At 72.3% G+C, this 115,343-nt stretch carries 100 protein-coding genes, 2 tRNA genes and 1 pseudogene (1 of these 103 running past the window's edge); 41 read left to right on the forward strand and 62 right to left on the reverse strand.

Going from position 1 to position 115,343, the window contains the following annotated elements; genetic code table 11:
- Nucleotides 1–87 precede the first annotated feature (87 nt).
- On the forward strand, nt 88–372 hold the full coding sequence (locus ABCS02_RS20015) for a hypothetical protein (RefSeq protein ID WP_345837453.1): 285 nt from the start codon (nt 88–90) through the stop codon (nt 370–372).
- A 621-nt stretch (nt 373–993) separates the two neighbouring features.
- Here the strand turns inward: ABCS02_RS20015 and ABCS02_RS20020 are convergent.
- The gene (locus tag ABCS02_RS20020) at nt 994–2,280 is read right to left on the reverse strand and encodes a PhoH family protein (protein WP_345837995.1); all 1,287 of its coding nucleotides are present in this window, start codon (nt 2,278–2,280) and stop codon (nt 994–996) included.
- 248 nt (nt 2,281–2,528) lie between these two features.
- The gene (locus tag ABCS02_RS20025) at nt 2,529–3,314 is read right to left on the reverse strand and encodes an isoprenyl transferase (RefSeq protein WP_345837454.1); all 786 of its coding nucleotides are present in this window, start codon (nt 3,312–3,314) and stop codon (nt 2,529–2,531) included.
- Between the two features lie 107 nt (nt 3,315–3,421).
- Here ABCS02_RS20025 and ABCS02_RS20030 point away from each other — a divergent pair, with 107 nt between their 5' ends.
- Nucleotides 3,422–4,093, forward strand: a complete 672-nt coding sequence (locus tag ABCS02_RS20030) for a hemolysin III family protein (protein ID WP_345837996.1) — start codon at nt 3,422–3,424, stop codon at nt 4,091–4,093.
- Between the two features lie 6 nt (nt 4,094–4,099).
- Here ABCS02_RS20030 and ABCS02_RS20035 read toward each other — a convergent pair whose 3' ends face one another.
- Nucleotides 4,100–4,354, reverse strand: a complete 255-nt coding sequence (locus tag ABCS02_RS20035; protein ID WP_345837455.1) for a hypothetical protein — start codon at nt 4,352–4,354, stop codon at nt 4,100–4,102.
- A gap of 69 nt (nt 4,355–4,423) precedes the next feature.
- Between ABCS02_RS20035 and ABCS02_RS20040 the strand changes: the two genes are divergently transcribed.
- Both ABCS02_RS20040 and greA read left to right on the forward strand, forming a co-directional pair.
- Nucleotides 4,424–4,816 (forward strand): DUF4307 domain-containing protein, encoded by a 393-nt coding sequence (locus ABCS02_RS20040; RefSeq protein ID WP_345837456.1) that lies wholly within the window; start codon nt 4,424–4,426, stop codon nt 4,814–4,816.
- 76 nt (nt 4,817–4,892) lie between these two features.
- Nucleotides 4,893–5,384, forward strand: a complete 492-nt coding sequence (gene greA, locus ABCS02_RS20045) for a transcription elongation factor GreA (protein WP_345837457.1) — start codon at nt 4,893–4,895, stop codon at nt 5,382–5,384.
- 161 nt (nt 5,385–5,545) lie between these two features.
- On the opposite strand, the gene ilvA is transcribed toward greA, so the two are convergent.
- The 6 genes from ilvA to ABCS02_RS20075 all read right to left on the reverse strand — a co-directional run bounded on the left by ilvA (nt 5,546) and on the right by ABCS02_RS20075 (nt 12,231).
- Entirely contained in the window at nt 5,546–6,772 is a 1,227-nt protein-coding gene (ilvA, locus tag ABCS02_RS20050; RefSeq protein ID WP_345837458.1) for a threonine ammonia-lyase, read from the reverse strand.
- A complete protein-coding gene (locus ABCS02_RS20055) occupies nt 6,769–7,953 on the reverse strand; it encodes an AI-2E family transporter (protein WP_345837459.1) in 1,185 nt (394 codons plus the stop codon). Before ABCS02_RS20055 ends, ilvA begins: the two co-directional genes overlap by 4 nt.
- Nucleotides 7,954–8,011: 58 nt before the next feature.
- Nucleotides 8,012–8,899, reverse strand: coding sequence for a M48 family metalloprotease (locus ABCS02_RS20060; RefSeq protein ID WP_345837460.1), 888 nt, complete (start codon nt 8,897–8,899; stop codon nt 8,012–8,014).
- A gap of 9 nt (nt 8,900–8,908) precedes the next feature.
- Nucleotides 8,909–9,478 (reverse strand): LemA family protein, encoded by a 570-nt coding sequence (locus ABCS02_RS20065; RefSeq protein WP_345837461.1) that lies wholly within the window; start codon nt 9,476–9,478, stop codon nt 8,909–8,911.
- A gap of 95 nt (nt 9,479–9,573) precedes the next feature.
- The gene (locus ABCS02_RS20070; RefSeq protein WP_345837462.1) at nt 9,574–10,881 is read right to left on the reverse strand and encodes a D-arabinono-1,4-lactone oxidase; all 1,308 of its coding nucleotides are present in this window, start codon (nt 10,879–10,881) and stop codon (nt 9,574–9,576) included.
- A 123-nt stretch (nt 10,882–11,004) separates the two neighbouring features.
- Nucleotides 11,005–12,231, reverse strand: coding sequence for an alanine racemase (locus tag ABCS02_RS20075; RefSeq protein WP_345837463.1), 1,227 nt, complete (start codon nt 12,229–12,231; stop codon nt 11,005–11,007).
- A gap of 73 nt (nt 12,232–12,304) precedes the next feature.
- Between ABCS02_RS20075 and ABCS02_RS20080 the strand changes: the two genes are divergently transcribed.
- A complete protein-coding gene (locus ABCS02_RS20080; protein WP_345837464.1) occupies nt 12,305–13,246 on the forward strand; it encodes an amidohydrolase family protein in 942 nt (313 codons plus the stop codon).
- On the opposite strand, the gene ABCS02_RS20085 is transcribed toward ABCS02_RS20080, so the two are convergent.
- The 3 genes from ABCS02_RS20085 to purU form a co-directional block, all read right to left on the reverse strand.
- Nucleotides 13,216–13,620 carry a hypothetical protein gene (locus tag ABCS02_RS20085; protein ID WP_345837465.1) on the reverse strand — a complete coding sequence of 135 codons (405 nt, stop codon included), beginning with the start codon at nt 13,618–13,620 and terminating at the stop codon, nt 13,216–13,218. The genes ABCS02_RS20080 and ABCS02_RS20085 overlap by 31 nt on opposite strands.
- A 24-nt stretch (nt 13,621–13,644) precedes the next feature.
- Nucleotides 13,645–14,856 (reverse strand): HAMP domain-containing sensor histidine kinase, encoded by a 1,212-nt coding sequence (locus ABCS02_RS20090; RefSeq protein ID WP_345837466.1) that lies wholly within the window; start codon nt 14,854–14,856, stop codon nt 13,645–13,647.
- A gap of 65 nt (nt 14,857–14,921) precedes the next feature.
- A complete protein-coding gene (gene purU, locus ABCS02_RS20095) occupies nt 14,922–15,821 on the reverse strand; it encodes a formyltetrahydrofolate deformylase (RefSeq protein WP_345837467.1) in 900 nt (299 codons plus the stop codon).
- A 256-nt stretch (nt 15,822–16,077) separates the two neighbouring features.
- Here purU and ABCS02_RS20100 point away from each other — a divergent pair, with 256 nt between their 5' ends.
- The 3 genes from ABCS02_RS20100 (at nt 16,078) to ABCS02_RS20110 (ending at nt 20,508) form a co-directional block, all read left to right on the forward strand.
- Nucleotides 16,078–17,622: a Re/Si-specific NAD(P)(+) transhydrogenase subunit alpha gene (locus tag ABCS02_RS20100; protein WP_345837468.1), complete on the forward strand. Its 1,545-nt coding sequence runs from the start codon at nt 16,078–16,080 to the stop codon at nt 17,620–17,622.
- Nucleotides 17,619–19,022 (forward strand): Re/Si-specific NAD(P)(+) transhydrogenase subunit beta, encoded by a 1,404-nt coding sequence (gene pntB / locus ABCS02_RS20105; RefSeq protein WP_345837469.1) that lies wholly within the window; start codon nt 17,619–17,621, stop codon nt 19,020–19,022. Before ABCS02_RS20100 ends, pntB begins: the two co-directional genes overlap by 4 nt.
- 148 nt (nt 19,023–19,170) lie before the next feature.
- The gene (locus ABCS02_RS20110; RefSeq protein ID WP_345837470.1) at nt 19,171–20,508 is read left to right on the forward strand and encodes a DUF222 domain-containing protein; all 1,338 of its coding nucleotides are present in this window, start codon (nt 19,171–19,173) and stop codon (nt 20,506–20,508) included.
- A gap of 9 nt (nt 20,509–20,517) precedes the next feature.
- Here ABCS02_RS20110 and ABCS02_RS20115 read toward each other — a convergent pair.
- From ABCS02_RS20115 to ABCS02_RS20145, 7 genes are all read right to left on the reverse strand, one after another.
- A tRNA-Leu gene (locus ABCS02_RS20115) sits at nt 20,518–20,591 on the reverse strand.
- 61 nt (nt 20,592–20,652) lie between these two features.
- A complete protein-coding gene (locus ABCS02_RS20120; RefSeq protein ID WP_345837471.1) occupies nt 20,653–22,068 on the reverse strand; it encodes an FAD-dependent oxidoreductase in 1,416 nt (471 codons plus the stop codon).
- Nucleotides 22,069–22,091: 23 nt separating this feature from the next.
- Nucleotides 22,092–23,408 (reverse strand): S8 family serine peptidase, encoded by a 1,317-nt coding sequence (locus ABCS02_RS20125; protein WP_345837472.1) that lies wholly within the window; start codon nt 23,406–23,408, stop codon nt 22,092–22,094.
- A complete protein-coding gene (locus ABCS02_RS20130) occupies nt 23,405–23,932 on the reverse strand; it encodes a DUF501 domain-containing protein (RefSeq protein ID WP_345837473.1) in 528 nt (175 codons plus the stop codon). Before ABCS02_RS20130 ends, ABCS02_RS20125 begins: the two co-directional genes overlap by 4 nt.
- 9 nt (nt 23,933–23,941) lie before the next feature.
- Nucleotides 23,942–24,466 carry a septum formation initiator family protein gene (locus ABCS02_RS20135; RefSeq protein ID WP_345837474.1) on the reverse strand — a complete coding sequence of 175 codons (525 nt, stop codon included), beginning with the start codon at nt 24,464–24,466 and terminating at the stop codon, nt 23,942–23,944.
- A gap of 31 nt (nt 24,467–24,497) precedes the next feature.
- Nucleotides 24,498–25,778, reverse strand: a complete 1,281-nt coding sequence (gene eno, locus ABCS02_RS20140) for a phosphopyruvate hydratase (protein WP_345837475.1) — start codon at nt 25,776–25,778, stop codon at nt 24,498–24,500.
- 118 nt (nt 25,779–25,896) lie between these two features.
- Nucleotides 25,897–26,565 (reverse strand): O-methyltransferase, encoded by a 669-nt coding sequence (locus ABCS02_RS20145; protein ID WP_345837476.1) that lies wholly within the window; start codon nt 26,563–26,565, stop codon nt 25,897–25,899.
- A gap of 95 nt (nt 26,566–26,660) precedes the next feature.
- On the opposite strand from ABCS02_RS20145, the gene ABCS02_RS20150 reads away from it, so the two are divergent.
- The gene (locus ABCS02_RS20150) at nt 26,661–27,128 is read left to right on the forward strand and encodes a hypothetical protein (protein ID WP_345837477.1); all 468 of its coding nucleotides are present in this window, start codon (nt 26,661–26,663) and stop codon (nt 27,126–27,128) included.
- A gap of 174 nt (nt 27,129–27,302) precedes the next feature.
- Here the strand turns inward: ABCS02_RS20150 and ABCS02_RS20155 are convergent, their stop codons facing one another.
- Together ABCS02_RS20155 and ABCS02_RS20160 are read right to left on the reverse strand one after the other, a co-directional pair.
- Nucleotides 27,303–28,130 (reverse strand): SGNH/GDSL hydrolase family protein, encoded by an 828-nt coding sequence (locus tag ABCS02_RS20155; protein WP_345837478.1) that lies wholly within the window; start codon nt 28,128–28,130, stop codon nt 27,303–27,305.
- 83 nt (nt 28,131–28,213) lie between these two features.
- Nucleotides 28,214–29,473, reverse strand: a complete 1,260-nt coding sequence (locus ABCS02_RS20160; protein WP_345837997.1) for an ATP phosphoribosyltransferase regulatory subunit — start codon at nt 29,471–29,473, stop codon at nt 28,214–28,216.
- Nucleotides 29,474–29,579: 106 nt separating this feature from the next.
- Here ABCS02_RS20160 and ABCS02_RS20165 point away from each other — a divergent pair, with 106 nt between their 5' ends.
- A complete protein-coding gene (locus tag ABCS02_RS20165) occupies nt 29,580–30,041 on the forward strand; it encodes a heme-binding protein (RefSeq protein WP_345837479.1) in 462 nt (153 codons plus the stop codon).
- On the opposite strand, the gene ABCS02_RS20170 is transcribed toward ABCS02_RS20165, so the two are convergent.
- Together ABCS02_RS20170 and ABCS02_RS20175 are read right to left on the reverse strand one after the other, a co-directional pair.
- Nucleotides 30,026–30,703, reverse strand: coding sequence for a MazG family protein (locus tag ABCS02_RS20170; protein WP_345837480.1), 678 nt, complete (start codon nt 30,701–30,703; stop codon nt 30,026–30,028). The genes ABCS02_RS20165 and ABCS02_RS20170 overlap by 16 nt on opposite strands.
- Nucleotides 30,700–31,869 carry a Na+/H+ antiporter NhaA gene (locus ABCS02_RS20175; protein ID WP_345837481.1) on the reverse strand — a complete coding sequence of 390 codons (1,170 nt, stop codon included), beginning with the start codon at nt 31,867–31,869 and terminating at the stop codon, nt 30,700–30,702. Before ABCS02_RS20175 ends, ABCS02_RS20170 begins: the two co-directional genes overlap by 4 nt.
- A gap of 132 nt (nt 31,870–32,001) precedes the next feature.
- On the opposite strand from ABCS02_RS20175, the gene ABCS02_RS20180 reads away from it, so the two are divergent.
- Entirely contained in the window at nt 32,002–34,665 is a 2,664-nt protein-coding gene (locus ABCS02_RS20180) for a phosphoenolpyruvate carboxylase (protein ID WP_345837482.1), read from the forward strand.
- Nucleotides 34,666–34,687: 22 nt separating this feature from the next.
- On the opposite strand, the gene ABCS02_RS20185 is transcribed toward ABCS02_RS20180, so the two are convergent.
- The 4 genes from ABCS02_RS20185 to ABCS02_RS20200 all read right to left on the reverse strand — a co-directional run bounded on the left by ABCS02_RS20185 (nt 34,688) and on the right by ABCS02_RS20200 (nt 40,286).
- Nucleotides 34,688–35,284 carry a gamma carbonic anhydrase family protein gene (locus ABCS02_RS20185; RefSeq protein WP_345837483.1) on the reverse strand — a complete coding sequence of 199 codons (597 nt, stop codon included), beginning with the start codon at nt 35,282–35,284 and terminating at the stop codon, nt 34,688–34,690.
- A gap of 25 nt (nt 35,285–35,309) precedes the next feature.
- Nucleotides 35,310–38,894 carry a transcription-repair coupling factor gene (gene mfd / locus ABCS02_RS20190; protein ID WP_345837484.1) on the reverse strand — a complete coding sequence of 1,195 codons (3,585 nt, stop codon included), beginning with the start codon at nt 38,892–38,894 and terminating at the stop codon, nt 35,310–35,312.
- A 170-nt stretch (nt 38,895–39,064) separates the two neighbouring features.
- Nucleotides 39,065–39,649, reverse strand: coding sequence for an aminoacyl-tRNA hydrolase (gene pth, locus ABCS02_RS20195; protein WP_345837485.1), 585 nt, complete (start codon nt 39,647–39,649; stop codon nt 39,065–39,067).
- 16 nt (nt 39,650–39,665) lie between these two features.
- Entirely contained in the window at nt 39,666–40,286 is a 621-nt protein-coding gene (locus tag ABCS02_RS20200; RefSeq protein ID WP_345837486.1) for a 50S ribosomal protein L25/general stress protein Ctc, read from the reverse strand.
- A gap of 237 nt (nt 40,287–40,523) precedes the next feature.
- On the opposite strand from ABCS02_RS20200, the gene ABCS02_RS20205 reads away from it, so the two are divergent.
- From ABCS02_RS20205 to ABCS02_RS20215, 3 genes are read left to right on the forward strand one after another with little or no spacing between them, the layout of a single operon-like run.
- Nucleotides 40,524–40,646, forward strand: a complete 123-nt coding sequence (locus ABCS02_RS20205; RefSeq protein WP_345837487.1) for a hypothetical protein — start codon at nt 40,524–40,526, stop codon at nt 40,644–40,646.
- 4 nt (nt 40,647–40,650) lie between these two features.
- Entirely contained in the window at nt 40,651–42,105 is a 1,455-nt protein-coding gene (gene gndA / locus ABCS02_RS20210; protein ID WP_345837488.1) for an NADP-dependent phosphogluconate dehydrogenase, read from the forward strand.
- 29 nt (nt 42,106–42,134) lie between these two features.
- A complete protein-coding gene (locus ABCS02_RS20215; RefSeq protein ID WP_345837489.1) occupies nt 42,135–43,124 on the forward strand; it encodes an NAD-dependent epimerase/dehydratase family protein in 990 nt (329 codons plus the stop codon).
- Between the two features lie 4 nt (nt 43,125–43,128).
- Here the strand turns inward: ABCS02_RS20215 and ABCS02_RS20220 are convergent, their stop codons facing one another.
- From ABCS02_RS20220 to ABCS02_RS20230, 3 genes are all read right to left on the reverse strand, one after another.
- A complete protein-coding gene (locus tag ABCS02_RS20220) occupies nt 43,129–44,148 on the reverse strand; it encodes a magnesium and cobalt transport protein CorA (RefSeq protein WP_345837490.1) in 1,020 nt (339 codons plus the stop codon).
- A gap of 95 nt (nt 44,149–44,243) precedes the next feature.
- Complete coding sequence (locus ABCS02_RS20225; protein ID WP_345837998.1) at nt 44,244–44,909, reverse strand: ABC transporter ATP-binding protein; 666 nt, start codon at nt 44,907–44,909, stop codon at nt 44,244–44,246.
- A gap of 137 nt (nt 44,910–45,046) precedes the next feature.
- Complete coding sequence (locus ABCS02_RS20230; protein WP_345837491.1) at nt 45,047–46,525, reverse strand: FtsX-like permease family protein; 1,479 nt, start codon at nt 46,523–46,525, stop codon at nt 45,047–45,049.
- A gap of 165 nt (nt 46,526–46,690) precedes the next feature.
- On the opposite strand from ABCS02_RS20230, the gene ABCS02_RS20235 reads away from it, so the two are divergent.
- Nucleotides 46,691–47,422 (forward strand): response regulator transcription factor, encoded by a 732-nt coding sequence (locus ABCS02_RS20235; protein ID WP_345837492.1) that lies wholly within the window; start codon nt 46,691–46,693, stop codon nt 47,420–47,422.
- Complete coding sequence (locus ABCS02_RS20240) at nt 47,419–48,903, forward strand: ATP-binding protein (protein WP_345837493.1); 1,485 nt, start codon at nt 47,419–47,421, stop codon at nt 48,901–48,903. Before ABCS02_RS20235 ends, ABCS02_RS20240 begins: the two co-directional genes overlap by 4 nt.
- A gap of 16 nt (nt 48,904–48,919) precedes the next feature.
- Here ABCS02_RS20240 and ABCS02_RS20245 read toward each other — a convergent pair whose 3' ends face one another.
- The 6 genes from ABCS02_RS20245 to ABCS02_RS20270 form a co-directional block, all read right to left on the reverse strand.
- On the reverse strand, nt 48,920–50,482 hold the full coding sequence (locus ABCS02_RS20245; RefSeq protein WP_345837494.1) for a flavodoxin reductase: 1,563 nt from the start codon (nt 50,480–50,482) through the stop codon (nt 48,920–48,922).
- Nucleotides 50,479–51,378: an FAD:protein FMN transferase gene (locus tag ABCS02_RS20250; protein WP_345837495.1), complete on the reverse strand. Its 900-nt coding sequence runs from the start codon at nt 51,376–51,378 to the stop codon at nt 50,479–50,481. The genes ABCS02_RS20245 and ABCS02_RS20250 overlap by 4 nt, the downstream gene beginning before the upstream one ends.
- Nucleotides 51,375–51,854, reverse strand: a complete 480-nt coding sequence (locus ABCS02_RS20255; RefSeq protein ID WP_345837496.1) for a hypothetical protein — start codon at nt 51,852–51,854, stop codon at nt 51,375–51,377. The genes ABCS02_RS20250 and ABCS02_RS20255 overlap by 4 nt, the downstream gene beginning before the upstream one ends.
- A gap of 140 nt (nt 51,855–51,994) precedes the next feature.
- Nucleotides 51,995–53,002 (reverse strand): ribose-phosphate diphosphokinase, encoded by a 1,008-nt coding sequence (locus tag ABCS02_RS20260; protein WP_345837497.1) that lies wholly within the window; start codon nt 53,000–53,002, stop codon nt 51,995–51,997.
- Nucleotide 53,003: 1 nt separating this feature from the next.
- Complete coding sequence (glmU, locus tag ABCS02_RS20265; RefSeq protein ID WP_345837498.1) at nt 53,004–54,479, reverse strand: bifunctional UDP-N-acetylglucosamine diphosphorylase/glucosamine-1-phosphate N-acetyltransferase GlmU; 1,476 nt, start codon at nt 54,477–54,479, stop codon at nt 53,004–53,006.
- 1 nt (nt 54,480) lies between these two features.
- Nucleotides 54,481–54,552 (reverse strand) — tRNA-Gln (locus ABCS02_RS20270).
- Nucleotides 54,553–54,624: 72 nt separating this feature from the next.
- On the opposite strand from ABCS02_RS20270, the gene ABCS02_RS20275 reads away from it, so the two are divergent.
- The 3 genes from ABCS02_RS20275 (at nt 54,625) to ABCS02_RS20285 (ending at nt 56,961) form a co-directional block, all read left to right on the forward strand.
- Complete coding sequence (locus ABCS02_RS20275) at nt 54,625–55,122, forward strand: MarR family transcriptional regulator (protein ID WP_345837499.1); 498 nt, start codon at nt 54,625–54,627, stop codon at nt 55,120–55,122.
- Nucleotides 55,119–55,643 carry a hypothetical protein gene (locus ABCS02_RS20280; RefSeq protein ID WP_345837500.1) on the forward strand — a complete coding sequence of 175 codons (525 nt, stop codon included), beginning with the start codon at nt 55,119–55,121 and terminating at the stop codon, nt 55,641–55,643. Before ABCS02_RS20275 ends, ABCS02_RS20280 begins: the two co-directional genes overlap by 4 nt.
- Nucleotides 55,644–55,767: 124 nt before the next feature.
- A complete protein-coding gene (locus ABCS02_RS20285) occupies nt 55,768–56,961 on the forward strand; it encodes a TetR family transcriptional regulator (protein ID WP_345837501.1) in 1,194 nt (397 codons plus the stop codon).
- A gap of 2 nt (nt 56,962–56,963) precedes the next feature.
- Here the strand turns inward: ABCS02_RS20285 and ABCS02_RS20290 are convergent, their stop codons facing one another.
- From ABCS02_RS20290 to rhaI, 4 genes are read right to left on the reverse strand one after another with little or no spacing between them, the layout of a single operon-like run.
- The gene (locus ABCS02_RS20290; RefSeq protein WP_345837502.1) at nt 56,964–58,199 is read right to left on the reverse strand and encodes an alpha-hydroxy acid oxidase; all 1,236 of its coding nucleotides are present in this window, start codon (nt 58,197–58,199) and stop codon (nt 56,964–56,966) included.
- A gap of 2 nt (nt 58,200–58,201) precedes the next feature.
- The gene (locus tag ABCS02_RS20295) at nt 58,202–59,629 is read right to left on the reverse strand and encodes a rhamnulokinase family protein (RefSeq protein ID WP_345837503.1); all 1,428 of its coding nucleotides are present in this window, start codon (nt 59,627–59,629) and stop codon (nt 58,202–58,204) included.
- A complete protein-coding gene (locus ABCS02_RS20300; RefSeq protein ID WP_345837504.1) occupies nt 59,626–61,686 on the reverse strand; it encodes a bifunctional aldolase/short-chain dehydrogenase in 2,061 nt (686 codons plus the stop codon). Before ABCS02_RS20300 ends, ABCS02_RS20295 begins: the two co-directional genes overlap by 4 nt.
- Before the next feature lie 58 nt (nt 61,687–61,744).
- The gene (gene rhaI / locus ABCS02_RS20305; RefSeq protein ID WP_345837999.1) at nt 61,745–62,911 is read right to left on the reverse strand and encodes an L-rhamnose isomerase; all 1,167 of its coding nucleotides are present in this window, start codon (nt 62,909–62,911) and stop codon (nt 61,745–61,747) included.
- Nucleotides 62,912–63,048: 137 nt separating this feature from the next.
- On the opposite strand from rhaI, the gene ABCS02_RS20310 reads away from it, so the two are divergent.
- The 8 genes from ABCS02_RS20310 to ABCS02_RS20345 all read left to right on the forward strand — a co-directional run bounded on the left by ABCS02_RS20310 (nt 63,049) and on the right by ABCS02_RS20345 (nt 74,207).
- Nucleotides 63,049–64,104 (forward strand): LacI family DNA-binding transcriptional regulator, encoded by a 1,056-nt coding sequence (locus tag ABCS02_RS20310; protein WP_345837505.1) that lies wholly within the window; start codon nt 63,049–63,051, stop codon nt 64,102–64,104.
- A 150-nt stretch (nt 64,105–64,254) separates the two neighbouring features.
- On the forward strand, nt 64,255–65,577 hold the full coding sequence (locus ABCS02_RS20315) for an ABC transporter substrate-binding protein (RefSeq protein WP_345837506.1): 1,323 nt from the start codon (nt 64,255–64,257) through the stop codon (nt 65,575–65,577).
- Between the two features lie 91 nt (nt 65,578–65,668).
- Complete coding sequence (locus tag ABCS02_RS20320; protein WP_345837507.1) at nt 65,669–66,592, forward strand: sugar ABC transporter permease; 924 nt, start codon at nt 65,669–65,671, stop codon at nt 66,590–66,592.
- Nucleotides 66,589–67,425: a carbohydrate ABC transporter permease gene (locus ABCS02_RS20325; RefSeq protein WP_345837508.1), complete on the forward strand. Its 837-nt coding sequence runs from the start codon at nt 66,589–66,591 to the stop codon at nt 67,423–67,425. The genes ABCS02_RS20320 and ABCS02_RS20325 overlap by 4 nt, the downstream gene beginning before the upstream one ends.
- Nucleotides 67,426–67,476: 51 nt before the next feature.
- On the forward strand, nt 67,477–69,762 hold the full coding sequence (locus ABCS02_RS20330; RefSeq protein WP_345837509.1) for a family 78 glycoside hydrolase catalytic domain: 2,286 nt from the start codon (nt 67,477–67,479) through the stop codon (nt 69,760–69,762).
- Nucleotides 69,755–71,167, forward strand: a complete 1,413-nt coding sequence (locus ABCS02_RS20335) for an RICIN domain-containing protein (protein WP_345837510.1) — start codon at nt 69,755–69,757, stop codon at nt 71,165–71,167. The genes ABCS02_RS20330 and ABCS02_RS20335 overlap by 8 nt, the downstream gene beginning before the upstream one ends.
- Before the next feature lie 4 nt (nt 71,168–71,171).
- A complete protein-coding gene (locus ABCS02_RS20340; RefSeq protein ID WP_345837511.1) occupies nt 71,172–72,704 on the forward strand; it encodes an alpha-N-arabinofuranosidase in 1,533 nt (510 codons plus the stop codon).
- A 63-nt stretch (nt 72,705–72,767) separates the two neighbouring features.
- Entirely contained in the window at nt 72,768–74,207 is a 1,440-nt protein-coding gene (locus ABCS02_RS20345) for a family 43 glycosylhydrolase (protein ID WP_345837512.1), read from the forward strand.
- Between the two features lie 10 nt (nt 74,208–74,217).
- Here ABCS02_RS20345 and ABCS02_RS20350 read toward each other — a convergent pair whose 3' ends face one another.
- A complete protein-coding gene (locus tag ABCS02_RS20350) occupies nt 74,218–76,029 on the reverse strand; it encodes an ABC-F family ATP-binding cassette domain-containing protein (RefSeq protein WP_345837513.1) in 1,812 nt (603 codons plus the stop codon).
- A 35-nt stretch (nt 76,030–76,064) separates the two neighbouring features.
- Between ABCS02_RS20350 and ABCS02_RS20355 the strand changes: the two genes are divergently transcribed.
- Nucleotides 76,065–76,625, forward strand: coding sequence for a hypothetical protein (locus ABCS02_RS20355; RefSeq protein WP_345837514.1), 561 nt, complete (start codon nt 76,065–76,067; stop codon nt 76,623–76,625).
- A 78-nt stretch (nt 76,626–76,703) separates the two neighbouring features.
- Here ABCS02_RS20355 and ABCS02_RS20360 read toward each other — a convergent pair whose 3' ends face one another.
- From ABCS02_RS20360 to rsmA, 9 genes are all read right to left on the reverse strand, one after another.
- Nucleotides 76,704–77,012, reverse strand: a complete 309-nt coding sequence (locus ABCS02_RS20360; protein ID WP_345837515.1) for a DUF427 domain-containing protein — start codon at nt 77,010–77,012, stop codon at nt 76,704–76,706.
- Nucleotides 77,013–77,124: 112 nt separating this feature from the next.
- A complete protein-coding gene (locus ABCS02_RS20365) occupies nt 77,125–78,033 on the reverse strand; it encodes an ABC transporter substrate-binding protein (RefSeq protein ID WP_345837516.1) in 909 nt (302 codons plus the stop codon).
- A gap of 56 nt (nt 78,034–78,089) precedes the next feature.
- Nucleotides 78,090–78,803, reverse strand: coding sequence for an ABC transporter permease (locus tag ABCS02_RS20370; protein WP_345837517.1), 714 nt, complete (start codon nt 78,801–78,803; stop codon nt 78,090–78,092).
- A complete protein-coding gene (locus ABCS02_RS20375; RefSeq protein ID WP_345837518.1) occupies nt 78,800–79,480 on the reverse strand; it encodes an ABC transporter permease subunit in 681 nt (226 codons plus the stop codon). The genes ABCS02_RS20370 and ABCS02_RS20375 overlap by 4 nt, the downstream gene beginning before the upstream one ends.
- Nucleotides 79,477–80,316 (reverse strand): ATP-binding cassette domain-containing protein, encoded by an 840-nt coding sequence (locus tag ABCS02_RS20380; protein ID WP_345837519.1) that lies wholly within the window; start codon nt 80,314–80,316, stop codon nt 79,477–79,479. The genes ABCS02_RS20375 and ABCS02_RS20380 overlap by 4 nt, the downstream gene beginning before the upstream one ends.
- 134 nt (nt 80,317–80,450) lie before the next feature.
- A complete protein-coding gene (locus ABCS02_RS20385; protein ID WP_345837520.1) occupies nt 80,451–81,761 on the reverse strand; it encodes a GNAT family N-acetyltransferase in 1,311 nt (436 codons plus the stop codon).
- Nucleotides 81,758–82,717, reverse strand: a complete 960-nt coding sequence (locus ABCS02_RS20390) for a 4-(cytidine 5'-diphospho)-2-C-methyl-D-erythritol kinase (RefSeq protein ID WP_345837521.1) — start codon at nt 82,715–82,717, stop codon at nt 81,758–81,760. Before ABCS02_RS20390 ends, ABCS02_RS20385 begins: the two co-directional genes overlap by 4 nt.
- Nucleotides 82,714–83,787 (reverse strand): aldo/keto reductase, encoded by a 1,074-nt coding sequence (locus ABCS02_RS20395; protein WP_345837522.1) that lies wholly within the window; start codon nt 83,785–83,787, stop codon nt 82,714–82,716. The genes ABCS02_RS20390 and ABCS02_RS20395 overlap by 4 nt, the downstream gene beginning before the upstream one ends.
- A 10-nt stretch (nt 83,788–83,797) precedes the next feature.
- Entirely contained in the window at nt 83,798–84,661 is an 864-nt protein-coding gene (rsmA, locus tag ABCS02_RS20400) for a 16S rRNA (adenine(1518)-N(6)/adenine(1519)-N(6))-dimethyltransferase RsmA (protein ID WP_345837523.1), read from the reverse strand.
- A gap of 82 nt (nt 84,662–84,743) precedes the next feature.
- Here rsmA and ABCS02_RS20405 point away from each other — a divergent pair, with 82 nt between their 5' ends.
- Complete coding sequence (locus ABCS02_RS20405; RefSeq protein WP_345837524.1) at nt 84,744–86,204, forward strand: sugar porter family MFS transporter; 1,461 nt, start codon at nt 84,744–84,746, stop codon at nt 86,202–86,204.
- Nucleotides 86,205–86,223: 19 nt separating this feature from the next.
- Here the strand turns inward: ABCS02_RS20405 and ABCS02_RS20410 are convergent, their stop codons facing one another.
- From ABCS02_RS20410 to hemE, 8 genes are read right to left on the reverse strand one after another with little or no spacing between them, the layout of a single operon-like run.
- Nucleotides 86,224–87,543 (reverse strand): glutamate-1-semialdehyde 2,1-aminomutase, encoded by a 1,320-nt coding sequence (locus ABCS02_RS20410; RefSeq protein ID WP_345837525.1) that lies wholly within the window; start codon nt 87,541–87,543, stop codon nt 86,224–86,226.
- Entirely contained in the window at nt 87,540–88,532 is a 993-nt protein-coding gene (hemB, locus tag ABCS02_RS20415; RefSeq protein WP_345837526.1) for a porphobilinogen synthase, read from the reverse strand. The genes ABCS02_RS20410 and hemB overlap by 4 nt, the downstream gene beginning before the upstream one ends.
- A complete protein-coding gene (locus ABCS02_RS20420) occupies nt 88,529–89,320 on the reverse strand; it encodes a uroporphyrinogen-III synthase (protein WP_345837527.1) in 792 nt (263 codons plus the stop codon). Before ABCS02_RS20420 ends, hemB begins: the two co-directional genes overlap by 4 nt.
- Nucleotides 89,317–90,258, reverse strand: a complete 942-nt coding sequence (gene hemC / locus ABCS02_RS20425) for a hydroxymethylbilane synthase (protein ID WP_345837528.1) — start codon at nt 90,256–90,258, stop codon at nt 89,317–89,319. The genes ABCS02_RS20420 and hemC overlap by 4 nt, the downstream gene beginning before the upstream one ends.
- Complete coding sequence (locus tag ABCS02_RS20430) at nt 90,255–91,484, reverse strand: ferrochelatase (protein ID WP_345837529.1); 1,230 nt, start codon at nt 91,482–91,484, stop codon at nt 90,255–90,257. Before ABCS02_RS20430 ends, hemC begins: the two co-directional genes overlap by 4 nt.
- A complete protein-coding gene (gene hemQ / locus ABCS02_RS20435) occupies nt 91,481–92,167 on the reverse strand; it encodes a hydrogen peroxide-dependent heme synthase (RefSeq protein ID WP_345837530.1) in 687 nt (228 codons plus the stop codon). Before hemQ ends, ABCS02_RS20430 begins: the two co-directional genes overlap by 4 nt.
- Nucleotides 92,164–93,558, reverse strand: a complete 1,395-nt coding sequence (locus ABCS02_RS20440; RefSeq protein WP_345837531.1) for an FAD-dependent oxidoreductase — start codon at nt 93,556–93,558, stop codon at nt 92,164–92,166. The genes hemQ and ABCS02_RS20440 overlap by 4 nt, the downstream gene beginning before the upstream one ends.
- Nucleotides 93,546–94,661 carry a uroporphyrinogen decarboxylase gene (gene hemE / locus ABCS02_RS20445; RefSeq protein ID WP_345837532.1) on the reverse strand — a complete coding sequence of 372 codons (1,116 nt, stop codon included), beginning with the start codon at nt 94,659–94,661 and terminating at the stop codon, nt 93,546–93,548. Before hemE ends, ABCS02_RS20440 begins: the two co-directional genes overlap by 13 nt.
- Nucleotides 94,662–94,708: 47 nt before the next feature.
- Here hemE and ABCS02_RS20450 point away from each other — a divergent pair, with 47 nt between their 5' ends.
- From ABCS02_RS20450 to ABCS02_RS20460, 3 genes are read left to right on the forward strand one after another with little or no spacing between them, the layout of a single operon-like run.
- On the forward strand, nt 94,709–95,977 hold the full coding sequence (locus ABCS02_RS20450; protein WP_345837533.1) for a glutamyl-tRNA reductase: 1,269 nt from the start codon (nt 94,709–94,711) through the stop codon (nt 95,975–95,977).
- 12 nt (nt 95,978–95,989) lie between these two features.
- Nucleotides 95,990–96,970: a LacI family DNA-binding transcriptional regulator gene (locus ABCS02_RS20455; RefSeq protein WP_345837534.1), complete on the forward strand. Its 981-nt coding sequence runs from the start codon at nt 95,990–95,992 to the stop codon at nt 96,968–96,970.
- A 41-nt stretch (nt 96,971–97,011) separates the two neighbouring features.
- The gene (locus tag ABCS02_RS20460; RefSeq protein ID WP_345837535.1) at nt 97,012–97,338 is read left to right on the forward strand and encodes an SdpI family protein; all 327 of its coding nucleotides are present in this window, start codon (nt 97,012–97,014) and stop codon (nt 97,336–97,338) included.
- Between the two features lie 77 nt (nt 97,339–97,415).
- Here ABCS02_RS20460 and ABCS02_RS20465 read toward each other — a convergent pair whose 3' ends face one another.
- The 3 genes from ABCS02_RS20465 to rsmI form a co-directional block, all read right to left on the reverse strand.
- Complete coding sequence (locus ABCS02_RS20465) at nt 97,416–98,285, reverse strand: TatD family hydrolase (RefSeq protein WP_345837536.1); 870 nt, start codon at nt 98,283–98,285, stop codon at nt 97,416–97,418.
- 115 nt (nt 98,286–98,400) lie between these two features.
- Nucleotides 98,401–99,981 (reverse strand): methionine--tRNA ligase, encoded by a 1,581-nt coding sequence (gene metG / locus ABCS02_RS20470; protein ID WP_345837537.1) that lies wholly within the window; start codon nt 99,979–99,981, stop codon nt 98,401–98,403.
- Nucleotides 99,982–100,030: 49 nt separating this feature from the next.
- Entirely contained in the window at nt 100,031–100,849 is an 819-nt protein-coding gene (gene rsmI / locus ABCS02_RS20475; RefSeq protein WP_345837538.1) for a 16S rRNA (cytidine(1402)-2'-O)-methyltransferase, read from the reverse strand.
- A 70-nt stretch (nt 100,850–100,919) separates the two neighbouring features.
- Here rsmI and ABCS02_RS20480 point away from each other — a divergent pair, with 70 nt between their 5' ends.
- Both ABCS02_RS20480 and ABCS02_RS20485 read left to right on the forward strand, forming a co-directional pair.
- Complete coding sequence (locus ABCS02_RS20480; protein ID WP_345837539.1) at nt 100,920–102,467, forward strand: phospholipid carrier-dependent glycosyltransferase; 1,548 nt, start codon at nt 100,920–100,922, stop codon at nt 102,465–102,467.
- A 115-nt stretch (nt 102,468–102,582) separates the two neighbouring features.
- Nucleotides 102,583–103,026 carry a hypothetical protein gene (locus ABCS02_RS20485; RefSeq protein WP_345837540.1) on the forward strand — a complete coding sequence of 148 codons (444 nt, stop codon included), beginning with the start codon at nt 102,583–102,585 and terminating at the stop codon, nt 103,024–103,026.
- Between the two features lie 860 nt (nt 103,027–103,886).
- Here the strand turns inward: ABCS02_RS20485 and ABCS02_RS20490 are convergent.
- Nucleotides 103,887–104,384: pseudogene (locus tag ABCS02_RS20490) on the reverse strand (thioredoxin domain-containing protein); the annotation flags it as partial.
- Here ABCS02_RS20490 and ABCS02_RS20495 point away from each other — a divergent pair.
- From ABCS02_RS20495 to ABCS02_RS20525, 7 genes are all read left to right on the forward strand, one after another.
- On the forward strand, nt 104,371–104,670 hold the full coding sequence (locus ABCS02_RS20495) for a DUF2277 domain-containing protein (protein WP_345837541.1): 300 nt from the start codon (nt 104,371–104,373) through the stop codon (nt 104,668–104,670). The pseudogene ABCS02_RS20490 and the gene ABCS02_RS20495 overlap by 14 nt on opposite strands.
- A gap of 126 nt (nt 104,671–104,796) precedes the next feature.
- Complete coding sequence (locus tag ABCS02_RS20500) at nt 104,797–105,201, forward strand: DUF6855 family protein (protein WP_345837542.1); 405 nt, start codon at nt 104,797–104,799, stop codon at nt 105,199–105,201.
- Between the two features lie 32 nt (nt 105,202–105,233).
- A complete protein-coding gene (locus ABCS02_RS20505; protein ID WP_345837543.1) occupies nt 105,234–106,181 on the forward strand; it encodes an FHA domain-containing protein in 948 nt (315 codons plus the stop codon).
- Nucleotides 106,182–106,256: 75 nt separating this feature from the next.
- Nucleotides 106,257–107,384, forward strand: a complete 1,128-nt coding sequence (locus tag ABCS02_RS20510; protein WP_345837544.1) for a serine/threonine-protein kinase — start codon at nt 106,257–106,259, stop codon at nt 107,382–107,384.
- A 3-nt stretch (nt 107,385–107,387) separates the two neighbouring features.
- Nucleotides 107,388–113,282: an Ig-like domain-containing protein gene (locus tag ABCS02_RS20515; protein ID WP_345837545.1), complete on the forward strand. Its 5,895-nt coding sequence runs from the start codon at nt 107,388–107,390 to the stop codon at nt 113,280–113,282.
- A gap of 32 nt (nt 113,283–113,314) precedes the next feature.
- Nucleotides 113,315–114,280 carry a MoxR family ATPase gene (locus ABCS02_RS20520; RefSeq protein ID WP_345837546.1) on the forward strand — a complete coding sequence of 322 codons (966 nt, stop codon included), beginning with the start codon at nt 113,315–113,317 and terminating at the stop codon, nt 114,278–114,280.
- Nucleotides 114,277–115,343 carry the 5' portion of a DUF58 domain-containing protein gene (locus tag ABCS02_RS20525; protein ID WP_345837547.1) on the forward strand. Its footprint extends 298 nt past the window's final position, so only the first 1,067 of its 1,365 coding nucleotides appear in the window; the start codon lies at nt 114,277–114,279; its stop codon lies beyond the right edge, outside the window. The genes ABCS02_RS20520 and ABCS02_RS20525 overlap by 4 nt, the downstream gene beginning before the upstream one ends.

A 115,343-nucleotide genomic window follows, 5' to 3' on the forward strand; every position in this document is an offset into this window, starting at 1 on the left:
GAAGCAACTCCGGCAAGCAGGCCCGGAGGACTCGCACCCCAGGCAAGGGTAACCATCTACGGCAACTGCGGATCGTCCTGGATCGAAGTGCTGAATGGGCCGGGCGCAATCGGCAACAAGAACGCATACACCGGCTACACGGTGGAAGCACCCGTCACCAACCGCGCTATTTGGCAGGTGCAGGTCTCCAGCCTCGGCGGATCGCCGCTGATCAACTGGCCAGGCGGAGTGGCAACCCCCGCCACGTGGAGCAGCGTCGGCGGCTTCAACACCAACAACATCGGAGGCCAGGCGTACGTCACTACGTCCTCCACGGTGATCCTCACCACCGGCAAGGTCTGCGGATCGGGCAGCCCGGCAACCGGCTACTAATCAAGATCGACGACTTCTGAGTCGCGAGGGCATCGACGGACTCGCGGCTCAGAAGTCGTTGAGTGCATCAGCCAAAGCCGGGGTGGAGCTGGCGCGGGCCCGGGGTTCTGTGCGAGGTGCACCATACATAGACGCGTAGCCGTCCCAATGAAGACGCCATGCACGAAGCCACAGATCGCTGAGCCGTCCGAGCTCTCGCGTGGGAGCTGGATGCGAACTGACCGGCGCGACAGCCGGCGGGACCTCGAGCTCGACCGATAGTCCCCACGAAGCACGGGCATAGATGAGACGCTCGGCCTTCGGATCACGGTAGAGGAACGTCGGGCCCTCCGTTGCCGCAGCATCGGCCCTCATGCCGGACACAGTTCCGATGTGACGCAAGATCTCCCCCTCCGCTACGACCTATTGTGCCAAGCGGAGCCCGCTTGGGCGCAAGGTTGTTCGAGGGGGCAGGCCATGTCCCTCCAACCGCGCCGTCGCGCGGCCGAGCCCGCCCTCACCCCCGCCGAGAACGCGCTTGTGTCATGAAAAACCTGGGGTTTTAAGTAACAAACGCGTTGTAGGGGGGAGGTGGCCCGGCGGGAGGTGGCCCGGCCCAGGGCCGGGGGCGGGGGCGGGAGGTCAGGCGAGCTCGCCGGCCTCCAGGAGGTCGGTCACGAGGGCGGCGATCGCGGAGCGCTCGGAGCGGACCAGGGTCACGTGGGCGAACAGGTCGTGGCCCTTGAGGGTCTCGATGACCGAGGCGACGCCGTCGTGGCGGCCGACGCGGAGGTTATCGCGCTGCGCCACGTCGTGCGTCAGCACGACGCGCGAGTTCTGCCCGATCCGGCTCAGAACCGTGAGCAGCACGTTCCGCTCGAGCGACTGCGCCTCGTCGACGATCACGAACGAGTCATGCAGCGACCGGCCGCGGATGTGCGTCAGCGGCAGCACCTCGAGGATGCCGCGCTCCACGACCTCCTCGACGACGTTCGCGGAGACGACGGAGCCGAGCGTGTCGAACACCGCCTGGCCCCAGGGGTTCATCTTCTCCTGCGCGTCGCCGGGGAGGTATCCGAGCTCTTGTCCGCCCACAGCGAACAGAGGCCGGAACACGACGATCTTGCGCTGCTGCTGGCGCTCCAGGACCGCCTCGAGCGCCGCGCACAGGGCGAGCGCGGACTTGCCGGTGCCGGCCCGGCCGCCGAGCGACACGATCCCGACCTCGGGGTCCAGGAGGATGTCGAGCGCGATCCGCTGCTCGGCGGAGCGCCCGTGGAGACCGAAGGCGTCCCGGTCGCCGCGCACGAGCCGGAACTCGCCGTCGCCCGTCACGCGCCCGAGCGCCGACCCGCGCTCGGAGTGGATGACGAGCCCCGTGTTCACCGGCATCCCGCGCACCTGGTCGCTGGAGCCGACCTCGCTCTCGTAGAGATCGCTGATCTCATCGCCCGAGAGGTCGATGCCGGCGATCCCGGTCCACCCCGAGTCGACGGCCTGCTCGGCGAGGTACTCCTCCGCGGTGAGACCGAGGGAGGCCGCCTTGACGCGCATCGGCAGGTCCTTGGAGACGATCGTGACCTCGTGGCCGTCCTGCCGGAGGTTCATCGCGACCGCCAGGATGCGGCTGTCGTTGTCGCCGAGGCGCATGCCAGACGGGAGCACGGTCGGATCGGTGTTGTTGAGCTCGACCCGCAGGGTGCCGCCCTCCCCGACCGGCACCGGGAAGTCGAGGCGGCCGTGCTCGACACGCAGCTCATCGAGGTGACGCAGCGCCTGCCGGGCGAAGTAGCCGAGCTCAGGGTCGTGGCGTTTGCCCTCGAGCTCCGTGATGACGACCACGGGGATCACGACGGAGTGCTCCGCGAAGCGGAAGAACGCGCGGGGGTCGCTCAGCAGGACCGAGGTGTCCAAAACATAAGAGCGCAGATCATTCGACTGATCTGCGCTCTGGGGGACGAGGTCCTGCTGGTGCCGCTCTGGTGCTCGTGTGGTCACGACTCGCTCCTGATCCGGGATCTCTCCCGGTTACGCCACGAGCCGGCCGGTGGTCACGAGTCCGCGATTTCGGGCCGACTCGCCGGGCGCTCTGCCCGGTGGTCCGAACGTACTACGCACACCGAGGCTCGAGCGCGTACCGACACGCCTGCGATTCGTGACCGCTCGGTGAACGGCACTCAACCGCCGTAACGGCGATCGCGCGTCGCGTAGTCGCGGATGGCTCGGAGGAAGTCGACCTCGCGAAGATCCGGGCCCAGCGCCTCGACGAAGTAGAACTCGCTGTGCGCGCTCTGCCAGAGCAAGAAGTCGCTCAGCCGCTGCTCTCCGGACGTCCGGATGACGAGATCTGGGTCGGGCTGGCCACCCGTGTACAGGTGCTCGCCGATCTGCTCGGGCGTGAGGCTCGCCGCGAGGTCCTCGAGCGAGCCTCCCTGCTCGTCGTGCTTCGCGATGATGCTCCGCACGGCGTCCACGATCTCCCCGCGACCGCCGTAGCCGACCGCGAGGTTGACGTGCATGCCGGCGTGATCCCGCGTCCGCTCCTCGGCTTCGGCGAGCACGCGCGCGAGATCCTTCGGGAGGGCGCCGGACCGGCCGACGTGCTGCACCCGCCAGTCCCGCTCGCGCGAGACCTCGTCGGCGAGCTCCGCGATGATCTGGAGGAGGTCGGCGAGCTCGCGCGAGTCGCGCTTACGGAGGTTGTCGTTCGAGAGGAGATAGAGCGACACGACGCGGACCCCGACGTCGTCGCACCAACGGAGGAACTCGCGCATCTTCGCGGCTCCGGCGCGGTGGCCGTGCGCGGCGGAGTCGTACCCCAGCTGGCGCGCCCAGCGCCGGTTCCCGTCGATCATCATCGCGACATGAGACGGAACCGAGTCGGCCGTGATCTGACGGCGGAGGCGGTTGATGTAGAGGCGGTAGAGGAAGCCCCTGCCTCCGCTCGAGCCCACAGGCGTCACGCCACTACGGTACTCGTCCCGAGGACGTGCCGACGGCCGCATACGCGCCCGCGTAGGCTCGGGGGGTGAGTCGCCCCCAGTCCCCGGACGTCCCGCGCCTTCCCCTGATGGAGGCGGCCGACGTCGACGCGCGGGCGGACATCCGGCCGACCTGGCGCGGCTGGATCCACGCCGCCACGTTCCCCGTCGCGATCGCGGCGGGCATCGTGCTGATCGTGCTCGCGCAGGGCCCCGCCGCCAAGTGGGCGTCGGCGGTCTTCATGGCGACGTCGCTGCTGCTGTTCGGCAACTCGGCGCTCTACCACCGCTTCAACTGGAAGCCGAAGACGAAGGTCATCCTGAAGCGGATCGACCACGCGAACATCCTGCTGCTCATCGCCGGCACCTACACGCCGATCGCGGTCCTGGCCCTGCCGACGACGGAGATGGTGATTCTCCTGTCGATCGTCTGGTCGGGAGCGATCCTCGGCATCGCGTTCCGGATCTTCTGGATCAACGCGCCGCGCTGGCTCTACGTCGCGCTGTACATCGCGCTCGGCTGGGCCGCGGTCATGTACCTGTTCAACTTCTTCGCCGCGAACGCCGCGATGATGACGCTCATCCTCGTCGGCGGCGTGCTCTACACGGTCGGGGCCGTGGTCTACGCGCTCAAGCGTCCCAACCCGTGGCCCGGGCACTTCGGCTTCCACGAGATCTTCCACGTCTGCACGGTGCTCGCGTTCCTGTGCCAGTGGACCGGATGCCTCCTGATCGCGCTGCACCCCGCGTACCACGGCTGAGCCGCGTCAGGCGGGCGGATCCTCGTCCCGCGGCTTCTGCGGCTTCTCCCCCGCTTGCTCGGCGTCGAGCTCTTCGCGCACCTCGGAGCGGAAGCGCGCGCGGCGGATGCGGCGCATCATGTCGGTGATGAGGAACACGACCGCGACGGCGATGAACGCGATCACCGCGAAGCCCCAGGGGCCCGGCGTGATGAGGTCCTCGTTCGGAACGTTCGGATCCGGCGTCGCCGAGAGGATCGCGATCAGCGCAGCGGCGACCATGGTGTCCTTCCCCCGGCCAGAAAACGCCTAGCCTGGAATCTCCAGCCTAATCCGCGAGGACACCCCCGAATGACGCAGACGATGCTCGACGAGCGCTATGGCCGCACCCGCTCCCGGCGGCGTCGTCTCATCGGCTGGGGCATCGTGGCCCTCCTCGTGATCGCCGGCGGCGTCTGGCTCGTGTGGATCACGCTCGGCAACTCCGCAAACTCCATCGACTCCGCCGACACCGGCTTCACGATCGACGGACCGCACTCGACGACGCTCAGCTTCCAGCTCACGGCGCCCCCGGGAACCGGGATCACGTGCGTCCTGGAGGCCGACGACGAACAGCACGGGATCGTCGGATGGCGCATCGTGTCGTACCCGCCCTCGGACGCGCACACGCAGGCGTTCACGGAGACGATCCCCACCGTCGCCCTCGCGACGACGGGTTTGGTGAACGCCTGCTGGGTGGCGTAGTCTGCTGCGAACTCATCGAGACGCCCTGGCAAGCGCCGGGGCGTTCACTTTTCCCCAACGATCCATGGAGGCACAGGTGTCCAGCGACGCACCCACGACGTTCCTCACGCAGGACGCCTACGACCGTCTCGCGGCCGAGCTCGAGCAGCTCTCCACCGCGGGACGCGAGGAGATCGCGAAGCGGATCGAGATCGCCCGCGCGGAGGGCGACCTCAAGGAGAACGGCGGCTACCACGCCGCGAAGGACGAGCAGGGCAAACAGGAGGCGCGCATCCGCACCCTCCAGTCGCTGCTGAAGAACGCCCACGTCGGCGAGGCCCCGGAGAGCAACGGAACGGTCGAGCCCGGCACGGTCGTGACGGCCGTCGTCGCCGGCAGCGAGGAGGTCTTCCTCCTCGGCAACCGCGAGATCGCGGCCGAGACCGAGCTCGACGTCTACAGCGAGGCCTCCCCCCTCGGCGCCGCCATCCTGGGCCTGAGCGAGGGCGCGACCACGAGCTACACCGCGCCGAACGGCCGCGAGATCGCGGTCGAGGTCGTCAAGGTCGAGACCTACTCCGGCCACTGACCCCCGAGTTCGCGCCGCGCAGATGCTCACCCGTCGCGTTCGCCGCAGCGAGCCGTCCGTCGCGACAGGTGAGCGCGCCGGGCAGGATGCTCACCTGACACGTTCGACCGGCCCGGGTCGTAGGTCGCGACAGGTGAGCGGGGGGTGGAGCCCGGGTTCCCTCAGTCGGGGACGACGGTCGCGATGAAGCCGGCGTCCTCGAGGGTCTTAATGACCTGGGCACGGTGATCCGCGCCGCGCGTCTCGACGCTCAGCTGCAGGACGACCTCGCTGATCTGCATGCCCTGCCCGTGGCGGGTGTGCAGCACCTCGATGACGTTCGCCCCGGCCTGGGCCAGGAGCTCCGACACGCGCGCGAGCTGCCCCGGGCGGTCGGGAAGCGGGATCCGCAACGACATGTAGCGGCCGCTCGCCGCGAGACCGTGCGCCACGACCCGCTGCAGGAGCAGGGGGTCGATGTTGCCCCCGGAGAGCACCGACACGGTCGTGCCCCGCGGCTCGATCTTGCCGGCCAGGATCGCCGCGGCCCCGACGGCGCCGGCCGGCTCCACGACCTGCTTCGCGCGCTCCAGCAGCACGAGGAGGGCGCGGGCGATGTCGTCCTCGGTGACCGTGACGACGTCGTCGACGAGCTCCTTGATGATCTCGAACGGGACGTCGCCGGGCCGAGCCACGGCGATGCCGTCCGCGATCGTCGGGGTCGTGGCGACCTCGAGCGGATGCCCCGCCGCGAGCGACGACGGATACGCCGCCGAGTTCGCGGCCTGCACGCCGATCACCCGGACTTCGCGCCCGACGGCCGCGGCACGCGCCTTGACGGCCGCTGCCACGCCGGCGATGAGGCCGCCCCCGCCGATCCCGAGGATGACGGTGTCGAGGTCGGGGACCTCGTCCATGAGCTCGAGGCCCAGCGTGCCCTGGCCGATGATGATGTCGCGGTGGTCGTACGGGTGGATGAGCACCGCCCCGGTCCGCTCGGCGTACTCCGCCGCGAGCCGCAGCGGGGTCTCGACCGTGGCGCCCTCGAGCACGACCTCGGCGCCGTACCCGCGGGTCGCGAGGAGCTTGGGGACCGGGACGCCGAGCGGCATGAAGATCGTCGCCGGGATGCCGAGCCGCTGCGCGGCGAGCGCGACGCCCTGGGCGTGGTTGCCGGCGGAGGCGGCCACGACCCCACGTGCCCGCTCCTCGGCGGTCAACCGCGAGAGGCGATATGCCGCGCCGCGGATCTTGAACGATCCGGTCCGCTGGAGGTTCTCGAGCTTCAGGAACACCGGCACGCCGAGGAGCTCGGAAAGGTGCAGGGACTGGTCGACCGGGGTCCGCGTGATGATGCCGCGGAGCACCTCCGCGGCATCCTCGAAGTCGGCGAGTGTCGGAAGCGTCATGCGCGGGCCCTTCTCGTGCGGGGGACGGTGCTCCAGATGAGCGCGCCCGGATCGGGTCCTTCGCCCGTCTCCCAAGTCCGGTTCGCGATGTACACGCCGACCACGTTCACGAAGGCGGCCAGCGGGACAGCGAACAGGGCGCCCGGGATGCCGGCGATCAGCGCGCCGCCCGCGACCACCAGGACGACGGCGAGCGGATGCACCTTGACGGCGGAGCCCATGAGGAGCGGCTGGAGCACGTGGCCCTCGATCTGCTGCACCGCGAGCACGACCACGAGCATCCACAAGGCGATCCACGGCCCGTTGTAGACGAGCGCGAGGAAGACCGCGAGCCCTCCCGTGACGACGGCGCCCACGATCGGGACGAACGCGCCGAGGAACACGAGGATGGCGACGGGGATCGCGAGCGGGACGCCCAGGAGGAACGCGCCGAGGCCGATGCCGACCGCGTCGATCGTCGCGACGAGTAGCTGCGTGCGCGCGTAGTTGACCACCGCGATCCAGCCCGCCCGACCGGCGCCGTCGGCCGCGGGGCGCGCCGCGCGCGGGAACAGCCGTGTGGTCCAGCGCCAGATGCCGCCGCCGTCGGCGAGCAGGGCGAGCAGCACGAAGAGCGTGAGCAGCGCCCCCACGGCGACGTGGCCGACGGTCGTGCCGATCGCGAGCGCGCCGGACAGGAGCGTCTGCGCCTGCTGACCCAGGAAATCCAACCCCTGAGCGAGGAACCCGTCGATCTGATCCGCCGTCAGGTGCAGCGGCCCCTGGATGAGGTATTGGCGGAGGCCGTCGACCGCCTGGATCGTGCGCTCCTGGACGGAGGCCCACTGCGCGGTCACCTGCCACACTGCGAGCCAGATGAGCCCGGACACGATCGCCAGCGTGCCGACGACCGAGATCACGATCGCGAGCCAACGCGGGAACCGGTGCCGCAGCATCCATGCGAACGCGGGCCACAGGAGCGCGGTGATGAGGATGCCGACCAGCAACGGGACGACGATGAGCTTGAGCTGGATGACCAGCCAGATGCCGACGCCGATCGCCGCGGCGATGACGAGGAAGCGCCAAGCGTATGCGGCGGCGAGGCGGAGCCCGGGCGGCACCGGGTGCGGAGCCTCGTTCGAGACGGCCCGGGGCCGGAAGGCGTCGAAGAGGCGGCCTCGCGGCTTCTCGTCCTCACCCATCAGCCCAGTCTAGGCGCGCGCATATTCCGGGCCCGGTAAGGCCCGCACCGGCCCGAGGCTAGAACTCGCCGCCGATCTTGTGGAGGCGGGCCACGCGGTCGGGGATGGGCGGATGCGTGGAGAACAGGCGCGACATGAAGCTCGGGCGCAGCGGGTCGGAGATCCACAGGTGCGCCATCGACGTGTTCGCGCGCTGCAGCGGCTGCTTGTGCTCCTGCAGCTTCTCGAGGGCCGACGCGAGGCCCTCCGGGTCACGGGTCGTAAGGGCGCTCGTCGCGTCGGCGAGGTACTCGCGCTGCCGCGAGATCGCGGCCTGCACGGCGCCCGCGAGGAGCGGGGCGAGGATGGCGGCGACGATGCCGAACAGGAGGAAGACGAGCTGCGCGGGATTGTTGCCGTCGCGGCGTCCGCCGCCGAAGAACGTGGCGCGCAGGAGCAGGTCGGCCAGCAGGCCCACCGCGACGACGAGGCCGAACACGACGAGCGAGACGCGCACGTCGTAGTTGCGGATGTGGCCCAGCTCGTGGCCCAGCACCCCCTCGAGCTCGCGGTCGTCCATCAGCTCGAACAGGCCGGTCGTGACCGTGATCGCGGCCTCCTCGGGCTTGCGGCCGGTCGCGAACGCGTTCGGGGCGGCATCCTCGACGACGTACAGGGCGGGCATCGGCGAGCCCGTGGTGATGCAGAGGTTCTCGACGAGGCGGTAGTAGCGCGGCGCCTCCTCGCGCGTGACGGGGAAGGCGCCCGCTAGGGCGAGGGCCTCACGGCTCGCGGCGAAGTACTGCACGGTGGCGTAGCCGGCCGCGAAGATCAGCACGAACGCCGTGATGAACCAGTTGTTGCCGGCGAGCCAGCCCGCCAGCAGGCCGACCCCGCCGAGGAACAGCACGAAGCCTATGAGGATGAACCACGTGTTGCGCTTGTTGCGCGCGATCGCGGAGTACACGCGCGGGCGTCAGAACTGGACGCGCGGCGGCTCGGAGATGGCGGCGCCGTCGACGACCTCGAAGAACTCCCGCTCGTGGAAGCCCAGGTTGCGCGCGAAGAGGTTGTTCGGGAACACCTTGATCTTCGTGTTCATCTCGCGCACGCCGCCGTTGTAGAAGCGCCGGGATGCCTGGATCTTGTCCTCGGTGTCGACGATCGACTGCTGGAGCTGAAGGAAGTTCTGGCTCGCCTGGAGCTGCGGATACGCCTCGGCGACCGCGAAGATCGATTTCAGCGCCTGCTGCATGTGGCCTTCCGCGACGCCCGCCTCACCCGGCGACTGCGCGGAGAGGGTCTCGGCCCGCGCCTGCGTCACGCTCTCGAAGACGGAGCGCTCGTGCGCGGCGTAGCCCTTGACGGCTTCGATGAGGTTCGGCAGCAGGTCCGCGCGACGCTTCAGCTGGACCGTGATGTCGCTCCACGCCTCGTCGACACGCACATTGAGCTGGACGAGCGAGTTGTACGTCGCCCACAGGTAGATGCCGACGATGAGGACGAGCGCGACGACGATCAGGACGGGGATCAGCCATTCCCACATGGGGTGTGCTCCGTTCGCGGGGAACTCGTGACGAGTGCGCTCATTCTACCGACGGGGGCCGCGCGCGGAGCGGCCGGCGGGCCGACTCCCAGGGCTTATTCACCGAGAACGCGGTCGAGGTAAGGATTCGCGAAGACCCGGTCCGGGTCGAGGCGGTCGCGGAGGGCGGTGAAGTCGTCGAAGCGCGGATACCGCTCGCGGAGGACGGCGGCATCCGCGGTGTGCATCTTCCCCCAGTGCGGCCGGCCGCCGTGCTCGCGCAGGATCTCCTCGGCCGCGTCGAAGTACTCGCGCGGATCCTCCCGCCAGTAGCGGTGCACCGCGATGTAGCCGGATGCCCGGCGGTGGGCCGTCGACAGCCACCGGTCGTCGGCCGCGGCGAACCGCACCTCGACGGGGAAGGAGATCCGGAGGCGGCGCTCGGCGACGAGCACGCGCAAGCGCGTGAACGCGGCCGCCACCTCCTCGGCCGGCAGCGCGTACTCCATCTCCCGGAACCGCACGCCGCGGTTCTGCGTGAACACGCGGTGCGAGGCGTCCGAGTAGGTGCCGTTGCTCATGAACCGGTTGCCGAGCGACGAGATGACCGGCACGAACGGCGGGATCGCCGTGCCGACCAGGCACGCGACCTCGTACACGCCGTTGGCGAGCACCTCGTCGCCGAGGAAGCGGCCGAGCCGCGAGCGCGGCCGGCGCGGGGAATGCTCCGGCAGCCGCGTGTCGGTCTTCGTGAGCGCCGTCGCGGTGCCGGGGAACCAGTAGAACTCGAAGTGGTCCGCGGCCGCGACGCGGGCGGGGAGGTCGGCCACCACGGCGTCGAGCGGCTCGGCCCGCTCCACGGCCTGGAGGACGAACGCGGGGACGCACCGCAGGGTCACCTCGACGAGGATGCCGAGGGCGCCCAGGCCCAGGGCCACGGCCGGCAGCAGGGGATCATCCTCCCCCACCTCCAGCAGCTCGCCGTCCGCGGTCACGAGCACGGCACCAGCGACCTGCGTCGCAAGCCCCCCGAAGCGGGCGCCGGTGCCGTGGGTGCCGGTCGAGATCGCGCCCGAGATCGACTGACGGTCGATGTCGCCGAGGTTCTCCATCGCGAGCCCGTAGGGGGCCAGCAGGCGCGGGACGTCCCGGAGCCGCGTGCCGGCGCGCAGCGTGACGAGAGCCCGCGCGTGGTCGACGCCGACGAGGCCGGTCAGATCCGTGAGGTCGAGCAGCACGTCGGGCGCCACCGCGATCGCGGAGAAGCTGTGCCCCGCCCCCACCGCCTTCACCCGCATCCCGCGGGCGCGGGCGGCGCGCACGGCGCGCTGCACGGCGCCGGTGCTGGCCGGGAACTCGACGCGCCGCGGCCGGACCCGGGCGCTGCGGCCCCAGTTCGTCCACACTCCCCCGGGCCGGGTCATCGGGCGCCCCCGCCCGCGCCGTCACAGGAACGCACGGTGCTCATCAGCCGCCGCAGGATGGCATCCGCGGCGTCACAGGAACGCACGGTGCTCATCGGCCACCGCAGGATGGCATCCGCGGCGTCACAGGAACGCACGGTTCTCACCCCGATACGTGGGCACCGCGCCGACGCGGCGGTCGCCGTCGACGAGGTGGTACTCGGTGACACGCTCGGCGAGCTCGCCGCTCTTCGCGTGCCGGAACCAGACCCGGTCCCCGACGCGGAGCCGGCGCGCCGCCGCGCCCTGCAGCGGCGTCTGCACCTCGCCGGCACCCTCGCGGCCGAGCGTCCGCAGGCCGGCCGGCCACACCGGGAGCGGCTGGCGCGACGCCACGGGCGGGCCGGAGGCGATCCATCCCCCGCCGAGCACCGTGACGATGTCGTCGGCGGGCTTGCGCACGACCTCCAGCGCGAACGCCGCCGCGGGCGCGGGCTCGAACGCGCGGTAGCCGTCGAACAGGTGGCCCGCGAACAATCCGCTGCCGGCGGTGACCTCGGTGACCGACTGGTCGGACGCCGTGTACTCCAGCGAGCCCGTGCCGCCGCCGTTGACGAACTCGAGCGGCGCGATCGCGCGGAGGCTCCCCACGATCTGCGCGCGGCGCTCCTGCAGCTCGTCGCCCGAGCGGCGCTGCATCCACCGGATGACGGCGTCGCCGGCCCCCGTCGCGTCGGGCTGGCCGGCGATCTGCGCCTCGTACATCATGAGTCCGACGAGCCGGTACCCGGGGCGGCGGACGATGGCCTGCGCGAGTGCGGCGACCTCGCCCGGCTCGTGGAGGGGCGATCGCCGCACGCCGACGTGGCCGAGGCCGGGCGCGCGCCACGAGGCATCCGCGTCGATCGCCACCCGGATCGCCGGCCGCGCGCTCGCGGCGACGAGTCCGTCGAGGAGATCGAGCTGCGCGACGTCGTCGACCATGAGCGTGATGCGGGACGCCGCGCTCTCGTCGGACGCGAGCGCACGCAGGGCCGCCCGGTCGACGGTCGGGTACCCGACGACGATGTCGTCATGGTCCTCGGCGAGCCAGAGGGCCTCCGGGAGCGTGAACGCGAGGATGCCGCGGTAGCCCGGCATCCGCAGGGTCGCGTCGAGCACGGCACGGACGCGGATCGACTTGCTCGCCACCCGGATGGGCACGCCGCCGGCGCGGACCGCGAGATCGCGCGCGTTGTAGCGGAGCGCCCCGAGCTCGACCGCCGCAACAGGGCCGGAGACGTCGACGAGCGCTCGGCTCAGATCCGTCCAGAAGCGCGCCGGGTCGCGCCAGGGAGTGTCCCCGCCGCCTTCCAGGAGATCGATCGTCATGTCCGCGATCCTTCCGGGGACCGGACGCCCCGCCTCAGCCTACGACCGCATGCCGCGCGGTAGCCTCAGGCCGATGGCCGCCGATTCTGGACCCGGCCCCGCGCCGGGGTTCGTCGACCTGCACTGCCACGGCGGCGCGGGGGCGGCCTTCGACGACGCCTCGCCGGAGGGGATCGCGGCAGCGCTCGCGCTGCATGCCGCGCACGGGACGCAGCACGTCGTGCTCAGCCTCGTGAGCGCGCCGGTGGCGATCCTGGCGCAGCGGCTGCGGGTGCTCCGCGAACTCGTGCCGGCGCTTCCCCCGGCGGTCGGCATCCATCTCGAGGGCCCGTTCCTCGCGCCAGGCCGGGCTGGCGCGCACGACCCCGCGGCGCTCACGCACCCGGATGCGGCCCTCGTCGACGCGCTCATCGAGGCCGGCGGCCCGGCGCTGCGGATCGTCACGCTCGCCCCCGAGCTTCCCGGTGCGCTCGACGCGATCGGCCGCTTCGTGGATGCCGGGGTCGTCGTCGCGGTCGGACACACCGAGGCCGGCTACGACCTCGCCGCGGCGGCCTTCGACCGCGGCGCGTCTCTGCTCACGCACGCGTTCAATGCGATGCCCGGCCTCGGCCACCGCGAGCCCGGCCCGGTCGGCGCCGCGCTCCGCCGCGAGCACGCCGTGCTCGAGGTGATCGCGGACGGCCACCACCTGCACGATGCCGTGATCGCCACGCTCTTCGCCGCCGCGCCCGGCCGCATCGCCCTGGTCACCGACGCGATGGCCGCCGCGGGCGGCCCGGACGGGCGCTACGTCCTCGGTGCGCGCGACGTCGAGGTCCGCGGCGGGGTGGCCCGGCTCGCGGGCACGGACACGCTCGCGGGCTCCACGCTCACCCTCGATCGCGCGATCGAACGGGCCGTCGGCGCGGGCGTCGCGCGGGAGGCCGCGCTCGCCGCCGCGACCCTCACGCCGGCGCGCGTCCTCGGGCTGACGTCGCCCCGCTACTCGGTGCCGGCGCGACGGGACAGGTAGGCGTTCGAGGGCGGAAGGTACTGGAACACGATCGCGAAGACCGCGATGATCGCGTTGACCCAGACGAGCCAGCCCACGGTCGACGCCTGTGCGATCGTCGCGACGATCTCGATGACGGCGAGGATCGTGATGACGATCCGCGCCCAGTTGCGGCGGCCCAGCATGAGCCAGGCGAACACGACCCGGGCGACCGAGAGCACCGCGGCGGCCGCCGTGAAGGCGACGATCACGAGCACGACCGTCGACGTCGACGCATCCGCTCGCTGCAGCGTCGGTGCGGCGGCGAGCGCGACGAGGATGCCGAGGCCCACCCCGATGAGGGCGTTGACGACCCACAGCCAGAAGGCGGCGGTGAGGGTGTTGGGGCGGTTCATGGCTCTCTCCTTCGTGCCGTGCGGTCAGGCGGCGACCGGAAGGGAGAAGAAGATCTCCGCGCCGACCGACTTCCGGCCTTCCGCGCGCACCCGCCCGCCGTGCAGCTCGACGATGCGCGCGACCGACGCGAGGCCGAGGCCCGTGCCGGGGAACTCGGCATCCGTGTGCAGGCGCGTGAGCGGCCGGAAGAGCCGGCCGGCGTCCGCCGAGTCGAACCCGTCGCCGTTGTCGCGCACCACGAACGTGCCGAGCGAGGCGTCCGCCTCGACGCGCGCGACCTCGATGACGGCCTCCTCGCGGTGGCCGGTGTACTTTACGGCGTTGTCGAGGAGGTTCTCCAGCAGCAGCCGGGCGAGGATCGGGTCGGCGACGGCGGTCAAGTCGTCCTCGACGTTGACCTGGATGCGGCGCTCGGACTGGCGGATCAGCAGGTCGTCCGTCACAGAGCGGGCGAGCGCGCTGAGGTCGACGGCGGTCGGGGCGAACGGGCCGCTCGTGATGCGGTAGATCCCCAGCATCCGCTCGATTTGGCCCGCCATCCGCTCGCCGGCGTGGAGGATCGCCTCGGCGTATCGCGTCGTCGCGCCGGGCTGCCCTTGCTCGGCGTCGACGATGAGCTCAGCGAAGCCCGTGATCGCCCCCAGGGGGCTCCGCAGATCGTGGACGAGGGAGAACATCGCGGTCTCGAGCTCGCCGACGCGCGCCGCGGCACGGTCGCGCTCCTCGCTCCTGCGGACCACCGCACCGCGCAGCTCGAGGTTCTCGACGGCCACCGCGGCGCTGTTGGCGAGGATCTCGATCATGCGCAGCTCGGAGGTCGACGGCTCGTGCGGCTCGGCCCAGTAGGCGCCGAGCGCGCCGATGGGCTCCGAGGTGCGGATCGGCACCATGCTCATGCTCTTCACGAACGTGGGGCGGTAGGCCTCGACGGGCACCCGCTCGTCGTCGTAGATGTCCGGGATCGCGACCGTCTCGCGGTGCATCATGGCCCAGCCGCTCACACAGGCGGTCAGCGGGAAGCGACGGCCCTTCCACAGCGGGCTGATCGCGTTCTCGTCCGCGTAGAAGCAGAACCCGTCCTCCCGCAGCACGAAGGTCGCGCCGTCGGCGCCGGTCGCCTCGCGCACGGACTCTGCGACGACCTCCGTGACGCGTTCGAGCGTCGTGGCCTCAGAGAGCAGGGCGACGGTGCGCGTCAGCACGTCGGGTCGAGTGTCGCCGAGCACGTCGGTCATCAGTCCCCCTGGGGTCAGTCGGGAGAGGTCACCCCGATGCTAGCGTCCCGGCCGCCGGTGCGGGATCAGAAGACGATCGTCTCGCGGCCGTTGCGGATGACGCGGTCCTCGCAGTGCCAGAGCACCGCGCGGGACAGCACGGCGCGCTCGACGTCCGCGCCCCGGCGCTGGAGGTCGCCAGCGGTCTCGACGTGCGTGACCCGGACCACGTCCTGCTCGATGATCGGCCCCTCGTCGAGGTCCTGCGTCACGTAGTGGCTGGTGGCGCCGATCAGCTTGACCCCGCGCTCCTTCGCCTTCCGGTACGGGCCCGCGCCGATGAAGGCGGGCAGGAACGAGTGGTGGATGTTGATGATCGGCACGCCGAGCCGTTCGATGAAGTCCGGCGACAGGATCTGCATGTAGCGGGCGAGGACGACCAAGTCGACGTTGCCCTTCAGGAGGCTCAGGATCTCCGCCTCGGCCGCGGACTTGTCCGGCCCCTGCGACGGCACGTGGAAGAACGGCACCCCGAACGAGCGCACGTCCTCGGCGACGTTGGTGTGGTTCGAGATGACCATGGGGATGATCGCGGGGATCTCGCCGCGGCGCTGCCGCCAGAGGAGGTCGAGCAGGCAGTGGTCGCTCGTCGACGCCAGGAGCGCGACCCGCTTCGGCACCGAGCGGTCCACGAGCCGCCACTCGAGGCCGAGCGCCTCTCCCACGCGCTCGGCGAGCGCGTCCTCCAGGGCGGGACGGATCGCCGCGAAGTCCTGCAGGTGGAGCACCGTCCGCTGGAAGAAGTTGCCGCCCTGCGGGTCGTCGCTGTACTGGCCGAGCGCGACGATGTTCGCGTCGAAGTCCGCGAGCACCGAGGAGATCGCGGCGACGAGTCCGGGCCGGTCGGGCCCCTGCACGAGCAGGACCGCCTCGTCCTCCGGAAGGTTCATCTGCGCGGCCGCGATCGACCGGGACGTGTACGTCATGCCTTCATCCTTGCAAACCGGGCCGATGATCGACGGCGGCTCGGCGCCGATCGCCGGCCGGGACAAGTTCGTCGCCGTTTCGCTTCCGCAGAAGACGGCCCGTTCTTGCGACCGCCTGTCGCGCGAGCGGGCGTCCCGGGGCGTGCTACACAGGAGATTCCCGGCCTTTGCGCGCCTCACGACGGCGTACGCGCGGCCCGCCCATCCCGTTCTGCGACGGCCGCTCACGCGCCTGTCGAGATGAAAGCAGCCCAGTATGACCCGTATCGGCATCGTTGCGGAGCAGCCCGGGGAGACGAGGGTCTCCGCCACGCCCAGCACCGTCGAGAAGCTTCGCGCGCTCGGCTACGACGTCGTCGTCGAGACGGGCGCCGGCGTCGCATCCGCCTTCCCCGACGACGCGTTCCAGACCGCCGGGGCCGTGATCGGCACGCGCGCGGACGCGTGGAGCGCCGAGGTCGTCGTGAAGGTGAACGCCCCGACGCCGGACGAGATCGACCTCCTCGCGGACGGCGCGACCCTCATCGGCCTCCTTGCCCCCGGCCTCCGCCCCGAGGTGCGCGAGGGACTCGCGACCCGCGGCATCACGGCGCTCGCGCTCGACGCCGTGCCCCGCATCTCCCGGGCGCAGTCGATGGACGTGCTCAGCTCGATGTCGAACATCTCGGGCTACCGCGCCGTCGTCGAGGCGGCGCACGAGTTCGGCCGGTTCTTCACGGGACAGGTCACGGCGGCGGGCAAGGTCCCGCCGGCGAAGGTGCTCATCGCCGGCGCCGGCGTCGCAGGCCTCGCCGCGATCGGCGCGGCCTCCAGCCTCGGCGCGATCGTCCGCGCCACCGACCCGCGCCCCGAGGTCGCGGACCAGGTCAAGTCCATCGGCGGCGAGTACCTGCCCGTGCAGGTCGCGGAGCAGATGGCGAGCTCCGACGGGTACGCGAAGGCGACGAGCGCGGACTACGACCGCGCCGCGGCCGAGCTGTACTCGGCGCAGGCGCGCGACGTCGACATCATCATCACGACGGCGCTGATCCCGGGGCGCCCGGCGCCGCGGCTCATCACGGCCGCGGACGTCGCGAGCATGCGACCGGGCAGCGTCATCGTCGACATGGCGGCGATCCAGGGCGGGAACGTCGAGGGCTCGGTCGCGGGCGAGCGGGTCGTCACGCCGAACGGCGTCGTCATCCTGGGCTACACCGATCTCGCCGGACGCCTCCCCACGCAGGCGTCGCAGCTGTACGGCACGAACGTCGTCAACCTGCTGAAGCTGCTCACGCCCGGCAAGGACGGGCAGCTCGTGCTCGACTTCGACGACGTCGTCCAGCGCGGCGTGACGGTCGTGCGTGACGGCGAATCGACCTGGCCACCGCCCCCGGTCGCGGTCTCCGCGCCCCCCGCGGCGGCCACGCCCGCGCCGGCCACGCCCGCCTCCCCCGTGAAGAAGACCATGTCGACGGGCGCCCGGATCGCGCTGATCGCGATCGGCGTGGCCATTCTGTTCGTCATCACCGCGTTCGCCCCGGCCCCGATCCCCCAGCACTTCACGGTCCTGGCCCTGTCGGTCGTCGTGGGCTTCTACGTCATCGGGCACGTGCACCACGCGCTGCACACGCCGCTCATGAGCGTCACGAACGCGATCTCGGGCATCATCGTCGTCGGCGCGATGGTCCAGATCACGATTCCGAACCTGGCCGTGCAGATCCTCGCGGCCGTGGCCGTGCTGCTGGCGAGCATCAACATCTTCGGCGGCTTCGCGGTGACCCGCCGAATGCTCGCGATGTTCTCGAAGGGAGCCGGCCGATGAGCCCCGCCTCTGTTGCGACGGCGGCGTACCTCATCGCCGCCATCCTGTTCATCCTGAGCCTGCACGGCCTCAGCAAGCACGAGACGGCCCGATCGGGCGTCGTCTACGGCATCGTCGGCATGACGATCGCGCTGCTCGCGACCGCCTGGGTCACGGCGCAGAACGCGTGGGGCGACCCCGCCGCGGTCACCGGTCTCGTGCTGCTCGTCGTCGCCATCATCATCGGCGGGGCGATCGGTCTGTGGCGCGCGCGCGTCGTCGAGATGACCGGGATGCCGCAGCTCATCGCGCTCCTGCACAGCTTCGTCGGTCTCGCCGCCGTCCTCGTGGGCTGGAACGGCGCGCTGCACGACGAGGGCATCGCGCCCGACCTGATCGGCATCCACCACGCCGAGGTGTTCATCGGCGTGTTCATCGGTGCCGTCACGTTCACCGGCTCGATCGTCGCGTACCTGAAGCTGTCGGCGCGGATCTCCTCGAAGCCGCTCATGCTGCCGGGGAAGAACATCCTGAACGTCGGCGCGCTCGTCGTGTTCGTCGCCCTCACCGTCTGGTACGTCATCACGCCCGGGCTGTGGCTGCTCGTCGTCGTGACCGCGCTCGCGCTGGCGCTCGGCTGGCACCTCGTCGCCTCGATCGGCGGCGGCGACATGCCCGTCGTCGTCTCGATGCTCAACAGCTACTCGGGCTGGGCGGCCGCCGCGGCGGGCTTCCTGCTCGACAACGATCTGCTGATCGTGACGGGCGCGCTCGTCGGCTCCTCGGGTGCCTACCTTTCGTACATCATGTGCAAGGCGATGAACCGGTCGTTCCTGTCCGTCATCGCGGGCGGTTTCGGCATCGAGGCGCCGCGGAAGGACGGCGAGGAGGAGGTCGGCGAGCACCGCGAGATCGACGCGCAGGGCGTCGCAGAGCTGCTCACCTCGGCATCCAGCGTCGTCATCACGCCGGGCTACGGCATGGCCGTCGCGCAGGCGCAGTACCCGGTCGCGGAGCTCACGTCGCGGCTGCGGGAACGCGGCGTCGATGTGCGGTTCGGCATCCACCCCGTCGCGGGGCGCCTGCCCGGCCACATGAACGTGCTGCTGGCCGAGGCGAAGGTGCCGTACGACATCGTGCTCGAGATGGACGAGATCAACGACGACCTGTCGGACACGTCCGTCGTGCTCGTGATCGGCGCGAACGACACGGTCAACCCCGCCGCGGCGGAGGACCCGAGCAGCCCCATCGCGGGGATGCCGGTGCTGCGGGTGTGGGAGGCGGAGAACGTCGTGGTCTTCAAGCGCTCGATGGCCTCAGGCTATGCGGGCGTGCAGAACCCGCTCTTCTTCCGCGAGAACGCGAGCATGCTCTTCGGCGACGCCAAGGACCGGGTCGAGGACATCCTCCGCGCCCTCTGAGGTCGAGCTCCTCTCACCCCCCTCCGGAATGTCGGAGGGGGGTGAGATGCTTCTGGCAGGTCGTCGAGTGCCCATCTCGATCGATGATCCGGTCCCGGTTGTGCGGGGCTGATGGTTCGTCGTTCGAGTCCCGGAGGGAGGGCACGCCATGGGCGGTCGGCAGCGCCTCCTGCTCCCCCTCGAGATGGCCGGGTTCGATCCGGTCGAGCGCGCACGGCTCTCGACGATCACCGACGAGTTCGCCGAGGTGCGCGCCGCGGCCGCACGGCTGGCCGCCCGGGAGGCGCGGCTCCTCGCCGACGCCGAGGCGATCGCGCGGGTCGCGATGGAGCGGATGCCGGGCACCGCGCGCGATCGGGAGATGGCGCGGCGCTGCGTCGCCGCCGAGCTCGGCACCGCGGTCCGCGTGAACGACCGCACCGTGCAGGACCAGATGGACGAGGCGCATCGGCTCCGCGAGCTGTTCCCGGGGACGCTGGAGGCGCTCGCCGAGGCGCGCATCAGCCGCCGCCACGCCGACGCGATCCTCGACGCGGGTGCGGGCATCGCCGAGCCGGCGGTGCGCGCGGCGTTCGAGCGGGTCGTGCTCGGGCGGGCCGAGACGCAGACGGCGCCGCGCACGCGCGCGTTCGCGCGCCAGCTGGCCGAGCGCGTGAACCCCGCGAGCATGGCCGAGCGGCACGCCGCGGCTCTCGAGACGCGCGGGGTCTCGGTCCGTGAGGTGGATGACGGGATGTCCGAGCTGGTCGTGCTGCTGCCGACCGTGCTCGCGCGCGGCATCCTCTCCCGCCTCACCCAGCAGGCGCGCGCGATCCAGGGCGTGCCGGACGAGGCGGATGCGGGCGTTCAGGCCGATGCTGCGGTGGGGTCGGAGGATGCGCGGTCGCTCGACCAGGTCCGCGCGGACCTGCTGACGGACATGCTGCTGACGGGTGCGCCGGCGATCGATCCCACCCGCGACCGCTCCCCCGGTGGGCTCGGGGCGATCCGCGCGCAGGTCGAGATCACGATCCCGGTGACGACGCTGACCGGAACGACCGACTCGGGCGCGGAGATCGACGGCCGCTCACCCGTGGACCCGACCTCGGCGAGGCGTCTGGCCGGCGAGTGCCCCGGGTGGGACCGCATCCTGCTGCATCCGGTGACCGGGGTCGTGCTCACGGTCGACCGCTACCGCCCCTCGGAGGAGCAGCGACGCCTGCTCCACGCGCGCGACCGACACTGCCGCTTCCCCGGATGCCGGATGCCCGCGGCGCGGTGCGACATCGACCACACGCACGACCACGCCCGCGGCGGCAAGACGGAGGTGTGCAACCTCTGCTGCCTGTGCAAGCGCCATCACACCCTGAAGCACGCGACCGACTGGACGGTGCGCCAGCTCCCCGGCGGAACCCTGGAGTGGACGAGCCCCGACGGTCGCACCTCCCTCGACGAACCGCCACCCCGGGTGGTGTTCGTCCCCGACGCCGATCCCCCGCCGTTCTGACCGAGAACGTGCCCCCGCTGGGATTCGAACCCAGACTGAAGCGATTTTAAGTCGCCTGCCTCTTCCGGTTGGGCTACGGGGGCCGTCAGCGGGGCTCGACCGTCGGTACTCGCGTGTTGTTGGTCGAGTGTTGGTGGTCGCGTGTCAGCGGGTGGGGGCCGGGGTCCTCACCGTGCCGGTCGTGGGGGCGGTCGGCACGGAAGCGGTCACCGGAGCGGCCGCCTGAGCCGGACGCGGGCGAGCGGCGAACTCCTCGAACACGTAGCGGGGGTTCTGCACCGCCTCCAGCGTCGCGATGTCGCGGCCGAGCCAGAAGTTGTTCCACCAGCCCCACAGCACGCGCCACTTGCGCTCCCACGACGGCATCGCCATGCCGTGGTAGCCGCGGTGCGCGCACCACGCGATGAAGCCCTTGAGCGCGAGGCCCTTGGCCTGGAACACGCCGTCGTAGAGGCCGAGGCCCGCGACCGCGCCGAGGTTCTTGTGGAGGTACTCGCGCGGGAGCTCGCCGCGGATCACCGCGGCCAGGTTCTTCGCGAGGAGCTTGCCCTGACGCACGGCGTGCTGCGCGTTCGGCACGCAGTAGCCGCCGACGCCGTCGCCGGAGAGGTCCGGGACCGCTGCCACGTCGCCGGCCGCCCACGCGTCCGCCACGATCTCCTCCTCCGTGCCGACGCGGAGGTCGGTACGGGTACGGATGCGGCCGCGCTCGTCGGCGGGGAGGTCCGAGCCCCGGACGACGGCGGGGTTCGCCATCACGCCCGCGGTCCACACGATGACGTCGCTCGGGATCGTCTCGCCGGTCGACAGCTCGATGATGCCGTCGACCGCACCCTTGACCTGCGTGTCGAGGTGGACGTAGGCGCCCTTCTTCGCGAGGTCTTTCAGCACCCACTCGCTCGTGGGGACCGAGACCTCCGGCATGATCCGGCCCGTGGCCTCGATCAGGTGGAAGTGGGTCTCGTCGAAGGAGAGCTGCGGGTAGAACTTCAGCAGCGACGACGCGAAGGAGCGCAGCTCCGCGAAGATCTCGATCCCGGCGAACCCGCCGCCGACCACGACGACAGTGAGGAGCCGCTCGCGCTCCGGCCCCGGGGGCAGCGCCATCGCCTTGTCGAAGTTCGTGAGGAGCTGGTCGCGGATCGCCACCGCCTCCTCGATCGTCTTGAGGCCGATCGCGTTGTCCGCGATTCCCGGGATCGGGAAGGTGCGGGAGACGGCGCCGGCCGTGACCACGATCTGGTCGTACTCGTGCTGCCACGACTCGCCGATCGGCGGCGTGATGGTGGCGACCTTGTTCGCGTGGTCGATCTTCGTGATCTTCGCGGTGACCACGGTCGTGCGCTTGAGGTGACGACGAAGCGTCACCACGGCGTGCCGGGCCTCGATCGATCCGGCGGCGACCTCCGGCAGGAACGGCTGGTAGGTCATGTACGGCAACGGATCGACGACCGTGACGTCAGCCTCCCCCCGCCTCAGATGCTTCTCGAGCCGCCACGCGGTGTAGAAGCCTGCATAGCCACCGCCGACGATGAGGATCCTGGGCGCAGTGCTGGTCACGGTGGAACGAGTCCCTTCACGGGTTATTTGTGCGGCGAACGCGAGTCGCGCGCCGAACGGATGCGTCGGACAGCAGCGGTGACGCCGAGCGCGACCAGTATAGCCGGGACCGTCAGCGCCAGAAGCGGCACCGATCCGTAGACGAACGTGCCGTACGACGGCAGCAGCGGCGAAAGGTCGCTCGTGGCCGTGTCCGGCGCGGGCAGCGCCTCGACCGGCAGCGGCGACGCGGTCGGCGTCGGCGTGACCGCCGCGGCGCGCCGGTACACGCGGATCCAGTCCGAGAGGTCGCCCATCGGATTCGCCGACACGAGCGGCACGTCGGCACCGACGGCCGCCGACGCGTCCACGAGCCCGTAGCCGTACTGCGCGTCCGGCACGTGCGACTGGCCGGACGCCGGCCGGGCCGTCGCGATGATGCGGTTGATCACGTTCGCCGCGTTGAGGTCCGGATGCGCCGCCCGCACGAGCGCGGCGACCCCGGCGATGATCGGCGCGGCCCCGCTCGTGCCGTTCCAGACCACGACCTGCCCGTTGGCGGACACGCCCAGCAGCTGCTCGCTCGGGGCGGAGATCCCGATCACGATGCCCTGTGTGGACGCCTCGACGCTCGCGGCGCCCAACGGTGTCACGCCCGCGACCGTGAGGACGCCCGGGATCGTGGCGGGGGCCCCGACGACATCCGTGCCCGAGCCCCGGTTCCCGGCCGCGACGACGACCACGACGTCGTGATCGAAGGCGTAAAGGAACGCGTCGTCCCAGCTCGGATCCCAGCCCAGCGTGTTCGTCGTGAACGACAGGTTGATGACGTCCGCGCCGTGGTCGACGGCCCAGCGGATGCCGGCGGCGACCTGCTTCGTGAACGACACCGGGGACGAGCCGCCGAACCCGAGCGAGACGGAGAGCAGGTCCGCGTCAGGCGCGACCCCCAGCATCCCCGCTCCCCCGCCCGTCCCACGCCCGGCGGCGAGCGAGGCGACCCAGCTCCCGTGGTCCGGATCCTCGGTGCCCACTGGTGTACGGCCGTCCGGGCTGCCGACGGTGGACTCGTCGGTCCCCGCGACGACGCCCGCGAACACCGGCCCCTGGCCGATGCCGGTGTCGATGATCGCGATCTTCGTGCCCGCACCGCGCGTGACCTGCCACGCGTCGCGGATGCCGTAGTCGTTCAGCCAGTACTCGGCGGCCTGCACCGGATCACCGGACGGCGACGCGGGGGTGGACACGGATGACGGGGACACGGATGACGGAGACACAGCGGGCGGGGAGGCCGCGGCCCCGAGGGCCGCGATCGAGGCGAGGGCCAGCACCGCGGCGGCGAGGCGGGTCGTTCGCCTCACGCGGACGCCGTCCGGGCGGCGCCGGGCTGCTCGCACACGCAGCGTTGCGGGCTCCAGTCCGAGCGGGCGAGCGCCGCATCGCCGACCGGGTTCACGCCCGGGCCCGCGGCCAGCGCGTGAGCGGCCACGGCGTGCAGGCACTTGACGCGCGTCGGCATGCCGCCGGCCGAGATCCCCGCGATCTCGGGGACCTCGCCGAACACGTCGCGGTCGCGGATGTACGCCTCGTGCGCGGCCCGGTAGGCGGCCGCGACCTCCTCGTCGTCGGCGAGCCAGTCGCCCAGCTCGCGCATGACGTGCTCGGCCTCGATCACCGACATCGCGATGGTCGCGGCGGGATGGGTGAGGTAGTAGAACGTGGGGAACGGCGTGCCGTCCTCGAGACGAGGCGCGGTCGCGACCACCGTCGGGTTGCCGCAGACGCAGCGCGCCGCGATCCCGAGGACACCCCGCGCGGGGCGGCCGAGCTGCGCGCGCAGCACCGCCAGCTCCGCAGCGCTCACCGGAGGGAACGGAGGCGTCATCCCGCCAGGCTACCCGGCGGGGCTGGGAGACGCGGGCGCGGGGGTGGCGGGGGAAGTGGGAGCCGTAGAGATGCTGCGGGACAGGCCGGTGGTCGTGAGGGAACGCACGAACTGGGTCATCCAGTCCGTCCGGGTCTTCGTCACGTCCTCGCTGACGGGGGCCTGCTCCTGCGGAACGGCGGATGCCGGGAGGTCGTCGTCGACGAGGTAGACGACCTCGCCGGGCCGGACGTAGTAGAGCCGCTCGCGCGCCTGCGTCGTGATGTAAGCGGGATCCGACCAGCGCTGACTCTCGCGCTGGAGGTCGTCGACGTCCTGCTGCGTGAGCGCGATCGCCGACTCCGCCGCCGCGATCTGGCGGCGCTGGTCGAGATACGTGCCGACCGTCGGCACGAGCACGAAGACGCCCAGCACGACGAGGCCGAGCATGATGACCGCGAACCCGGACAACCGGAGGCCGCCGAGCCACTGGCGGACGTCGACGCGCCGCCGTGGAGCCCTGGAACCGGAAGGGGGAGCCGCACGTCTCGTCACGACTCCCCCTTCCGTCCGGGATCAGGTGCGCTCAGCCCTTGTAGCGGGGGAAGGCCGCGCGACCCGCGAACGACGCGGCCTCGCCCAGCTCCTCCTCGATGCGCAGAAGCTGATTGTATTTCGCGACGCGCTCGCTGCGGGCGGGCGCGCCGGCCTTGATCTGACCGCAGTTGGTCGCGACCGCAAGGTCGGCGATCGTGGTGTCCTCGGTCTCGCCGGAGCGATGCGACAGCATCGAGCGGTAACCGTTCGCGGTGGCGAGCGCGACCGCGTCGAGCGTCTCGGAGAGCGTCCCGATCTGGTTCACCTTCACGAGGAGCGCGTTCGCGACGCCGAGGTCGATGCCCTTCTGCAGGCGGGCAGGGTTGGTGACGAACAGGTCGTCGCCGACGAGCTGCACGCTCGTGCCGAGCTTGTCGGTGAGCACCTTCCAGGCGTCCCAGTCGTCCTCGGCGAGGGCGTCCTCGATCGTGACGATCGGGTAGTTCGCGACGAGGTCGGCGAAGTAGTCGGTCAGCTTCTCGGCCGTCCAGGCCTGGCCCTCGACGGTGTAGACGCCGTCGGCGAAGAACTCGGTGGCGGCGACGTCGAGGCCCACGGCGACGTCACGGCCGGGGGTGAAGCCGGCCTTCTCGATCGCCTTCAGCAGGAAGTCGAGGCCCTCGCGGTTGCTCGGAAGGTCGGGGGCGAAGCCGCCCTCGTCGCCGAGGCCCGTGGCGAAGCCCGCCGCCTTCAGCTCGCCCTTGAGGACGTGGTAGACCTCGGTGCCCCAGCGGAGCGACTCCGCGAACGTGTCCGCGCCGATCGGTGCCAGGAAGAACTCCTGGAAGTCGATGCCGTTGTCCGCGTGCTCGCCGCCGTTGATGACGTTGAACAGCGGGACCGGCAGGACGTGCGCGTTCGGGCCGCCCAGGTAGCGAAAGAGGGGCAGGTCGGCGCTGTCGGCCGCGGCCTTCGCGACGGCGAGGCTGACGCCGAGGATCGCGTTCGCGCCCGTGCGCGACTTGTTGTCCGAGCCGTCGACCGCGATGAGGACCTCGTCGATGACGCGCTGCTCGCTCGCGTCGATGCCCTCGAGGGCGGGGCCGAGCTCGTCGATGACGGCGTCGACGGCCTGCTGGACGCCCTTCCCGCCGTAGCGGCCCTTGTCGCCGTCGCGGAGCTCGTACGCCTCGAACGCGCCGGTCGACGCACCCGAGGGGACGGCGGCGCGCTGCACGATCCCGTCGTCCAGGAGCACCTCCACTTCGACGGTCGGGTTGCCGCGCGAATCCAGGATCTCGCGCGCGTTGACAGCCTCGATGAGTGCCACGGATGGGCTCCTTAGAGTGGGGGAACTGGGGCCGACGGGACAGGGATCAGAACGTCCTCGGTCCGCGTCCGAGTCTAGTGAGCGCGGCGTCGCGGCGTGACATGGGTCGGGTCCTGAGTCAGGTCACGAGAGCGATCGCGACGCCGTCCCAGTCCTTGACCCCCACGGTCTGCAGGGCGGTCGCGTCGAACCGCGGATCGCCGCCGAGGACGGCGAGTCCCGCCCGCGTCCCCTGGACGCCGTGCGCGTGGGATCCGGGGTCGGCGACGTCGCCGCCACGCCCGATGTTGTCGACGACCACGACGGTGCCGGGATGCCCGAGGCGGGCCGCCCAGTCGAGGTAGAGCGCGTTGGACTCCTTGTCGGCGTCGACGAAGACGAGGTCGAACGGCTCGCCGCCCGCAAGCTCGGGCAGCACGCGCTCGCCGCGGCCGATCCGGATCTCGACGCGCTCCCCCAGGCCCGCCGCGTCGATGCTGCGCCGCGCAACCGCCGCGTGGGCGGGCTCGGCCTCGATCGTCACGACGAGGCCGCCCTCGGGCAGACCGCGCGCCATCCAGATCGTGGAGTAGCCGCCGAGCGTGCCGATCTCCAGCACCCGCCGGGCGCCCGACATCCGGACCAGGAGGTTCAGGAGCTTGCCGCCCAGCGGGGACACCTGGATCTCCGGCATCCCCGCCGCGCGCTGCGCCGCGAGCGCCGCCTCGAGCGCGGCGTCCTCGGGGATGAGCGTGCGCGTGAGGTACTCGTCGACGCGCGTCCAGTTCTGCGGGGTCGGCTCGGCCATGACCCTCAGCCTCGCGGGAGCCGCTCGGCGTGGTCAACCCCGTCTGAGCAGGAATCGAGAAGCGCACGACCCCAGGCGGTTCGTAGCCTGGCGACATGGCAACCACGAAGACGGCAACCACGAAGACGAACGACGCCGACACCGACGAATTCACCGCGGAGGAGCGGGCCGCGATGAAGCAGCGCTCCGCGGAGCTGCGGAAGAAGCGGCGCGGCAAGACGACGCCCGAGGAGGACGCCGCCGAGGTGCTCGAGGCGATCGCCGCGATGGAGGAGCCCGACCGCGGCATCGCGGAGAGCATCCACGCGATCATCACCGCGACGGCGCCCGAGCTCGCCCCGAAGACCTGGTACGGGTTCCCGGCCTATTTCGCGGCCGGCAAGTGCGTCGCGTTCTACCAGCCGGCCACGAAGTTCAAGTACCGCTACGGCACGCTCGGGTTCCAGGAGAACGCGCAGCTCGACGACGGGCAGATGTGGGCGACGTCCTTCGCGATCCTCGAGATCACGCCGGACGTCGAGAAGCGGATCGCCGAGCTCGTGCGCCGCGCCGCCGGAAGCTAGACACGCACCCAGCCCGTCCACCTGTCGCGTCTGACCGCGACCGCCGCGGTTAGCGACAGGTGAGCGGCCGAACGCCGGGTTCGCCCGACGCGATCGGCGACGTGAGCGGGCTATCGCGACAGGTGAGCGGGACGCCGGAGCGGGCGATCAGGCCGACACGGGGCGGGAGCGGGATCAGACGGGCGGAAGCGGGGACGAGGGCGCGGGCGGGGTGTCCTCGATGCCCAGGGCGGCCAGCACGGCGGGGAGGAACGCCTCCGCGGTCCGGCGGTAGCCGAGGGCGCTCGGGTGGAAGCGGTCGAGGCTGAACATCTCGTCCGGCTGCTCCAGGAACAGGGGCCCGACCGTGCGCCGCAGCGACACGACCTGGGCGCCGAGCCGCTCCGCGGCCTCGGCCTGCGCCGCCGCCAGCTGGCGGGACCAGCGCGACGCGACCGAGCGCAGCGGCTGCGGCACGGGGCGGAGCGCGCCGAGGTCCGGGCACGTGCCGACGACGACCGGCACGCCGCGGTCGCGCAGGCGCTCGATCGCCCGTTCCAGGTGCTGCACCGAGACGTGCCGCGGCACGCGGTGGGTCACGTCGTTGCCTCCGACGACGATGATCGCGACATCCGGCCGGTACCGCTCCGGGAGGGAGTCGAGCTGCGCGTCGAGCGCGGAGGACTCGGAGCCGACGACCGCGGCCGTCCGCAGCCGCACGGGCCGGCGCAGGCGCCGCCCGAGGCCCCGCGCGATGCGCGCGCCCAGCACGTCCTTCCGGCGCTCCGCGCCCAGCCCCGCCGCGGTCGAGTCGCCGAGGATCAGCAGCCGCAGCGGCTTGCCCTCGTACGCGCTGCGCCACACCCGGTCGGCGTCCGGGGCGGCCTCGCCGAGCGGCTTGCCGATCCGCCGGCGTGCGAGCGCCGCCTGGTTCTTGAGGAACTCGCGCGCGGCCACCAGCACGACACCGACCGCCGCGACCGTGGAGGCCGCGGCGACCATCGCCGTTCGGGTGCGGCTCATGCTCCGATTGGAACTCCTCCCGGTGAACGGCGGGTGACGGGATGGGATGTCCCACGCCCGTCAATATCGGCTTCAGCCCAGCGTCAGCCCAGCGGCTTCAGCTCCAGCTCGATCGTGCCCGCCGAAACGACGCCGAAGCGCGTGTAGCCGTCGGATGCCGCGCGGTCGAGCAGGCCCGTCAGGTTCCGGGGGCGCTGCTCGATCCGCACGCGGGCGCCGCCGGCGACGAGGCGGGCCTTGTGGGCGAGGAGCTCGCCCGTGGGCACGTCGGCGTCGTGCACGAGCACGATCGCGTCCGCCGCGGCATCCGCCGTCTCGTCGAGGAGGTCGACGATGCGCTCGAAGCCGAGCGAGAAGCCGACCGCCGGCACGTCCTGGCCGAGGAAGCGGCCGATCATCCCGTCGTAGCGCCCCCCGCCGCCGAGCGAGGAGCCCGCGGCCGGGTGGCCGAGCTCGAAGATCGTGCCCGTGTAGTAGCCCATCCCCCGCACGAGGAACGGGTCGAACACGAGCGGGACGGCGGCGCCGGACCGCGCCTGCGCCACGGTCGCGCCGAGCCCGGCGAGGTGCCCCACGAGCTCGTCGGGCGCACCGTCCGGCAGCGCGGCACGGATCGCGTCCGCCCCGAACTCCGCCCCGAACCCCGTGCCCGCGACCACGTCGCGCCCCAGGAACCGCTCGTACGCGTCGACGGCGGTCGGAGTGGCGCCGCGCTCGCGCAGCTCGGCGACGACGCCGCTCGCGCCGATCTTGTCGAGCTTGTCGATCGTGATGAGGACGCCGGCGCGCTCGTCCGGGGCGAACCCGAAGCTGCCCAGCATCCAGTCGAGCGCCCGGCGATCGTTCACGCGGACGACGGCGTCGCGCAGCCCGAGGGCGTCGAGCGCATCGAGGGAGGCGACGACGAGCTCGGCCTCGGCGCGCACCGTGGCATCCCCGATGATGTCGATGTCGCACTGCACGAACTGGCGGTAGCGACCCTTCTGCGGGCGCTCGGCGCGCCAAACCGGGGCGATCTGAATCGCCCGGAAGACCCCGGGCAGCTCCGCGCGGTGCGAGGCGTAGAAGCGCGCGAGCGGGACGGTCAGGTCGTAGCGCAGGCCGAGGTCGGTGAGGGCGGCGGGGTCGTCCGCGGCCGCGCGGATCGCGTCGGCGTCGAGCCCGCGCTTGAGCACGGTGTACGCGAGCTTCTCGTTGTCGCCGCCGATCCCGGCGTGCAGACGGGCGTACTCCTCCATGACCGGCGTCTCGATCTCGTCGAAGCCGTGGGCGCGGTAGCGCTCGCGAATGACGGCGAGCACGCGCTCGCGCCGGGCCTTCTCAGCGGGGAGGAAGTCGCGCATGCCGCGCGGCGGATTGACGGATGCCACGGGGTCTATTCTTTCCCATGGCCGCCACCGCCCCGTCCCGGGCGACCGTCGCCGCGGCCGGACCGAGCCGAGGAGCCTCATGACCGACCTGCCCGTCTTCGCCACCGCCGACCTCGAGGCCGTCCCGCCGTTCGCGGTGGAGTCGTTCACGAACGACGACGCCGTCGACCTCGGTCTCGTCGCCGTCGAGGTCATCCGCGAGCGCGGGCTGAACCTCGCGGTGCGGGTCGAGCTGCGCGGCGACATCGTGTTCGTCACGAAGGTCGGCACGACCGGTCCCGACAACGACATCTGGATCACGCGCAAGTCCGCGGTCGCGCGGGAGCACGGTGTGCCCTCGCTCCTCGTGCGGCGCCGCCTGCAGGACGCCGGCACGCTGGACGAGGTCTCCGCGCTCGATTCGGAGAAGGCGTACTACGGCGGATCCGTCCCGATCCTCGTCGGCGGCGAGGTCATCGGCACGATCACGGCCTCTGGCGAGCCGGACGTCCTCGACCACGACACCGCCGCGGAGGCGGTGCGCCGCTACCTGGCGCGCTGACCCGGGCCAGGAGCTTCGGGGGCCTCGGCCGCGCGGATCGCGGACTCGAGCGTACGCAGGCGCACGCGCAGGGCGCGCTCCGCGTCCCAGCCGTTCGCGCGCGCCGTCGCGACGAGGGCGAGCAGCGCGTCGCCGAGCTCTTGCTCGCTCGTCGGGTCCGGGACCGGACCGCTCCCGAGCCCGCCGGCGGGTGCGGGCGCGCCGGCCTGGGCCGCCTTCCCGAGGAGCTTCTGCGCGAGCGCGAGCGACGGCATCCGGTGCGAGACGCCGTCGAGCACGCTCGTGCGGTGCCGCTTCTCCTCCGCCTTCGCCGCGTTCCACAGGACGAGCACCTGCTCGGGCGTCTCGGCGACCTCGCCCGCGAAGACGTGCGGATGCCGCTGCACCATCTTCTCCGTGAGCCCGCGCGCGACGTCGTCGATGTCGAACGGATCCACGGTGTCGCGCGACGCGATCTCCGCGTGGAACAGCACCTGCCAGAGAAGGTCGCCGAGCTCCTCGCGGAGGTCGGCGCGGGAGCCGTCCTCGATCGCGTCAACGAGCTCGGCGCTCTCCTCCACGAGGTACGGCACGAGGTCGGCGTGGCCGATCCGCTGGGTCCAGACGCACCCGTCGCGGACCGCCCGCATCGTGTCGGCGGCCTGGCGCAGTTCGTCGGTCATGCGTTCGCTCCCTCGTCGGCCGGCGGTCCCTCCAGGCGACGGTACTGCCGCGCGCGCCACGACACGAGCAGTCCGGACAGCACGAGGGCGATCGCGCTGCCGGCGAGCACGCCCAGGATCGCCTGATCCCGCACGAGCGGGTCGCCGGCGAACGCGAGCGCCGCGAGGAGCAGCGACACCGTGAACCCGACGCCGCCGAGCGCGCCGACCGCGAGCACGTCCGCGAACGGGAGGCGGCCCGTACGGCCGGCGAAGCGCTGCCCGATCCACGTCGCCCCCGCGATACCGACGAGCTTGCCGACGGGCAGCGCGATGAGCACGCCCCAGAACGCGGGCGAGAGCGCCCCGGCATCCACGGCCGGGATCGCGACGAGGGCCGCCGAGAACGCGAACAGCGGCAGCACGAGCCCGTTGATCCATGGCTCCAGCGCGTGGAGGGTCCGCAGGGCGAGCTGCTGCGACATCCCGAGGCCGAGGAGCACGCCGGCGATCGTGGCGTGCACGCCGGACTCCAGGACGAACACCCACGTCGCGAGCGCGAGCAGGACGAGCGCGATCGCCACCGGGAGCCGCCCGCGGCGCCCGACGGGCAACCGGCTGAGGGCGGCGAACGCGGCAGCGCAGAGGATGCCGGCCAGCAGCATCCCGAGGTTCACGTCGGCGGCGAACAGCACCGCGATGAGCACGATCCCGACGATGTCGTCGAGGATCGCGAGCGCGAGGAGGAAGACGCGGATGCCGCTGGGGAGGCCGCGCCCGAAGACGGCGAGCACGCCGAGCGCGAACGCGACGTCGGTCGCGGTCGGCACGGGCCAGCCGACCCAGACGTCCGAGCCCGCCGTGATCGCGACGTAGAGCCCGATCGGTACGACGACCCCGCCGAGCGCAGCGATCGCCGGGAGCATCGCGCGACGGGGGTCGCGGAGCTGGCCGCGCGTGAGCTCGAACTGCAGCTCGACGGACACCGCGAAGAAGAACAGGGCGAGGAGGCCGTCGGAGATCCAGTGCGACAGGGACAGGTCGATCGGCGTGCCCGGGATGCCCACCTGCAGGTGCGAGAGCTCGATGACGTCCGCGCCGACGGCGGTGTTCGCGATCACGAGACCGGCCGCGGCGGCGGCCAACAGCAGGATCGCTGGGAAACGCGCCGATCGGAGCAGGTTCATGGCCCTCCGTCAGGTGGCATGCAGAAGCTTTGCCGACCAGACTTCCCGGCGCTCCGAACCCATCGTACTCAGGGCTCCGTCATGGGCGCCGACGTGACAGACGCGTAATAGGGGCGGACTAGCGTGGGAGGCATGCGTGAGCCCACCCCCACGGAGGCGGTCGACCTCGTCGGACGCTTCGAAGCCGGCCAGGAGATGCCCGAGCGGATGCGCGCGGACGTCCGGGACCTCGGCGCCCTGCTCGGACAGGTGCTGCGGGAGAGCGGATCGCCGGGGCTCTTCGAAGACGTGGAGCGGCTGCGGATCGCGACGATCCAGGCGTACACGCAGGAGTCGCCGGAGGCCTTCGCCCGGGCATCCGCAATCGCCGACTCGTTCACGGTCGCGCGGGCGGACGAGGTCGCGCGGGCCTTCACGTGCTACTTCCACCTCGCGAACCTCGCGGAGGAGCACCAGCGCGTGCGCTCCCTACGCGAGCGCGACGGACGGCCCGGATCCCGGGATGCCGCGGACACGGTCGCGACCGCGTTCGCGCGCCTGTCCGAGGAGGTCGGCCCGGACACCGCGCTGCAGCGGCTCCAGGACCTGCGCTTCCACCCCGTGTTCACGGCGCACCCCACCGAGGCCCGCCGGCGGGCGGTGTCGGCCAGCATCCGCCGGCTCGCGGCGCTCCTCGTGGAGCGCGACGAGACGGCCCACGGCGGCGCCGGCGAGCGCCGCGTGAGCCGCCGGATCCTCGAGGAGGTCGACACGCTCTGGCGGACCGCGCCGCTGCGGCCGGAGAAGCCCTCGCCCACCGACGAGGTGCGCTCGATCATGGCCGTCTTCGACGAGACCCTCTTCACGACCGTGCCGGCCGTGTACCGCGCCGTCGACGATGCGCTGCAGGGCGACGAGAGCGGCCACCGCGCGCCGCTCGTGCGCTCGTTCGTGCGGGTCGGCTCGTGGGTCGGCGGCGATCGCGACGGCAACCCCTTCGTGACCGCGGCCGCGACGCAGACCGCGGCCGGGATCGCGAGCGACCACGTCCTGCGCGGCTTGGAGCGGGCGTGCGAGCGGATCGGCCGCTCCCTGACGCTCGACGCGGTGTCCACGACCCCGAGCGCGGCGCTGCTCGCCCTTCGCGAGCAGCTGGCAGCAGCCGACGAGGACGCCGCGGCGGAGATCGTCAAGCGCTCCCCGGCGGAGGCCCACCGCATCGTCGTGCTGCTGCTCGCGCGGAAGATCGCGGCCACGCGGCTCGGCGACGCGGACCTCGCCTACCGCGAGCCGGACGAGCTGCTCGCCGACCTCCGCGTGGTGCAGGACTCGCTCGTCGAGGCGGGCGCCGCGCGCCAGGCGTACGGCGAGCTGCAGCACCTCGTCTGGCAGGTCGAGACGTACGGCTTCCACCTCGCGGAGCTCGAGGTGCGGCAGCATTCCGCCGTCCACGCCCGGGTGCTCGCGGAGCTGGACGCCGGTGGCGAGCCCGGCGAGCAGGCCGGCGAGGTGCTCGACGTCTTCCGGGCGATCGCGGCGATCCAGCGGCGGCACGGGCTGCGGGCCGCGGGCCGGTACATCGTGTCGTTCACCCAGTCGGCGCAGGACCTCGAGAACGTCCACCGGCTCGCGCGGTACGCGGCGGGCCCCGACGGCACACCGCCCGTGCTCGACGTCATCCCCCTGTTCGAGACGTTCGCGGACCTGCAGGCCGCGCCCGGCATCCTTGCGGAGATCGTCGAGCATCCGGCGTTCGCGGAGCGCCTCGCCGCGACGGGACGCCGGCTCGAGGTCATGCTCGGGTACTCCGACTCCTCGAAGGACGTCGGCCCCGTGGCCGCGACGCTCGCGCTGTACACCGCGCAGGCGCAGATCGCGGAGTGGGCCGATCGCGAGGGCATCCGCCTGACGCTGTTCCACGGCCGGGGCGGCGCGCTCGGGCGCGGCGGCGGGCCTGCGAACAGCGCGATCCTCGCGCAGCCGCCGCACTCCGTCGACGGCCGGTTCAAGCTCACCGAGCAGGGCGAGGTCATCTTCGCCCGGTATGGCGAGCCGGAGATCGCGCGGCGGCACATCGACCAGGTCGCGGCGGCGGTGCTGCTGGCCTCCGCCCCGTCGATCGAGGAGCGCAACCGCTCCTCGGCGGAGCGCTACGCCGACGTCGCGGCGACGATGGATGCCGCGTCCCGCGCCCGCTTCGCGGAGCTCGTGGAGGCGCCCGGCTTCGCCCCGTGGTTTGCGACCGTGACACCGATGGAGGAGGTCGGGCTGCTGGCGCTCGGCTCGCGCCCGGCCCGGCGCGGGCTGTCGGTCGAGTCGCTGGCCGACCTCCGCGCGATCCCGTGGGTGTTCGCGTGGACACAGGCGCGGATCAACCTCGCGGGCTGGTTCGGGCTCGGGACCGCGCTCGAGGCGGTCGGCGACCTGGAGCGGCTCCAGGCCGGCTACCGCGAGTGGCCGCTACTGCGGACCATGATCGACAACGTCGGCATGAGCCTCGCGAAGACCGACGAGCGGATCGCCCGCGAGTACCTCGCGCTCGGCGACCGCGACGACCTCGCCGCGCTCGTGCGCGACGAGATGGCGCTCACCCGCGGGTGGGTGGTGCGGATCACCGGCGGCACGGGCCTGCTCTCCCACAAGCCCGTGCTGCAGCGCGCCGTGAAGCTCCGGAGCCCCTACGTGGACGCGCTGTCGCTGCTGCAGCTCCGGGCGCTCCGCGCCCTGCGCGCCGACCCCGACGCCGATCCCGAACTGCAGCGCCTCCTGCTCCTGTCCGTGTCCGGTGTGGCCGCCGGCCTGCAGAACACCGGCTGAGCGTCAGGCGAGGCGGGGTGGGTCAGGCGGGGGTGTCGTCGGCGTGGCGGGCGAGGCTGCGGCCGTAGCGCTCGGTGAGCTGCACCATGAGGTCGGGCGTGTCGTGGTCGAGACCGAACACGTAGCCCGGGAAGTCGAGCTCGCGCTGCGCGGCCCAGATCTCCTCGTGCCGGTCGGGCGGCAGGATCCGCAGCGGCTCCCCGATCGCGACCCACGCGATCGGCACCACCGTGTCGGGCAGCAGCTCGGTGCGCAGGTGCACGACGGCGTTGATCCGCACCTCGCTGCGCGCGCCGATCCGCGCTCCGTTGAAGATCCGCGAGCCCGTCGCGATGAAGACCTCCTCGGCGATCGTCGCGCCCGAGATGCTCGCCATCGGACCGACGAGCACGTGGTCGCCGATGTGCACCGGGTTGATCGCGGTGGCGCGGATGATCGCGTTCTCCATCACGATGACGCTCTCCCCCAGCGTGACGGCGCCGCCCTCCGAGGTGATGACCGCCCCGTGGAGCACCTGGCACTCCGGGCCGATCTCGACGTCACCGCTGATGACCGCGGTCGGAGCGATCACCGCCGTGGGATGGATGCGGGGCTCGACCCCCAGGTGCCGGTATCGCATCGCGACCTCCTCGTCCGCCCCCAGGCTACGCGGGATCCGCCGCCGGAGCGGGAACCGGCTCGGAGACCGGCGCCGGGAGCGGGAAGAGCTGGTCCAGGAGCGTCTCGACCCAGGCGATCAGATCGGTGTCCGTCGGGAGCGGCACGACGACGGCGTCGCCGTTCGCGACGAGCTTCGCCTTGGGATACAGGCGCTGGAGGCGCACGCGGCGCGAGTCGGGGAGGTCGGCGGGGGCGATCCGCAGGTTCGGGCCCATCGCGACCACGTCGGCCAGCCCGGATCGGGCCGCGCGACGGCGCAGCCGGGCGACGCGCAGCAGCCCCTCGACCTCGGCCGGCGGCTCGCCGTAGCGGTCGCGCAGCTCGTCCATCACGAGGTCGAGCGCGTCGTCCGCCGCGGTCGCGGATGCCGCCGCGGAGAGCTTCTGGTATGCCTCGAGCCGCAGCCGCTCGCTGTCGATGTACGACTCCGGGATGCGGGCCTGCACCGGCAGCTCCAGCCGCAGCTCGGTCGGGCCCTCGGTCTCCTCGCCGCGGAACGTCGCAACGGCCTCGCCGATCATGCGGAGGTACAGGTCGAAGCCGACGCCGGCGATGTGTCCGGCCTGCTCGGCGCCGAGCAGGTTGCCCGCGCCGCGGATCTCCAGGTCCTTGAGCGCGACCTGCATCCCGCTGCCGAGGTCGTTGTTGACCGCGATCGTCTGCAGCCGGTCGGCGGCGGTCTCCGACAGCGGCCGATCCTCGTCGTAGAGGAAGTACGCGTAAGCGCGCTCGCGGCCGCGGCCGACGCGTCCGCGCAGCTGGTGCAGCTGCGAGAGCCCGTACTTGTCGGCGCGGTCGATGATGATCGTGTTGGCGTTCGAGATGTCGAGGCCGGTCTCGATGATCGTCGTCGAGACGAGCACGTCGGCGCGGCGCTCCCAGAAGTCGTCGACGACCTGCTCGAGCTGATGCTCCCCCATCTGACCGTGCGCGACGGCGATCCGCGCCTCCGGCACGAGCTCGGCGAGCTGCGCCGCGACGCGCTGGATCGACTGCACCCGGTTGTGCACGTAGAACACCTGGCCCTCGCGCAGCAGCTCCCGGCGGATCGCGGCGGCCACCTGCTTGTCGGAGCGCGCGCCGACGTACGTGAGGATCGGATGCCGGTCCTCGGGCGGGGTCTGCAGGGTGGACATCTCGCGGATGCCGGTGACCGCCATCTCCAGCGTGCGCGGGATCGGCGTCGCGCTCATCGCGAGGATGTCGACGTTGGTCTTGAGCTTCTTCAGAGCGTCCTTGTGCTCGACGCCGAAGCGCTGCTCCTCGTCGATGATCATGAGCCCGAGGTTCTTGAAGACGACCTTCTCCGTGAGGATCCGGTGCGTCCCGATCACCATGTCGACCGACCCGTCCGTCAGCCCGGCGAGCGTCTCCTTCGCGTCCTTGTCGCTCTGGAACCGCGAGAGGGGGCGCACCTTGACCGGGAAGCCGGCGAAGCGCTCGGCGAACGTCTCGAGGTGCTGCTTCACGAGCAGCGTCGTCGGCACGAGCATCGCAACCTGCGTGCCGTCCTGGATCGCCTTGAACGCGGCGCGGACGGCGACCTCGGTCTTGCCGAAGCCGACGTCGCCGGACAGGAGCCGGTCCATCGGGACGGCCTTCTCCATGTCGGCCTTGATCTCGTCGATCGTCTGCAGCTGGTCGGGCGTCTCCGCGAACGGAAACGCCTCCTCGAGCTCACGCTGCCAGGGCGTGTCCGGGCCGAACGCGTGTCCTTTCGCCGCCATCCGCGCCGAGTACAGCTTCACGAGCTCGACCGCGATGTCGCGGACCGCCTTGCGCGCGCGGCCCTTCGCCTGCGCCCAGTCGCTGCCGCCCATCTTCGAGAGGGTCGGCGCCTCCCCGCCGACGTAGCGCGACAGCAGGTCGAGCTGGTCGGTCGGGACGTAGAGCTTGTCCCCCGGGTATCCGCGCTTCGACGGCGCGTACTCCAGGACCACGTATTCGCGCGTGCTCTTCGGCGCGTTCCGTCCGCCGCCGGACACCTCGCGCTGCGTGAGCTCGACGAACCGGCCGATGCCGTGCGTCGAGTGCACGACGACGTCACCTGGCTTCAGCTGGAGCGGATCGACGACGTTGCGCCGGCGCGAGGCGAGCTTCTTCACGGCGCGCTGGTCGCCCGCGATCGTGCGACCGTAGAACTCGGCCTCCGTCAGGACCACGAGGCGTGCTCCCGGCGCCTCGAACCCGCGCTCCAGCCCCGCGAGCGCGATGAGCGCGGTGCCCGTCTCCGGCGAGCCGTCGACGCCGTCGACGCGCCGGGCTGCGGTGCCGCGCTCGGCGAGCACGTCGCGCGCGCGGTCGGCGAGGCCCGGGCCGGACGTCGTCACCACGACGCGCCATCCCTCCGCGAGGCGCTCCGCGACGTACGCGGTCGCGCCGTCGACGTTGCCCTGGAACGACGGGACCGCCGAGGCGTCGAGGCGGACGTACGACGGATCCTCCGGGCCGGCGTCGAACGCGCTGAGGGTCCACCAGGCGTCGCCGCGGTCGCCCGCGACCTCGCGCAAGCGGGCGAGGGAGACGAAGTCGCCGGCATCCAGCTGCGAGCCGAGCGCCGCCATGTCGACGGGAGCCGCGCCTCCGGCGGTCGCGGCGCTCCACGCCGCGTCGAGGAACTCGCGGTCGGTCTCGGCGAGGGTCGCGGCCCGGGTCGCGGCGCGCTCCGGGTCCACGACCGCCACCGCCGCCCGCTCGGGCAGGTAGTCGACGAGGGTCACGACGTCCTCGGCGAGCGCGGGGATGAGCGACTCCATGCCCTCGACCGGGATGCCCTCGGCCATGCGCTCCAGCATCCCGGCCATCCCCGGCAGGAGGTCGATGAGGCCCCGCGCCCGCTCGCGGACGGCATCCGTCAGCAGCAGCTCGCGGCTCGCGACGAGCTCGACCCGCCGCACCTCCCCGGGGAGCGACCGCTGGTCCGCGATCGAGAACGCGCGGATCTGGTCGACCTCGTCACCGAAGAACTCGACGCGGGAGGGATGCTCGGCCGTCGGCGGGAACACGTCGAGGATGCCGCCGCGCACCGCGAACTCGCCGCGCCGCGACACCATGTCGACGCGGTGGTACGCCCGCTCGACGAGAAGCGCGCTCACCTCGGCGAGCTCCGTGCCCCGGCCGCCGACCTCGAGCACGATGGGCGCGGCGTCCGCGAGGCCGGACGCGATCGGCTGCAGCGCGGCCCGGACGGATGCCGTCACGACGAGCGGCACGGCGCCGTCCTGCGTCGCCACGGCGCGCAGCACCTCGAGGCGCCGGCCGATCGTCTCGGGGCTCGGGCTGAGGCGCTCGTGCGGCAGCGTCTCCCACGCGGGGAAGTGGCGCACCGTCGCCTCGGGGAGCAGCGCCTCGAGCGCCGGGACCAGGGCCTCCGCCCGCCGCCCCGTCGGCGCGATCACGAGGAGGACCGGCGGCCGACCCGCCGCCCGCCGCCGCTCGATCAGCGCCGCGAGCAGGGGCGCGTCGAGCCCCTCGACGAGGGAGAAGTCCGCGTCGACGCCCGCGAGGGCGAGGGCATCCGCGAAGTCCGTCGACCGTTCGAGGGCGCGCACGATCCCGGGAACAGTCACCCGACAATCCTACGGTCCGCGATCTAGGCCGGCGGGCGTCACGAAGGGAGGAGATGAGACGAAGGGAGGACCGATCCCGGGCATCCCCTCCTCCGCCCGTCCCATCTCCTCCGCTCGTCACGGGATGGGGTAAGCACGGGCGGGCCGGCGGGGAGCAGGCCCGGGGAGGGTCAGAGGCGGGGGGCGTGGAAGCGCTGCTGGGCGGCGAGGAGGCCGCCGTCGACGAGGAGCTCGACGGCGTCCGCGGCGTCCGACACGAGGATCGGGAGCGTCTGCCGCTCCGTGGCGCCGAACTCGTCGAGCACCCAGTCGGCGGGGTCCTTGCTGCCGGGCGGGCGGCCGATGCCGACGCGCACGCGCGGGAACTCCGCCGTGCCGAGCGCCTTCGCGACGTCGCGCACGCCGTTGTGCCCGCCGTGGCCGCCGCCGACCTTGAGCTTGATCGTGTCGTACGGGAGGTCCAGGTCGTCGTGCACCACGACGACGCGGTCGGGCTCGACGCGGTAGTAGGACGCGAGGCCCGACGCGGGCCCGCCGGAGACGTTCATGAACGAGTTGGGCTTCGCGAGGATGAGGCGGGATCCGCCGGGGCGCGACCACGTCTCGGCGACCCGGGCGTTCGCCTTGTGCGCCCGGAAGGCCTCACGACGGCGATCGGCCAGCTCGTCGACGACGAGCTGGCCGATGTTGTGCCGCGTGCGCTCGTACCGGGGGCCGGGATTCCCCAGCCCCACGACGAGCCACGTCTCGGGCATGCGTGAGCGGGGCGGCCTACTCGGCCGCGGCCTCGCCGGACTGCTCCGCCGCGACCGCGGCGTCGGCCTCGGCGATCTCCTCCTCCGCCTGGAGGGCGGCGACGGGGACCGAGATCGCGACGACGAGCGTCTCCGGGTCGGCGGTCAGGGCGGCGCCGCGGGGCAGCGTGAGGTCGGCGGCGGTGATGTGCGCGCCGTCCTCGAGGCCCTCGACGTCGACCTCGATGCTCTCGGGGATGTGCGTGGCCTCGACCTCGAGCGCGACGGAGGTCGCATCCAGGTTCACGATCGTGCCGGCGGCGGAGGTGCCGACGACCACGACGGGCACGTCCACGTGCACCTTCTCGCCGCGACGGACGATCAGGAGGTCGATGTGCTCGATGATCTGGTGCACCGGGTCCTTCTGCACGTCCTTCACGAGCGCGAGCTGGCCCTTGCCGGCGATGTCGAGCTCGAGCACCGCGTTGGCGCGGCGGATGAGGAGCGCGACCTGGTGGCCGGGCAGCGCGACGTGGACCGGCGCGGTGCCGTGCCCGTAGAGAACGGCGGGGATCTTGCCGGCGGCGCGCAGGCGACGCGCGTAGCCCTTTCCGAAGCTCTCGCGCAGCTCGGCGTGAACCGTGGTGTCTTCCGACATGGGATGTCTCCTTGCGGGCGCACGGCCCGACTCTTTCGCGGGCCTACGGCCCGATGTTCTGGGTCTGGGGCTTCGACTCGAACGCATATCGAACGCACACGCGTGAGGAGACCTGTGAGCCTGCGGCCCCGTCGATCACGGATGCTGGCGCAGCATCCCTCGCCGAAGTTCGGCAAGAGTCTACCAGCCGGCCCGCTAAGCTGAGGACGCCCCCAGCCGCTCGATCCGGGAGACCCCATGACGCCTTCGCTCGCCACCGACATCGTGATGTGGGTCATCGGGGCCATCGCCCTCCTCGGCACGATCGGGGCCATCGGCGCCTTCTGGTCCATGGGCCGCGCCGGCTACCGCAAGGACTGAGCCCGTGACCGACGCCACAGCCAACATCGGAGTCGTCGGCCTCGCGGTGATGGGGTCGAACCTCGCCCGCAACCTCGCCAGCCGCGAGGGGAACACGGTCGCGGTGTTCAACCGCAGCCGCTCCAAGACCGACGCGCTCGTGGTCGAGCACCCGGAGGCCGGGTTCCTGCCCGCGTTCACGTACGAGGAGTTCGCGGACACGCTGCAGGCCCCGCGGACCGCGATCATCATGGTCAAAGCCGGCGCCGGCACGGATGCCGTGATCGACGAGCTGGTGCGGGTGTTCGAGCCGGGCGACATCATCATCGACGGCGGCAACGCCCTGTTCAGCGACACCATCCGCCGGGAACAGGCGGTGCGTGAGACGGGGATCCACTTCGTCGGCATGGGCGTCTCCGGCGGTGAGGAAGGCGCCCTCCACGGGCCCTCGCTGATGCCCGGCGGTTCGGACCAGTCGTGGGTCACCCTCGGCCCGATCCTCCGCTCCATCGCCGCGGTCGCCGAGGGCGAGCCCTGCGTGACGCACATCGGCCACGACGGCGCCGGCCACTTCGTGAAGATGGTGCACAACGGCATCGAGTACGTCGACATGCAACTCATCGCCGAGGCCTACGACCTCATCCGCCGCGGCACCGGCAAGACACCCGCCGAGATCGCCGACGTGTTCGCCGAATGGAACCAGGGCGAGCTCGAGTCGTACCTCATCGAGATCACGGCCGAGGTGCTGCGGCAGACGGATGCCGGCACTGGCCGCCCGCTCGTCGACGTCGTCCTCGACCAGGCCGGCGCGAAGGGCACCGGCGGCTGGACGGTGCAGACCGCGGTCGCGCTCGGTGTGCCCGCGTCCGGCATCGCCGAGGCCGTCTTCTCCCGCTCGCTCTCCTCGCACCCCGAACAGCGCGTCGTCTCGCACGAGCTCCCCGGTCCGTCGCACGAGGCCGCGGGGTCCGAGGCCGACGCCGACGCGTTCGTCGAGGACGTGCGCCTCGCGCTGTACGCGTCGAAGATCGTCGCGTACTCGCAGGGGTTCGACATCATCCGCGCGGGCGCCGCGCAGTACGGGTGGGACATCGACCTCGGCGCCGTGTCGAAGATCTGGCGCGCGGGCTGCATCATCCGCGCGCAGTTCCTGAACCGGATCGCCGAGGCGTACGCCGAGACCCCCGACCTTCAGGTGCTGCTGACGGCCCCGTACTTCGTCGACGCGCTGGCTCGCGCGCAGGACGCGTGGCGCCGCATCGTCGCGCGCACGGCGCTGGCCGGCATCCCGTCGCCCGCGTTCGCGTCTTCGCTGGCCTATTACGACGGCCTGCGCGCGGACCGCTTGCCGGCTTCCCTCATCCAGGGCCAGCGCGACTTCTTCGGCGCGCACACGTACCGCCGCATCGACCGCGAGGGCACGTTCCACACCCTCTGGTCGGCGGACCGCTCCGAGGTCGAGGCCGTCGACACCCACTGACGGGAACTCGCGCGCGTAGGGTGGGGCGCGTGGGGAGACTGCGGATCCTGTTCCTCGGCGGCACCGGCACGATCAGCGGCGCCTGCGTGCGTCGCGCGCGCGACGCCGGCCACGACGTCACCGTGCTCAACCGGGGGAACCGGCCGATGCCGGAAGGCGTGCGCTCGCTCGTCGCGGACGTCCGCGATCCCGACGGGCTGCGCGCCGCGGTCCGCGGGGAGCGGTTCGACGTCGTCGCGGACTTCCTCTCCTACACGCCCCCGCAGCTCGCCGCGAGCCTCGACGTGTTCGAGCCGCTCGCCGGGCAGTACGTGTTCATCAGCACGGCGTCCGCGTACGAGAAGCCGGTGCGCCGGCTCCCGGTGACGGAGTCGACGCCGCTCCGGAACCCGTTCTGGGAGTACTCGCGCGGCAAGATCGCGTGCGAGGATCTGCTCGTCGCGGCCTTCCGGGAGCGCGCGCTGCCGGTCACGATCGTTCGCCCCTCCCACACGTACGACGACGCGCGGCTCGTCTCCGTCGGCAAGTGGACGGATGTCGCGCGGCTGCGCGCCGGGAAGCCCGTGGTTGTGCTCGGCGACGGCACGAGCCTGTGGACGGTGACCCACGCGGACGACTTCGCCGTCGCGTTCACCGGCCTCCTCGGCACCGACGCGGCGATCGGCGAGGCGCTCACGATCACCGGCGACCATGCGCCCTCGTGGGAGCAGATCTACCGGTGGATGGCGGATGCTGCGGGCGTGAGCGACCCCGAGTTCGTGCACGTCCCCTCCGAGGCGATCGCCGCCTTCCGGCCCGAGCTCGGCCCGGGCCTGCTCGGCGACAAGTCGCACTCGATGGTGTTCGACACGACGAAGGTGCGCGCGCTCGTCCCGGAGTTCCGCACCACGATCACATACGACGAGGGCGCCCGCCGCACGATCGCGCACCTCGACCGGCATCCCGAGCTGCAGGCCGCCGACGACACCCTCGACGCGGCGTTCGACCGCATGGTCTCCTGGGCCCGCTCCGCCGGCTGACCGGCTACAGCCAGCCGCGGCGCTTGAAGACGATGTAGAGCGTCGTGGAGAAGCCGACCATGATGAGCAGCGCCATCGGGTAGCCGAACTCCCAGTGCAGCTCCGGCATGTTGTCGAAGTTCATGCCGTAGATGCCGGCGACCAGCGACGGGGCGAAGAGGATGGCTGCCCACGCGGCGACCTTCTTCGACTGATCCGCCTGTTCGAGCCCCTGCTCGGTCATTTCGCGCATGATCGCGTTGTTCTGCTCCTCCACGAGGGTGGAGTGCACGGCCATCGCCGAGTCGAGGGTCGAGCGGAACACCTCGACCTTGTCGACGACGTGCTGCGCGCGATCGTCGAGGTCCTGCAGCGCCGGGGTCTGGGCGGAGCCCGTCATCTGCTCCACGACGACCTGCAGCCGGTCGAGCATCTCGCCGAGCGGCGTCGTGGCGTGCTGGAGGTCGATGACCTCGCGCTGGAGGGCGAAGATCCGCTTCGACACCGCCGAGGCGTGCAGCTCCGAGAACAGGTCCACCTCGATCTGGTCGATGTCGTTCTCGACGCCGAGGAGCACCGGCGTGTAGTCGGCGATCACCTGCTCGCAGATCGCCCAGACGACGACGTAGGGTCCGCGGCGGAGGATCTCCGGATGCCGCTCCAGCCGGTGCCGCGTCGCGGTGACATCGACCGAGCGGTCGTTGTGGACGCTCAGCACGAAATCGCGGCCGACGAACAGGCTCACCTCGGAGCAGGTCACGGTCTCCTTGTCGTCGTCGTAGACCGCGGGCTGCAGGACGAGGAAGGTCATGTCGCCGAACTGCTCGAGCTTGCTGCGCTGGTGGCCGCGGAGGCAGTCCTGCACGGCGAGGGGATGGAGGTCGAGCGCCTCGGCGAGCTGCTGCAGCTCGCTGGGCTCCGGCCGCAGGAGCCCTATCCACACCAGATCGCCCGCACCGCCCCGGCTGGTCTCGATGGCCTCCAGCGGGGACATGCCGCCCGAGACCCACGCGCCGTCGCGGTAGATCGCGGAGTCGAGAAGCACGTGCACACTGTAGTGGGCACGTGCTTCTCGTCCGTGAACTCCGGGGGCCGCGGGTCAGTGCCCGGGTCAGGCGGGGTCAGGCAGGTCAAGCGGGGTCAGGCCGAGATGTCCTGCACCGTGCCCGCCTCGAGGCGGAGACGGCGCGAGGCGCGATGCGCGACCGCGGAGTCGTGCGTCACCACGATGAGCGTGAGCCCCTCGAGCCCCTCGAGGAGCGTGAGGATCTCGTCGCGCGTGTGCTCGTCGAGGTTGCCGGTGGGCTCGTCCGCGAGGAGGACCGAGGGACGCTTGGCGATGGCGCGCGCGATCGCGACGCGCTGCTGCTGCCCGCCGGACAGTTCCCCGGGCCGGTGCTCGCCACGGTCGGCGAGGCCGACGTGTACGAGCGCGGCCGTGACCCGCTCCTGCCGCTCGGCCGCCGACAGGTGCAGCGGCTCGAGCCCCATGTCGACGTTCTCGTGCGCGGTCAGCGTCGGGATGAGGTTGAACCCCTGGAACACGAAGCCCACCTTCTCGGCGCGCACGCGGCTGAGGCTCGAGCCGGAGGCGCGGCCGAGGTCGACCCCGTCGAGCTCGACGGTCCCGGACGTCGGCCGGTCCAGCGCGCCGAGCAGCTGCAGCAGTGTCGACTTCCCGCCGCCGGTCGGACCCTGGATGGTCGTGAACGCGCCCCGCTCGATCTCGAGGTCGACGCCGCGCAGCGCGTGCACCTCGCGTCCTTTCTGCCGGTAGGTCTTCGTGACCTCCCGGAGCCGGTAGATGGGGCGCGGATCCTCCGCACCGACCGAGGCGTTCGCGGTGACGGCATCCGTCTCGGTCTCGGTCGCGGCGTCCGCCTCGGTCTGACTCATGTCCTCTGCTCCTCGGGTGTCGGGGTCGTCGGCCGTGTTCATGGCGATCACGCGACCGACCTCAGGGCCTCGGCCGGGCTGAGCCGGGCTGCGCGCCATCCGCCGAAGGCGCCCGCGACGAGGCCGGCGAGGATCGCGAGGCCGACCGCGGCCACGGCGACCCAGAACGTGATCGGCGCGTGCAGCACGATGTCCGCCGCCGCGTTCGCGGCCTGGCCTGCACCGGCGAACGCGCCCCGTCCGCCGCCGCCTGGGCCACCGAACCGACCGGCGGATGCGGCCTGGGCGGCGGAGATCGTGGGCCCGATGATGTTCACGACGACGATCGCGACGAGGCCGAGGATCAGCCCCGCGACGCCGCCGATGAGGCCCTGCGCCATCGACTCCCCCGCGACCTGCCCGACGACCCGGCCGTTGGACCAGCCGATCGCCTTGAGCGTGCCGAACTCCCGGGTGCGGCGCGTCACGCCGGAGATCGTGAAGAGCACCGCCAGCACGATCGCGACGGCGAGCACGATGATCGAGAGCCACGTGCCGAGGTTCGTGATGAGCGACGACGCGCTCGACAGCGACCCGGACACGGTCGACGCCAGCTGCGCCTCCGAGCTGACCGTCGCCGTCGGCACGGCCGCCTGGATCGCCGACTGCACGCTCGCGATCGCGTCCGACGAGGTCGCCTGCACGTAGACCGTCGAGACGACGTTGCCGGAGCTCGACAGCGTCTGCGCGACGTCCAGCGGGATGTACACCTCGGACGCGGTGTCCGCGCTCGATCCGCTCGACGATACGATCCCGACGATCTGCATCGTCGTGCCGCCGACGTCCACGGTGCCGCCGACGGTGAGATTCTGCGACGTCGCGTACGTCTGATCGACGACGGCGACGTCCTTCCCGGCATCCGAGGAGTCCAGCATCCGCCCGGCGGCGACCGTGACGGCGGACATCGGGCCGACCGACGCGTTCGACGGGTCGATCCCGAGCACCGTGAAGGAGTCGACGTGGAAGGAGCTGCCGCCGGCGCCGTCCGGGCCGCCCTGCCCGGTCTCGCCGCCCGACTGCCGCTGCTGCTGGATCTGCGAGCGGTCCGGGATCTGCCCGGAGAAGGTCGTGTTCGTGAGGCTCAGGGCGGCCGAGGCGCCCGCGACGCCGTCGACGCCCTGCACGGTGGCGAGCACGGAGCTGTCCAGCGTGCCCCGGCGGATGTCGGGGAGCAGGCGCGACTGGCTGAGGTTCGTCGTGCCGCCGGACGACTGTCCGTCCCCGCTGCCGAACTGGAACCGCGGGCCGCCCTGGCCGCCCTGACCCTGGCCGCCCTGACCGTCACCGGTGGCGGCCGCGCCGGTGACCGTGAGGTCCGTGCCGACGCCGTAGACGGACTGGAGAGCCTGCGCCTGCGCGTCGCGGACCCCGGCGGAGAGCGCGTTCACGACGATCACGAGCGCGATCGCGATCGCGAGGCCGGCGGCGACGATGATCGTCTGCCTCATCCGGCCGCCCAGCTCGCGGCGCAGATACTTCCGATACATCCGTCTCTCCTTCGGTCGAGGGGCGTGGAAAGAACGCTAGGAACCGGGATGATGAGGGATCGCTGCCGCAGCTATCAGAACGCTATGCGCCGGAAACGCCGATTCACAGAGTGTGCATAGCAATAGCCATAGCAAGGACATAGGACTCCGCGCAGAATGTTCACCATGACCGCGCCTCAGCCCGCTTCCCTGCGCCGCGCCGACGGATCCTCGCCGCGCGTGCTCGTCGTCGACGACGAGCAGATGCTCACCGACCTGCTGTCGATGGCGCTGCGGATGGAGGGCTGGGATGTCCGCGCGGCGACGAGCGGCTTCCATGCGCTCCAGGAGGCGCGAGACTTCGACCCCGACGCCATGGTGCTCGACATCATGATGCCCGACCTCGACGGGATGGCCGTCCTCCAGCGGCTCCGTCAGTCGGGCAACGACGTGCCGGTGCTCTTCCTCACGGCGAAGGATGCCGTCGGCGACCGGGTCGCGGGCCTCACGGCGGGCGGCGACGACTACGTCACGAAGCCGTTCTCCCTCGAGGAGGTCGTCGCCCGGCTCCGCGGACTCATGCGCCGCGCCGGGACCGCGCAGTCGAGCGACACCGAGCCGATCCTCCGCGTCGGCGACCTCACGCTCAACGAGGACAGCCACGAGGTCGACCGCGGGAGCGCCTCCATCGAGCTCACCGCGACGGAGTTCGAGCTCCTCCGCTACCTCATGCGCAACCAGCGCCGCGTCGTGTCGAAGGCGCAGATCCTCGACCGCGTCTGGAACTACGACTTCGGGGGCCGCTCCTCGGTCGTCGAGCTCTACATCTCGTACCTGCGCAAGAAGATCGACGCCGGGCGCGAGCCGCTGATCCACACGGTCCGCGGCGTCGGATACATGATCAAATCCCCCCAGTGACCACCACGACCGCTCCCCCCACCCCGCCGCCCCCCCGCCGCCGCCGCCGCACCTGGACCCTGCAGACCCGGCTGATGGCCACGGTCATCGGCTTCGTCGCCGCGCTGCTGATCGCGATCGCGCTCGCCACGGGCGCGATCCTGTCGTCGATCCTGCAGCAGAGCCTCGATCCGGGGCTGATCCAGGCGGTCCAGGGCATCCACGTCCGCACCGATGCGTCCGCCTCCGACGTGCTGAACCAGGGCCGGGATCCGGCCGGCTTCCTCCTCGTGCTGCGGACGACCGACAGCCTCACCGGCGCGTACGTCGGCAGCGACGAGAGCGTGCAGACGCTCACGATCGACCAGATCCAGGAGCTCGCCTCCGGCCTCGGCCCCGGGACGTTCTCGACCGTGTCGGTCACCGGCCTCGGCGACTACCGCGTGCTGACGGGGCAGGACCGCGGTCTGTCCTGGATCGTCGGCCTCCCCATGAGCGAGACCACCGCGACGCTCGCGCGCATCCTCACGACCGTCGCCCTCGTGACGGTGGGCGGCCTGCTGATCCTCGCGACGATCCTCGCCGCCGTCATCCGCCGGAGCCTCCGGCCCCTGCGCGCCGTCGCGGACACCGCCGAGCGCGTCGCGACCATGCCGCTCTCGGAGGGCGAGGTGCAGATCGCCGAGCGCGTGCCGATCGCGCAGGCGGACGAGCGCACCGAGATCGGCCGCGTCGGCGCGGCCCTCAACACGCTCCTCGACCACGTCGGCGTCTCGCTGGAGAAGCGCCAGCGCAACGAGGAGCGGATGCGGCAGTTCGTCGCGGACGCGAGCCACGAGCTGCGCACCCCCCTGGCATCCATCCGCGGATACTCCGAGCTCTCGTTGCGGGCGCTCCGCAAGGCGCCGGCAGCGGATGGCACGGGCGGCACGACGACCGCGGCGCTCGAACGGATCCAGGCGCAGTCGCTCAGGATGTCCGCGCTCGTCGAGGACCTCCTGCTGCTCGCGCGGCTGGAGGAGGGCCAGGAGCTCGTGTACGGGACCGTCGACCTGTCCCGGCTCGCCATCGAGGCGGTCGGCGACGCGCAGGTCGCGGGGCCCGACCACGGGTGGACCCTGGACGTCGGTGAGGAGCCGGTCGTGATCGCCGGCGACGAGAGTCGGCTGCATCAGGTCGTGGCGAACCTCCTCGCCAACGCCCGCACGCACACCCCCGCCGGGACGACCGTCACCGTGAGCGTCGCGCAGGAGGACAAGGAGGCCATCCTGCGCGTCGAGGACGACGGCCCGGGTATCGATCCCGCCATCGCGGACGAGCTGTTCGAGCGCTTCTCCCGCGCCGACCGCTCCCGCGCCCGGCAGACCGGCGGCACGGGTCTCGGCCTGTCGATCGCGCGCGCGATCGTCGAGGCCCACCACGGCACGATCGACGTGGAGAGCAAGCCCGGCCGCACGGTGTTCACGGTCCGCCTTCCCGCCCGTCCCGCCACCCCCGCCTGACCGGGGCCGGGTGGGGTCAGTAGCCGCTGAAGGCGTCGGTCGTCAGGGAGCGGGCGCGGGACAGGGCCGGGGCCAGGTCGGCGATCAGGGCGGGCGGACCCGAGACGAAGGCGCGGCGGGCAGACAGGTCTGGGACGGCGCGCTCGAGTCCGGCGGCGTCGAGTCGGCCGGGGCCGGCCCACGTCCAGCCCGCGGGCAGGGTCGCGGGCTGCGCGCGCGTCGCCACGACCACGGGGACGCCCGCGGCCTCCAGTTCGTCGCGGTACGGCAGCTCGTCGAGGGCGGGCGCGACCGCCACGACCACGATGTCCCGCCGTTCCCCCGAGCGGCGGAGGTGGCGCAGCTGGGAGACGAACGGGGTGATGCCGATGCCGGCCGCGACGAGGAGCAGCGGGGCATCCGCCCGCCGCGGCAGCACGAAGTCGCCCCACACGCCCGTCACCGGGAGCGCGTCGCCGGGCGCGGTCGCGGCGAGCGCGCGCTTGTACGTCGACTGCGGTCCGCCGCCGCCGTCGCGGAACGCGATGCGGACGGTGGGCAGGTCCTCCGGCGCCGACACGAGGCTGAACTCGCGGCGGGTGCCGCGGGCGTCCGGGCGGTGGTGTGGGACGTCGAGCTGGAGGTACTGGCCGGGCTGGAACCGGAATCGGCGGCTCGCCCGGAACGTCGCCTCGACCGCCGTCGGCCCGAGGGGCCGGCGGGCCTCCAGCGTGAGGCGCACCGCCACCCGCACGGCCAGGGCGAACGCGACGAGGTTGCCGATCAGGAGCGCGCGCTCCTGCCCCAGCGTGATCTCCCCGAGCGGGATCGGCCAGCCCGCCAGGATGCCGACCACCAGTGCCACCACGTACTGCTGCCAGCGCCGCGGCGGGAGGGTCAGCGGCTCTGAAAGCATGAACGCGCCGAGGAACAAGAACGGCGACGCCCAGAGCACCTGCGAGACGATCATGCCCGGGTCGATGTCGATCCCGAGCGACTGGTACTGCACGAACGTGCGGATCAGCGCGACCACGGTCGCGACGACCCAGAACAGCAGCACGACACGCACCTTCTCGGTGCGCATCAGCACGACCAGGCCGGCGATGAGGACGGGCGCGGCGAGGGCCGGCGTGCCGACCCACCACGAGGAGGCGCCGAGGTCGGGCGCCCCGATGCTGACGACGGTCAGCAGGGCCGCGCCGAACGCGGCCGGGTTGAGGATGTGACGGCCGCGCCACACGAGGACGTACTTCGAGACCGCCGCGGCGGCGCCGGCCAGCGCGACGCCCAGCAGACCGAGCGGCTCGAGCGTCGGCCGCAGGACGAACAGCAGGATGAACGCCGTGATGAGCGAGGACTCGATGCGCCACGGCAGGCGCGCGATGCGCTGGGCCGCGGCATCCACCGCCGCGATCACGACGGCGAGCAGCGCGAGCGTCGCGAGGAGCTCGCCGGGGTCGGGCACGACGAGCTGGAAGAACGACAGCACCAGCGCGACCAGCGCGATCGCGGCGAGCGCGAGGAACACGAGCCGGTACATCGACACCCTGCCGAGCAGCGCGAACGCGCGGTTCCACGTCGCGGAGAGGGATCCCCTCATGCCTGACTTCCCTTCGTCGTCCCTGCATCCCCGGCCACGAACAACTCCGCCGGGCACGCCGGCGACCACTCCACGCGGCCGTCGGTCGTCATCCGCACCCACTCCACACCCCACGCCGCCGCAAGCGCGGGCCCGCCGTCGAAGAAGAGCGCGGTCGTGATCGCGTCGGCGCGCATCGCGTCCGGCGCGATCGCCCAGGTCGCCGCGATCGCGCGGACCGGCTCGCCCGTCCGCGCGTCGAGCACGTGGTGGAGCCCGTCGCCCCAGGCGCGCCGGTTGGTCGCGGACGCGCAGAGCGCGGCATCCCGGAGCTCCACGACCCCGATCGCGCGACGCGCGTCGTACGGATGTTCCAGCCCCACGCGGACGGCGGCGCCGCGCACGCGGAGGTCGCCGCTCGCGTCCACGACGAGGTCCCCCGGCGCCCACGGCTCCAGGGCGTCCGCCACGAGGTCCACGAGCCGGCCCTTCCCGAGCGCCCCGACGTCGATCGTCGCGGACCGGGCGAGGGCGAGCACCCCGCCGCTCCACGACAGGAGGTCCGGCCAATCCGGCGGCGCGGGCTCCGCACCGCGGTCGCGGAGCGAGAGGCCGGCGTCGTACCCGCGGCGGGCCAGCGCGTCCCCGACCAGGGGATTCACGGCGCCGGCCGTCGCCCGACTCAGCTCGACGTACGCGTCCAGCATGGCGGCGGCGTCGGCGGGCAGCGGTTCCGCGCCGCCGGAGGCCGCGAGCCGCGCGACGAGCGAGTCGTCGCGGAACCGCGACCAGGTCCGGTCGAAGTCGGCGATGGCCGCCGTCACGGCCTCCCGCGCGTCCGCGGGCAGCGGCCGGCCGGTCTCGATCTCCCAGCGGGTGCCGATCGCCTCGAACGACCAGACCGCCGGATCGCTCATGCCTTCGCTTCGGACTTGATCTCGTCGATCGCCTTCGTGAAGCCGCCGCTCGTGAGCGAGGAGCCCGCGACACGGCTGACCGAGATCTGGTCGATGTCCTTCCCGACCACGACCGCAGAGATGCCGCCAATGAACTGCGACTGATACCGCCGCGTCTCCGCGGCCTGCGGATCGCCGGTGACCTGGACGGCGGTGATGACGTCGCCCTTCAGCGTGACGGTGACGGAGACCTTCTCGACCGTCTCCGGCGTCGCGTACGAGCCCTGGCCCGTGTAGGTGCCGTCCTTGTAGGTCGTGCCCGAGGCACCCGACGTCTCCGACGTGCCGGTCGACGACGGTGCGGCGGGCGGGTTAGCGGCAGCCGGGGCGGTCTGCGCGTCGGCCGCGGCGGAGCATCCGGCCAGGGCGAGGATGCCGGCGACGCCGGTCAGCGCGGCGGCCACGCGCACGCGGCTCGCGCGGCGGGACGGGGACACGGGAGCGGGGTGGCTCGGGGACGCGGAAGCAGGAGCGTGCGGGGAAACGCGGTTCACGTCGGTCCTCTCGGGTCGGGACGGGATCGGACGGTCCCATCCTCCCAACCCCACCTGTGCGAGCCCTATGCCGGGCGTCGGGATCAGGCGGCGCCGTTGAACATGCTCGTGACCGAGCCGTCCTCGAACACCTCGTGGATCGCCCGGGCGAGCAGTGGCGCGATCGAGAGCACGGTCAGGCTCGGGAAGCGGCGCTCCGGCGGGAGCGGGATCGAGTCGGTGACGACGACCTCGTCGATCGCGCTGTCCTGCAGGCGCTCCGTCGCGGGGTCGCTGAAGATCGCGTGCGTCGCGGCCACGATGACGCGCTCCGCGCCGTTCTCCTTGAGGGCCTGCGCCGCCTTCAGGATCGTGCCGCCGGTGTCGATCATGTCGTCGACGAGGAGGCAGACGCGACCGTGGACCTCGCCGACGATCTCGCGCACCGACACCTGATTCGCCACGTTCGGGTCGCGGCGCTTGTGGATGATCGCGAGCGGCGCGTCGAGGCTGTCCGACCACGTGTCGGCGACGCGCACGCGGCCGGTGTCCGGCGAGACGACCGTGAGCTTCTCGCGATCCTCCGGCGACAGCGTCTGCTCGAAGTGCTCCAGCAGCACGGGCTTGGCGAACAGGTGGTCGACCGGGCCGTCGAAGAAGCCCTGGATCTGTGCCGCGTGCAGGTCGACGCTCATGATGCGGTCGGCGCCGGCCGTGTGGATGAGGTCGGCGATCAGGCGGGCGCTGATCGGCTCGCGACCACGGCCCTTCTTGTCCTGCCGGGAGTACGGGAAGTAGGGCATGACGACGGTGATGCGCTTCGCCGAGGCGCGCTTGAGCGCGTCCAGCATGATGAGCATCTCCATGACCCACTCGTTGACGGGCGGGCCGAACGACTGCACGAGGAAGACGTCGCACCCGCGCACGCTCACCTCGAATCGGGTGAGGATCTCCCCCGACGCGAACGTGCGGTACTCCGTCGGCACGAGCTCCGTGCCGAGCGAGGAGGCGACCTCCAGGGCCAGCTCCTCATGGGAGCGGCCCGTCGCTACGACGAGCCGCTTCTTGGTCTTGACGACGAGTCCGGGCGCGACCCCGTTCTCGCGATCCATGTCAACCGTTTTGCTCTTCGATGCCATCCGGGACTTCCTGTGCAGACCGGGCTCGTGCGGCGACCGACGCTGCACCGGTGCCCGGTCGGTTCTTCTCGACCCAACCCTCGACGTTGCGCTGTGGCGCAACGCTCAGGGCCAACGCTCCGGCGGGGACGTCTTTTCGAACGATCGCGCCGGCGCCGGTCTTCGCGCCGTCTCCGATCCTAACGGGCGCGACGAACACGTTGTGCGACCCGGTGTGGACCTCGTCCCCGATCTCGGTGCGATGCTTCGCGAGATCGTCGTAGTTCGCGGTGATGGCGCCTGCGCCGAGGTTCACGTGCCGGCCGAGAACGGCGTCGCCGACGTAGGAGAGGTGCGGGACCTTGCTGCCCTCGCCGATCGTCGCGTTCTTCGTCTCCACGAACGTGCCGATCTTGCCGCCCTCACCGAGGTACGTGCCCGGACGGATGGACGCGTACGGGCCGACGTTCGAGCGCGGGCCGAACACGGCGAGCGTCGCGACGGCGTGCGTCACCGTGGCATCCTCCCCCACCTCGCAGTCGGTGAGTGTGACGTCGGGGCCGATCGTGGCGCCCGAGGCCACCGTCGTCGCGCGCAGGATGTGGGTGCCGGGCAGGAGCGTGACGTCGGGCGCGAGCGTCGCGGTCGCGTCGATCCACGTCGTGGCGGGGTCCAGGACCGTGACCCCGTCGAGCTGCCAGCGGCGGACGATCCGCGCGTTGAGCCGGCGCGCGGCCTCGGACAGCTGCACGCGGTCGTTGACACCCAGCACGTCCTCGGCGTCGGGCGCGACGACCGCGCCGACGGTGAGGCGGTCGCGGCGGAGGAGCCCGACGACGTCGGTCAGGTAGCGCTCGCCCTGGGCGTTGGCGGCGTCGAGACGCGCGAGGCGCTCGCGCAGCGGCGCGGCGGCGAAGACGTAGATCCCGGCGTTGATCTCCTGCACGGCCGCCTCGTCGGCGGAGGCGTCCTTCTGCTCGACGATGCGCTCGAGGAGGCCCTGGTCGTCGCGGATGACGCGACCGTAGCCGTTCGGATCGCCGACGACCGCGCTCAGCAGGGTCGCCGCCGCGGCGCTCGCGCGGTGCACGGCGAGGAGCTCCGCGAGCAGGGCGGGCTCGACCAGCGGGACGTCTCCGCTGAGGACCAGGACGTCGCCCTCGAACCCGGCGAGCTGCTCCACGGCGACCTCGACCGCGCGCCCGGTGCCGGGGATCTCGTCCTGGTCGACGACCGTGACCTCGGGCGCAGCATCCCGTACGGCGTCCGCGACGCGGTCGCGCTCGTGGCGCACCACGACGAGGATGCGGTGCGGGGAGAGTGCCCGCGCGGTGTCGAGCACGTGCCCGACGAGCGGCCGTCCACCGATGCCGTGGAGGACCTTCGGGAGGGAGGACTTCATCCGTGTGCCCTGGCCCGCCGCGAGGATCACGACCGCCAGCTGTCCATCGAGTGTCTGTGTTTGTGACATGCTCCGCCGCCAGGATTCGAACCTAGACCTCACAGCTCCAAAGGCTGTCGTGCTGCCATTACACCACGGCGGATCGGCGCCTCCGGACCGGCCGGGAGCGGCGTCGCCGTCCAGTCTGCCAGCCCCGCTTCGCGATAATGGGACCATGACCCAGGAGTCGGACGAGGTCGACCGGATCGTCCGCGCGTGGACCGGCCAGCGCCCCGACCTCGACTTCTCCCCGCTCGAGGTGCTGTCCCGGGTCGGGCGGCTCGCACGGCACCTCGACCGCGCCCGTCGCGAGGCGTTCCGCCGCAGCGACCTCGAGCCGTGGGAATGGGACGTGCTGTCCGCGCTCCGCCGCGCCGGCGAGCCGTATCAGCTCAGCCCGAAGCAGCTCCTGCAGCAGACGCTCGTGTCGAGCGGCACGATGACGAACCGGATCGACCGGCTCGTCGGGCGCCGGCTCGTGCGGCGCGAGGACGATCCGGCCGACCGGCGCAGCATCCTCGTGACGCTCACCGACGACGGGCGCATCCGCGTCGACGCCGCCATCACGCGCCTGGTCGACGCGGAGGCGCATCTGCTCGCACGCCTGTCCCGCTCCGACCGCGACCGCCTCGCCGGGCTCCTCCGAAAGCTGAGCATGGGATTCGACGCATGACCGACGATCACGCGACGGACGGCCCCGAGCCGGAGCGCCGACGCCGGCTGCACCACTGGCTCCGCGAGCGCTTCGGCAGCCCCGCGGCGGTCTACGGCCTGATCGTGTACTCAGTCGCGATCGCGGTGGTCTCCGACCACGAGGAGACCCTCCCCGGCGTGCTCGTCAAGTCGGTGCTGACGCTCGTGATCTTCTTCGTCGCGCACGTGTTCGCTCACACGCTCGCCGACCACGGCCGGCTCTCGCTCGGCGCCGCGATCGGCCGCGCTGTCCGGCACTCGGCCGGGATGCTCTACTCCTCCGTCCCTTCGACCGCGGTGCTGCTCCTCGGCACGCTGGAGAACGGGGATGCCGAAACCACGGTGTCGGTCGCGCTCATCGTCTCGATGGTCGTGCTCGCCGTCCTCGGGTACTCGGCCTACGCGGAGCGAGGAGCGAGCCGGGCGCTGCGCTGGGTGGGCGCCATAGGCACCGGGCTCCTCGGGTTCCTCATCGTCGCGTTGGACTACGCGGTCCACTGAGCTCACCGCGGAGCCCACCGAGCGGGCTGGTGGGCTATTGTCCCGGTGGCGGAGTTCCGCCCAGGGGTCAGGAGAAGCTCATTCACGGATACGACGTGCGGCACGACCGCCGCGGGGTCGCGCGATGACTGCTCCGGCGCCCGCGACCGCGCGCAAGCGCCCGAAGGACCGCAAGGACCAGATCTCGCGCGCCGCATCCACCCTGTTCCGCAGCCGCGGATACCACGACGTGTCCATCGCAGACATCGCCTCCGAGGTCGGCATCACGCCCGGCGCGGTGTACCGGCACTTCTCCAGCAAGGACGAGCTGCTCTTCCAGGTCGTCTCGGCGGGCCTCGGCCGATTCGTGCAGCTCGCCGAGGACGCGACCGACCTCGACGAGTACCTTCGCGCCTCCGGCCGGCTCGCCCTGGAGCACCGGGCCCTGGCGTCCCTGTGGATGCGGGAGGCCCGGCACCTCAGCGAGGAGCGCGGCGCGCTCCTGCGCCGGAAGCTCACCGGCATCGCCGAGCGGCTCGCCGTCCTGCTCCACGAGGAGCGCCCGGAGCTCGCGGCGGATGACGCCGAGCTGCTCGCGTGGGCGCTGCTCGCGGTCTTCGCGAGCTTCGACATGCACCGCATCGCGGTCGCGCAGCGCGACTTCCTGCAGCTGTACCTACGTTTCACCCGCGTGATCGTGCAGTGCCCGATGCCCGGCGGCACGCAGGTGCACACCGAGCCCGTGGCGACGCCGACGACCCCGATCGTCGGGATGCCGCGGCGCGAGCAACTGCTCGCGGAGGCGACCAGGCTGTTCAGCCGGCACGGCTTCAACTCGGTCAGCATGGCGGAGATCGGCGCCGCGACCGGCATCACCGGATCCACGATCTACAAGCACTTCGAGAGCAAGCAGGACCTGCTGGCCGCCGCGATCGCCCGGGCGATCGAGCAGCTCCAGGCGAACATGGCGCGCGCGATGGCGTCCGGGACAACCCCGGAGCAGGCGCTCGACCGGCTGCTGCGCTCGCAGGTGGAGTTCTCCCTCACGGAGCGGCACGTCGTCGAGGTCCTCATCAGCGAGCTCGCGGAGCTCCCGGAGAAGGAGCGGCGCGCGGTCGCGGTCGCACAGCGGCAGTACGCCGACGTGTGGGTGCGCCTCATCGCGGCCGTCCGCCCCGATCTGGAGCCCGCCGCCGTGAAGATCACGGGCGAGACGATCTCCTCGATCATCAGCAACCTGGTCCGGACGGACCGCCTGGTCACCCGCGGCGACCTCGAGGACCGCATCCTCGACATCTGCGACGCCGCCCTCCACCTTCCGGCCGACCCCGAGCGCTGAGTTCAGAGGCGGCGGGGCACCAGCCGGACGAGCTGGGTCACGTGGCGCGGGGTGAGCTCCTCGACGCTGGCGACCTGCAGGAGCTTCATGGTGCGCACGACCTGCTCGGACAGGATCTCGATCGCGCGGTCGACGCCGGCGCGGCCCCCGGCCATGAGGCCGTAGAGGTAGGCGCGGCCGACGAGCGTGAACCTCGCGCCCATCGCGATCGCGGCCACGATGTCGGCGCCGTTCATGATGCCGGTGTCGATCGCCACCTCGAGATCCGTGCCGACCTCGCGTACGACCTCGGGCAGCAGGAGGAACGGCACCGGGGCGCGGTCGAGCTGGCGGCCGCCGTGGTTGGACAGGACGATGCCGTCGACGCCGAGGTCGGCGAGCCGCTTGGCATCCTCGACGCTCTGCACGCCCTTGACGACGAGCTTCCCCGGCCACAGACCCCGGATCACGTCGAGGTCGTCGAACGAGATCGACGGGTCCATCGCAGCATCCAACAGCTCCCCCACCGTGCCGCCGGTCGAGGACAGCGACGCGAACTCCAGCTTCGGCGTGGTCAGGAAGTCCCACCACCACCAGGGCCGGGGCAGCGCGTCGACGATCGTGCCGAGGGTCAGCTGCGGCGGGATCGAGAAGCCGTTGCGCTTGTCGCGCAGCCGCGCCCCGGCGACCGGGGTGTCGACCGTGAACATGAGCGTGTCGAAGCCGGCCGCAGCGGCGCGCTCGGTGAGGCCGTAGGAGATCTCGCGCTCCCGCATGACGTACAGCTGGAACCAGTTCCGGCCGTGCGGGTTCGCCGCCTTCACGTCCTCGATCGACGTCGTGCCGAGCGTGGAGAGCGTGAACGGGATGCCGGCCGCACCCGCGGCCGAGGCGCCCGCGGTCTCGCCTTCGGTCTGCATGAGCCGGGTGAAGCCCGTGGGGGCGATGCCGAACGGCATGGCGGACGGCCCGCCGAAGACGGTCGTCGCGGTGTCGACCGTGGAGACGTCGTGGAGGATCGACGGGTGGAACTCGACGTCCCGGAATGCCTGGCGGGCGCGCGTCAGCGAGAGCTCGCTCTCGGCCGCGCCGTCCGTGTAGTCGAACGCGGACGTCGGCGTGCGGCGCTGGGCGATGCGCCGGAGGTCCTCGATCGTGAGCGCGGAGTCGAGACGCCGTCGCCTACCGTCGAGCTGCGGCTTCTTGAACCGCACGAGGTCGAGGATCTCGGCGGGCTTGGGGAACTGGCGTCGCACCATGGTCAGACTCCGCGGGGGTCGTAGCGAGTGATGTCGGTGGCGGCGGCCACGATCGCGCGCAGCACGCCGAGGTCGCCGCTGATCTGCCCGAGCGCGCGGGCCTGGACGAGGAGGTTGCCGATCGCCGTCGCCTCCACGGGGCCGGCGAGGACGACGAGGCCGGAGCGGTCGGCGAGCGCCTGGCACAGCAGCGCGTTCTGCGATCCGCCACCGACGATGTGGATGACGCGGACGTCGCGGTCGGCGAGCGACGCGGCATCCGCGACCGCGTCGGCGAACGCGGCGGCGAGGCTCTCGACGATGCTGCGCACGAACGCCGGCCGGCTCGCCGGGACGGGCTCGCCGTGCTCGGCGCACCAGGCGGCGATGCGGCCCGGCACGTCGCCGGGCGGGGAGAACACCGGGTCGTTCACGTCGAAGATCGCGACGCGCTCGTCGACGCGGGCCGCGTCGAACAGCAGCTCCTGCAGCGTGCCGGATCGCTGCGCGTCGGTGTCGGCGGGGTACCAGTGCCGGAGCGACTCGCTGAGCAGCCACAGGCCCATGACGTTGTGCAGGAACCGGACCCGTCCGTCGACGCCGCCCTCGTTCGTGAAGTTCGCGGCGCGCGCGGCGTCGGACAGCACGGGCGCGTCGAGCTCGAGGCCGACGAGTCCCCACGTGCCGCACGAGACGTACGCGAAGTCGCGGCCCATGCTGGGGATCGCGACCACGGCGCTGGCGGTGTCGTGCGAGCCGACGGCGACGACCGGCAGGGCGCGGCCCACGACCGCCGCGGCATCCGCGCCGAGCAGGCCCAGCGGCGTGCCGGCGTCGACGAGCCGCGGCAGGATCCGGGACGGGATGCCGAGCGTGGCGGCGAGCTCGTGGTCCCACTCGCCGGTGCGCGCGTCGAGCAGCCCGGTGGTGGAGGCGTTGCTCCGCTCCGCCACGACCGCGCCGGTGAGCCAGTGCACGAGCAGGTCGGGGATCAGCAGCATCCGGTCGGCGAGCCCCAGCAGCTCACCCTCGGTCGCGAGCTGGAACAGCGTGGTGAAGGGCAGATGCTGGAGCCCGTTGCGGCCGTACAGCGCGACCGGGTCGACGCGCGCGTGCACGGCCGCGACCCCCGCCGCGGTCCGCCCGTCACGGTAGTGGTACGGCACCCCGAGGAGGCGCTCACCGCGCAGGAGCCCGTAATCGACCGCCCAGGAGTCGATGCCGACGCTCGCGATCTCGCCCGGAGCATCCCGCTCCGCCGCGGCGAGCCCGAGCAGCACCTGCCGGTAGAGCTCGAGCAGATTCCAGTGCAGGCCGTCGCCGATGCGCACCGGGTCGTTCGGGAACCGCGCGACGTGCCGCAGCCGCAGCTCGCCCCCGTCGACCCGGCCGAGGATGACCCGGCCGCTCGTGGCGCCCAGGTCGACCGCGGCGACCGTCCGCGGAGTCATCGCAGGAAGGCGGCCGCCACACCCGAGTCGACCGGGATGTGCAGGCCGGTGGTCCGGGAGAGCTCCGGCCCGGTCAGGACGAAGACGGCGTCGGCGACGTTCTCCGGCACGACCTCGCGCTTGAGAATGGTGCGGTTCGCGTAGAACTGGCCGAGGTCGCTCTCCTCGATGCCGTACGTCGCGGCGCGGTTCGCGCCCCAGCCGGAGGCGAAGATGCCGGAGCCGCGGACGACGCCGTCGGGATTGATGCCGTTGACGCGCACGCCGTGCTCGCCGAGCTCGACGGCCAGCAGCCGCACCTGATGGGCCTGATCGGCCTTCGTCGCCGAGTACGCGATGTTGTTCGGGCCGGCGAAGATCGAGTTCTTCGACGAGATGTAGACGATGTCGCCGCCCATCCCCTGCTCGACGAGCGGCCGCGCCGCCGCCTTCGACACGAGGAACGAGCCCTTCGCCATGACGTCGTGCTGTAGGTCCCAGTCCGCCTCGGTCGTGTCGAGCAGCGGCTTGGACAGGGAGAGCCCTGCGTTGTTGACGACGAGGTCGATGCCGCCGAAGGCGAGGAGGGTCGCGTCGATCGCCGCCTGCACGCCGGCGGCGTCGGCGACGTTCGCCGCCACGCCGATCGCGACGTCCGTCGAGCCGAGCTCGGCGGCGACGGCCTGCGCCTTGGCGAGGTCGAGGTCCGCGACCACGACGCACGCGCCCTCCTGCGCGAGCCGGACGGCGATCGCCTTGCCGATGCCGCTCGCGGCGCCGGTGACGAAGGCGACGCGGCCCTGGTGGCTCTTCGGCCGGGGGCGGCGCGCGAGCTTCGCCTCCTCGAGCGGCCAGTACTCGATGCGGAACTTCTCGTTCTCCGCGATCGGCCGGTAGGCCGAGATCGTCTCGGCGCCGCGCATCACCGTGATCGCGTTGACGTAGAACTCGCCGGCGACGCGGGCGGTCTGCTTGTCGGCGCCGTAGCTGAACATGCCGACGCCCGGCACGAGCACGATCGCCGGATCGGCGCCGCGGATCGCCGGGACCTCGTCGCCCCAGCCGGCGGCCTCGGCGGCGGACCGGCCGCGCTCGTAGTACGCGGTGTAGTCCGCGCGGTAGGCCGCGTGCAACTCCTGCAGGCGGGCGATCGAGTCCTCCACCGAGGCGTCGGCCGGCAGGTCCAGGACGAGCGGCTTCACCTTGGTGCGCAGGAAGTGGTCGGGGCACGAGGTGCCGAGCGCCGCGAGCTCGCCGAGCTTCTCGCCCGCGAGGAACTCGTGGACGCGCGGGTCGTCGGTGTAGTGGCCGACCATCGGCCGGTCGCGCGACGCGATCCCGCGGATGGTTGCCGCGAGCGCGGCGGCCTTCGCGTGGCGCTCGGCCTCCGGGAGGGCCGCGAAGCCCGGCGTCGCGGTGCCGAACGGCGCGCTGTCGCCGACGGCGTCGATGAACGCCTGCGCCGTGTCGATGATCCAGCGGGAGTTCGCCTCCGCCTCCGCCGAGGTGGCGCCCCAGGCGGTGATGCCGTGCCCGCCGAGGATGCAGCCGATCGCCTCGGGGTGCGCGGCCTGGATCGCCGCGATGTCGAGGCCGAGCTGGAAGCCCGGCCGGCGCCACGGTACCCACACGACCTTCCCGCCGAAGGCCGCCGCGGTCAGCGCCTCGCCGTCCGCGGCGGTCGCGAAGGCGATGCCGGCGTCCGGGTGGAGGTGGTCGACATGGGGTGCGTCGACGAGCGCGTGCATCGCGGTGTCGATCGAGGGCGCTGCGCCGCCCTTGCCGTGCAGGCAGTAGTCGAAGGCCGCGACCATGGCGTCCTCGTGCTCGACGCCGCGGTAGACGCCCGGCAGCGCGCGGACGCGGTCGAGGCGGAGCACCGCGAGCCCGGACTCCGTGAGCGTGCCGAGGTCGCCGCCGGAGCCCTTCACCCACAGCAGCTCGACGTCGGCGCCGGTGACGGGGTCGGTCTCGGTGCCCTTCGCGGACGTGTTGCCGCCGGCGTAGTTGGTGATCCTCGGGTCGGCGCCCAGGCGATTGCTGCGCTCGATCAGTTCCGTGACGGTCGGGTTGGTCATCGTTTCCTCGTTCGGATCGAAGGTTCGGATCGGTCGGATCGGTCTGCGGGCGGCGCGTTCAGGCGCCCCAGCCGGCCTGAGCGCCGCCGGTCCGGCCCTCGATGATGGTCTCGGCGTAACCGGAGTCCGCGTAGGCGCGCATCGGGTCGGCGGGGAGTCCGCGCGCGGCGCGCCACTCGGCGAGCGCGGGCCGCACGTCGGTGTAGAAGGCGTCCATGAGGATGCCGTGGGCGGCGAGCACGTCGCCGGCCCGCTGCGCGGCCGCGAGCGCGTCGCGATCGACGAGGAGCGCCCGCGCGGTCATCTCCTGCACGTTCAGGACGCTGCGGATCTGGCCGGGGATCTTGTCCTCGACGTTGTGGCACTGGTCGAGCATGAACGCCGTGTCGCCGTCGTCCCCGTACCCGCCGCCGCGGATGACCTCGAACAGGATGCGGAACAGCTGGAACGGGTCGGCCGCGCCGACGATGAGGTCGTCGTCGGCGTAGAAGCGCGAGTTGAAGTCGAACGAGCCGAGCCGGCCGAGCCGCAGCAGCTGCATCACGATGAACTCGATGTTGGTGCCGGGCGCGTGGTGGCCGGTGTCGAGGCAGACGACCGCCCGGTCGCCGAGGGCGCTCACCTGCGCGAAGCTCGTCCCCCAGTCCGGCACGTCCATGTGGTAGAACGCCGGCTCGAAGAACTTGTACTCCAGCACGAGGCGCTGGTTCTCGCCGATCCGCTCGTAGATCTTCGCCAGCGAGTCGGCGAGGCGGTCCTGACGGGCCCGGATGTCGTCCTGACCGGGGTAGTTGGTGCCGTCGGCGAGCCAGATCTTCAGGTCGCGCGATCCCGTGCGGTCCATGACGTCGATGCAGGCGAAGTGGTGGTCGATCGCCTTCTGCCGGATCCGGTCGTCGGAGTGGGTGACCGAGCCGAGCTTGTAGTCGTCGTCCTGGAACGTGTTCGAGTTGATCGTGCCGAGCGCGACGCCGTGGTCCTCGGCGTGCTTCGCGAGGTCCTCGTAGCTGTCGACGCGGTCCCACGGGATATGCAGCGCCACGGTCGGCGCGAGGCCGGTGAGCGCGTGCACCTGCGCGGCGTCGGCGATCTTCTCGAACGGATCGCGCGGCACGCCCGGCTGCGCGAAGACCTTGAAGCGCGTGCCGGAGTTGCCGAACGCCCAGGACGGGAGCTCGATCCGCTGCTCGGCGAGACGCGACGATACGGGGGCGAGGTCGACCATGACTGCTCTTTCCATGCTTTTGGCGACATGCTTTCGCATGAGGCAATTGAAGCGTTTCAAACATGGACGCTACGGTCGCCTCAGGCTAGCGTCAAGTCGGCGGTGGTCGGGCCGCGGCGGTTCGGTACGCTTCGTGGATGGCCGCCAAGAAGGACAGGTCTGCGGACGCGCGCGGACGAGTGAGGCTCGACGATGTCGCCGATCAGGCGGGAGTGTCGATCGGCACGGTCTCGAACGTGCTCAATCACCCCGACCGCGTCGCGCCTGCCACGCACGCGCGCGTGATGGCCGCGATCGACGCACTCGGCTTCACGCCGAACGGGATGGCGAGCTCGCTCGCGCGCGGCGCGACCCGCACCGTCGGCATGGTCGTGATCGACATCAGCAACTCGCTGTACGTCGACATGGCCATGGGGGCCCAGCGCGAGGCGCACGCCCACGGCTACTACCTGCAGCTCGCCGCCAGCGACGACGACCACGCGCTCTTCGACGCCCACCTCCGGGAGCTGAACGCCTCGCGGGTCGCGGGCGTCCTCGCCGCCCCCCTCGACGACCGGCGCGAGGCGCTCGACCAGTTCCGCCGGCAGGGGTCGGCGGTCGTCCTGCTGAACTACGACATGCCGAACTACGACGCGTGCCGCGTGCTCGTCGACAACGAGATGGCGGGATATCTCGCCGCACGTCATCTGATCGACCTCGGCCGGACGCGGATCGCGTTCCTCTTCGGCCGCGAGGAGCTCCAGCCGGTCGCGCTGCGACGGCAGGGCGTGCACCGGGCGATCGAGGAGAGCAAGGGCGCCGTTCAGCTCGACGAGTACCGCTCGAAGACGATCTGGCCGGAGAGCGGCTTCGCGATCGGCCGGAAGCTCGTGGCGCTGCCGAAGAAGCGGCGGCCGGACGCGGTCCTCGCCGTCACCGACCTCCTCGCGATGGCCGTCATCAACGAGTTCGTGGCCAAGGGCATCCAGGTCCCGCAGGACATCGCCGTGTCCGGCCTCGACCACAACTCGAGCGCGTGGGGCGGCGCGATCCCGCTCACCTCGGTGTCGATGGAGGGCACGACGATGGGCACCGAGGGCCTGCGTCTCCTCCTCGCCGAGATCGAGGAGGACCCGGACGTCCACGTCCACCGGACGATCCTGCTCCAGCCGCACCTGGTCCCCCGCGAGAGCACGATCGGCCGCCAGGTCTGATCCCGCCACGGCCCGGAGACGCCCCTCGCGTTACCGAATCGTGATCCCCACGGTTGCGCTCGATGCCCTCCGCGTTCTACCCTCGCCAATTGAAGCGTTTCAAACCGCGGCTCGACGCACGCGCCGCGACGCCCTTACAAGGAGGTAAGCATGGGTCCCCGCACCCCGATTCGAACGCTCGTCGCTTTTGGAGCGATCGCCGTGGCGGCCACCACCCTGGCCGCGTGCTCGAGCGCCGGCAGCTCGGCCGGCGACGGTGGCAAGGTCACGATCACGTACCAGACCGAGAACAGCCCCGGCACCACCGATGCCGCGCAGAAGTTCGTCGCCGCGTTCGAGAAGGCCAACCCGAACATCACGGTCAAGCTCGACACCCGCCCCCAGGGCACCGACGGCGACAACCTCATCAAGACCCAGCTGTCGACGGGCGAGGAGGACGACGTCTTCCTCTACAACAGCGGCTCGCTCCTGCAGGCGCTCCACCCGGACGACACCCTCGTCGACCTGTCCGGCGAGTCCTGGGCCAGCGCCGTCCTGCCCGACTTCAAGAACGCCGTCAGCACCGACAAGGGCATGTACGGCGCCCCGTGGGGCACGAGCCTCGCGGGCGGCGTCATGTACAACAAGAAGGTCTACGACCAGCTCGGCCTGACCGTGCCCACGACCTGGGCCGACTTCATCGCAAACAGCAAGAAGATCAAGGATGCCGGCATCGTGCCGATCCTGCAGACCTACGGCGACACGTGGACGAGCCAGCTCTTCGTCCTCGGCGACTTCGCCAACGTCACGGCCCAGGACCCGAACTGGGCGCAGCAGTACAACGCGAACGACCCGAACGCGAAGTACTCGAAGCAGCCGGCTCTGCAGGGCTTCCTCAACACCCAGGACGTCTTCACGCAGGGCCTCGTGAACCAGGACTACGCGTCCCTCACGAACGTCAACGGCCTCAAGGAGCTCGCGCTGGGAACCGCCGCGCAGTACCCGATCCTCAGCAGCACACTGGCGAGCCTCCAGCAGAGCAACCCCGACAAGGTCAACGACATCGGCTTCTTCGCGCTCCCCGCGCAGAGCGCCGCCAACACCCGCCTGACGATGTGGGAGCCCAACGGCCTCTACATCCCGAAGTCGACCACTGGCGCCAAGCTCGACGCCGCCAAGAAGCTGGTCGCGTTCGCGAGCAGCACCGAGGCGTGTGACATCCAGGCCCAGGCGACGTTGCCGACCGGACCGTTCTCGACGTCGGCGTGCAAGCTGCCGGCCGACGTGCCGCCGCTGGTGAACGACGAGCAGAAGTACGTCGACAACAAGCAGACCGGTCTCGCCCTCGAGTTCCTCTCCCCCATCAAGGGACCGAACCTCGAGAAGATCCTCATCGCCGTCGGCTCGGGACAGTCGACCGCGCAGCAGGGCGCCGCACTGTACGACGACGACGTCAAGAAGCAGGCGGAGCAGCTCGGCATCCCCGGCTGGTAAGCCGCGCAGCCCTGCTCGAGAACCCGCAGGGGCCGGTCCTCACCGGCCGGCCTCTGCGGCCCACCCTCGCTCGGTGAGGAGCAAGAGAACGATGACAACCAACGCACTTCCGGTCCAGACCGTGGCCCGACTCTCCCGACGCGGCATCGCATCCCGCACGCGCCGCAGCATCTACCCCTCGTGGTTCTACATCCCCGCGATCGCCCTCTACGTGGTCTTCTTCGCGGTGCCGACGTTCGCGAGCTTCTACTTCGCGATGACCCGCTGGTCGCTCTTCGAGGCGAAGTTCATCGGATTCGAGAACTTCGTCGAGTTCTTCCAGGACCCCCAGCTCGTCAGCGGCTTCATCCACACCTTCGAGTACGGCTTCATCACCTCGGCCGCCAAGGTGGTCCTCGGACTCGCCCTCGCGGTTCTGCTGACCTCGCCCGTGATCGGCCGCGGCTACCTGCGCGCCGTCGTGTTCTTCCCCGTCCTCGTGTCGACGATCGGCGTCGGGTTCGTCTTCAAGTCGCTCCTGGACCCCTTCCACGGCATGGTCAACGCGGTGCTCGGCGCCGTGGGGCTGCCGCAGCCGGGCTGGCTGACGGATCCCAACATGGCGCTGCTCACGATCGCCGGCATCGACGTCTGGAAGGGCGTCGGGATCGCCACGCTCATCTTCATGGCCGGGATCGTCGCGATCCCGCAGGAGTACTACGAGGCCGCCCGCATGGACGGCGCCTCGGGCTGGCGGATCTTCCGCGCCATCACGCTGCCCCTCTCCCGCCCCGCGATGGCGACCGTCATCATCCTGTCGCTCATCAGCGGCCTGCGGTCGTTCGACCTCATCTGGGCGACCACCGGCGGCGGACCGGGCTTCGCCAGCGACGTCATCGCCTCCGTCATCTACAAGGAGTACCAGTCCGGCTTCTTCGGGCTCTCCACGGCGGGCAACGTCATCCTCTTCCTCGTGGTCGCCGCCGTCATGGTGCCGATCTCCTGGTTCTTCAACCGTCGGGAGGTCGAGCTGTGAGCCGCCGGCTGCAGATTCAGCGCTGGGTGGTCGGCATCGTCGCCATCCTCGTCTCGGTCGTCATCTTCCTCGTGCCCTTCACCTTCGTCGTCCTCCAGGCGGCGAAGAACCCGGGTGAGGCGTCGGACATGAACTTCGACCTGCCGAGCACGTGGCACTTCTGGGACAACCTCGTCGCCGTCTTCCAGTCCAACGACGGCGTCATCGTGACGGCGTTCATCAACAGCACCGTGCTGACGATCTTCAGCGTCATCATCATGGTGGTCTTCGCGGCGATGGTCGGCTACGTCCTGCAGCGCAAGAAGACCCGCTGGAACCCGCTCATCAACTTCTTCGTGCTGGCCGGGCTGATCGTTCCCCCCGCCGTCGTGCCGACGATCTGGGTGCTCCAGGGCACCGGGCTGTTCAAGACCATGCTCGGCGGCATTCTGATCGAGGCCACCTTCGGCCTGTCGTTCTGCATCCTGCTGTTCCGCGCGTTCGTCGCGACGATCCCGCGGGAGCTCGATGAGGCGTCCACGATCGATGGCGCCGGCCCCTTGCGGATCTTCTTCCAGGTGATCCTGCCGCTGCTGCGGCCGGTCGTCGTCACGGTCGTCGTCGTGCAGGCGGTCGCCGTGTTCAACGACTTCGCGAACCCCCTGTACTTCCTGCCCGGCAGCGATCTGGCCACCGTGCAGCTCACTCTCTACAACTTCCAGAGCCAGTCCCTGAGCGAGTTCAACCTGCTCTTCATGGACATCCTGCTCATCACGATCCCGCCGCTCGTGCTCTACGTCTTCTTCAACCGCCAGATCGTCGCCGGCATGACCAGCGGAGCGATCAAGGGCTAGGCGCGGATCTTTCGACTTCGACCCGTAGACCCGTAGACCCGTAAGGACACCATGACCTGGCATGCCCGGATGATCGCCGCCGACGAGGATTTCGACGGGGCCCCGCACCTTCGGAAGGAGTTCTCCCTCACGGGCGGCTCGAGTGCGGTGCGCTCCGCGGAGCTGGTGCTGTCCGCGTTCGGACTCGTCGAGGCGCAGCTCAACGGGATGCCGGTCTCGGACACCCTGCTCACCCCGGGCTGGACGAGCTACCAGTGGCGCCTGCGCTACGCGCGGTACGACGTGACCTCCCTCCTCGACGCGACGAACGTGCTGGGCCTGACGCTCGGCAACGGGTGGTACCGCGGCCGCCTCACGTGGCTCGGCTCGCGCGCGCTCTACGGGGACGAGCTCGGCGGGTTCGCGGAACTGACGATCACGTACGAGGACGGCAGCACGCAGCGGATCGTCTCCGACGACACGTGGCGCTCGGGCCCGAGCGCGATCCTCGCCAACGACATCTACGACGGCGAGACGATCGACGCCCGGCTCCGCGACGACGCCTGGCTCCGGCCCGGATTCGACGACAGCGCGTGGCGCGGGGTCCATGAGCTCGCGCTCGACACGTCCGTGCTCACGCCCTACATCGGCCCCGAGGTCGTGCGGACGCAGGAGGTGCCGGCGCGCAAGATCTGGACCTCGCCGTCCGGACGCACGCTCGTGGACTTCGGGCAGAACCTCGTCGGCTGGGTGCGGGTCACCGCGCAGGGGCCCGCGGGGACCGAGATCGTGCTCCGCCACGCGGAGGTGCTCGAGCACGACGAGCTGGGCCTGCGCCCGCTGCGCTCCGCCCGCGCCGAGGACCGCTACGTCCTCAGCGGCGGGGTGGACGTCTTCGAGCCGACCTTCACGTTCCACGGCTTCCGCTACGCCGAGGTCGAGGGCTGGCCCGGCGAGCTGCGGCCGGAGGACCTCACGGCGGTGGTCGTGGGCTCCGCGCTCGACCGCATCGGGACCTTCGTCAGCTCCGACCCCCTGCTCAATCAGCTCCACGAGAACGTCGTCTGGGCGATGCGCGGCAACTTCGTCGACGTGCCCACCGACTGCCCGCAGCGCGACGAGCGCCTGGGCTGGACCGGGGACGTCTCGGCCTTCGCGCCCACGGCGGCGTACCTTTTCGACGTCGGGAACTTCCTCCGCGACTGGCTGCACGACGTCACGGTGGAGCAGGAGCACCTCGGCGGGGTGATCCCGTTCGTCATCCCCGATGCCATCACCCTGACCGAGCAGGTGCTCGAGTTCGGCGTCCCGGACGCGACCGCGATCTGGAGCGACGCCGGCGTGTGGGTGCCCTGGGCGCTCTGGCAGGCGTACGGCGACGCGCGCGTGCTCGAGGACCAGTACGGCTCGATGCTCGCGCACGTCCGGCGGGTCGAGTCCCTCCTCTCCCCCACCGGGCTGTGGGACACGGGGTTCCAGTTCGGCGACTGGCTCGACCCCGATGCCCCGCCGCAGGAGCCGGCGCTCGCGAAGGCGGATCCGGGAGTGGTGGCGACCGCGTGCGCGTACCGCTCCGCGACCCTCGTCGCCGAGACGGCGGCGCTCCTCGGCCGCCCGGAGCACGACGAGCTGCGAGCTCTCGCGGCCCGGCTGCGCGCGGCCTTCACCGAGCACTACGTGCGCGGCGGCATCATCCGCAGCGACTGCGCCACCGTCTACGCGCTCGCGATCGTATTCGACCTCCTCGACCCCGCGGACCTCGAGGTCGCCGGCGACCGCCTCAGCGAGCTGGTGCAGGATGCCGGCTACCGCATCTCCACCGGGTTCGCCGGCACCCCGTTCGTCACGGACGCCCTCACGATCACGGGCCACCTCGACGACGCGTACGGCCTGCTGCTGGAACGCGCGTGCCCGTCGTGGCTCTACCCCGTCACGATGGGCGCCACCACGGTCTGGGAGCGCTGGGACTCGATGCTGCCCGACGGCAGCATCAACCCCGGCCAGATGACGAGCTTCAACCACTACGCCCTGGGCGCGGTCGCCGACTGGATGCACCGATCGATCGGCGGCATCGCCCCCCTCGAGCCCGGCTACGCCCGCATCCTCGTCGCTCCGCGGCCGGGCGGCGGCCTGACGTGGGCCTCCGCCGCGCTCCGGACGCCGCACGGACCGGTCTCGGTCGACTGGCGCATCCACGACGACACGCTCATCGTCGACGTCCGCGTGCCCGAGGACACGGAGGCCGTGGTCCGGCTGCCCGGCCGGCCCGACGCCATCCTGCTGCCCGGCGCCCACACCCTGCTCGCCCCCGTCTCCGACACCGTTGCCGAGAACAGAGAGGTTCACGCACATGGATGACACCCACCGCCGACCGAGGATCCGCCGCGCCCTGTGGGCGTCGGCGGCCGCCGCGGTCCTCACCCTCGCGACCGCGCTGACGGCCGCCGCGCCGGCCACGGCGCTCACCGGCAGCAACGTGCTCTTCCACGATCCGAGCGTCATCAAGGCCGATGGCTGCTACTACGGGTTCTCCACCGGCTTCGAGAACGACAGCGACGACCCGTCCGGCGCCATCACGATCCACCGCACGTGCGACGCGACGCCGGCCACCGGGTGGAGCAAGATCGGCAACGTGTGGAGCTCCACCCCCGCGTGGATCACCACGGCGCTCGGCTCGACGCCGCCGAACATCTGGGCGCCCGACGTCGACTACTTCAACGGCGTCTACCACCTCTACTACGCCGCGTCGAAGTGGGGGACCTCGACCGCGGTCATGGGCCTCATGACGGCGAGCACTCCCGCCGGCCCCTGGACCGACCAGGGCATGGTCACGAACGTGAACTACCCGATCGACCCGGACGTGGTCCGCGGTGGAGACGGACGCCTCTACATCGCGTGGGGGTCGTTCACGGGCGGCGGCGTCTATATGCACGTCCTGGACGAGACCACCGGGAAGCTGTCGACGACCGACAACAACCTCTGGAAGATCGCCACCGGCATGGAGGGCGCCTCGATCGTCGCCGACGGCGGCTACTACTACCTCTTCGGATCCGCCGGCAACTGCTGCCAGGGCACCAACAGCACGTACTTCACGAAGGTGGGCCGAGCGACTTCGGTGACCGGGCCGTACTACGACCAGGCCGGTAACGCACTCACGAGCGGCGCGGGCACCCGCGTCCTCAGCGGCGCGTGGCCCCGGGTCGCCGCGGGCGGCGGGGATGCCTACACGGACGGGTCCTCGACCTTCCTCGCGTACCACTACTACGACGCGAACAACAACGGGCAGGCCACGCTCGACATCCGTCAGCTCACGTTCTCGGGCGGCTGGCCGATCCTCGACAGTCCGCTGGGGAAGACGAACCTCGTGCTCCAGGTCCAGCACGACTCCCGTTGCCTCGACGTCTGGGGGCTCAGCACCGCGGACGGCGCGGCGGTGGATCAGGGCAACTGCAACGGCGGGACCAACCAGCAGTGGCAGCTGCAGGCATCCGGATCCAGCTACCAGATCGTCAACGTCAACAGCGGGAAGTGCCTCCAGCCCTCCGGCAGCGCCGTCGCGGGCGCCGTCATGGTGCAGCAGACGTGCGGTACCGGCGCCACACAGCTGTGGACGATCAGCCCCACGATCGGCGCCTACCGCAGCATCGTGAACACCTCCTCGAACCTCTGCCTCGAGGTCTACGGGAACTCCACGACGAACGGTGCGGCCACGAACCTCTGGTCCTGCAACGGCGGCGCCAACCAGACCTGGCTCGTCGACTGAGGCCGTGACCGACGTCGTCCGCGTCGCGCTCGATCCGTCCCGCCGGATCGGGCCCGTCCGCCGCGAGCTCTTCGGCTCGTTCATCGAACATCTCGGTCGGGCGGTCTACGACGGGATCTACGAGCCCGGGCATCCGAGCGCCGGCCCGGACGGCTTCCGCCGCGACGTCATCGACCTCGTCCGCGAGCTCGGGGTCACCACGGTCCGCTATCCGGGAGGGAACTTCGTCTCCGGCTACCGCTGGGAGGACGGCGTCGGCCCGCGCGAGGAGCGGCCGACGCGGCTCGACCTCGCGTGGCACTCGACGGAGACGAACGAGGTCGGGCTCCACGAGTTCGCGGCGTGGCTGGAGCAGGTCGACGGCGAGCTGATGCTCGCCGTCAACTTGGGCACGCGCGGGGTCGAGGCCGCGCTCGACCTCCTCGAGTACGCGAACGCGCCGACCCCGACGACCCTGACCCGCCGTCGCGCCGCGGGCGGGCATCCAGAGCCCTTCGGGGTGCGCATCTGGTGCCTCGGGAACGAGATGGACGGGCCGTGGCAGCTCGGCCACCGCAGCGCCGACGACTACGGCAAGCTCGCCGCCGAGACCGCCCGCGCGATGCGGCAACTCGATCCGAACGTAGAACTCGTCGTGTGCGGAAGCTCCAGCGCGCACATGCCGACGTTCGGCTCGTGGGAGCGCACGGTGCTCCAGCACACCTACGAGCTCGTCGACTACGTCTCGTGCCACGCGTACTGGTACGAGAAGGACGGCGACACGGCGAGCTTCCTGGCGTCGGCCGTGGACATGGACCGCTTCATCGAGGCCGTTGTCGCCACCGCCGACGCGGTCGCCGCGGAGAAACGCAGCACGAAGAAGATGATGATCTCCTTCGACGAATGGAACGTCTGGTACCAGGAGCGCTTCGAGAGCAGCGAGCGGATCACCGACATCGCGACGTGGCCGCGGGCCCCGCGCCTCCTCGAGGACAGCTACGACGTCGCCGACGCGGTCGTCGTCGGAAGCCTCCTCATCTCGCTGCTGAACCACGCGGACCGGGTGGCGGCGGCGAGCCTCGCGCAGCTCGTCAACGTGATCGCGCCCATCATGACCGAGCCCGGCGGACCGGCCTGGCGGCAGACGACGTTCTATCCGTTCGCGCTGACGTCCCAGCGCGGTGGCGGCGTCGCGCTGGAGCCCCGGATCGAGTCGCCCACCCACCGCACCGCCGACTACGGTGAGGTGCCCCGGGTCAGCGTTGCCGCGGTCGACGGCGGCGAGACGCTGTCGATCTTCGTCGTCAACCGGAGCCCGGGCGAGGAAACGCGGCTCGACGTCGACCTCGCCGCCTTCACCGAGCTGGAGCTGACCGGCGCGCTCACGCTGGCCGATGCGGACCTCCGCGCCCGCAACACGCTCGACGATCCGGACCGTGTCACGCCCGCGGCGAACCCCACCGCGGAGTTCGCCGCGCAGCGCCTCTCCCTCACCCTCCCCGCCGCGTCGTGGTCCGTGGTCGACCTTCGGCGAATCGATACGAAAGCTGTTGTTTAAGCGCTTCAAAACTGCCAGGATGACCTCGTTCGATCCCGCACACCGAGACAACGGAGTCCCCAGATGCAGATGACAATGATGTTCGGGCGCGCTCGCGGAGCGCGCCTTCTCCTCGTGGGCGCGCTGATGCTGCTGCTCACGCTCGTCCTCAGCGGGGTGGGCGTCGCGCTCACCGCCGCACCCGCTCAGGCCCTCACCGGCGGCGATCGCATCCACGATCCCAGCGTGATCAAGGTGGGCTCCTGCTACTACGCGTTCTCGACCGGGTTCGAGAACGACCCCAACGACCCGAGCGGCGCGCCCACCACGCACCAATCGTGCGGCTCCGCGAACGGGCCGTGGACGAAGATCAACAACGTCTGGGACACCAACCCCAGCTGGATCGACACCGCGCTGCCGAACCGCTACCGGAACATCTGGGGTCCGGACATCAACTACATCAACGGCACGTATTACCTCTACTACTCGGCCGCCACGTTCAACCCCACTCCGAAGGCCGCCGTCGGCCTCGCCACCGCGTCGAGCATCACGGGACCGTGGACCGACCAGGGTGAGATCACCGACGTCAACTTCCCGATCGACCCCGATGTCATCCAGGCCCAGGACGGCAACTACTACCTCTCCACCGGCTCGTTCGGCGGCGTGTACATGCACATGCTGGACCCGGTCACCGGGAAGCTCTCCACGACGAACACGACCATGTGGTACCTGACGAAGAACACCGAAGGCACCACGATCACGTACCACGACGGGTACTACTACCTCCTCGGCTCGCGCGGCCAGTGCTGCCGCGGCGTCAACAGCACTTACTGGACCGTCGCCGCGCGCTCCACGAGCGTGACCGGCCCGTACGTCGACGCCAACGGGACGGCCATGACCGACTCGTCCGGCAACGCGGGCCTCACCGTGCTCACGGGTCCGAGCCCCAAGGTGGGCGCCGGCGGCGGTGACGTCTACACCGACGGCTCTTCGACGTATCTCGCGTACCACTACTACGACGCGAACAACAACGGCCTCGAAAGCCTCGACATCCGCAAGGTCAACTGGGCGTCGAGCGGCTGGCCGCAGTTCGATCCGCCGCTCGGAGTCACCTCCGGCTACAAGCTGCAGAACGGCAACAGCAACATGTGCGCCGACCTCTGGGGCCTCAGCACCGCACAGGACGCCCCGATCGACCAGGGCGTCTGCAACACGGGCGCGAACCAGGCGTGGAACTTCACCGCCGTCGGCAGCAACTACGAGATCGTCAGCGCCTACAGCGGCCTGTGCCTGGAGATGTACGGGTTCTCGACGGCGAACGGCACCGCGGCGACGCAGCACATGTGCAACGCCGGCACGAACCAGCTGTGGACCAAGACCGCCACGGTCGGCGGCTACGTCACCCTCGTCAACGTCAACAGCGGCAAGTGCCTCGAGGTCTACGGCAACTCGACCGCGAACGGCGCCGGCATGAACCAGTGGACCTGCAACGGAGGCCGCAACCAGCAGTGGCTCATGGGGTAGCCCCCTCGCGTCAGCCGACGAGCTCCGACAGCTCGAACCAGCGCTCCTCCAGTGTGGCCTGCTCGGCCTCGACGGCGCGGAGCTCGTCGGCCAGACGCCCGAGTCCGGCGTAGTCGCTCTGATCATGAGCGGCCATCCGCTCGTGGACCTCGGCAACCCGCTCGGCAAGGCGTTCGAGCTTTCGCTCGGCGGCGGCGAGCTCCTTGCGGGCCGCGCGCTCGTCGGCGCCCGACAGGCCGGATCCCACCGCGGCGGACGTGCTCGACCCCCCGGCGGGACGAGCGGTCCGCTCCTCGAGCGCGCGGAGGCGGAGGTATTCGTCGACGCCGCCGGGGAGGTGCCGGAGGCGGCCCGCGCCGTCGGCGCCGGGGAGGATGGCGAACTGCTGGTCCGTGACCCGCTCCAGGAAGTAGCGGTCGTGGCTCACGACCAGCAGCGTTCCGGGCCAGGAGTCGAGCAGGTCCTCCATCGCGGCGAGCATGTCGGTGTCGAGGTCGTTCGTGGGCTCGTCGAGGATCAGGACGTTCGGCTGGTCGAGCAGGATCAGCAGCAGCTGCAGCCGGCGGCGCTGGCCTCCGGAGAGATCCTTCACGGGAGTGGAGAGCTGTGCGCTCGCGAAGCCGAGACGCTCCAGGAGCTGCGAGGGCGTCAGCTCCTGGGCCTTCGACCCGGCACCGAACGTGTAGCTCGTCCGCAGGCCCGCCAGCACGGTACGCACCGGGTCGTTCAGATGCTCCTCGAGCTCGTCGAGCCGCTGCGTGAGGGTCGCGACCTTCACGGTCTTGCCGCGCTTCACGCGGCCGGAGGACGGGAGGACCGAGCCGTCCACGAGCCCGAGGAGCGTCGACTTGCCGGCGCCGTTGACCCCGAGGATGCCGGTCCGCTCCCCCGGCGCGATCCGCCACTCGACATCCCGCAGCACCGTCGTGTCGCCGTAGGCGACGGACGCGTCGAGCAGATCGACGACGTCCTTGCCGAGCCGCGAGACGGCGAGCGAGCGCAGCTGCACCGCGTCGCGGATCTCCGGCACGTCCGCGATGAGGGCGTTCGCCGCGTCGATGCGGAACTTCGGCTTCGACGTGCGGGCCGGGGCGCCGCGGCGCAGCCACGCGAGCTCCTTCCGCGCGAGGTTCTGGCGGCGTGCCTCCGTGGCCGCCGCCATCCGGTCGCGCTCGACGCGCTGCAGGATGTACGCCGCGTAGCCGCCCTCGAACGGCTCGACGATCCGGTCGTGGACCTCCCACGTCGCGGTGCACACCTCGTCGAGGAACCAGCGATCGTGGGTGACGACGAGCAGCCCGCCCGCGTTCGCGGCCCACCGACGCTTCAGGTGCTCGGCGAGCCAGGCGATCGCCTCCACGTCGAGGTGATTGGTCGGCTCGTCCAACGCCAGGATGTCGTGGTCCCCCACCAGCAGCCCGGCGAGCGCGACCCGGCGGCGCTGACCGCCCGAGAGCGACCCGATCGCGGCATCCCACGGCAGGTCGCCGACGAGGCCGGCGATCACGTCTCGCGTGCGCGGGTTGCCGGCCCACTCGTGCTCCGGGGTGTCGCCGACGACCGCGGCGCCCACCGTCCGGTCGTCGTCGAGGGTGTCGGCCTGGTCGAGCACGCCGATCGTCACACCGCCGCGCACGGTGACCCGCCCGCCGTCGGGCTCGCGCCGGCCGGCGAGCATCGCCAGCAGGCTCGACTTGCCGTCGCCGTTGCGGCCGACGATCCCGATGCGGTCGCCCTCGTTCACGCCGAGGGTGACGGCATCGAAGACGACCTTGGTGGGGTATTCGAGATGCAGGGCTTCGGCCCCGAGGAGATGCGCCATCACGACAAGCGTACGGACCCCGCTACAGTCGGCATGTGCGCAGAACCGCCTCGACCCTCCTCGCCCTGATCTTCGTCGCGACGGCCACGGCCGGCTGCGCCGCCGCCACCCCGGTGCCGACGGGCTCCGCCACGGCGGCTCCCGCGCCGACCAACAGCCCCGCGTGCGCGGCCACCGATGAGGGCACCGGCGAGATCGCCCTGCTCGTGGCGCAGGGCGGGTTCGGCAGCGACTACATGGTCGCGGACATCTCCTCCGTCTACACGGGCGTGAAGACGACCCAGCGCAGCGTCCGGATCCCCGGCGACGCCGGCCCCGCCGCCCAGCCGGGAAGCACCGTGACCGCCGACTACGCGATCTTCAACGGCGTGACCGGCGCGGAGATCGTGACGACCGTCGGCGGCTCGCCGCAGAAGTTCGTGCTCGACCCGGCGCAGACGCCCGTCGGCATCGTGAAGGTGCTCACGTGCGCGACCCCGAACACGCGCCTCGCGGGCATCATCCCCGCCAGCGAGGGCTTCACCACCCCGCCGCCCGGCTTCCCCACCGGCGTGCCGCTGCTCGTCGTCGCCGACGTCCGCTCCGTCACCAACTAGTACTCACCCGCGCGAGACTCGGCATCCGCGGTGAGACACGAGTCTCGCGGATGGCAACCGCCCCGGGCGGACGCGCGGTCAGTCGTCGAGGACGCGGACGCCGCGCCAGAAGGCGACGTGGCCCGAGAAGTCGGTGCCGACCTTGTCGATCGCGCTCGGGTACGGCTCGGGGTAGCTCCACGCCACGTCCTGCAGGACCTCGCCCTCCGGCGTGCGCACGGACCAGTACTGGCACTCGCCCTTCCACGCGCACGTGTAGGGGGTCGGGGTCGACTCCAGGATGCCCGGGGTCACACTCCCGGCGGGGAAGTACCAGTTGCCCTCGATGGAGACGAGATCCTCCCGGGGGGCTTCGGCGATCACGAGATCGCCCACCACTGCACGCATCGTTCCTCCTGGGTCCCTGGGCGAGCGCCGTCCGTGGGCGAGCCTACCCTCGCCCGGGACGACGAGGGCCGCCCGGGACGATTCCCGGACGGCCCTCAGACGCGCGAGGAGATCAGGGCAGGTTGTTCTGCTGCAGCCACTGCTTCGCGATGTCGGCCGCCGACTTCTGGTCGACCGTGCTCTGCACGTTCAGCGCGACGAGGCCCGCAGGCGTGAGGGCCGCGCTCACCTTGTTGATCGTGGGCGCGATCTTGTCCGCGATGTTCTTGCTCACGAGCGGCACGACGTTCGACGCGAGGATCAGGCCCTTCGGGTCGGACAGCGACTTCAGGTGGTCGGTCGCGATCTTCGGGTCGGCCGTGAAGACGTCCGCCACGTTGACGTTGCCCGCCACGAGATCCTCGACGGTCGTGTCGCCGGTCGCCTTGAACCCGACGTCGATGCCGTACGTGCTCTTCAGGCCCGTCGGGCCGTAGGGACGCTGCGCGAGCTCCGGCGGGCCGCCGAGCGTGAGCGGCACGGTGACCTTCGACAGGTCGGCGATCGTGTTGAGGCCGTACTGGTCGGCGAAGGCCTGCGTGACCGTGTACGAGTCCTGATCGGTCGCGGTCGACTGGTCGAGCACCGTCAGGTTCGCCGGCAGGGCCTTCTGGAGCGCGGCGTAGACCGCGTCAGGCGAGGTCTCGGTCGCGGTCTTGTCGTAGTACTGCAGCAGGTTGCCGGTGTACTCCGGGAACACCGTGACGCTGCCGTTCTCGAGCGACGGCAGGTACGCGTCGCGCTGGCCGATGTTGAACTGGCGCTGGACCGTGAAGCCGGCGCCCTCGAGCGCCTGGGCGTAGATCTCCGCGATGATCTCGTTCGAGTAGTAGGCCTGCGAGCCGACCACGATCGTGTCGCTCGAGCCGGAACTGGTGGGGGCCGCGAGCGGGTTGCTCGACGCGCAGCCGGCGAGCACGAGGGCCGTCGCCGCGATAGCGGCGCCGAGGCCGGCGAGCCGGGTGATGCGACGTGTGGACATCGTCTTCTCCTCTTTCTTCGGTGTGATGCGGGGTCTGGTGCGGGTCTCGTGCGGGTCTAGGTGGCGGGGGACGGAACGGGGCGGGCGGCGCGGCGGCTCTTCCGGACGCGGACGCCGCGCGGGACGACGAGCCGCTGCAGGATCGCGAAGATCCCGTCCAGCACGAGGGCGAGGGCCGCGACGAGGATGGCGCCGCCGAGCACCATGTCGAGCCGGCGCAGCGGCAGCCCCGTGATGATGTACGTGCCGAGACCGCCGAGCCCCACGTACGCCGCGATCGTCACGGTCGCGACGACCTGGAGCGTCGCCGCGCGGAGGCCGCCGATCAGCAGGGGGAGCCCGAGGGGCACCTCGACGCGCCACAGGATCTGCCACTCCGTCATCCCGACGGCGCGCGCCGCGTCGATCGTCGACCGGTCGATCGCCTCCAGCCCGCTGTACGCGCCGGCGAGCAGGGACGGGATCGCCAGGATCACGAACGTCACGACCGCCGCCTCCGGCTTGTGGAGGACGCCGAAGACGAGGACGAGCAGGATCAGGAGGCCGAACGAGGGGATCGCGCGCGCGGCGCCGGAGATGACGACCGCGATGTCGCGGCCGCGCCCGGTGTGGCCGACGAGCCAGCCGAGCGGGACGGCGATGACCGCCGCGACGAGCACGGAGCCGAACGTGAACAGGAGCTGCTGCCCGAGGGCCTCCGGGATGCTCGGGAGGCCCGGGAGCTGTTGCCCGGAGAAGATCCACGCGATCGCGTCGAGGTACGGGTTCACGCGACGCTCGCCTTCAGCGCGGCGCGCGACGCCCGCCGCCGGCCCGCGCGACGGGACCACGGCAGCAGGAGGCGGCCGAGCAGCACGAGCAGGAGGTCGAGCACGATCGCGATGACGACGACCGCGACGATGCCCGCGAGCACCTCGGGGATGATGCGCCGCTGCAGACCGTTCGTGAAGAGGTACCCCAGGTTGGAGACGCCGACCAGGATGCCGACCGTCGCGAGCGCGATCGTGCTGGCGGTCGCGACCCGGAGGCCGGCGAGGATGACGGGGGCCGCGAGCGGCAGGTCGACGGCGAAGAACCGGCGCCCGGACCCGTAGCCCATCGCGGTGGCGGCGAGCCGCACCTCGGGGTCGACGGCGTCGAGCCCGTCGACGACCGCCCGCACGAGCAGCGCGACGTTGTACACGGCGAGCGTGATGACGAGGTTGACCTCGTTGAACGCGCTGATCCCGAGCACGGTGGGCAGCAGGATCAGGAGCGCGAGCGACGGGATCGTATACAGCAGGCCGGTGACGATCACGATCGGCGCGCGCAGGAGCCGGAGGCGCCACGCGATCCATCCGAGCGGCAGCGACAGCACGACGCCAATGACGACCGCGATGAGGCTCTGCCGCAGGTGGTCGACCGAGAGCTGCAGGATGAGGTCGATGTTGTCGAAGACCCAGCTCACGACACGTCGCTCCCCGCGGTGCGCTCCTCGACGAGCACGCCCTGCGTGCGACCCTGCCCGTCGACGAGGACCGCGCCGGCGTCCGTCTGCCGGACGTGCAGGGCCCGCTTGCCCTGCTCGGCGCCGATGAAGCTCGCGACGAACTCGTTCGCGGGCGCCTCGATGATCTCGCTGGGGCTGCCGACCTGGGCGATGTGCCCGCCGACCTGGAGGATCGCGACCTGGTCGCCGAGGAGGAACGCCTCGTCGATGTCGTGGGTGACGAACACGATCGTCTTCCCGATCTCCTCCTGCAGGCGGATGAGCTCGCGCTGCAGCTCGGCGCGGACGATCGGGTCGACGGCGCCGAACGGCTCGTCCATGAGCAGGATGTTCGGGTCGGCCGCGAGCCCGCGCGCGACGCCGACCCGCTGCTGCTGGCCACCGGAGAGCTGGCTCGGATACCGGCCGGCGAGCGCGCGGTCGAGGCCCACGGTCTCCATGAGCTCGAGCGCCCGCGTGCGGGCGGCCCGGCGGCCGGTGCCCTGTAGGACCGGCACCGTCGCGATGTTGTCGACGACGGTGAAGTGCGGCAGGAGCCCGGAGTTCTGCATGACGTAGCCGATGCTGCGCCGCAGCTGCACGGGCCGGCGCTTCGCGATGTCCTCGCCGTCGATCTCGATCGTGCCGGACGTCGGGTCGACCATGCGGTTGATCATCCGCAGCAGCGTGGTCTTGCCGCAGCCGGAGGACCCCACGAAGACCGTGGTCTTGTGCGCGGGGAGGACGAGGCTGAACTCCTTCACCGCGGTCGTCCCGTCCGGGAACGTCTTCGACACGGCTCGGAACTCGATCACGCTGCGGCTCCTCCGTTCATCGGACGGGAAGGTCCCCGCCTCAGACGTGTGGTGGTTTCCGAGCGTAACCGACCCCGCCGACATGGAGCGGTGTCACGACGAACGGCGGTCATCCGGGGTAACACGCATTCCGGTCAGTACCAGAAGCTGAGGCGCGCCGGGACGTGCCAGCCGAGCACGCGCGCGGCCGCGGCGGGGTCGGATGCGCGGACGCGTCCGGCCGCGGCGAGGGTCGCGAGCGACACCGAGCCGAGGTACATCGACGACAGGTCCGCGATCGAGGTGTGCACGACGACCGCGTCGCGCGGGGCCTCGGCATCCGTCCACTCCGCCACCTCAGCGGTGCCGTCGGCGTCGGCGGCGAGGAGCCAGCGGCCGCCGGCGAGCCCGGTCGGGTCGGTCACGTCGAGCGCGAGCACGCCCGGCCCCCCATAGGCGCGCCCGGCGAGGGCGGCGCGGACGTCGAGGATGCGCAGGTAGTGGTGCTCGCGGACCGTGACCGTCGCGGCGCGCTGGTCGGCGATCATCCAGCGCACGGGCTCGGCGACCGACAGCTCGGTGGCCCGGAGCTCGGCGACCGAGTCGAGCTCGACGAGGAACCGCCACAACGCCGCGTAGGCGTCGGCATCCTCCGCCACGAGGTAGGACACCTCCGCGAGCGAGCGGGAGAAGTCCTCACGGTTCTCCTGGATCCGATAGGCGACGAGGCCGCGGACGACACCGTCGGGCGCCGTGTACCGCACCGCGCGGACCGCGGCGTCGTCGGTGACGTCGGGGCGGGTGCCGACGAGCCCGTCCCACTCGGCCGCGGGCACCACGACCTCCCCTGGCCACCCGGGACGGGCGCGCTCGTGCACCTCCGGCGCAAGCCGGCGGAGCTCGTCGCGGCTCACGAAGTCGAGCCGGCCCGAGGCCTCGGGACCGATCCAGCCCGCGCGCCGTACGTCCAGCCGCCACGCGGCGCTGTCCGCCGCGGGGCCGAAGCCGTAGCGGCCGTAGAGCGTCGACTCGGTCACGGTGAGCGAGGCCATCGGCACGCCCAGCGCCTGCGCCGTGCGCAGCTCGGCCTCCATCATCGCGCGGGCGATCCCGCGACGGTGATGCGTCGGGGCGACCGTGACGCTCGAGATCGCCCAGGAGGGGAGGATGCCGCCGGGGACGCTCAGCTCCGTCGGCCAGGACGCGATCGTGCCCACCGGCCGCTCGGGCTCCGCGCCGCGCGGGTCGTAGACGCCGGTCGTGCGGCGCTCGGCGGCGCGCTGCCGCATCGCCGCGAGCTGCGACGGGGTGCGCTCGGACTCCAGGAACCCGCGGGACTGGGACTGCGACCACGCGTCGAACGCGGCGTCGTCGTCGCCCGGCACGAGCCGGAGGTCGAGCCCGCGCGCGGCGAGCACCTCGCGCGAGCGCTCATCGACCGGCAGGTCGAGGTATCCGTCCGTCATCCCCGCGTCCCCTCGTCGCGCCCACGGCCCTGCACGGACACGATCCGCGCGCCCTCCACGGGCCCGCCGTGCACGCGGAGCGCCTGGCGCCCCTCCGCGCGGAGGTCCGCGGCGAGGTCGACCGCGTGCTCCTCGTCGCGCGTCAGGAACGCGACCGTCGGCCCGGAGCCGGACACCATGCCCGCGAGCGCGCCGAGCCGCTCCCCCGACGCCAGCGTGTCCGCGAGCTCCGGCCGCAGCTCGACGGCCGCGGACTGCAGGTCGTTCCGGATCGCCGCCGCGAGCGCCTCCGCGTCCGCGGCGCGCAGCGCCGCGAGGACGTCCGCGTGCACCTCGGGCACCGCGGGCGGGGGCGAGGCGTCGCCGCGGTCGCGCTGCGCGTCGAGCGCCCGGTAAACGTCGGGCGTCGACAGGCCCGCGGCGCTCGTCACGAGCACCCAGTCGTAGCGGCCGCTCACCTCGGCGGGCCTCAGCTCGTCCCCGCGGCCCAGGCCCACCGCCGTGCCGCCGGCGAGCGCGAACGGCACGTCCGCCCCGAGCCGCGCGGCGAGCGCGTGCAGCCGTTCGGCCGACAGGCCCGTGCCCCACAGCGCGTCGCACGCGACGAGCGCGGCCGCGGCATCCGCGGAGCCGCCGCCCATGCCGCCGGCGACCGGCACGCCCTTGCGGATCGTGAGTCGCACACCACGGCGCGTCCCCGTCTCGTCGGCGAGCAGCCGCGCCGCGCGCAGGGCGAGGTTGCTCTCGTCGAGCGGGACCCTGCCGATGTCGACGGTGCCGGCCACCTCGACGGAGAAGTCGTCGGCCGGGCGGGCCCAGAGGTCCTCGAAGAGGGAGACGGCCTGATACGCCGACGCGACGTCGTGATACCCGTCGGACCCCAGCGCGCCGACGCGGAAGAACAGGTTCAGCTTGCCCGGCGCGCGGACATGGACGGAGGCGGCTGCATCCGTCACCGGTCCGACGACTCCGCCCAGAGATTGACGTCCCGCGTTCCCGCGAAGGCGTCCGATACGGCGTCGATCCGCTCCAGCTCCTCGGCGACGAACGCCGGACCGGACAGCGCACCGAGGTTCTCGTCGAGCTGCCCCGGCGAAGAGGCGCCGATGAGGGCGGATGCCACGACCCGGTCGCGCAGGACCCACTGGATCGCGAGCTGGGCGAGCGACTGCCCGCGTGCCCGCGCGATCTCGTTCAGGGTCCGCAGCGCTGCGACGGCATCGGCGGGAAGGCTCTCCGGCGCGGAGCCCCGGACGGGTCGGCGCGCGGTGCCGTCGCCCAGGTACTTGTCGGTGAGGAGGCCCTGCGCGAGCGGGGTGAACGCGATCGCACCCAGGCCCTCCTGGCGGAGGACCCCGGTCAGCCCGTCCTCGATCCAGCGATTGAGGATCGAGTACGACGGCTGGTGGATGACGAGCGGCGTACCGAGGCTGCGCGCCACGGCGGTCGCGACCACGGTGCGTTCGGCGCTGTACGACGAGATCCCGACATAGCGCGCCTTCCCCTGCCGCACGAGCGTGTCGAGCGCGCCGATCGTCTCCTCCACCGGGGTCAGCGAGTCGACGCGGTGCGAGTAGAAGAGGTCGACGTAGTCCAGACCCATCCGGGCGAGCGAGGCGTCCGCGCTCGCGAGGAGGTACTTCCGCGAGCCGTGGTTTCCGTACGGACCGGGCCACATGTCGTAGCCGGCCTTCGACGAGACGATCAGCTCGTCGCGGTACGGACGGAAGTCCTCCCGCATCATCCGGCCGAAGTTCGTCTCCGCCGACCCGTACGGCGGACCGTAGTTGTTGGCGAGGTCGAAGTGCGTGATTCCGCGATCGAACGCGTGGCGCAGCACCGCGCGCTGCTGGTCGAAGGGCACGTTGTCGCCGAAGTTCCACCACAGCCCCAGCGAGATCGGGGGGAGGTAGAGGCCGGAAGTCCCGACCTGGCGGTAGGTCGTCGCGGCATAGCGGTCGTCCGCCGCGGTGTACGGGCGGTGGAGGTCCGGGGCGGTGAAGCGGAAGCGATCGTCCTCGGTCACGGGTCCGAGCCTAGCCGCGCACCCCCGCGGCCGGGGAGGCCTCGGCAATCCGCTGGAAATCGGGTATGGCGAGGGCCTCACCGCGGGCGGTGGGGTCGACGCCGACGCGCTCGAGGAGCACCGAGGTCTCGGCGGCGGTCGGCGCCACCGTCCCCGCCAGCGCCTGGCGCAGCATCTTCCGCCGCTGCCCGAACGCGGCGTCCACGACCGTGAACGTGCGACGGCGGAGGGCCTCGTCGCCGCGCGCGACCGGGTCGCGGTGGAACGCCACGAGCACGCTGTCGACACCCGGCACGGGCCAGAACACCTGCCGCGAGACGTTCCCGGCCAACCGCCACGGCCCGTACCACGCGGCCTTTGCACTCGGCGCGCCGTACACCCGGCTCCCGGGCGGGGCGGCCAGGCGCTCCCCCACCTCCGCCTGCACCATGACGACCCCGCGCGACAGGCGCGGGAACGTCTCGAGGAAGTGCAGGAGCACCGGCACCGAGACGTTGTACGGCAGGTTCGCGACCAGGACCGTCGGGTCGCCCGGCAGCTCCGTGACGGCGAGGGCGTCGGCGTCCACGACGGTCAGCCGTCCGTCCGGGACGCCCTGCTCGGCCGCGGTCCGCGGGAGCCGGGCGGCGAGGCGATGGTCGATCTCGACCGCCGTGACGGATGCGCCGGTCTCGAGGATCGCGAGCGTGAGGGAGCCGAGACCCGGGCCGACCTCGACCACGACGTCGTCGGGTTGGACCTCCGCGATCTGGACGATGCGACGGACCGTGCCGGGATCCACGACGAAGTTCTGGCCGAGCTTCTTGGTCGGGGTGACGTCCAGTTCGGCGGCGAGGGCGCGGATCCGCGCGGCGCCGAGGAGCTGGACGGACATGCGTTCACTGTATCCGGGGCGCGCTCGCGACATGCCCATGCGTCCGAGCCGTGAGATTCCTGGGAACGCTAGGGTGTGGTCTGTGACCAGCAGCGACGCCCTCCCCACCGGCGCTTTCTCGATGCGCAGCCCGTTCGGCAGGAGGGCAGTCGGTCTCTCGATCGCCGCCGCCGTCGGCGGGTTCCTCTTCGGGTTCGACTCCTCCGTCATCAACGGCGCGGTCGACTCGATCTCCACCGACTTCTCGCTGAACACGTTCATCACGGGCTTCGTGGTCGCCATCGCGCTCCTCGGCTGCGCCGTCGGCGCCATCATCGCGGGCAACCTGTCGGACCGCTGGGGCCGGCTGCGGGTCATGTTCCTCGGCGCGATCATGTTCTTCGTCTCCTCGATCGGCTCGGCGCTCGCCTTCGCCGCGTGGGACCTCGCGATCTGGCGCGTCATCGGCGGTCTCGGCATCGGCATCGCCTCGGTGGTCGCGCCGGCCTACATCTCGGAGATCGCGCCGCGGCAGATCCGCGGATCGCTCGCTTCGCTGCAACAGCTCGCGATCACGCTCGGCATCTTCGCCGCCCTGCTTTCCAACGCGGTCCTCGCGACCGTCGCCGGCGGCGCGAACGACGTGCTGTGGTGGGGCCTCGAAGCCTGGCGGTGGATGTTCCTCGTCGGCGTCGTCCCGTCGGCGGTCTACGGCATCCTGTCGTTCACGGTGCCGGAGTCACCACGGTTCCTGCTCACGAAGGGGCGCACCCAGGAGGCACGGGCGATCTTCGCGCAGCTCGTGCCCTCGGTGGACCTCGACAAGACCGTCAAGGACCTCCAGACGACGATCGACACCGACAAGAAGAACGCCGGCGTCTCCCTCCGCGGCCCCGTGCTGGGTTTTCAGGGGATCGTCTGGGTCGGCATCATCCTGTCGGTGTTCCAGCAGTTCGTCGGCATCAACGTGATCTTCTACTACTCGACGAGCCTGTGGGCCTCGGTCGGGTTCGGCCAGACCAACTCGTTCGCGATCTCCGTCTTCACGAGCGTCCTCAACGTGCTGGTGACGCTCATCGCGATCTGGCTCGTCGACCGCGTCGGCCGAAAGCCCATCCTTCTCACCGGCTCGATCATCATGGCGGTCTCGCTCGCCACGATGGCGATCGCCTTCTCGTTCGCCACGGGCAGTGGGCAGGACGTGCACCTCTCCGGGGCGTGGGGTCCGATCGCACTCGTCGCGGCCAACCTGTTCGTCGTCGGCTTCGGCGCCTCGTGGGGACCGCTCGTGTGGGTCCTCCTCGGCGAGATCTTCCCGAGCCGCATCCGCGGCAAGGCGCTCGGCGTCGCCGCCGGCGCGCAGTGGATCGCGAACTTCCTCATCACCGTGAGCTTCCCCACGATGTCGAGCTGGTCGCTGCCGCTGACCTACGCGATGTACGCCGCGTTCGCCGTGCTCTCGTTCATCTACGTGCTCCTGCGCGTCCCCGAGACGAAGGGCATGGAGCTCGAGCAGACCGAGACCCTCTTCATCCAGAAGCCGAAGGCCCCCGTCGCCTCCTGACCCGCGCGGCGGGGACGCATCAGGCCGAGGCGGCGGCGCGGGCCGCGGCGGGGAGGGCGGCGGCGATCCGGTCCAGGGCGTCCGCGTCGTGGGCCGCGGTCAGGAACCAGGCCTCGAAGGCGGACGGCGGCAGGAGCACGCCCTGGTCCTGCATCGAGTGGAAGAACCGCGCGTACGCGGCCGTGTCCTGCAGCGACGCCGTCTCGTAGTCCGGGACTCCCCCGACCACCCGCTCGCCGAAGAACACGCTGAAGAGGTTCCCCGCGGTCTGCACGACGTGCGGGACACCGGCCGCCGACAGCGCGGCGCCCACCGCCGACTGGAGGACAGCGGATGCCGCGTCCACGCGGGCGTACACGTCCGCGTCGGCGAGACGCAGGGTCGCGAGCCCCGCGGCGACCGCGACCGGGTTCCCGGACAGGGTCCCGGCCTGGTAGACCGGGCCGGTCGGGGCGAGGAGGTCCATGAGCTCGGCGCGCCCGCCGATCGCGGCGACCGGGAGCCCGCCGCCGATGACCTTGCCGAACGTGAGGAGGTCGGGCCGCAGGGTCTCCCCCGCGGCTTCCTGCAGGCCCCAGTATCCGGCGGGGCCGACGCGGAATCCGGTCAGCACCTCGTCGCTGATGACGAGCGCGCCGGCGGCGTGTGCGGTCCGCTCGAGGAACGCGGCGAAGCCGGGAGCCGGCGCGACGACGCCCATGTTGGCGGCGGCGGCCTCGGCGATGACGGCGGCGATCCGGCCCGGGTGGGCGTCGAACACCGCCGCGAGCGCGGCCGGGTCGTTGTAGGGCACGACGAGCGTCTGCGCCGCGATCGGAGCGGGGACGCCCGCGGATGCCGGGAGCGCGAGCGTCGCGAGCCCGGAGCCGGCCTGCGCCAGCAGGCCGTCGGAGTGCCCGTGGTAGTGCCCGGTGAACTTCACGACGAGGTCGCGGCCGGTGGCTCCCCGCGCGAGGCGGATCGCCGTCATCGTCGCCTCGGTGCCCGTCGATACGAGCCGCACGCGCTCCGCGAGCGGCACGCGCGCGCGGAGCTCCTCGGCCAGCTCGGTCTCGCCGGGCGTGGTCGCACCGAACGACAGACCGCGGCCGGCGGCCTCGCGGACGGCCGCGACGACGAGCGGATGCGCATGCCCGAGGAGCGCGGGACCCCAGCTCGCCACGAGGTCGACGTACCGGCGACCCTCGGCATCCGTCACGTACGCTCCGCTGGCGGACACGAGCGCCGGAGGCGTGCCGCCCACGGGCCCGAACGCGCGCACCGGGGAGTTCACGCCTCCCGGCAGCACGGCGCGGGCGCGGGCGAAGAGGTCTTCGTTGGAGGACTGCGCGCCGGTCATCCGAGCGTCCGTCCGTCGCGCAGCCATCCGGCGACCTCGATCGCCCAGTAGGTCAGGATCGCGTCGGCGCCTGCCCGGCGGATGCCGATCAGCGTCTCGCCGATCGCCCGCTCGCGGTCGATGAAGCCGTGCGCGGCGGCCGTCTCGATCATCGTGTACTCCCCCGACACCTGGTACGCCCACACCGGCACGGCGGAGCGCTCGGCGACGCGCGTCAGCACGTCGAGGTACGGGCCAGCGGGCTTGACCATGACGATGTCCGCGCCCTCGTCCTCGTCGAGCACCGCCTCGAACTGCCCCTCACGACCGTTCGCGGGGTCGAGCTGGTACGTGCGGCGGTCGCCGGTGAGTGTCGAGGCCACGGCATCCCGGAACGGCCCGTAGAACGCGGAGGCGTACTTCGCGGAGTACGCGAGGAGGAGGACGTCCGCGTGTCCGGCCTCGTCGAGCGCGCTTCGGACGGCGGCGACCTGGCCGTCCATCATCCCGGACAGCCCGAGCAGGTCCGCACCGGCCTCGGCCTGCGCGACAGCCATGCGCCGATAGATCGCGAGCGTCGCGTCGTTGTCGACCGTGCCGTCGGCGGCGAGCACGCCGCAGTGGCCGTGGTCGGTGAACTCGTCGAGGCACAGGTCGGCCTGGACCGTGAGGCGGCCGGCCGCGGCATCCGCGGCGACGCGGATCGCGCGGTTGAGGATGCCGTCCGGATCGCACGCGCCGGATCCCTCCGCGTCGCGGTGGTCGGGGACCCCGAAGAGCATGACGCCGCCGAGTCCGGCGCGGGCCGCCTCGTCGACGACGGCGGGCAGCGACTCGAGCGTCTGCTGGGCGACGCCGGGCATGCTCGCGATCGGCTGCGGCTCGGCGCCCTCGCGGACGAACACCGGCAGCACGAGGTGCGCGGGGATCAGCGCGTGCTCCGCCACGAGGCGGCGCACCGCGGGGCTCGAGCGCAGGCGCCGGGGCCTGCGGGCCGGGAAGCCGGTCATGCTGTCTCGTTTCTTTCGCCAGGGCCGCGGGAGAGGGCGGGGTCGAGGGAGAAGTGGGCGTCGAGGGCGTCCAGGATGGCCTCCACCGACTGGGCGGCGGCGGTCACGTCGACGCGGATGCCGAGGGCTCCGGCGTCGTGGGTCGTGCCGGGGCCGATCGAGGCGATGACCGTGCGCTCGGGCAGCGCGCCGACCTGGCGGCGCAGCTCGCGGCCGACGCTCAGCGAGGTCAGGAGCACCGCGTCGAAGCCGCCCGTACGGAGGCTCTCGTCCACGTCCGGGGCCAGGTCCACGCCCACGGTGCGGTACGCGACGCACACGTCGACCGCGTGGCCGCGTGCCTCGAGCTCGTCGCTGACCGTGGCGGTCGCGAGGTCCGAGCGCAGCACGAGCACGCGCCCGTCCGGGCTGTGCGCGGCGCACCACTGCGCGGCCAGCGCCGCGCCCGACGAGGCCCCGGCCGGCTCGAACGCGACCGGGATGCCGGCATCCTTCGCCGCGCGGGCCGTGGCAGCCCCGACCACGGCGACCCGTGTCCCGGGCGGCACGACGACGCCCTCCGCCGCGAGCTGGTCGATGCTTGCGGCGCTCGTGACGAAGAGCCAGGTGTACGCGGCGTCGGCGATCGCGCGGAACGCCCGGTCGCGCGCGGCGACGTCGATCGGGGCGCCCGACACGATGAGAGGCGCGACGACGCCCTCGGCGCCGCGCGCCGCGAGGGCCGCGCGCACGCGCTCGCCCCAGGCACCGCCCCGCGGGATGAGCACGCGACGGCCGGCGAGGGTCACGCGCGGCCTCCGGCGAGGTCGGCCAGGTCGCCCGCGCCGGCGGCGAGGAGCTCGCGCACGAGGGCGGCGGCGTGGGCGCGACGGGGCCCGTCGTCCGCGGCCTCGGCGGCGGGGACGCGGCGCTCGCCGCGCACGCTCCGCCGCCCGTCCGCGCGATAGACCTCCGCGATGACCACGACCTCGTCGGCGTCGGCGTGCGCGCTGATGCCGACCGGGGCAGCGCAGCCGGCCTCGAGCTCGGCGAGCACGTCGCGCTCGAGCAGGGCCGTCGCCGTGGCGTCCGCGTCGGCGATGAGCCGCAGCCCGTCCCCGAGCGCCGCGTCGAGGTCGCCCTCGCGCACCTCGATGGCGAGCGCGCCCTGTCCGGCCGAGGTCGGCCAGGTGTCGAGCGCGAACGTCTCGCGGGCCTCGGCGAGGCGTCCGATCCGTGTCAGCCCGGCGGCGGCCAGCAGGATCGCGTCGTACTCGCCCTCCGCGACCTTGCGCAGGCGCGTGTCGATGTTGCCCCGGATGTCGATGACCTCGGCGTCCGGCCGGGCGCGGCGCACCTGCGCCGCGCGCCGCGGGGAGCCGGTGCCCACGCGGGCGCCGGCGGGCAGCTCCGCGAGCGGGACGGCCGCGCACAGCACATCGTTCGCGGGCGCGCGCGTCGGGATCGCCCCGATCACGAGCCCCGGCGCGGGCGCCGTGGGCAGGTCCTTGAGCGAGTGCACGACGAAATCGCACTCGCCCGCCAGCAGCGCCTCGCGCAGCGCCGTCGCGAAGACGCCGGTCCCGCCGAGGGAGGCCAGCGACCCGGTCGCGACGTCGCCATGGGTCGTGATCCGCACGAGCTCGACCTCGGCGCCGGTCGCCCGGGAGACGGCGTCGGCGACGAGCTGGGACTGCGTCGTCGCGAGGAGGCTCGCACGCGTCCCGAGGCGCAGCGCGCGGGTCACGGCTCGATCCCCGCGAGGGCGGGCCCCGTGCCGAGCCGGGCGTTGGCGCAGCATCCGGGCCGGCAGACGTCGTACCAGGGACCGAGCTCGGTCAGGTGCGCGCGGTCCGCGACCGGTCGCCCCTCGATCCGCTCCGCCACGAGGTCGGCGAGGCCCGCGACGTATGCCGGGTCGACGCCCGGCGTCGCCGTGCGGATCGCGACGAGCCCGAGCTTCTCCGCGGTCTCGGTCGCCTCCCCGTCGAGGTCCCAGAGGACCTCCATGTGGTCGCTCACGAACCCGAGCGGGACAATGACGACGGCCTTCCGCCCGCGGGCGGGCAGCTCGGCGATCGCGTCGTTCACGTCGGGCGCGAGCCACGGCACGGACGGCGGGCCGGACCGGCTCTGGAACACGAGCTGCCACGGGGCCGGGTCCCCGAGCCGCCGCATGATCGCCTCGGCGACCGCGCGGTGCTGCGCGACGTACGCGCCGCCCGGGCCGAGCTCGAGCTCGGACGGTCCCGACAGCGCGGCATCGGCATCCGGGATCGAGTGCGTCGAGAAGAGCACCTCGACCTCCGCCGCGGGGTCGAGGCCGCTCTCGCGCAGCTGCGCGAGCGCCCCGGCGAGACCCGCCTCGAGCGGCGCCACGAAGCCGGGGTGGTCGAAGAACGGCCGCACCTTGTCGATCTGCAGCACGGGTCCGAGCCCGGTCTCCTCCAGCGCGTCCGCGAGATCCTCGCGGTACTGCCGGCACGAGGAGTACGAGCTGTACGCGCTCGTCGCGATCGCGAGGATGCGGCGGTGCCCGGCATCGGCGAGGTCGCGGACGGCGTCGGACACGTACGGCGCCCAGTTCCGGTTCCCGAGGGCGACCGGCAGCGGCATCCCGCGCCCGGCGAGCTCCCGCTCGACGGCCTCCCGGAGGGCGGCGTTCTGCGCGTTGATGGGTGAGACGCCGCCGAAGTGACGGTAGTGGTGCGCGACCTCCTCGAGGCGCTCCTCCGGGATGCCGCGGCCGCGCGTCACGTTCCGCAGGAACGGGATCACGTCGTCCTGCCCCTCCGGACCCCCGAAGCCGAGGAGGAGGACCGCGTCGTAGCCGGCCGGATCCGTCGCGTACGGACGCCCGTCCGCGACCGCGGACGTGGCCCCCGGCACGACCGCACCCGGCGCGCGGTAGACGCCCGTCGCGCGCTCCGGCTTCGGCCGGAACGCGGGCGAGGCGTCCGTCGCGGGGCTCATCGCGTGAGCACCTCCGCGAGCTCTGCCGCCTCGACGCGACGGCCCGTGAAGAAGGGCACCTCCTCGCGCACGTGGCGGCGCGCGTCGGTGGCGCGAAGGGCCCGCATGAGGTCGACGAGGCTGAGGAGCTCGTCGCTCTCCAGCGGCAGGAGCCACTCGTAGTCGCTGAGGGCGAACGTCGACACCGTGTTGGCGACGACGTCCGTGAAGGCCGCGCCCTTGCGCCCGTGCTCCGCGAGCATCGCCGAGCGCTCGCTCTCCTCGAGCAGGTACCACTCGTAGCTGCGCACGAACGGGTACACGCACAGCCACGCGCGCGGACGCTCGCCGCGGAGGTAACCGGGGATGTGGCGCTTGTTGAACTCGGCCTCGCGGTGGACGCCCATCGCGCTCCAGATCGAGACGAGCGGGCGCAGCAGCGCCGTGCGCCGCAGCTCCCGCAGAGCGGCCTGCACCGCCGCAGGGTCCTCCCCGTGCAGCCACAGCATGACCTCGGCCTCGCCGCGCATGCCCGTCACGTCGTACAGCCCGCGGACGGTGACGCCGGCCTCGCCGACGCGCGCGATCGCGGCATCCAGCTCGTCCGCCGCGTCGGCCGGGACCACGCGAGCACCGGGCCCGGCCGCGCCGAGGATGCTGAAGATCGTGTAGCCGTGCAGGTCGAAGGTCTCCGGTTCGGTCATCGGGCCGCTTCCTTTCGAGTCGATACGGGGGTGAGGCGGGCGGCGAGAGTCGCAGCCACAGCGCGGGCGTGGGGGATGACGGATGCCAGGCCGGTGCCGGCGACGGCGGTGCCGACGATCGCAACGCCCCGCTCCTGGGCGCGGGCGGCGAGGAGCGCGCGCTCGTCCGCGTCGGGCGCGAGCGCGTCCCGCCAGCGGACCACGTGTACGTCCGTCAGCTCGTCGGGGCCGAGCGGGATGCCGGACAGCAGCTCGAGCTCGCGCGCGACGAGCGCGGGATCCGTCATCCACGCGTCATCCGCCGTCGCCGAGGAGAGCCGCACGACGTGGGCGGCGGAGGCTAGCTCGCGGCGCACCCAACCCCACTTCGCGTCGACGTGCGTGAGCGCCTTCGCGCGGGCGGGGACCCCGGGCGCGACGATCGCTCCGGAGCCGAGCGGGCGGGCGTCCCACGCCGCGGATCGCAGGCCCACGACGCAGAGCGCGACCTCCGTCGCCGCGGTCGGCGCGAGTCCGAGCAGGTCACGCGCGGCCGCGGCTCCCGTGGCGACGACGACGTGGCGCGCGCGCACGTCGGCGAGCGCCGTCACGTCGGCCGAGGTCGCGAAGGTCGCGCCGTGGGCCTCGGCATCCGCCCGGAGCGCCGCGGCGAGACGCCACACGCCGCCGCGGATACCGCCCACCGCGCTGCCGGGCCGCGCCTCCGGTGCGAGGGACGCGGCGGCCGCGGTCAGGGAGCCGAGCTCGCGGTAGGCCCGCCACATCCCGGGGTGCACGGAGGAGAGCCGCACCTCGGCGGCCGGCCGCGAGTAGACGCTGCGGCAGACGGCTCCGACGAGGAGATCCGCAACCGCATCGCCGTAACGCTCGCGCGCAAGCGCGTCAAGCGACGGCTCCGGCCCGTCCTCCGCCGGGAGAGTCCGCTCGAGGGCGGCACGGCGGGCGCCCTCGTCGCCGACGATGGCGCGGACGTCGGCGGCGAGCGGATCGGCCGGCATCCCCAGGATCGTGCGGACCGGCAGGGGCGCGCGGTGCGTCGCCCCGTCGGAGCCGCAGAAGACGAGGTGCGCGCCGCCGGGCTCGGGGGCGACCAGCTCGAGCGGCAGGTCGAGGTCTGCGGCGAGCCGGGCGACGGCATCCGTCCGCAGCGCGAACGACTCGGCACCCGCGTCGACCTCGATGCCCTCGATCGTCAGGGGCCGCAGGATGCCGCCCGTTGCGCTCTCGCGCTCGAGCACCGTCACCCGGAGGCCCGCGCGCGCGGCCTCGGCGGCGACGACGAGTCCCGCGACGCCCGCGCCGATCACGCACACGTCGACCTCGGTGCCGGCCGGGTCATCGACGATGCTGCCGGCCGCGCTCCGAGACGGGAGGCTCGTCACGGCCGCCACGCGTGCACCTGGTCGACGATCGCGCCCAGCACGTCGGGCGACGCCTCGGCCGGCACACCGTGCCCGAGGTTGAAGACGTGCGCACGGGCCGTCGTGCCGTCGCGGAGGATCCGCGCGACCGCGGCCTCCCGCACGGGTGCGGGCGCGAACAGGAGCGCGGGGTCGAGGTTGCCCTGCAACGTCAGGTGGGATCCGACCCGCCGGGATGCCTCCCACAGCGGGACGCGGTAGTCCACGCCGACCGCATCGACGCCGGCCGCGGCCAGGTCGTGGAGGATCTCCCCCGTTCCGACGCCGAAGTGGACGAGCGGGATGCGCTGCTCGTCGGCCGTCTGGAGCGCGCGCACCGGATCGAGCGCGGCGCGCGAGGCGGGCAGCACGCTCGCGCGGTAGTCGTCCGGCGCCAGGGCGCCCGCCCACGAGTCGAACAGCTGCGCGGCGCTCGCGCCGTGCTCGACCTGCACCGCGAGGAACGCGCCGGTCACGGCCGCGAGCCATGCGAGGAGCGCGTCCCAGCCCGCGGGATCCTCGTGCAGGAGCCGCCGGGCGGCGAGGTGGTCCTTCGACGGGCCGCCCTCCACGAGGTACGCGGCGAGCGTGAACGGCGCCCCGCCGAACCCGATGAGCGGGAGGGGCTCGCCGCGGCGCTCGGACTCGTCCGCGAGCAGCGCGACGGTCCGGCGCACGGCCTCGGCCACGGGCTCGGCGCGCTCGGCCACGACGGCGGGATCGATGCGCGTCAGCTCCGCGATCGCCGCGCCGGTCCGCACCGGATCGGCGAAGACAGGACCCCGCCCGGGCGCGATCTCGACCCGGACGCCCGCGAGCGCGAGCGGCACGACGATGTCGCTGAAGAAGATGGCCGCGTCCACGCCGTGGCGGCGCACGGGCTGCAGCGTGACCTCGCTCGCGATCGCGGGATCGAGGCAGGCATCCAGCATCGCGCCGTCCCCGCGGACCTCGCGGTACTCGGGGAGCGAGCGCCCGGCCTGCCGCATGAACCACACCGGCGTCACGTCGGGACGGTCGCCCCGGAGCGCCCGGACGAGGCGCGAATCAGCCGTCGCGTGCGCGGTGAGGGGATGGGATGCAGGGAGGAGCATGGAAGTTAATCGATATACTAGCGAGCGTCCAGGAGGTCTCTCCACTCGTGCTCGTCTCCCTCTCCGCCAGCCACCGTACGACGTCGTTCGACGCTCTCGAGCGCCTGTCCGCCGTCGGTGACGCCGTCGGCGCGCGCCTGCTCGCGGCCCACGACTCGATCCGCGGCGCCGTCGTGCTCTCCACGTGCAACCGCTTCGAGGCGTACTTCGAGCTGGACGAGGCCGGCCCCTACGCGCCCGTGCTCCCCGCGATGGACTCCGTCATGGAGGAGCTGGCCGCCGCCTCCGCGCTGCCCTACCGGGACCTGCGGACCTCCGTCGACTTCCGCGCCGGAAACGGCGTCGCGCACCACCTGTTCTCCGTCGCCTCGGGCCTCGAATCGGTCGCCGTCGGCGAGGACGAGATCGCCGGCCAGGTGCGGCGCGCGTACGAGCGCTCCCGCGCCGACGGCCTCACCACCCCGGGGCTCGAGAGCCTGTTCCAGCGCGCGAGCGAGGCCTCTCGCGCGGTCCGCAACGCGGCCCGCGTCGGCGAGGCCGGGCGCTCGCTCGTGCGCCTCGCGCTCGAGCTCGCCTCCTCGCGCATCGCGGACTGGAGCACGGCGCGCGTGGTGCTCGTCGGCACCGGCCGCTTCGCGGCGGCATCCGTCGCCGCCCTCCGCGCCCGCGGCGCCGAGGACATCGTCGTGCATTCGGTCAGCGACGAGGGCCGCGGCGAGCGCTTCGCGACGCAGCACGAGCTCGGCTGGGTGGAGGCGTCCGGCTTCGCCGCCGAGCTCGCCCGCGCCGACGTCGTCGTCACCTGCACGACGACGAGCGGCGCGTACCCCGTGTCGGCGGAGCTCCTGTCCCGCGACGTCGCGAACGGATACCGCCTCGTGATCGACCTCGGGATGCCGCGCAACGTCGACCCCGCGGTCGCCGAGCTCCCCGGTGTCGAGCTGCTCGACCTCGAGACGATCCGCGCGCACGCGGCGCTCGACGAGTTCGCCGAGGTCGACGAAGCGCGCCAGATCGTGGCATCCGCCGCGCAGCGTCACGCGACGGACCGGCGTGTGCGCGAGGTCTCCCCCACCGTCACCGCCATGCGCGACGCGCTGCAGGTCGTGGTCGACGAGGAGGTCGCGCGGGCCCAGGGCCGCGGCGACACCGACGGCGAGCGCGCCGCCCGCCACCTCGGGGGTGTGCTGCTGCACCGGCTGATCGGCCAGGCCCACCGGCTCGCGGCCGCGGGCGACGGCGACACGTGGGCCCTGGCCGCGCGGATCGTGTTCGACCTCGGCGACGAATCCACGACCGGCAACCGTCCCGAGTAACGGCGGATGGGCGTGGGCGAGGTCACCCTGAAGGACGTCGCCCTGCGTGCAGGCGTGTCCACGGCCGCCGCCAGCCAGGCCCTCAACGACCGCGGCAGTCTCCGCGCGGACACCCGTGCCCGGATCAAGGAGATCGCCGCCGAGCTCGGCTACATCCCGCACGCGCACGCCGCGGCCCTGCGCCGCGGGCGGACGATGTCGATCGGCTACGTCGTGCCCGACCGGCACGAGCACGATGCGGAGGATCGCTGGGCCATCGGCTACGCGCGCCAGCTCACGGCGCTCGTGCGGGCCTCGGCCGAGTGGGGCTTCACGGTGACGGTGATCCCGGCCGACCGGGCAGACCTCGTCCGCTCGACCCGGCTCGACGCGGTCTATGCCGCGGATCCGCGAGCCTCGGACCCCGTGCTGGGAGAGGCGCTACGGCTCGGCATCCCGGTCGTCGCGAACGACCTCGCGCTTCCCGAAGCGGCCGGTGTCGAGATCCGCACGGGGTACGAGGACGCGGCTCGGGCAGGGCTGGAGCTGCTGGCCCGCGCCGGCGCCGCGCGGGTGGGGCTGCTCACGAAGCACCGCGGCCGGCCGAGCGACGAGGTCGGCGAGGACGTGTACCGCCGGTGGTGCGCCGCGACCGGACGACAGCCCGTCGTGGTGCGCGCCGGCGGCGACCGCGACGATCTGGCCGACGCGCTGCGCGCGCTCGCGTCGGCCGGGGTCGACGCGATCTACTCGTACCTCGAGCAGGGCCCCGAGGTGTACCTGCAGCTGGAGCGCACGGACCTCGTCATCCCGCGCGACCTGCAGCTCGTGGCGCTGTGCGTGCACGACTGCGGCCTCAACGAGCGGCTGGGCGTGACCCGCACGTGCGTGCACCCCGAGCAGGCCCCGGCGCTCATGATCGAGCCCCTCGCCGCGCTGCTCGCGGCCTACCCCGCGCACGCCGTGGTGTCGCTCCCCTGGGAGCTCCAGTCCGGATCCACCACCCGCCTCTGACAGGCACTTCGTGCGTGAGCGGGGCGCTGTAGCGTGTGGGCGTGATCATCCCGGCCACCGTGCTGACCGTCCTCGCCGTCCTCCTCCCGATCGTCTCGGCGCTCTGCGCCGGCGGCGTCCTGCGCCGCAACCACCTCGTGGGGATCCGCTTCCCCGCGCTCCAGGCGTCCGACGCCGCGTGGACGGCGGGCCACCGGGCCGCGATCCTGCCGTCGACCGTGCTCGCGGTCCTCGCCGTGGTCCTGCTGGTCCTCAGCTACGCCGTTCCCGCGCTCGCGCTCTGGGGCTCGATCCTCACGATGCTCGTCGCGATCGCGGGCTTCGCGTGGGGGATCCTCGCCGCCCTCCGGGCCGCCCGCGCCGCATAGCTCCTGCACCGCGGCGCGGCAGCCGGGCGACACGCCGGCTGCGGCCCGGACCCGGGCGCGGATTGCAGGAGTTGTGCTCAGCCCGCGAACGAGCCGTAGACGGCCTCGGTGTTCGCCGCGACCTGGGCGCACAGTTCATCGAGGTCGGCGCCCAGCTCCCGCGCCAGGAAGCGCATGGTCAGCGGCACGAGGTAGGGCGCGTTCAGCCGGCCGCGGTGCGGCACGGGCGTGAGGAACGGGGCGTCCGTCTCCACGAGGATGCGGTCGCGCGGGGTCACGGCGAGCGCGTCGCGGAGGTTCTGCGCGCTCTTGAAGGTCACGGTGCCCGCGAACGAGAGGTAGTAGCCGCGGTCGGCGGCGACCCGCGCCATCTCGGCGTCCCCCGAAAAGCAGTGGAACACGGTCCGGTCGGGGGCCCCGGCCGCCTCGAGCGTCGAGAGCACGGTGCCGTGCGCGTCGCGGTCGTGGATCTGCAGCGCGAGATCGTGCTTCTTCGCGATCCGGATGTGCTCCTCGAACGAGCGCCGCTGCGCCGGGATGCCGGCCGGCTCGGTACGGAAGAAGTCGAGCCCGGTCTCGCCGATCGCCCGCACGCGCGGCTGCGCGGCCAGCTCGTCGATTGCGTCGAGCGCCTCGCCCAGTGCGCCCACCGCGTCGAGCCGCGGGGCCTCGTTCGGGTGGATGGCGACGGCCGCGAGGACCCGCGGATCGGATGCCGCGAGCGCGGCGGACCAGCGGCTCGACGCGACGTCCGTCCCCACCTGCACGATGCCCGCGACGCCCACGGCGTTCGCGCGGTCGAGCTGCTCCTCCGGGGTCAGCGCCGGCTCGGCGCCGTCCTCGGCATCCTCGCTCCCCGTCCCGACGTAGGGGTCGAGGTGCGTGTGGTTGTCGTAGACGGGGACGCGCAGCGCCTCCGGCGCCTCCGGATACCCGCCCCCCCTCACGCGAGAACGCCCTTGTGTCCCGAAATCAGCCCGTATTCATGACATACGCGCGTTCTCAGCGGGGTGGCGGACCGGGCCGGGGTGGCGGACCGGGCCGAGGGGGACGGGGCAGGCATCAGGCGGGCTGCTCGATGCGCGGGAAGAGGGGGGCCAGGCCGTTCACGGACGTGCCGGGGCGGAGCGCGCCCCAGGCGCCGGCCTCGCGCAACGGCTGGTCGTGCAGCCGGCCGAGCGTCTCGGCGGCACCGAGCGCGATCCACAGGCGCTCGGTCGCGACCGGCATCACCGGCGACAGCAGGAGCGCGAGCGCCCGCAGGCCCTCGGCCGCGGTGTAGAGCACGGTGCCGAGTCGCGCGCGCTGCGCGTCGTCCTTCGCGAGCGCCCACGGCTCGTTGTCCGTGATGTAGCCGTTCAGCTCGTCGACGATCGTCCAGATCGCGCCGATGGCCTCGTCGATGCGGAACCGCTCGATCGCGGCATCCGCCTCGGTCGCCGCGCGGGCGACGACCTCCTGCACCCGCAGGTCGGCGTCCGTGTACTCCGCGGGAGGCGGCACGATCCCCTCGAAGTAGCGCTCGATCATCGCGACCGTGCGCGACGCGAGGTTGCCGAAGCCGTTCGCGAGCTCGGCCTGGTAGCGGGCCGAGAGGTCCTCCCACGAGAACGAGCCGTCCTGGCCGAACGCGATCGCGGAGAGGAAGTAGAAGCGGTACGCGTCGGAGCCGAACACGTCGGTGATCTCGGTCGGCGCGATGCCGGTGAGCTTCGACTTCGACATCTTCTCGCCGCCCACGAGCAGCCAGCCGTGCGCGAACACGCCGCGGGGCACCTCGACGCCCGCCGCCATGAGCATCGCCGGCCAGATGACCGCGTGGAACCGCAGGATGTCCTTGCCGACGACGTGGTACGCGGGCCAGCGGCGCCCGAACTCGGCGTCGTCCGCGCCGTAGCCCACCGCGGTCGCATAGTTCAGCAGCGCGTCCACCCACACGTAGATGACGTGCGCGTCGTCCCACGGCACGTCGATTCCCCAGTCGAACGTGGAGCGCGAGATCGAGAGGTCCTTCAACCCGGAGCTCACGAAGGAGACGACCTCGTTGCGCGCCGACTCGGGCCGCACGAAGTCGGGCACGTCGCGGTACAGCTCGAGCAGCCGGTCCTGGAACTCGCTGAGCTTGAAGAAGTAGTTCTTCTCCTGCAGCAGCTCGAGCGGCTTGGAGTGGATGGCGCAGACCTTGAGCCCCTCGAACGCCCCCGTGCCGTCGACGATCTCGGTGTCGGTCTTGAACTCCTCGCAGCCGACGCAGTAGAGCGCCTCGAACTCGCCGGCGTAGATGTAGCCGTTGTCGTAGATCGCCTGCACGAAGGTCTTGACCCGCTCCTCGTGCCGCTCCTGCGTCGTGCGGATGAAGTCGTCGTTGGCGACGTCGAGCGTCCGGAGCAGCGGGAACCACGACTCCGACACGAGCTTGTCGACCCACTCCTGCGGGGTCGCACCGTTCGCGGCGGCGGCGCGCAGCATCTTCTGGCCGTGCTCGTCGGTGCCCGTCAGCATCCACGTGTCGTCGCCGGACTGGCGGTGCCAGCGCGCGAGCGTGTCGACCGCGACCGTCGTGTACCCGTGCCCGATGTGCGGGACGTCGCTCGGGTAGTAGATCGGCGTCGTGATGTAGAAGGAGGAACGGCCGGAAGTCACCAGGAGATTCTAGTTGCGCCGGCCGGCGCTGTTTCGGCCGGTCAGGCCGTCAGCCGCGGACGGCGAGCGCGGCCTGGTACAGCTCGCGCGAGGAGTGCCCGGTCTCCGCGGATACCTCGGCGGCCGCCGCCTTGAGCCGCGCACCGTCGCGGACGAGCTCCAGCACGTGCGTCACGGCATCCGGGAACGGGATGCCGCGGGCCGAGCTGCCCGCCACGACGAGCACGATCTCCCCGCGCACGCCCGCCCGCACGCGGTCGGCGAGCTCGGCGAGCGTGCCGCGGAGCACCTCCTCGTGCAGCTTCGTGAGCTCGCGGCAGACCGCGGCGCGCCGGTCCGCGCCGAACGCGGTCGCGAGGTCGTCGAGGGTCGCGGCGATCCGCTGCGGGGACTCGAAGAACACCATCGTGCGCCGCTCGGCCGCGAGGGCCGCGAACGCCTGCGCCCGTTCGCCCTCCTTGCGCGGGACGAAGCCCTCGAACGTGAACCGGTCGGTCGGCAGGCCCGCGATGGCGAGCGCCGTGAGCACGGCCGACGGACCGGGCAGCGCCGTGACCGTGACGCCGGCCTCGACGGCCGCGGCGACCAGGCCGTAGCCCGGATCGCTGATGGTCGGCATGCCGGCATCGCTGAGGACGAGCACGTCCTCTTCGCGGGCGAGGGCCACGAGCTCCCCGGCGCGCTGCTTCTCGTTGTGGTCGTGCAGGGCGATCAGCCGGGGCCGGTTCTCGATCCCGAGGCCGGCGAGCAGCCGCTGGGTCGTGCGGGTGTCCTCGGCGGCCACGACGGTCGCGTTCTCGAGCGCCTCCACGAGCCGCCGCGTGGCATCCCCCAGGTTGCCGATCGGCGTCGCCGCGAGGATGATCATCGCCTCAGCATAGGAGGCGCTGCGCTCGCGCTGCCGTGTGGAGAGGGCCGCGCCTCTTAGGCTGGTGCCCGTGTCCACGACGGATCCTCTCCTGCCCGTGACGCGCGCGTCCTGGTACGACTCATGGATGTCAGCCGTGCGGGCGGATCCGCGCCGCACGCGCCTGCTCGGCATCCTCGCGCCGATCATCGTCACCCTGCTCGCCGCGGTCCTCCGGATGTGGCGACTCGGCGACCCCCACGCCCTCGTGTTCGACGAGACCTACTACGTCAAGGACGCCTGGAGCCAGTGGAACCTCGGGTTCCCCGGCAACTGGCCGGACGACCCCAACCCGGGCTTCCAGTCCGGCGACGTGAACGCGTTCCTGTCGTCCGGCAGCTTCGTGGTGCACCCCCCGCTCGGCAAGTGGATCATCGGCGCCGGCATGTGGCTGTTCGGCGCGGACTCGTCGTTCGGATGGCGCATCTCGGCCGCCGTGTTCGGCACGGCGACGGTCCTCGTGCTCTACTTCCTCGCCCGCACGCTCACCCGCTCCACGGTGTTCGCGACGATCGCCGCGTTCCTGATGGCGATCGACGGCCTCGCGATCGTCACGAGCCGGATCTCCCTCCTCGACATCTTCCTGACGTTCTTCGTCGTGCTGACGTTCTGGTTCGTCCTGCTCGATCGGAACCAGCGCGACCGAAGGCTCGCGGCCGCGCTCGCCGCCCGCTCAGCCGGGCGGCGCTGGGGCCCCGTGCTGTGGAACCGGCCGTGGCTCCTCGCCGCCGGAGCGGCCGTAGGCGCCGCGACCGCGGTGAAGTGGTCGGGTGTGATCGTGATCGTCGCCGTCGGCATCTACGTCGTCGTGTCCGACGCGCTCGCCCGCCGGCGCCTGGGCGTGACGCTGTGGCCGGTGGACGCGCTGCGCCAGGGCCTGGCCTCCTTCGTGCTGCTCGTCCCCATCGCGCTCGCGGTCTACCTCGCGTCGTGGACCGGCTGGCTCACGACCGACGGCGGCTACTCGCGGCACGCGGCCGACGCCGACCCGGCGACCGGGCTGTGGGCGTGGGTGCCGCTCCCCTTCCAGAGCCTGTGGAAGTACCACCAGGCGATGTACGCGTTCCACGCGGGGCTGTCCACGCCGCACGCGTACGCGAGCCCGGCGTGGCAGTGGCCGTTCCTCGTCCGGCCGACGTCGATGTACTGGAACCAGACGGACGGCACGGTCGAGGCCATCTCGAGCATCCCGAACCCGCTTATCTGGTGGGGCGGCGTGGCGGCGGCGATCTGGCTCATCTACCGGTTCGTCGTGACCCGTAGCTCGGCGTACGCGTTCGTGCTCGTGGGGATCGCCGCGACCTACCTGCCGTGGCCGTTCTACCCCGACCGGACGATGTTCCAGTTCTATACGATCGTCATCCTGCCGTTCCTGGTGCTGGCGCTGACGTTCGCGCTGCGGGAGATCGCCGGAGCCCCCGGCGCGCCACCGGAGCGTCGAAGGACGGGGCAACGCGTGGTGATCGTCGCGCTCGTGGCGATCGCGGTGCTGTCGGCGTTCTGGTACCCGGTGTGGACCGCGCTGCCGGTGCCGTACGACTTCTGGCGCCTGCACAACTGGATCCCGACCTGGATCTAGCCGGGCGCGGATGCGCCGGGCGGGGTCAGGGGACGAGAGCCGCGGGGTCGGTCGCCGGGAGCCGGCAGGCGAAGTCGCGGCAGTCGTAGCGGTCGCGCGGCCCTCGACCGGGACCTTGCCCTCGAACAGTGCGAAGCCGGCCGCGGCGAGGGCACGGGCGGCGTCCGGTGACACGACGGCGAACACGTCCGCGCGGAGCGCGCGGGCGGCGACCGCGAGCGGGTCGTCGGCGGATGCCGCGACCACGACGAGCTGCCGCGGCGGCGCGACCAGCCCGGCCGCGACGCGGAGGAGCGCGCCGTGGGCGAGCGGCTCGGCCAGGGCGCGCGGGGCCTCGCTCGCCACGACGACCTCGGCCACACCGCGGTACCGGTCGCCCGCGCCGAGCGTCCACAGGGCGAGCGCGGCCCCGGCGAGCGCCGCGGGGCCGCCGGGATGGTCGGTGTCGGACGCGGGAGCTCCGGCGACCCCGTGCTCGGCCAGGACGGGGTCGCCCCCGCCCGGCACCCCGCCGTCCGCGATGCACGCGTCGACGAGCTCGCGCGCGCGGGCCGCGTAGGCCGGCTCGCCGGTGGCGAGCGCGAGGGCGAGCAGCCCGTCCGCGAGCAGGCCGTAGTCCTCGAGCGCGCCCGCGGCGCGCGACGGGATCTCGTCGAGCGAGGCCCGCAGCAGGAGCCCGGAGGCCGCGACGTTCGTCTCCAGCACGGCGTCCGCGGCCCAGCGCGCGGCGTCCACGAGCGCCGGATCCCCCAGGCGGGCGCCGGCACGCGCCAGGGCGCCGATCGCCATCCCGTTCCAGCCGGTCACGACCTTGCCGTCGACGGCCGGGGGGTCGAGGGCCGCGCGCGCCGCGGCATCCCGCGCGTAGTAGCCGCCCTCGCTGCGGGCGCCGTCGATCCACGACTCCGAGTCCTGCGCCGCGCCGAAGCCCCCGCCCTCGCGCTGCAGCACGTCGAGGAGGAAGCCGGCGACGTCGCGAACCAGCGCGGGGTCGTCCGCGTCGAGCGCGACGTCGACGAGGCCCGCGTTGTCGGTCAGCATCCGCTCGTAGTGCGGCACGGTCCAGTCGCGGCGGGTGGCGTAACGGAAGAAGCCACCCTCGACCGGATCGTGCAGCTCGGATGCCGCCATCGCCGCGAGCGACCGCGTCACGAACGCGGTCGCGCCGGGGACCTCGGGCGAGGCCTGCAGGAAGCGCAGCGCCGGCACGGTCGGGAACTTCGGGGTCTCCCGCGGCGCGCGTGCGTCGCCGATCCCGCCGAACTCCGGATCCTCGGCGGCCACCACCCGCGCCGCGGCCTCGGCGAGGGCTGCCGCGTCCGGCAACGCCCCGTCGCCGGCGGATGCGGCGGCCCGCGCGAGCGCCTCGTGCACCTGCTCGCCGGTCTGCTCCACCCCGGCGCGATTCGTGGTCCAGGCCTGCGTCACCGCGGACAGCACGTCGCGGAACGCGGGAATCCCCGCCCGCGCCCGATCCGGCCAGTACGTGCCGGCGAAGAAAGGGCGCCCCTCGGGCGTGGCGAAGACCGTGAGCGGCCAGCCGAGGTGCGGGGTGAACGCCGACGCGGCCGACATGTAGGCGGCATCCACCTCGGGATGCTCCTCCCGGTCGACCTTGATCGCGACGAAGCCCGCGTCGATCTGCGCCGCCGTCGCCGGGTCCTCGAAGGACTCCCGCGCCATCACGTGGCACCAGTGGCACGTGGAGTAGCCGATCGACACGAGCACCGGCACGTCACGCCGGCGGGCCTCCGCGAACGCCTCCTCGCCCCACGGGTACCACGGGACGGGGTTGTCCGCGTGCGCCCGCAGGTACGGACTGGCCGATTCCGCGAGTCGGGGGTTCATCCCTGCCACGCTACGCGGGTTCCGCGGGACGGGCACGGTGCGTACCGTGGCAGGCATGTGCCGGAACATCCACACGCTCCACAACTTCGAGCCCGCCGCGACGAACGAGGAGATCCACGCCGCGGCGCTCCAGTACGTCCGCAAGATCGCGGGGACGACGAAGCCGTCGAAGGCGAACCAGGCGGCGTTCGACCACGCGGTCGCCGAGATCGCCCACATCACCGGCCACCTCCTCCAGGACCTCGTGGCGGTCGCCCCCGCGAAGAACCGCGAGGAGGAGGCCGCGAAGGCCCGCGCGCGGGCCGAGCGCTCCGGCCGCTACGCGCCCCGCACCCCCGCCCCCGCCCCCTCTTGAACCGCTCCGGTGTCACCCGCGCACGCTTCGCGATCGCGTGGACTATGCGCGAATGACACCGGAGCAGCCCGAGGGTTGTCGCCGGGCGGGAGCGGCGGGCATGCTTGCTCTGACACGAGGAGAGCCATGACCGGTGCCGGAACGAAGGACGACCCCTGGCAGCTGACGACCGCACCCGGTTCCAGCTCGTACACGATGTACCGCGACCCGGAGGCGGAGCCGCCCGCGCTCGTCTGCCAGGTCGGGACGACGAAGCTCCTCTACCACCTGTCCGCGATCGACGACCTCGCCGCCTGGCTCCGCGCGCAGGCGGACTGGGTGCCGCTCGGCGCCGCGGACGAGCAGAAGCCCGCGCCCGAGGGCACGGTCGAGGCCTGGGGTCGCGACCCGGGCAACCCGGTCGGCGGGTGGTACGGCCTCCGCAAGGGCTACCGCGGCCGCTTCGGGATGTACCTGCCGCCGCTGCTCGAGGAGCTCGGGCTCGTCGAGCTCACGCACGACGCCCGCAACAACCGCGTGCGGGCGCTCTGACGCGACCGGGGCGTCCGATCTAGGCTGGCCGCATGTTCCGGTACGCGCCGCCCCGTGCGGATGCCGCGGCCTTCGCCGTCGTCGGCGGCCGGTTCGCGGTGCTCGCCGGCGGCGATGCCGAGGATGCCGCGCAGCTGTGGGAGGCCGTCACGAGCGGCGATCCCGAGCTCGAGGACGTCCTCACGGTCCTCGCGCGGCACGGCGTCCGGCGCACTCCCGACTTCGCGCTCGTCGAGGTGCTGGATCCGGCGACCGGATCGATGCTCGTCGTGGTCCGCGGGCGGGGACGCGTCGGCATCGGCGCGGCGTGGATCAGCGCGGGCGAAGAGCTCCAGACCTGGTTCGAGACCGCCGCGGAGCGGGTGGCGGAGGCGACCCTCGCGCTCGATCCGGTGCCCGGCGCGGATGCCGGCCCGGAGCTCCTTCCGCTGGCGAGCGGCGTGGTCGCGGCATCCGTCCTCCGCTGGGGCGCACCGGCGGCTCGGCCCCGCACCCCGGGCGAGACCACCGCGCTGGGCCTCTCGGACGAGGAGACGATCCTCGGCTCCCTGCGGCGCCGCAGCGGCCCCGCGGCGGAGGCGACGGCCGAGGCCGACGCGCCGACGATCCTCGGTGTGCGGCGCACGCCCCCGACGCCGACCGGATACGCCCTGGTGTTCGACGACGGGCGTGTGCTCCGGCTCGGCACCGAGCCGGTCGTGGTCGGGCGGGCGCGACGCACGACGGGCCTGCGCGGCGAGCGGTGGGAGACGCTGCCCTCGCCGGCGAAGGAGGTGTCCGGCACGCACGCGGAGCTGCGCCTGGCGAGCGGCATCCTGCTGGTGACCGACCTCGACTCGACGAACGGAACCGTCATCGCCGCCCACGAGGAGGAGCCGTTCGTCCTGCGCGACGGTGCGGCCGCGCACCTCGCTCCGGGCGATCGCCTCGACTTCGGCGACGGCAACGCCGCCCGCTTCGAGGCCGATCCCCCGCGCTGACCCCCGGAGGGGGATCCGGACGACGGCCGGGAGCCGTGATAAAAAGTACGACAAGCGCAACCGGGGGGTTGAGACATGGCGAGCCGTCTCCCTGCCGCGCCCCCCGTGCTCGCCGGCTTCGACTACGTCCGCCCGCTCGGCACCGGCGGCTTCGCCGACGTCTACCTCTTCGAGCAGGACATGCCGCGCCGCGCGGTCGCGGTCAAGGTGCTGCTGCAGGAGATCGTCGCCGAGGGCCTGCTGCGCATGTTCAACGCCGAGGCCGACGTCATGGCCCGGCTCAGCTCGCACCCGTCGATCGTCACGATCTACCAGGCCGGAATCTCCGCGGACGGCCGCCCGTTCATCGTCATGGAATACTGCCCCACCTCGATGACGAGCCGGTACCGGCGGGAGCGGATCCCGGTCGCCGAAGTCCTGCAGCTCGGCGTGAAGATCGGCTCCGCGCTCGAGACCGCGCACCGCGCGGGGCTCCTCCACCGCGACATCAAGCCGTCCAACATCCTCGTGACGGCCTTCGGCGCCCCGGTCCTGTCGGACTTCGGCATCGCGACGTCGGTGACGGCGCATCCGGATGACGAGATGCTCGCGATGTCCGTGCCGTGGAGCGCCCCCGAGGTCGTGGACGAGCGGGTCGCCGGTTCCGTGCCGGCCGAGGTGTGGAGCCTCGGCGCGACCGTGTACTCGCTGCTGGCCGGCCGCAGCCCGTTCGAGCTCCCGGGGAGCGGGCAGAACTCCCGCGACCAGCTCCGGAGCCGCATCCGCCGGGCGGCGTACCCTCCGATCGGGCGCGACGACGTGCCGCCGCGGCTCGAGGAGACGCTGCGGCGCGCGCTCAGCCGGGATCCGGGGGCACGGCAGGCGTCGGCCGCGGAGTTCGCGTACGAGCTGCAGCTCGCGCAGCACGAGCTCGGCCTCCCGCACACCCCCATGGAGCTCGCGACCGACGCCTGGGTGGCCCCCGTCGACGTCGCCGACGACCGCGCCCGAGGCCCCGCGCGATCCTCCGTCCCGTACGCGTCGGCCCGGCCGGAGCGCGCGGCCGAGCGGGTGCGGCGCAGCCCCGGCGGCACGGGGTTCCCGGACGACGAGCCGCGCCGTCCGCGCTGGCGCGCCCGCACGGTCGTGCTCGTCGTGGCGGGCGCGGTCGTGGTCGCGGCGGCCGTCGCGGTCGCGATCGTCGTCGTCGCGGGCGGGCGCTGAGGCATGGCGGCGTCCCGGCGAGGGGGCCTCGGGGCCCGCGCCGCGTGGATCACCACGGGCGCAGTCGCCGCGGTCGTCGGCATCGTGGCGACCCTCGCCGCGGTGTGGCCGGGCTACGACGCGCAGCAGACGCCGCTCGACGACGCCTCGGTGTGGGCGCTGCAGTCCGGCGACGGCCGCCACTATGCGCGCGTCAACACCGAGCTGCACGAGCTCGACACCGTCAAGCAGGTCGAGAACCCGAGCGGCCTCGCGCAGACCCCGGACCACCTGTTCCTGTTCGCCGACGGCGACACCCGCTACGCGGACGTGAGCCTCGCGCGGCCGACGGACCTCGGCGCCGACCGGACCGACGCGTTCCAGCCGACGCCGGCCGGCACGGTCGAGATCGAGTCCGCCGGCGACTACCTCGCGTACCGCACGGATGCCGGCGACGTGTCCGTCGCGACGCTCTCCGGCGGGGGTGCGCCGCGCACGATCGACCCGTACGCGGGCGCGCAGGCGGCGCCGGGAGCGGACCGGCCGCGGTTCGTCGCCGACGCCGTCGCGATCGGCCCGGACGGCACGACGTATGCGTACTCCTCCGCGGAGGGGCGCGTCATCCGCGCCGACGCCCGCACCGGCGAGGTGCAGGATGCCGGTGCGGTGTCGGCCGTGAAGCCCCAGGATCCGCAGCTCGCGGCCCTCGGCTCGACGTGGGCGCTCCTGGACGCGGCGACCGGCCGGCTCTGGATCGGCGGCCGCGCCGATCCGATCGCGACCGGCACCGACGCCACCGCCCGGCTGCAGCGCGCCGGCCCGGACGCGGGCACCGTGTACGTCGCCGACGACGCCGGCCTCGTCGCGGTCGACACGGGCGCCGGCACCGCGAGCCGGATCGCGAGCCCGGCGGTCCCCGGGACCCCGGCGGCGCCCGCGGTCCTCGCCGGCGTCGCGTACGCCGCCTGGCTCCCGGCGGGCGCGGCCGGCGGTACGCGGTGGTCGTCCACGGCGGGCACCGCTCCCCTGTCCTACGGCGGCACGGCCCTCACGACCGATCCCGCGCCGGAGTTCCGCTCCAACGGCTCGCGGATGATCCTCAACGAGACCCGCTCGGGCTGGGTGTGGACGATCCCCGACGGCGAGCTCGTGGCCTCCTCCCAGTCGTGGAACAGCGACGATCGCGCGCAGCAGCGGCAGCAGCAGGAGCTCGCCTCCCAGCGCGTCGTGGACCCGCGTCCGCCGGTCGCGGTCGACGACGCGTTCGGCGTCCGCGCGGGGCGCGACGTCGTGCTGCCGGTCCTCCTCAACGACCACGACCCGAACCAGGACGTGCTGAGCGTGGATCCGGCCTCGGTGACGGGGCTCGACCCCGGCTTCGGCACCCTTACCGTGACCCATGCCGAGCAGCAGATCGTCGTGAGCGTGCGGCCGGGCGCCCGCGGGACGGCGACCTTCAGCTACCGAGTGACGGACGGGACCGCGGCGGACGGGCTCTTCTCGAACGTCGCGACCGTGACGCTCACCGTGGTGCCGGACGACGTCAACAACGCGCCCGTCTGGTGCGGGGTCCCCGGCTGCCTCGCGAAATGGCCGCAGCCGCAGGTCGCGCCGGGCGGCACCGTCCGCGTGTCGACCCTCGACGCGTGGGTCGATCCGGACGGCGACCCGATCTATCTCGCGGATGCCGTCATCCAGTCCGGCGTGGGCACGGTCGCGGCCGACCCCGACGGCACGGTCACGTACCAGCATCCCGATCCGAACGCGACCGAACCGGTCACGGTGTCGATCCTGCTCACGGTTTCCGACGCCCGCGGAGCCGTGGCGCAGAAGGAGCTGACGATCACCGTTACTCCCACGCCGCAGCTCGCTGCCGACTCGTTCACCGTCGTCGGCGTCGCGGGCGTGCCGCTCACGATCCCGCTCCGCGACCATGTCTCCGGCGCGCACGGGGCGGTGACGCTCGCGTCGGCGAGCGTCGTCAACGACGCGAGCGCGTCCGTCACGACGAACGGCGCGGCCCTCAGCCTCGCGTTCTCGAACGGATCGCCGGGTTCCTACGTCGTGCAGTACACCGTGCGCGACGATCTCGGCGAGGCGACCGGCACGGCCCGGGTCACCCTGCATCCGGGCGACCAGGCCCGGATCTCCACCCCGCCGTTGACCGCGTTCGTTCGGCCGAACGAGGACACCACCGTCGACGTCCTCTCGGCCGTCACGAACCCGGCAGGCCTCGTCCTGCTCGTGAGCGATCTGCGGGCGCAGGCCGATCCGGTGGCCTCGCTGAGCGTCAACCTCGTCGGGCAGAACCTCCTCCGGGTGAGCGGATCGACCGACTCCGGCCAACCCGGGCCCCTGGGCGTGATCCGCTACACCGTCTCCGACGGCACCGGATCGCCCAACGCCACGACGCAGGGCGAGATCACGGTGGTCCTCCTGCCCGCCGCCGACACCGGGCGGCCGATCGCGGTCGACGACGCGGTCACGGTTCGCGCGGGCACGCAGATCGACATCCCCGTCCTCGACAACGACACGGCTCCCGGCGGTGCGCAGATCGCGGTGGACCCCTCGCGGATCGTGAACGAGTCCGGCGCGGGCCTCGCGTTCGGCACGCCCCAGCTCGTCCGCTACCTCGCGCCGACCACCCCAGGCACGTACGGCATCTCCTACACGATCTTCCGTGTCGGGTTCCCGGAGCTGACCGGAACGGCCCGCATCGTCGTGACCGTGCTGGACGGCGACACCAACGCGGCACCGGTCCCGCCCCCGCTCGAAGGCCGCGTGCTGAGCGGATCGACCGTGTCGATCCCGTTCTCGGGCTTCGAGGTGGACCCCGACGGCGACGCGGTCGCGCTGGACCGGATCCTCACACAGCCCGCGAGCGGCTCGGCCGCGATCTCCGCCGACGGCAGCGCGATCGTGTACACGTCGCGGCCCGGCACCTCGGGGCAGGACTCCTTTACGTATCAGGTGCGGGACGCGCGGGGCGCAACGGGCACCGCGCAGGTGCGGATCGGCATCCTCGACGCGCAGTCCGATCCGAGCCCGGTGACCTACAGCGACTACCTGCAGGTGCAGGCGGGTCCCGACTCGGAGGCCGTCGTGCACCCCGCCGACAACGACGTGGATCCCGCCGGCGGCGCGCTCACCCTCGTCGAGGTGCACCCCAACGCGCAGCCCGGCACCGCGGAGTACGACGCGCTCGCGCAGCTGATCGACACGGTCGACACGACGAGCGACCGCGTCGTCTTCCACGCCGGCCTCGACCCCGGCACGTTCTCCTTCGTCTACACGGTGCGCAACGCCTCCGGCGACACCGCGATGGGCCTCATCGTCATGAAAGTGGTCCGCGGCACGGTCCCCGACTACCCCGTCGTGACCGACACGGTGCTCACGGCCGACACGCGCGACGCGTTCCCGCAGGGGATCGACGTGCTCTCGGGCAAGGTCACGTGGAGCGGCGGCGACGTGGCGGGCCTGAAGCTCTCGCTGTGGGGCGACGTCCCCGGCGTGCGCGTCGACGGGTGGCGGATCTCGGGCGCGGTGCCAGACAAGACGCTGCTCGTGCCGTTCCAGGTGACCGGAACATCCTTCACGGGTCAGCAGGTCGTGTCATACGGGTTCCTCCGCGTGCCCGGCAACGACGACATCCGCCTGAGCCTCCGGCCGGGGGCGTCTCCCGTGCAGGTGGACGAGCGGGGCACCGTCGAGGTCGACATGGCCCAGGCGGTCGTGACGCCGCGCGGTGCGACGCTCCAGGTGGACGGATCGGGCGTCGCGGCCGGCGGGGCCCGGGCGGAGGGGCGCTGCACGTACGTCTCGGGCACGACGATCCGGTACGACGCCGGCTCGGGCGCCCCGTGGGACGACACGTGCACGGTGCCGGTGAAGCTCGCCGCGCAGACCGACTTCACGTACCTCACGCTCCGGGTGTCCGTGCGCGCGGCCGATCCGCAGCCGATCCTGCGTCCGGCCTCGCTCACCGTGGGCCCCGGCACGACGACGACCTACGATCTGCGGCAGATGACGACGTGGGCAGGCCGCGAGGACTGGGCCTCCGTCGTCTACGCGGCCGCCTACACCGGCGACCAGTTCCAGGTGTCGGTGTCCGGCACGATCCTCACGATCACCGCGAAGGATGCCGCCCGACCCGGCCGCGAGGAGCCGGTCGTCGTGACGGTGCCGACGCATCCGACGACCGCCGCAGCGACCCTCACGCTCACGGTCGGACCGGCGCCCTCGACGCTGCCGAAGGGCGGGACGACGTCGCAGCGGTGCTCGGAGGGCGGCGGCACCACGAGCTGCACGATCTCCGTCATCGGCACCGCGGGCGAGGTGAACCCGCTGCCCGGGACGCCGCTGTCGCTCGTCTCCGTCACGAGCCCGGCGAACTGCACGGGCGTATCGTTCCGCGTCGCGGACGCGACGACCGTTCTCGCCAGCTGGACGGACACGGCGCCGGGCGCCGCCGACTGCACGGGATCCTTCGTCGTCGCCGACGCGCAGGGCCGGCAGTCGAGCGGCGACCGCAACGGACAGGTCGTGCTCGATCTCCAGGGTCTGCCGGCGGACCCCGCGCGCATCGAATGGACCGCGTACACGCAGGACTCCGTCACGCTGCAGGTCGTCTCCCCGGGCACGTCGTACCCGGCGGTCACCGGATACCGCGTCACGGGCGGCGGCACGACCGTCACGTGCGCCGCGTCCGGGGCGTGCCCGCCGATCTCCGGCACGAACGGGCAGAAGGTGTCGTACCGGGCGGTCGCGATCAACGCCGTCGGGGACTCACGGAACGCCACGACCCCGATCGACGCGTGGCCCTACCAGGCACCGAGCGCCCCGGCATCCGGCGCCGCGAAGCCCGTGCCGAACGCCGCGCACGACGGCGGCACCGCCGCGGTCACCGTCTCGGGCATCGACCCGTCCACCGGCTCGATCACGCTCGCCCGTGCGGACGGCAGCGGCGCGGCGACCCTCCCCGTGCCCGCCGGATCGAGCGAGGTCGTCTTTCCCGCGTACGACGTCGGATCCAACGCGGCCACGACGATCCTCGTGACGCCGCGGACCCGGTTCGACGTCCCGCCGATCCCGGGCGGGGCCGCGAACGGCGGGGTGCTCTCGATCACGGCCTCGGGGATCGGGCTCCCGCGCCTCGACCCCCTCACGTTCGCCGACTCGAACATCTCCGGCTTCCGCGGCACCGTGACCGTCGCCGCCACCGTCTCGACCCCGAACGCCGCCGCCGCGCAGCTCTACATCGGCTTCGCGGACAGCGCCGCGAACTGCACGCCGGACACCGCCGCGGGCGGGGTCACCGGCAGCGCGAGCACGGGATACCCGAACACGCTGCTGTTCAGCCAGCGCACGTACTACGCGTGCGCCGAGTACCGCTCGGGCGGGCAGTCGTTCGGCGTGCAGCAGATCCAGGGCACGCACCGCCTGACCGGCACGATCCCGACCCCCGACGGCGACCCGCACTACACCGTGACCCTCGGCGGGGCGAACGGCGACGCGACCCGCACGGCGACGCTCACGCAGGCGCCGACCCTGACGACGGCTGCCGGGTCGGGCTTCGAGGTGCGCTACTTCGCCGGCGGCGGCGCGGGCACGACCGACTTCGCGCAGGTCCTCGGCTCGCTCAGCGCCGGCACCCCGATCACGGCGAAGACCTGCACGACCGACGGCGCCGACTGCTCGGCGGCGGTCGCGGTCGTCCCGACCGGCGCCGCCTATCTCGTGACGGCGACGTTCGGTGCGACCTGCGGCGCGGAGGCCACGGTCGCGAACCCGCAGCACGTATCGTCGGACGACTGGAACTACACGGCCCCCACCACCGCCGCCCCCACGGCGACGATCACGTTCACGGGTGCGCTGTCCGCGTTCGGATCCATCACGCACGCGTACGCCTCCTGCCCCTGACGCGGGCCGCGAGCACGACGAGAGGACCCCGGATGACCATCACCGCCGAGCAGACCGCCCGGTTCCAGGAGACGTTCCAGGCGCTCGTGAGCGGGGTCGAGCAGGTGATCCTCGGCAAGCGCCACGTCATCGAACTCGCCTTCACGGCCATGATCTCGGAGGGCCACCTGCTGCTGGAGGACTACCCCGGCACCGGGAAGACGTCGCTCGCCCGGGCGATGGGCCAGACGGTCGCCGGAACGACGAGCCGGATCCAGTTCACCCCCGACCTCCTCCCCGGCGACGTGACCGGCATCACGGTCTACGACCAGAAGACCGGGCGGTTCGAGTTCCACGCCGGTCCGGTGTTCGCGAACATCGTGCTCGCGGACGAGATCAACCGCGCGAGCCCGAAGACGCAGTCCGCACTGCTCGAGGTCATGGAGGAGGCGCACGTCACGGTCGACGGCGTCACGCGGCCCGTGGGCCGGCCGTTCCTCGTCGTCGCGACCCAGAACCCCATCGAGCAGGCCGGCACGTACCGGCTGCCGGAGGCGCAGCTCGACCGGTTCCTCCTCAAGACGTCGCTCGGCTACCCGGATCACGCCGCGACCCTCCGCATCCTGCAGAACACCGCGACTCCCCGCCCCGAGCTCTCCTCGGTCGTGACGCCGCAGGGCGTCGCGGCGATGGCCGAGCTCGCGCGCGAGGTGCACCTCGACCCGCTCGTGCTCGACTACATCGCGCGGCTCGTCGAGGGCACCCGTCACGCCGCCCAGGTGCGGCTCGGCGCGAGCGTGCGCGCCGCGATCGCCCTGACGAAGGCGTCGAAGACGTGGGCGCTCGCGCACGGCCGGGCCTACGTCACGCCGGACGACGTGAAGGCGCTCGCCGAGCCGGTGCTCGCGCACCGGCTCATCCTCGACCCGGAGGCCGAGTTCGACGGCGTCACCACGAGCGCCGTCGTCGGGCAGGTGCTTCTCGACACGGTGCCGCCGAGCCAGCGCGAGTCCGTGTGAGCCAGCAGACCGAGCCGCGCACCGACTCCCGCTCGCACGCGGGGACCTCGGGCGCGACCTCCGGTGCACGCACCCGCTACGCGGACGGCGCCGCCGCGACCGTGCTCGTGGTGGGCGGCATCCGGGTCTGGCGCCGTGCCCGCGCGGCCCTGGTCGCGGCCGGGCGGGCGGTCGCGGAGACCGTCACGCCGGCCGGCTGGCTCGTGCTGGCGGCCGCGGTCCTCGGGCTCGCGCTCGGCCTCGTCTTCGGCTGGGTCGAGCTCGTCGTGGCGGGGAGCGCCGCGGTCGTGCTCCTGCTCCTGTCGGTGCCGTTCCTGTTCGGCGGTCGCTCCTACGACGTGGCGCTGCGCCTCGACCACGAGCGGGTCGTGGCCGGGGGTGACGCGACCGGCCGGATCGTCGTGACCAACACCGGCCGCGGGGTCGCGCTGCCCGGCGCGGTGGAGGTGCCGATCGGCGACGGGCTCGTCGAGGTGCAGGTGCCGCTGCTGCGCCGCGGCGCGCGGTTCGCGGAGGAGGTCGTCATCCCGGCCCGCCGCCGGGGCATCGTCACGATCGGTCCCGTGCGGGCCGTGCGCGGCGACCCGGTGGGCATCCTCCGCCGGGAGGCGTCCTGGACCGACACGCACACGCTCTACATCCATCCGGTGACGACCGCGCTGCCGAGCGTGAGCACGGGCTTCATCCGGGACCTCGAGGGCAACCCGTCCTCGCTCGTCGTCGACGCGGACATCTCCTTCCACGCGCTGCGCGAGTACGCCCCCGGCGACGCGCAGCGGCAGATCCACTGGAAGTCGACCGCCAAGACCGGCACGCTCATGGTCCGGCAGTACGAGGAGTCGCGCCGGTCCCGGATGGTCGTCGCCCTCGCCACGGAGGAGGAGGAGTTCGGGGACGACGACGAGTTCGAGCTCGCCGTGAGCGTCGCCGCCTCGATCGGCGCGCGCGGGATCCGCGACGGCCGCGACGTCCACGTCGTGGTCGGCGGCGAGGTGCCCGAGTTCGCGCGCCGGCGCGTGCACAGCATCCGGGAGCTCCCCACGGTGTCCGGGCGGACGCTCCT

The organism is Microbacterium sp. X-17 (genome assembly GCF_039615055.1).

Coding starts and splice junctions, on each gene's coding strand:
- ABCS02_RS20030 (WP_345837996.1), top strand. CDS start 3,422: ATGGAGGCGGCCGACGTCGACGCGCGGGCGGACATCCGGCCGACCTGG.
- ABCS02_RS20035 (WP_345837455.1), bottom strand. CDS start 4,354: ATGGTCGCCGCTGCGCTGATCGCGATCCTCTCGGCGACGCCGGATCCG.
- ABCS02_RS20040 (WP_345837456.1), top strand. CDS start 4,424: ATGACGCAGACGATGCTCGACGAGCGCTATGGCCGCACCCGCTCCCGG.
- ilvA (WP_345837458.1), bottom strand. CDS start 6,772: ATGACGCTTCCGACACTCGCCGACTTCGAGGATGCCGCGGAGGTGCTC.
- ABCS02_RS20055 (WP_345837459.1), bottom strand. CDS start 7,953: ATGGGTGAGGACGAGAAGCCGCGAGGCCGCCTCTTCGACGCCTTCCGG.
- ABCS02_RS20065 (WP_345837461.1), bottom strand. CDS start 9,478: ATGTGGGAATGGCTGATCCCCGTCCTGATCGTCGTCGCGCTCGTCCTC.
- ABCS02_RS20070 (WP_345837462.1), bottom strand. CDS start 10,881: ATGACCCGGCCCGGGGGAGTGTGGACGAACTGGGGCCGCAGCGCCCGG.
- ABCS02_RS20075 (WP_345837463.1), bottom strand. CDS start 12,231: ATGACGATCGATCTCCTGGAAGGCGGCGGGGACACTCCCTGGCGCGAC.
- ABCS02_RS20080 (WP_345837464.1), top strand. CDS start 12,305: ATGGCCGCCGATTCTGGACCCGGCCCCGCGCCGGGGTTCGTCGACCTG.
- ABCS02_RS20085 (WP_345837465.1), bottom strand. CDS start 13,620: ATGAACCGCCCCAACACCCTCACCGCCGCCTTCTGGCTGTGGGTCGTC.
- ABCS02_RS20090 (WP_345837466.1), bottom strand. CDS start 14,856: ATGACCGACGTGCTCGGCGACACTCGACCCGACGTGCTGACGCGCACC.
- purU (WP_345837467.1), bottom strand. CDS start 15,821: ATGACGTACACGTCCCGGTCGATCGCGGCCGCGCAGATGAACCTTCCG.
- ABCS02_RS20100 (WP_345837468.1), top strand. CDS start 16,078: ATGACCCGTATCGGCATCGTTGCGGAGCAGCCCGGGGAGACGAGGGTC.
- pntB (WP_345837469.1), top strand. CDS start 17,619: ATGAGCCCCGCCTCTGTTGCGACGGCGGCGTACCTCATCGCCGCCATC.
- ABCS02_RS20110 (WP_345837470.1), top strand. CDS start 19,171: ATGGGCGGTCGGCAGCGCCTCCTGCTCCCCCTCGAGATGGCCGGGTTC.
- ABCS02_RS20130 (WP_345837473.1), bottom strand. CDS start 23,932: ATGACGCCTCCGTTCCCTCCGGTGAGCGCTGCGGAGCTGGCGGTGCTG.
- ABCS02_RS20145 (WP_345837476.1), bottom strand. CDS start 26,565: ATGGCCGAGCCGACCCCGCAGAACTGGACGCGCGTCGACGAGTACCTC.
- ABCS02_RS20150 (WP_345837477.1), top strand. CDS start 26,661: ATGGCAACCACGAAGACGGCAACCACGAAGACGAACGACGCCGACACC.
- ABCS02_RS20155 (WP_345837478.1), bottom strand. CDS start 28,130: ATGAGCCGCACCCGAACGGCGATGGTCGCCGCGGCCTCCACGGTCGCG.
- ABCS02_RS20160 (WP_345837997.1), bottom strand. CDS start 29,473: ATGCGCGACTTCCTCCCCGCTGAGAAGGCCCGGCGCGAGCGCGTGCTC.
- ABCS02_RS20165 (WP_345837479.1), top strand. CDS start 29,580: ATGACCGACCTGCCCGTCTTCGCCACCGCCGACCTCGAGGCCGTCCCG.
- ABCS02_RS20170 (WP_345837480.1), bottom strand. CDS start 30,703: ATGACCGACGAACTGCGCCAGGCCGCCGACACGATGCGGGCGGTCCGC.
- ABCS02_RS20175 (WP_345837481.1), bottom strand. CDS start 31,869: ATGAACCTGCTCCGATCGGCGCGTTTCCCAGCGATCCTGCTGTTGGCC.
- ABCS02_RS20180 (WP_345837482.1), top strand. CDS start 32,002: ATGCGTGAGCCCACCCCCACGGAGGCGGTCGACCTCGTCGGACGCTTC.
- ABCS02_RS20185 (WP_345837483.1), bottom strand. CDS start 35,284: ATGCGATACCGGCACCTGGGGGTCGAGCCCCGCATCCATCCCACGGCG.
- pth (WP_345837485.1), bottom strand. CDS start 39,649: ATGCCCGAGACGTGGCTCGTCGTGGGGCTGGGGAATCCCGGCCCCCGG.
- ABCS02_RS20200 (WP_345837486.1), bottom strand. CDS start 40,286: ATGTCGGAAGACACCACGGTTCACGCCGAGCTGCGCGAGAGCTTCGGA.
- ABCS02_RS20205 (WP_345837487.1), top strand. CDS start 40,524: ATGACGCCTTCGCTCGCCACCGACATCGTGATGTGGGTCATCGGGGCC.
- ABCS02_RS20230 (WP_345837491.1), bottom strand. CDS start 46,525: ATGTATCGGAAGTATCTGCGCCGCGAGCTGGGCGGCCGGATGAGGCAG.
- ABCS02_RS20235 (WP_345837492.1), top strand. CDS start 46,691: ATGACCGCGCCTCAGCCCGCTTCCCTGCGCCGCGCCGACGGATCCTCG.
- ABCS02_RS20245 (WP_345837494.1), bottom strand. CDS start 50,482: ATGAGGGGATCCCTCTCCGCGACGTGGAACCGCGCGTTCGCGCTGCTC.
- ABCS02_RS20250 (WP_345837495.1), bottom strand. CDS start 51,378: ATGAGCGATCCGGCGGTCTGGTCGTTCGAGGCGATCGGCACCCGCTGG.
- ABCS02_RS20260 (WP_345837497.1), bottom strand. CDS start 53,002: ATGGATCGCGAGAACGGGGTCGCGCCCGGACTCGTCGTCAAGACCAAG.
- glmU (WP_345837498.1), bottom strand. CDS start 54,479: ATGTCACAAACACAGACACTCGATGGACAGCTGGCGGTCGTGATCCTC.
- ABCS02_RS20275 (WP_345837499.1), top strand. CDS start 54,625: ATGACCCAGGAGTCGGACGAGGTCGACCGGATCGTCCGCGCGTGGACC.
- ABCS02_RS20280 (WP_345837500.1), top strand. CDS start 55,119: ATGACCGACGATCACGCGACGGACGGCCCCGAGCCGGAGCGCCGACGC.
- ABCS02_RS20285 (WP_345837501.1), top strand. CDS start 55,768: ATGACTGCTCCGGCGCCCGCGACCGCGCGCAAGCGCCCGAAGGACCGC.
- ABCS02_RS20290 (WP_345837502.1), bottom strand. CDS start 58,199: ATGGTGCGACGCCAGTTCCCCAAGCCCGCCGAGATCCTCGACCTCGTG.
- ABCS02_RS20295 (WP_345837503.1), bottom strand. CDS start 59,629: ATGACTCCGCGGACGGTCGCCGCGGTCGACCTGGGCGCCACGAGCGGC.
- ABCS02_RS20300 (WP_345837504.1), bottom strand. CDS start 61,686: ATGACCAACCCGACCGTCACGGAACTGATCGAGCGCAGCAATCGCCTG.
- rhaI (WP_345837999.1), bottom strand. CDS start 62,911: ATGGTCGACCTCGCCCCCGTATCGTCGCGTCTCGCCGAGCAGCGGATC.
- ABCS02_RS20310 (WP_345837505.1), top strand. CDS start 63,049: ATGGCCGCCAAGAAGGACAGGTCTGCGGACGCGCGCGGACGAGTGAGG.
- ABCS02_RS20315 (WP_345837506.1), top strand. CDS start 64,255: ATGGGTCCCCGCACCCCGATTCGAACGCTCGTCGCTTTTGGAGCGATC.
- ABCS02_RS20320 (WP_345837507.1), top strand. CDS start 65,669: ATGACAACCAACGCACTTCCGGTCCAGACCGTGGCCCGACTCTCCCGA.
- ABCS02_RS20330 (WP_345837509.1), top strand. CDS start 67,477: ATGACCTGGCATGCCCGGATGATCGCCGCCGACGAGGATTTCGACGGG.
- ABCS02_RS20335 (WP_345837510.1), top strand. CDS start 69,755: ATGGATGACACCCACCGCCGACCGAGGATCCGCCGCGCCCTGTGGGCG.
- ABCS02_RS20345 (WP_345837512.1), top strand. CDS start 72,768: ATGCAGATGACAATGATGTTCGGGCGCGCTCGCGGAGCGCGCCTTCTC.
- ABCS02_RS20350 (WP_345837513.1), bottom strand. CDS start 76,029: ATGGCGCATCTCCTCGGGGCCGAAGCCCTGCATCTCGAATACCCCACC.
- ABCS02_RS20360 (WP_345837515.1), bottom strand. CDS start 77,012: ATGCGTGCAGTGGTGGGCGATCTCGTGATCGCCGAAGCCCCCCGGGAG.
- ABCS02_RS20365 (WP_345837516.1), bottom strand. CDS start 78,033: ATGTCCACACGTCGCATCACCCGGCTCGCCGGCCTCGGCGCCGCTATC.
- ABCS02_RS20385 (WP_345837520.1), bottom strand. CDS start 81,761: ATGACGGACGGATACCTCGACCTGCCGGTCGATGAGCGCTCGCGCGAG.
- rsmA (WP_345837523.1), bottom strand. CDS start 84,661: ATGTCCGTCCAGCTCCTCGGCGCCGCGCGGATCCGCGCCCTCGCCGCC.
- ABCS02_RS20410 (WP_345837525.1), bottom strand. CDS start 87,543: ATGACCGGCGCGCAGTCCTCCAACGAAGACCTCTTCGCCCGCGCCCGC.
- hemB (WP_345837526.1), bottom strand. CDS start 88,532: ATGACCGGCTTCCCGGCCCGCAGGCCCCGGCGCCTGCGCTCGAGCCCC.
- ABCS02_RS20430 (WP_345837529.1), bottom strand. CDS start 91,484: ATGAGCCCCGCGACGGACGCCTCGCCCGCGTTCCGGCCGAAGCCGGAG.
- hemQ (WP_345837530.1), bottom strand. CDS start 92,167: ATGACCGAACCGGAGACCTTCGACCTGCACGGCTACACGATCTTCAGC.
- hemE (WP_345837532.1), bottom strand. CDS start 94,661: ATGCTCCTCCCTGCATCCCATCCCCTCACCGCGCACGCGACGGCTGAT.
- rsmI (WP_345837538.1), bottom strand. CDS start 100,849: ATGATCATCCTCGCGGCGACGCCGATCGGCAACCTGGGGGATGCCACG.
- ABCS02_RS20495 (WP_345837541.1), top strand. CDS start 104,371: ATGTGCCGGAACATCCACACGCTCCACAACTTCGAGCCCGCCGCGACG.
- ABCS02_RS20500 (WP_345837542.1), top strand. CDS start 104,797: ATGACCGGTGCCGGAACGAAGGACGACCCCTGGCAGCTGACGACCGCA.
- ABCS02_RS20505 (WP_345837543.1), top strand. CDS start 105,234: ATGTTCCGGTACGCGCCGCCCCGTGCGGATGCCGCGGCCTTCGCCGTC.
- ABCS02_RS20510 (WP_345837544.1), top strand. CDS start 106,257: ATGGCGAGCCGTCTCCCTGCCGCGCCCCCCGTGCTCGCCGGCTTCGAC.
- ABCS02_RS20515 (WP_345837545.1), top strand. CDS start 107,388: ATGGCGGCGTCCCGGCGAGGGGGCCTCGGGGCCCGCGCCGCGTGGATC.
- ABCS02_RS20520 (WP_345837546.1), top strand. CDS start 113,315: ATGACCATCACCGCCGAGCAGACCGCCCGGTTCCAGGAGACGTTCCAG.